Below are 113,189 nucleotides of genomic sequence, written 5' to 3'. Positions count from 1 at the left end.
GTAAGCCATAGTGTTCGTGAGGTTCCGTATGGCGATGACGCGCGTATTCTGGGAAACCATTCGCGACACAACCTGTAGTCACGGGTGCGAATAGAGCGAAGCAGGATGCGACGGAAAAAGTCGGTTATGCCAAGCGCATAGCTTCGATCTGAAACGCCGGCCTTTCGGGTGCGTGCAAGTGCATTCCAGTACATTTCGCGCACGCGTTCATGGTTGCTTGTGACCATGGAGCCCGTGATGTGTACCCGGTACGCAGCGAGCGGTGTACCGATCTGCGCGAGGTAACCGAAGCGAGCATGAATCAAATGCACCTCATAGTCGATGATGGGCACGTCGCAGGAGAGAATGGATGCGATGCTTTGCGCACGGAATAGCATCGAGCTGTAGTTGAGCACGTTGCCTCGTTCGACAAGCGCATCCATATCGAAGCGGGCGTCGCCGGCATCGTTGAAAAGGCCCACGTGTCGGCCGTCTTCGCGTACGGTGATGGCATTGGTGTAGACCGCAGCACAGGTCGAGTCATCGTCCAGCAGGAGAATCTGAGGCTCAAGTTTACCTTTCAACCAGTAATCGTCGCCGTCAAGACACGCGATGTAATCACCTTTTGCTTTCCCGAGCAGGTAAAGCGTGTTTCGGAATGCGCCCAGTCGTTCCGGGTGGCGGTGATGATGGATGAGATCGGGATGCTTCGCGGCTATCTGAGCAATGATTTCGCTGGTGCCGTCATCGGAAGCGTCGTCACCGATGAGTACCTCGAGGATGCAGTCGGCGGGTTGCGCGAGCACACTGCGCAAGCATTGTTCGATGTAATCCCGGTGATTGCAGGTTGCTATACAGACCGAGACTCGCTTTGTCGATACTACGTTTCGCGTCGATTCTTCAAGTCTGTTTAAAAGGTGAGGTGCGGTTTCCATGACGAGCATTCCGTATCAACGATGGTTTTTTTTGCTCATCAGCATGCGGGTCATTTTCAAGAGTTCACTGAGTGCCGTGCTGCCGAAGGTGAAGGCTCCACCGACATAAATCAGTCCCGCGACCAGGATGGCCGGAATCATTGAAGTCAATCCGGGCGGCGCATAGTGCAGAACGATCCAGCCAGCTGCGGCCGAGGCAAGACACAAACTGATGGTGAGTCGCTGATCGAATAGTTGTGCCAGCAGACCGTAGCCGAGCATGCGTCGGGTCTGCCAAGTGTTGATAAAGGCGCCGAATGCACTGCTGACGAGTACCGCCCCAGCAACTGGGACGGGACCCGCTGGGCTGGCGACGACGATCAACGAGATCGATATCAGTTTCTTTGCGACTTCCTGATGAAAAAGCAGGTCGGAACGCCCGCTGGCAGTCAGTACCGCCAGATTAAGCACGTGCAGAGGCCATAATGCGGCCGACAGGGCAAGAAGAGTCAATATGGGCGCAGCAGTCTGCCATTGCGCACCGTAAACCAGAATGATCAGGGGCTTTGCCAGCAGTGCAAGCGCGGCCATGCCTGGAAGAAACAGAAAGAAAGAGGTGCGGAGTGTCAGGCGCAATGCATTACGAAGTTTATCGGGTTGATCGGCGATTTCCGAAAAAACGGGAAGTCCGACCCGGTCGAGGATGGCCCCGATGAACGAAGCCGGGGCTTGCTGCGCATTTTGCGCCAGCGTGTAGAAGCCCAGCGTGCTGGCATCGAAGTAGCGGCCGAGAAGCAGTGACTGCATTCGCACGAAGGCTACATCCAAAAGTCTCGCGAGCAGCATGAATCCACCGAATCCGAAGAGTCGGCTGAACGCTTGCTTCGTGAATTTTCCACGAGGAGTCCAGCGCGCGAAATACCACAGTAGAAGGGCGCGCAGCGTCATCGTTGCGACCACTTGCCACGCCATGCTCCATACGCCATATCCAAGCCATGCCAGTGCGATCGCGAGTGCCCCAGAAACACTCGATGCGATGAGCTCGGCATGTGCGCGAGAAGCAAAGTTCAGTCTGCGCGTAAGCAACGCGTCCGGAACCGCTGTAAGAGCGCCCAGTGGAATGACGAGCACGACCAGATGGGTCAATGCCACGAGTTCCGGCTGACGATAGAAAGATGCGATGGCGGGCGCGGAGAGCCAGATGATTCCACCCACGGCTAGGCCGCTGACGAGGGCAAAGATAAATACCGTCGTCTCGTCGTCGACGGTGACGTTCCTTCGTTGGATGAGTGCTGTGCCAAATCCCGAGTCTACGAGCAATGCACCGATGCTTGTGAACACCAGCAGCATCGCGATAAGTCCGAAATCGGAAGGTGTGAGGAGTCGCGCAAGCACGATGCTCACGATCATTTGCGCGCCGTAGCGGCTGCATATTTCCAGCGTGCTCCACCATGTCGCGGTGGATGCGCGTTCGGTCAGACTGACCATGGCGCTACGGTCTGTCGGCGGAATGTCTCGGAGAAATGCACGCGAGTCTTGATCTTGGGTGGAGGGGAGATACTGACACAGGATTCATGCCACTAATGAACTTGCGCTGTGCAGGTTTTTACACGAAAAACATGATGGTTTCCGACCAGCCTTGCGTGTAGTGACGAAGAAAAACCTTATAGTCATGCCCAAAGCCAAGAATGTAGTCGTATATCCGTCTTGCATCGGCAGCATCGTGGTAGATCGCGATGGCGAGCTTGGGGCGTTCCTCGGCGATATGTCTGCGGGCCCCTTCGAGCGCTCGACATTCCCAGCCTTCCAGATCCATCTTGATAAAGGTGACGGGTTCTTCGACCAGTGCATCGAGTGTGTCTACAGCGATCACTGCCGTTCCGGATGTCTTTACAGATGCTGCCGAACCTGCATTTTCATCGAAATGGAGCGTCGTTTTTGTGTCAGAAAGACCAACGTCGTGGAAATCGATGTCCCTGAAACCGGATAGCCGTTGTCTCGCTGCGGACATGTTTGCGTTCGAGGGTTCGAAGAGCAGTATTTTTTTGTAGCCGGGATAACGGATTGCGAATGCCTCGCTGGTGTCACCATCGAACCCGCCTGCATCGACGAAGACCTCATGGCTGAACCCCATGAAATCTTCGAAGTATTGTTCCTCGACACGGACTTCGTAGGCTTTCATGTAGTCGGGGTCGGCGCTGATACGGAACCGCAGGACGTCCAGAAAGGTTGTTCTGGACACATCGTCTGCGAGCGTGTCGTAGATGTCGACCCATGCGTCGAGGTGTTCCCGCATTTCTTTGCGTTGGGCCGACACGAACACCGGCCATGAGAGCGTTCCATTCGAAGCTACGATCAGTTCATGCAGACTTACTACCGATCGGAATCCCGAGTTTTGGAGATGGTTGCGTACCGCGATCGGACTAATCGATGTCGAGCAGTTGGCGATGACGGCATCGATAGGCACCTCAGATGTCCGCATGATCGGGATGCCATGCCACGTATCTGTGTCAATTCCGTAATCGTCGATGATGCCGTCGATGCCGATATGGCGATGTAGTTGAAGGGTGTCTTCATTCCTACCGATCGCAAAGCGTTTCAAGTGCGATGACGATTCGAGGAAGCGTTGGGCCAGTTTGGATCTGCGATCGAGGCGGCTAAGGGTCTGATCCAGTACGTCCTGAAGATTCATGCGTCAGTTCCCGTTGTCGTGTTCAAGCGCAAACCTCGTAGAGATTCTTGTCCAGGATGCATGCGTACAACTGTTCCAGATGCTCGAAGTCATCGGTGCGGCAGAAAAGCACGCCAACACGACTGTATGGACTGGCGCGGAGCGAATCACCAACGAGACTCAAGGGGGTCCAGCGTTCGATCTGGAGGGCACGCTTGAAGCGGATGTAGGCGAGACTTTGCGGCTGCGGCAATGTGACCGTATGGCGGAGAATCGGTTCGCTCTGCGTAGGTGCTTCGACCTGCGATGCACGCTCTCCCAGGTAAGGGAGTGTATAGGCATGGGCGTAACGGAAACCCGTACTCAGTTCAATGAGCTGACTGTAGAGATCGCCCGGACAGCGTCGGGTAATCTCGATCAGGTGAATACCGTTCTTGCCAGCGATGAACTGCGTATGCAGCAGGCCATCGGCGAGCGACAGGTGTTTGGCCAGGCACTCGATATGTGTACGGAGCTGTGTCCGAAGATTGGTCGGATCCTGGGCGAGTACGCAACTGGTATCGACCGCGAAGGGATTCACCGAGCTATCCTCCCGGACCAGGAAGTCCTGAATGATATGTCCGTCCTCGATGCATGCCGTATGGCTATGTAACTGGCCATCAACGAATTCTTCAAGAACGTACCGTCGACTCGGTGAAGCTTCCTCCGCATGTTTGATGGCCGTGTTTAGCGTCGTGCGGTTCACCTCGTGTAGCACAGTGATACCTTTGCCGCTGAATGCATCGACAGGTTTCACAATGATGGCCGTGCATCCGGAGGTCTCGGCGGAGGCGGGCGCCATTCTCCTTGGGACGGGTAGCCCGATTTCTTCGGCAACCTGACGGAACTTCGCTTTGTCGAAGATTGCTTCGCAGGCGGAATGCTGGTCGATGCCCGGGAAGCGTCCGTTGCTAACGGCTGCGCAGGAAAGGTAAGAGCGATCGGTACAGCCAGGGACCAGAAATTCAAATTGTTCCTGGTCAATCAATGAAGCCAGCGCTTCGCAATCGGCATAGTCCATGTTCCAGTAGTTGCGGGAAACCTTAGCCAGACAGTCGTCGGGGCGATTTCCAGCTACGTGGACCTCGTGGCCCATTGACTTCAGTGCATCGTGGATCGGTGCCGAAGAAAAGTTGGTGTCGACAAGTAGCACCTTCGACATGACACAGGCCTCAGAGGTGGACGATTCTTTGCATTGCTGCCGATGTCCGAATGGCTTCGGTGACCTTCAGGTTACGAAGGCCGTCTGCAGCCGAGACGAGTGGTTCGCACTGCCCACGAACGAGTTTGATGAAATGCTCCAGTTGGCACGTCAACGGATCGTAGCGATGCACCTCCAGTTGTTCCTCGGAAAATGGATTCAACCACGATGCTGGGGTGCTTTCGTCGTAGTACTTCATGCGCATGGTCGGAATGGAGAGTGATCCCAGCGTTCCGGTGATCGTGTAGCAGTCCTCATCCGGGTAGGTGGGGTAGATCGGATTTTCCCGTGAGGTTTGTTCCCAGCTTTTGGCTGTCGAGGCCGTGTCGGACAACATGAAGGTTCCCAGCGCGCCGTTCTCGAACATCAGGTTGATGGCCACGGTGTCCTCGACCGGGAAGCCTCTCATGGCCGATGAGCTCAGTGCCTGAACTGCGGTAATTTCTCCACAAAGGCTACGCAGGTTGCCAATTTCATGGATCAGATTGATGAGGATGGGGCCACCACCGACTTCCTGGCGCCAGGGGCCGGCCTCGAAATAGTCCGGCGGCTTATAGAATTGTGCGCTGCCCATGACGGTGACGATCCGTCCCAAGCGCCCCTGTTGAATGGTCTCCCTGGCTAGCCCAAGCAGGGGGCTGTGTGCCCGGTGATGCCCGACCAGCACGTGCACGCCTTTCTCGTCGGCAAGGCGTGCAATCGCCTCGGCGTCGGCCACGGAGACCGTGATGGGCTTTTCGATGAGGACCGTGATGCCCGCTTCAATGCAGATCCTGGCCTGCTCGGCGTGAAACGGGTTCGGCGACGAGATGATGACGCCATCGACATCGCCGCGCTCGAGACTTTCACGCAGGGTGTGGAAAATGGGGGCGCCCGCCTCCTGCGCCGTCTCGTGGTTGGCTGGATGATCGGGGGCCACGATGGAATGCAACGCACAATCCGGGTTTTCGTGGATGAGGCGGATGTGTTGCTTGCCCATCAGACCAGGGCCAACTACAACGAATTTCAGCATACGCATGGGGAAAACCTGTCAGAGTTCATGGCCGACCGCGTCGATAGTGTTTCAGCTGTGGCGGCGACCCAGTCGGAGCGTGTGATCATCCACACAGTGCGCGGAGAATGGCTCCGATCTGCGCGATGTCCTCAGGATCCATGTCTAGTCCTGCGGGAAGAACCACGACGCGTTCCCCGGCCGTAATGGTATGCGGAAGCAGCAGTTCGGCGTGAGGGAACATGTCGCGGTAGGGCTTCATGCCATGGCAGCCCGGATAGAAATATTTTCGTGCCAGAACATTTTCAGCATGCAGGGCTTCGATGATCTCGTCACGTGTCGCGCCACAGTCTGGGCTTATTTCGAGGACCACATAGTGGTGGTTGTTCGACTCGTTTGGGTCGTATGCCAGCAGGGAAATGCCTCGAAGCCCGGCGAGGTTGTGCCGATAGTGCTCGTGATTGCGACGGTTCGCGGCGAAGATTTCATCGACGATATCGAGATTTGCAAGCCCCATGGCGGCACACATCTCGATCATCTTGCCGTTGGTTCCGGGGTGGATGACGTTGTCGTAACCGATGAACCCGAAGTTGCGCATCAAGCGCATGGCTTCGGCCAGTTCGTCGTCATTCGTCGTGACAGCGCCCCCTTCCATGGTGTTGAAGGCTTTGGTGGCGTGGAAGCTGAACACCTCACAGTTTCCGAATTGACCGATGAATTGCTTGTTGTAGGAGCAGCCGAACGCGTGCGCGGCATCGAACATGAGTTTCAACTGGTGTTCGTCCGCAAGAGCCTGCAGTTCGTTGATCGGTGCGGCACGGCCCCACAGGTGAACACCAATGATGCCGCTTGTCCGAGGCGTGATCATGCGACGGACGGCATCCGGGTCAAGGTTCTGTGTACGGGGATCGATATCGGCGAAGACGGGTGTGATGCCTTGCCAATAGAGCGCATGTGCCGTGGCGATGAACGTCCAGGATGGCACGATGACCTCACCTTCGAGGCCAAGAGCCCGGATGGCGATTTCCAGTGCGACGGTGCCATTGCACATGGCTACGCAATGCTTGACGCCCAAGTATGCGGCGATGCGCCGCTCGAAGGCCTGCACGAGCGGTCCGTTGTTGGTCAGCCACTTGCTTTCGAGTATCCGGCGCGCTTGGTCTAGAAAGGCATCATGGTTGCCTATGTTCGGGCGACCGACGTGGAGTGGTGCTGCGAATGCCGGTGGTGCGCCATGAATGGCCAGATCAGACTTGCTTCGGATGTTCTTCCGGAGAGGCACGGGGCGACCTTCTTGCAGTGGTTGAGGAGTTCCGCATCTCACGGTCGGGTATCTCGAAGAGCACCATTGCGCCATGGAGCCTTCGGCGATGCAAGCACGGTACGTCATGCGGGTTGTGGAATGTGCGAAGACGCGTGTTTTTTCGTGCGACGCAAGAGTCGAGCGGCACACGCCTGCACCGGTTCGCGGAGCGCCGCGTTGCCGGAGCCTGGAACCCGTTCCCGCTGGGAAGGCATAATCGGAGTTCAGGGGATGTCAGGACCAGGTAATGGAGAAGCTTTTTTCTGCGGGAGGTCGTGTCTGGGGCTGGCGTCTGTCCCTGGTGGGGGTGGCTTTACTGGCATTCATCGTACGCTGGTATTACGTGGGTGCAGCGGTTGTGGATCATCCGGTTCGTGGCGATGCCGTGCAGTACTACACCTATGCATGGAATCTTGTTCACCACGGGGTCTTCTCTAAGGTGATGCCGGGTGGCGCTGCCGTGGTTCCCGATGACTACCGTGATCCGGGATACCCACTGTTTCTTGCGCTCTGGATGAAGTGGCTCGGTGGAGGCTCCATCTGGTACGCAGTTGTGTTGATGGTTCAGGCGATGCTTGGTGCATTGACTGTACTTTTTGCGATGTTGCTCGGCCGCCATTGGCTACCCAAGCCCTGGATTGTTTCGGCGGGCGTCATGATGGCCATGTGGCCACACAGCGTGACGATTCCCGACTTCCTGCTGACTGAGACGTTGTTCGGCTTTTTCTGCACGCTTGCGCTGCTGGTCTGCGTGCGTGCGTGGAAGATGCGGAGCGCTGGATGGATGGTGCTGGCAGGCCTGATTTTCGGTGCGGCATCGTTGACGAATGCGGTGCTGTTGCCGTTCGGCCTGCTGGTTGCGCTGGTGCTTGCTTGGCGAAGTTATGCCCCACGCAGGCTGTGGGCGATATTGGCGCTCGCGACTTTGCTGCTGCCTGGATTGTGGTTTGTGCGCAATGCCACCATCCCAACACAAAAGACAACGGCTTCGTCCACGGACCGCGCCTTGCAGAACTTGGTGCAAGGCTCGTGGCCAGCGTATCACGCAGCCTACCGTGCATCGTACGATGGCGATGTCCATGCAAAGAAGATCATGGCTTCGATTGACGGCGAGTACGAACTATTGCGTTCGGTCCCGAAAAAGGGCCTGACAGCCATAGTTGGTCGATTGGAAGAACACCCGTGGCGATATCTGGCCTGGTATGTCTTCGAGAAGCCTCGCTTGCTGTGGGGCTGGAGCATTCGGGTAGGCCAGGGCGATGTCTATGTGTACCCCACACTCCATTCGCCGTTCGAGACACAACCGGTCTGGCATGCTTGGAAATTGTTCTGCAAGGGGTTGAATCCCTTGCTGGCGCTCGCTGCGCTGGCCGGGCTGCTCGTTGTTTTTGCACGGGAGTGGAAGCGGCAGTCCGATTCATCTGATACCGAGAATCTGCCGGCACTGGCGATCGCTGTTCTGCTTGCCTATGTGACGGTCGTCTACGTGATGCTGCAGGCTGAACCGCGCTACTCCATACCCTTCAGGGCGCTGGAGGTGCTGGTGGCATGGTCGGCGTTGCATGTACTTGTGCAGTGGGTGCGTGCGCACCGCTACCTATCGTGGAAGCGGGGTATCCCTGATGGGGAGGGGGTTTAAGAGGCAGGCATCTGCCCTCGAAGGTTACGGATACTGCCTTCAAGGCGACCACCGATGTTCAGTCTTTCCAGGGCGGCGATTTGCTTGCGGGCTTGCTCGAATTCGCCATTCGCGATCAGCATTCTGGCGAGCGTGATGTGGTAAGCCGGTTCATCCGGTGCGTCTGATACTGCGCGTTGAATGAGGCTCAGGCCAAGCGAGTGATCGCCCATGACGTTCCACGCATAGTCGCTGTAGTAGGACCAGATGCGCGCATCCGTATCCGGGTGCGAAATCGCTGCCTTGAACGCGGCCTGCATGCGAGCTTCGGGAAGTATGCAAAGTCCGGTGCGGGCGCACTGGACAAGAGCAGCCAGTGAACTTTCGTCCTGCACCCCCGGTTTTCTGCGCTTGAGACTTGCGATGAGACTGTCCCACCAGACGTCCTTGATCGGTCGATGCATACGAGCGTTGAAGAAGATCAGCGCTTGTTGCGGAAGGATCGATGAGTCGGGAAGCCTCGCGGCGCGCTCCAGCGGAGGATAGACCATCGGCGTGTAGGGCGAGGCCGGATCGTAGCCCGACGCAATGATGTAGCTTCTTCCCAGTTCATATTGTGCGCGCGGCGAATGTGGGGCTCGTGCTGCAAGCTCCTCGGCAAGACGCAGCGGATTCCCCCATGCGTAGGCTGTCGCGGCAGTGAGCGCAGTCCAAGTCAGAATGGCTAGCAGCGCGCTGCCTTGTCGGGTGCGTGCCATCCATGATCTTCCGGGTACGACCAGGAGCGGCATGATGGCGAGGAGCAGGCCGAAACTGGCGAAATAGTTGCGGTGCTCGTAGATCAGTTCGAGCGGGATGATGGTTGCAGTCAGGAGATGGCACCCGAGGAAGAGTGCGATGCCAAGTGCAACCAATGGGCGTCGTTGTCGAAGCTTGAATACGCTGATGACCAACAGCAACAGAATCAGCGCGCTGGCGAGGGTGGACCATGGGTGCAGCCATCCAGTCGAGATGCGATAGTCGTCATGGTAGAAACTGAGCCAGTGCGGAAGCGCCAGCAGCGACCAGGCGATGTAGCCCACGACGATACGCATTTCGCTCAGCAGGCGGGTCTGAAGCGTGAAGTCTCGTGTGGCCCATGCCTCTGGCGACATGACCTTTGGAAGCAGCCAGATGAGGCCCGCAATCAAGGGAATCGCGAGTGAAACAACGAAGAATGCGACGACTTTCCATTCGGTCTTTGACGCATCAGAGGCAGACGATGTCGCGCTCGTTTGCCCGGGATCTGTGGTGCGGAACCGGAACATGATCCATTCGATCAGAAAGGCATAGAGCGGCAGCATGGCTGCGGTTTCCTTGGCAGTGCCTCCAACCAAGGTGCATGCGGCCACGCTAAGGACACAGAGCAGGAATCCCCTCCAGGCTCTACGTGCTGCATCGGGACGTGGAATAGGGACGCGTTCCATCATCCTCTGACGTCCCGCGACGTAACCGAGCAGTCCAAGAAGTACGAACGCGTTGGCCAGGCTTTCCATGCGTTGAACCACATAGAGCACGCCGGTCAGGTTTATCGGGAGGAGAAGCCAGGCCGCTGTGATGCTGGCGGCGATTGTGCCGGACCACTTGGCGGCGGTTGCATTAACTAGCCCACTCTCGGTGTTCCTTGGGGCGAGATCAAGCAGCTTGCGGGTCAGGAAGAAAAGCAGGATTCCATTTAGTAGATGAATGATGAGATTGGTCAGTTTCCACCCGAATGGGTGCAGCCCGCCAACCAGATAATTCGCTGCAAAGCTAAGCGAAGCGAGCGGACGCTTGAAGGTGCTTGAGGGAGATGACAGGGCTGCCTGGGTCAGGGTTGCAATACTTGCGTGTGACGGCTGTACGCCAGGGTTCTCCACGATGTTTGGAAAGTCGTCGAAAAGCCAGCCGCCGGAAAGCCCGGGCCAGTACACCAAAGTCGTAACTGCGAGAGCGGCCAGCAAGAGCCAGCCGGCTTGACCGCGCGAACGTGAGTGTTGATTCATCGCCGCAGCCTAAGGTGCGACATTGTCCGGCGCAACAATCGTTTCGCGGCTTCTGTGCATTACCGGCTTGCTGGCGAAGATGTCGCGGTTGCTGGTGCGACAAGCGTGGGTTCCGGCGATTGCACCTTGCGTTTCATCGCTTCGATTTGCTTGATGTCTTCGGCATTGATCGCCCGATCATTGACTAGCCAGCGACGAAGTCGTGGCAGGCGTGCGTAGTCTGTGTCTTGCAGAGCGGCAATGGCTTGATCATACAGGCCGGCACTGACGAGATACTTGGCTTTTAGGCGGGGAATTTCGGCGTCCGGGTCTTGAGAATAGGTCAGATCCAGCTCATGGATGGCCAAGTCCAGGTTTCCTTTGCTTACGGCCCAAAAGTGTTTTTGATAGTGCAGGAAGCCAGCGGCAACCGAATCTTCGCGATAGGCCGGATTAGCCAGCAGCGTATCGGCGAGACGCATCCAACTCGACGGATTTAGGGAGGGGCAGTGATTTGTGAAGGCCAGTTTGCGTAATGGCTCCATGTTTTCGAAGCCTCCTCGGTCAAAAGAGGACTTGCGAAGGATGGCGTTCAATTGGTTGATGTCAGATGTTTTCAATGTGCCTTGTATACATCGCAGATATACGCGGTTCTCGGCGAGTACCGAATTGTTCGGGTAACGTCTTGAGATCGTGCGGATAACCTGAAGTGCGGAATCGATCTGGCCATGCTTGAACAGGCGGTCGGCTAGGAAGGTCTTGGCTCGAATCGAATTTGGTTGATCGTTTGCCCAAGTTATCGCCAAGCGGTCTTCCGAGGTATATACGCGCGCACTGAGCGATGTCGTGATACAGCAGGCCACCAGCCATAAACCCAACACTGTAAAAATCGCTTTTTTACGTCCGTTTTCGTGCATGCTAGCCACGGCTAGGGCGATTGCCATCACGATGCCGATGAGTGGCGTGTAGTTGCGGTGTTCGAAATAGAGCTCCAACATCACGCTGGAACTTTCGAGCAGTTGCCCACCGAAATACCACAGCACGGCAAGAGCAAAGAGTGGCCAGCGACGCCTCTGTAGGAAAGCCGTTGTAACGAGTGCGAGAATGATTATCAGCGCGGGGAGGGTGGTCCATGGCGAAAGCAGGTTTCGCGAGATCGCGTATCCGTCGTGGTACAGCCCGTAGATGCCAAAGCGCGGCAGAAAAATCTTGCTCAGATAGTCGAGCAGGATGCGCGGCTCGGTCAGCAGGCGTTCGCCAATGGTGAAATGGCGAATGCTCGGCTGCCCCCACTGGAGGAAAGCCATCCAGAGCAGATAGCCTGCCACGAATAGCACGGTGGGCCAGATCAGCAGACGTCGCCACCAGCGCAGGCGGGCGGGAAGCCGTTGCACGGTTCCTCGCAAAATCGTGGCGTCCAGAACTAGGGCGTACAGCGGAAGTAGGATGCCATTTTCCTTGGACAGGAATGCCAGCATCATGCATACGCCGAGGCCGATGAACATCCATGCGCCGCGTTTTGCGGAAGTTTGATGCTCGCTTAGAAGTCCGCGCAGGTAGGCCAGCAAGCCGAGTAGTACGAACATGGCCATCAGCAGCGTCATGCGTTGCACGACCAGCATGACGCCCGAGAGCTGGATCGGGTCGAGTAGCCAGATGGCGGCAGCGAGTGTGGAAGGTATCCACGCTCGGGTTTCGTCTATTTTCCGTTGCCTCAGCCAATCGCGAGCGACGCGCTGCGTGATCAGGTAAACCAGTGCTCCGCAGATGAGGTGGAGGAGAAGGTTCACTAGGTGGAACGGGAAAGGGTGTTCGGGCCAGCTCGACTTCTGCAGCAGAAAGCTGAGCATGGCCAGTGGGCGCCCGGGAAAGCTTCTCGGTTGCGATAGATAGATGCCAAGATCACGCCAGCTGGATACGTGGTCGATGCTGGTCAGTGCGGCTAGATTGGGGATGTCGTCGAACAGGAACGGCCCATGTAGCGATGGCCAGTACAGCACTGCGGTGACGATCAGTACTGCGGCGAATGCCAGCCAGCGATACTTCATGTAGATGCGTTCCCAGGTCGTGTCGTGACAACTAACGCGCCCAGCGCAACGCCAGGCAACAGCGGAAAACCCTAAACTTTTGTCGGATTAATTACTAGGTTTCGGTACGATGTTCAGCGGCAGACTTGCGGCAGATAGGTGACGGGGGCGTTGCTGCTGCAGGCCCATTCGGCGTTACCGCCGTTCGGCGTCATAGTGAAGGTCACGGTCTTGCCGCGAAGCTTTTGGGCAACGGTATTGCTGCGCATGAGTGCAGTAATCAGGCAGCCGTTCGATCCTGAGGTGACGGTGGCGCCTGCGACATATCTGCCGCCGTAGCTCGCGGGGCTGAGAATGCCGCCAACGCCGGCACTGGGGCATGCCCCCGTCTGGTGTTGATAATCCGCTACGTCCGCCTTTAATCCATCGATGGTGGTGAAGGCTTCGCTGAGTTGCGACTTGCCCAGGGAGTTCTGATAGACGGTGATCGATATGCTGGTAAGGATCGCGATGATCGCTACGACGATCATCAGTTCGATCAGGGTGAAGCCGCGTGCTGATTTCATGGATTGATTCCTCCCCGGATATCTATGGAGAGCAGCAAGCCTTGTGCCAGATTACCGGGGAATGTGTGTGTGCATCACAAATAAAGAAAGCCCCTCGATCGAGGGGCTTTCTTGTACAACACAGGTCGTGGCCCAGATTACGGGCGGCAAGCCTGCGGCTTGTACTTGTCGGCAACGCCGCTGGAGCACTGCCAGGCGAACGTGCCGCCCTTGTCGTCACCGGTGAACGTGACCGTCGCACCCTTCAGCGGGGCGGAGATCGAGCCCGCGGTGGCCTTGAAGGTCACGGTGATGGTGCACGGACCGGTGTTGCCGCCAGTCTGGGCGGTGGCAACGTACTTGCCCGCGTAGCTGGTCGTGGCCTGGATGCCGCCGGTGCCGTTGGCCGGGCAGGAGCCGGTCTGGTTGAAGTACTCGACGATCGGCGTCTTCAGGCCGTCGGCGACGGTCTGCGACTCGGAGAACTGCGACTTGGTGATGTAGTCCTGGTACTGCGGGATGGCGATGGCCGCCAGGATGGCGATGATCGCGACCACGATCATCAGCTCGATGAGGGTAAAGCCCTTTTGCGTCTTCATGGTGATTCCTCTGTTTTAGCTAGCTATGAATCTGGTGATGCCCCTGAGCTCCGGTCCCGAATCCCCCTAGGCGGGATCGGCCCGCACCACATGTCAGGAATGACCAGAAAGCTCACGGGAAACGCAGCATGAAGCATGCCATGTTCCCCGCACCCCTATTGCCTCATGGTTGGAGGCACGACGATTGTGCCCGTGGTCACGAAACGCCACAAGCGTTAGTGGGCGCTTTCGTTTTGCATTCGGGGGATTGATGTTTTTTTATGCAGATCATGACGTGTGGGGGCATACACTGACAAAAAACGTCACATTCGATGTGACGCTGCGCTGTAACCATGGGTGGCTGAATTTCTCGTCGTGCGCATGGAGGCGGGAGCGGAGACGAGTCGGTTGGCTGCTGTAGCGCGAAGGTTCTAGTGCGAGAGGCTGCCATCTGTATCCCCGGCTTGCTGCGCTTGCGCCACGACCGTCCGCAGCTTACCGTTCCGGATAGTTTCCCGGGGACTTTCCGAACATGATCAAGCAGGCGTTTCTGGCGCTTTCGCTTTGCGTTGTCTTTTTTCAGGCTTCGGCCGCCGACAAGGCCAGCGACAAGCATCCTTTCAACGTGCGCGATCTGGTGATGCTCAAGCGCGTCAGCGATCCGCATCTGGCACCCGATGGCGGCACGGTGGCCTTCTCGGTGCGCAGTACCGATTACGCGGCCAACAAGGGGCGCTACGCGATCGACGTGCTCGATCTGAACAAGCACGACGCGACGCCAAGGCAACTTGTCGACAACGCATCCAGTCCGCGCTGGTCGCGGGATGGCAGTCGCGTCTACTTTCTCTCCTCGCGCTCGGGCAGCAGTCAGCTGTGGTGGATCTCGGCGCAGGGCGGTACTCCCGTGCAGGCCTCGAACTACCCGCTCGACGTGACCACGTTCAAGCTGTCGCCCGATGGTCTGCATGTGGCCGTGACGATGGACGCGTTCACCGATTGCGCGACGCTGTCCTGTACTCGCAAGCGCCTGGATGCGCGCGCGGCGGACAAGGCTAGCGGCACGCTGTACACCAAGCTGTTCGTGCGGCACTGGGATACCTGGTCCGACGGCCGCCGTTCGCAGCTCTATGTGGCTGCGCTGGACGGCAGCGGTAGGGCGATGGGCGAGCCGGTGCACATCAGCCGCGGCATCGACGGCGACATTCCGTCCAAGCCGTTCGGCGATGACGGCGAGTACAGCTTCTCGCCGCATGGCGATGCGCTGTACTTCGATGTGCGCATCGCCGGTCGCACCGAACCGTGGTCGACCAATTTCGACATCTATCGCGCGCCCGCCGACGGTTCGGCGCCGCCGAAGAATCTGACGGCGGCGAACAAGGCCTGGGACGGATGGCCGGTGGCCTCGCCCGATGGCAAGAGTCTGTATTACCTGGCGCAGAAGGTGCCGGGTTCCGAGTCCGACCGCTTCGCCATCATGAAGATGGATCTGTCGACAGGCGAGACCCAGGAACTCGACAAGGACTGGGATCGTTCGCCGGGCAGCCTGTCGATCTCCAGCGACGGCAAGACGCTGTTCGCGACGGCCGATGACGAGGGGCAGCATCCGCTGTTCGCCATCGATGCGAACGATGGCGGCGTCGACCAGATCGTCAGCGACGGTCACGTGGGCGGGTACGACGTCGCGCTGGGCATCAACCGCATCGTGCTGGTGCGCGACAGTCTGGTGGCGCCGGGCGATCTGTACGTCGCGCGCACCAATGGGCGCGACCTGGAGCAGGTCACGCACGTCAACGCGCAGGCGTTGGCCAAGGTCAGCATGGGCGAGCCGCGCTGGTTCACCTTCAAGGGTTGGAATGACGAGAAGGTGCAGGGCTACGTGGTCACGCCGGCGGACTTCGACAGCGACAAGACCTACCCGGTGGCCTTCATCATCCACGGCGGTCCGCAGGGTGCCATGACCAACAGCTGGAGCTATCGTTGGAATCCGCAGACGTACGCGGGGCAGGGTTTCGCCGTGGTCACGATCAACTTCCACGGTTCCACCGGTTACGGGCAGAAGTTCACCGACTCGATCTCGGGCGACTGGGGCGGCAAGCCGCTGGACGACCTCAAGGCCGGCTGGAAGTACGCGCTGGACAAATACGACTTCCTCGACGGCGACCGCGCCTGTGCGCTCGGCGCCAGCTACGGCGGCTACATGGTCTACTGGATCGCCGGCGTGTGGAACAAGCCGTGGAAGTGTCTGATCGATCACGACGGCGTGTTCGACGCCCGCATGATGTACTACGCCACCGACGAGCTGTGGTTCGAGGAGCGCGAGAATGGCGGCATGCAGTTCCAGGTGCCGCAGAACTACGAGAAGTTCAATCCCATCGACCACGTGAAGGATTGGCGCGTGCCGATGCTGGTGGTGCATTCCGCGCACGATTACCGTATCCCGCTGACCCAGGGGCTGGGCGCGTTCACGGCGCTGCAGCGACGCGGCATTCCTAGCGAGTTCCTGACCTTCCCGGACGAGAACCACTGGGTGCTGAAGCCGCACAACAGCGTGCAGTGGCATGACACGGTCAACGCCTGGCTGAAGCGCTGGACGCCGGAAACCGGCAAGTCGAAGAAGAAGCAGAGCTTCCTCAAACGCATCATGTAAGCAAGCGTGTTGTTTTTAGCGAAGACGCCCGGTCGTGAAAGCGGCCGGGCGTCTTCGTTTGTGGGGTGTCGAGAGCGACGTCGATCAGAGCTGCCCCATCAGCAGCTGCATGCCGAGGCTGCTCAGAGCGACCGCCGCCCACACGCCGAGACCCAGCAGGATCGGGCGCACGCCGGTCGAGAGCATGCGGCGCAGGTCGGAAGACAGCCCGATCGCCGTCAGCGCCATCACGATCATGAACTCCGCGCCGGCGTGAATGACCGGCCCCCAGCTGTCCGGCACCACGCCGCTGCTGCGCAGGGCGGAGGCGACCACGAACCACAGGATGAACCAGGGGAAGATGCGTCGCAGGCTGAAGTCGGAGCGGTTGTGCTTGTGGTGGCGACGGATCTCGATGGCCGCCAGCACCAGGCACACCGGGATGATCAGCGTGGCGCGGGTCAGCTTGACGATGGTGGCGTAGTCGCCCGCCGCCTTGCCGTAGGTGTAACCGGCGGCGACCACCGAAGAGGTGTCGTTGATGGCGGTGCCGGCCCAGAGGCCGAAGCCATGCGCGCTGAGATGCATTAGATGCCCCAGCGCCGGAAACAGCAACACGGCGACCACGTTGAACAGGAAGATGGTGGAGATGGCGAACGCGGTTTCGTGTTCGTCGGACTGGATGATGGGCGTCGCCGCGGCGATGGCCGAGCCGCCGCAGATCGCCGTGCCGATGCCGATCAGGGTCTTCAGCTTGGACGGGATGCCGAGCAGTTTGCCGAGCAGGGCGGCGGACACGAATGCCGCAGTGATGGTGACCATCGTCACGCCGAGCGAAGACGCGCCCGTGCGCAGCACCTGATGCAAGCTGAGGTTGAGTCCGAGCGCGATGATCGACCACTGCAACACCTGCTTGCCGGCGACGCGGATCCCCGGCTGAAACATGGCGGTCGGCGCGCGCAGATTGCGTATCGCGATACCCAACACGATGCCGATGACCGGCCCGCCGATCAATGGCCAGAGATGCCCGAGTCCGAGAGCCACCAGGGCGATAGCGGCGGTCAGCACAAGCCCCGGCCAGATCGTGGGGCGGTGCGCGTTCGAGGCGGCATGTGTCTGTGGGGTGGCGGTGGGGCTCATGGCGTTCATGCGGATATCTGCGGGAATGGCAACGCAGAGATTCTTGCAACCGAGGCAGAAAAATAAAATTGATTAATCATTATTCATGGAATAAATTTTACTGATGATTTCCTACACGCCACGCCAGTTGCAGGCTTTTGTCGCCGTTGCCGCCGAGGGCAGCGTTCGACGGGCTGCGGAGACGGTGCACTTGACCCAGCCGGCGCTGAGCATGGCGCTGGCCGAGTTGGAGCGGCAGCTCGGCGCTTCGCTCTTTGATCGCGAGCGCGGACGGCTGCATCTCAGCGCGCAGGGGCGCGAATTGCTGCCGCTGGCGCAGGAGATTCTGGAGCGCATGCAGGCGTTGCAGCAACGCGCGGGCGCGACCGACGACCGGCTCAGCGGCACCCTGCGTCTGGGGGCCAGCAACACGGTCGGCAACTACCTGGTCGGCGATCTGCTGGGCGATTTCGTCGCCGCCTATCCCGAGGTCGCGGTGCAGCTGACGGTGAACAATACCGACGCGATCGTCGCAGGCGTGCTCGAGCATCGCCTGGATCTGGGTTGTGTGGAGGGCGAGGTCGCGCATCCGCAATTGCAGACGTCGCCGTGGCGCGAGGATGCGCTGGTGGTTTGTGCGCGTCCGGATCATCGTCTGGCGCGCAAGACGCGTCTGCGCGCCGCCGATTTCCGCGACACGCGCTGGATCGTGCGCGAACCCGGTTCGGCCACGCGGGCCATGAGCGAACGCATTCTGGCCGAATTGCCGGAGCCGCGCGTGGTGCTGGAACTGGGACAGATCGAGGCGATCAAGCAGGCAGTGAGCGCGGGACTCGGACTGGCCTGTCTGCCGCGCGTGGCGGTGGGCGACGCCGTATCGGCGGGACGATTGGTGGTCCTGAAGACGCCGTTTCTCGCCCTCGGCCGTCATCTGTCGCTGGTGACTCACCGCACGCGCTATCGCGGACCGGTGATGCAGGCCTTCCTCAGCCGCGTGTCAGGTTCGGGCTGAAGCTGTCCAGCAGGGCCGCGACTTCCTGACTGGAGCGTGCGCGCAGCAACTGCGGCGACAATTTGCGCAGGCGCGCGCGTTCGAGTTGGCCGATGCGGTCGCGGACTTCCAGCATCTGCGTCGGATGCATGCTGAAGTCGGTCAGTCCCAATGCCAGCAGCAGCGGCGTGAGCAGCGGATCGCCAGCCATTTCGCCGCACAGGCTGACCGGCTTGCCGGCGCGCCGGCCGACGCCGATCACGCGCGCGATCAGGCGCAGCAGCGCCGGCTGCAGCGGGTCATAGAGCGTGCCCAGCGCGTCGTTGTTGCGGTCGGCCGCGAGCACGTACTGGGCCAGATCGTTGGTGCCGATAGCGAAGAAGTCGGCGTCGTCGAGCAGCGTGTGGATGCCGATGGCTGCCGCCGGTACCTCGATCATCGCGCCGACTTCCGGCAGCTCGGGGAGCGTGTGCCCGGCGTCGCGCAGGTCGCGTGCGCAGATGTGCAGCAGCGAACGCACCGCGCCGAGTTCGTCCGGCGTGGTGATCATCGGCACCAGGATGCGGATCGGGCCGTAACTGGTGGCGCGCAAGATCGCGCGCAGCTGCGAGGCGAACACCGCCGGATGCCGCAGCGACAGGCGCACGCCGCGCACGCCGAGCGCCGGGTTGTCTTCTTCGCGCAGGGCGATGCCGGCGTTGTCGGCCTTGTCCGCGCCCAGATCGAGCGTGCGGATGGTGCAGGGCAGGCCGCCCATGCCCAGCACCAGATCGCGATAGGCGTGGAACTGTTCGTCCTCGCTGGGCAGTCCTTTGCTGCGCAGGAACAGGAATTCGGTCCGGTACAGGCCGATGCCGCTGGCGCCGAGCGCGCGCGCCTGCGCCACGTCCGGCGCCTGCTCGGCGTTGGCGAACAGGCGGATGTCGACGTTGTCGCGGGTGCGCGTGGGTTCCTTCGCCAGCGCGGCCAGGCGGCGGCCTTCGCGCGCGGCTTCGCGCTGCCAGTTGCGGTAGCGGGTCAGGTCCTGCGCGGTCGGGTGGATCACCGCCTCGCCGGCTTCGGCGTCGATCAGCACCAGGTCTTCGTCGCTGATGGTGCCGAGCGCGTCGCTGGTCGCCACCAGCATCGGCAGGTTCAGGCTGCGCGCGAGGATGGCGCTGTGCGAATACACGCTGCCGCCGGCGGCGACGATGCCGAGCAGGCCATGACCGGCCAGGTGCGCCATGTCGCCGGGTGCGATGGTGTCGGCGACCAGGATCTCGCCGACGCGCGCGGCCAGTTTGCGTTCTTCCGGGCTGGTTTGACGCAACAGCACGCTCATGACACGGCCGATGACCTGGTCGATGTCCTCGCGCCGGCTGCGCAGATAGGGGTCGTCCATCGCCTCGAACACTTCGCCGAGGCGGTCGGCCTGCATCTTCAACGCGGCGCTGGCGCGGTAGTGACCCTTGCGGATCATGTCGTCCAGGCCGCGTATCAGTTCCGGGTCTTCCAGCAGCAGGCTGTGCGCGTCGATGAATTCACCGACGTCGCGGGCCAGTGCGCCGTGCAGTTTCTCGCGTAGTTCGATCAATTCGGCGCGCGCGGCGTCAATGGCGGCGTGCAGACGCTCGATTTCCGCCTCGACCTCGTGGTCGTCCAGCGGACGGTTGTCCACGTTGAGCTTGCTCGGCTTGACCAGCCGGGCGCGGCCCAGTGCCATGCCGCGCGAGGCGGCCGTGCCGGCAAGGACGATTCTCATCGGTGCGCGTCCTCCGGGCGGAGCCTTTCCGCGCGCCGTGTCGGCGAAATGTGCAGGTTGCGCGCGCGCATGCTCAGCCGCCCTCGTCGAACTTGCGGTCGAACAGCTCGACGACGGCGTTCATGGCGGCGTCCTCGTCCGGACCGTCGGCGCGGACGGTCAGGGTGCTGCCGAGGCCGGCCGCCAGCATCATCACGCCCATGATCGACTTGGCGTTGACCTCGCGCCCCTGGCCGACCAGCATCACCGTGGATTTGAAACCGTTGACCAGCTGCACCAGCTTGGCCGAGGCGCGGGCGTGCAGGCCCAGGCGGTTGGAGATGACGATGTCCTTCTCAAGCATGGTCGATGAAGATTCCTCGGCGGCCGCCGCTGGCGGCGATCTCGGCCAGTTCGGGCAGGGGTTGGTCAGCGTAGTTCATGACGCGCAGCAGCATCGGCAGGTTCAGTCCGGACACGCAGCGCACGTGCGCGCCGAGGTTGCTCATGGACAGGCCGATGTTGCACGGCGTGGCGCCGTACAGGTCGGAAAGCACCAGCACGCCGTCGCCGTCGTCGAGATCGCGCAGGTAGCGGGTGGTGTCTTCGCGCGTGTCCGACACGTCGGCGTCGGCCGGCACTTCCATCGCGGCGACGCGCAGCGGCAGTTGCGGCATGACGTGACGGGCGGCGGTGATCAGCGCCGCGCCCACGGCTTCGTGCGTCATCAGCAGGATTCCGACGCTCATGACTTCAGTCCAGTTCGCGGTGAAAGGTGAGCACGTCGTCGCTTTCGGCGCGGAAGTGCTCGCTGAGACGCTCGGCCAGATAGACCGAGCGGTGGCGGCCGCCGGTGCAGCCGATGGATACGGTGACGTAGCTGCGGTCGGCGTGCTGGAAGCGCGGCAGCCAGGTGTCGAGGAAGCGCTGGATGTCGTCGAAGTACTCGCCGACCATCGGCTGCGATTCCAGGAACTCGCGCACCGGCGCGTCCTTGCCCGACAGCGGGCGCAACGTGCGGTCCCAGTGCGGGTTGGGCAGGCAGCGCGCGTCGAACACGAAATCGGCATCCAGCGGCAGGCCGTGCTTGAACGCGAACGACTCGAACAGCAGCGTCATGCCTTCGGTGGCGGCGGCGAATTCGGTCGCGATCATGCGGCGCAGCTGGTGCACGTTGAGTTCGCTGGTGTCGATGACGTGTTCGGCGATCGACATCAGCGGACGCAGCAGCTTGCGCTCGTAGGCGATGGCGTCGGCCAGCGACATGCCGCTGGCCGAGAGCGGATGGCGGCGCCGGGTTTCCGAGTAGCGCTTCAGCAGCACTTCGTCGCGGCTGTCGACGAACACCAGATGCACGATGACGCCTTCGGCGGCCAACGCCGACAGCATGCCCGGCATGCTGTCGAGGTCCTCGCTGCGCACGTCGATGCCGACGGCGATGCGGGCGTTGGCATCGCGCGCGTTGCCGTCGACCGCCTTCACCAGCTCGGGCAACAGCGGTGCGGGCAGGTTGTCGACGCAATAGAAGTTCAGGTCTTCCATCGCGCGCAGGGCGATGGTCTTGCCGCCGCCGGACATGCCGGTGAGCACGACGAGGTGGACGTCTTCCTGATGGGGGCCGGGTGCGTTCATGTTTGGGTGTTACCAGGGCGGCATGTGGCGGAGCTGGTGGGCCTGACGGTCTATGAAGGTCTGCGCCGGGTCGATGCCCTGGCTCTTCAGCATGTGGCTGCGCACGGCGGCCTCGACCAGCACCGAGAGGTTGCGGCCGGGCGCGACGGGAATAGTGAGCTTGGGCACCTTCACGTCCATCACGTCCTGATGGCTGACGTCGCCGGTGATGCGCGTCATCGCGTCGGCTTCCTCGCCTTCGCGCAGCGGTTTCAGATGGATGATGAGGCGCAGATACTTGGACATCTTCACCGCGGTGTGGCCGAACATTTCGCGCACGTTGAGCACGCCCAGTCCGCGCACTTCCAGCAGGTCGCGGATTAGCGACGGGCAGGTGCCGTCGATCACGTCGGGCGCGATCAGGGTGAATTCGGTGGCGTCATCGGCGACCAGGCGGTGGCCGCGCGTGACCAGCTCCAGGGCCAGCTCGCTCTTGCCCGAACCGGGTTCGCCGGTGATCAGCACGCCAATGGAGTAGACCTCCATGAACACGCCGTGCAGGGTCATCGAGCGCGCCAGGCTGCGCGCCAGGTAATACTGCAGCCAGGTCAGCAGTTCATGCCCGCGCTTGCTGCTCAGCCACAGCGGCGTGTCCGATTCCTCGGCTGCTTCGCGCAGGTCCGAGGGCACGCTCTGTTCCTTGCTGATGATCAGCGCGATGGGCGCGTTGGCGATGATCTTCTGGATGGTTTCCCAGCGCTGGCGCGAGTCGAGACCGTCGAGGTAGCGCAACTCTTCGGTGCCGATGATCTGCACCTTGTTGGGATAGATGATGTTGAGGTAGCCGACCAGCGACGGACGCCGCGACTGCGAACGGCTGACGTCGATCGCGCGCGACTCGCCGCGCAGACCGGCGACCCAGCGCAGCGCCATGCGCTCTTCCACGTCATCGAAAAGTTGTCGGGCGGTCAGCTGTTCCAAGGATGGCCACTCATGCGGGGCATGGTGGGCATTGTGCCAGCTTGCGGGATTGGCGTCGCCGTCGGGATGCATGCCGGGTCGGCCGCGATGGGCCGGCCCGGGACGTGCGGCGATGAATCAGCCGGCGCGCATCTCGCGCACTTCGGCGCGGTGGTGGTCGGTGAGCTTTTCCTTGTGCTTGCGCAACTGGGCGACCAGTTTGTCGATCAGCACGTCGATGGAGGCGTACATGTCGCTGTCGCAGGCCTGGGCATGCACGGTGGCGCCGGCGGCGTTGACCGTGCCCTCGGCGCGTTGTTCCAGCTTTTCCACGCTCAGGACCACGTTGAGCGAGGTGATGTTGTCGAAGTGTCGCGTGAGGCGGTCCAGCTTGGATTGCAGGTGATCGCGCAATGCCGGGGTGACGTCGATCTGGTGGCCGCTGAGTTGAACGTGCATGGTCGCCTCCTGATAGGGATGTGTGATGCGCCGCAAGGCGCGTGACGCCGCTCGTGCGGCGTCGGGCAGTCCCTTGCGTCGGGCAACCCGGGGCTTCATGCCGTTCGCGCGGTCCGTGGTCGGGACGTCGATGCGAGCGGGTTGCCTGGAAAAGCGTTACTTCGTTTTTCGTGCCTCCTGGGTTAAGACGGTTCGATGCAGCAAGGGTTCCCGATGGCGCCTCAATTGATACGCTGGCGTTCATTCGAACTGGGGATGCGCAGCTGCTCGCGGTACTTGGCGACGGTGCGGCGCGCCACCTGGATGCCGCGCTCGTTGAGCTGCTCGGCCAGCGCCTTGTCCGACAGCGGCCGGCTGGTGTCCTCTTCGTCGACCAGCTTGCGCAACATGGCCTGGATCGCCGTGGCCGACGCGCTGCCGCCGGTGTCGGTGGAAACGCCGGACGAGAAGAAGTACTTGAATTCAAAGGTGCCGCGCGGCGTGTGCAGGTATTTGCGCGTGGTCACGCGTGAGATGGTCGATTCGTGCATGCCGACCTGTTCGGCGACTTCGCGCAGCACCAGCGGTCGCATCGCTTCCGGACCGTAGTCGAGAAACGCGCTCTGTCGGCGCACGATGGCCTCGGCGACCTTGAGGATGGTATCGGCACGCGACTGCAGGCTCTTCAGCAGCCAGCGGGCTTCCTGCATGCGTCCGCGCAGGTAGGCGGCGTCCTCGCGGGTGGCTTGTTTGATGAGGCTGCAGTAATGCTGGTTGAGACCGAGCCGTGGCTGCGAATCGGGGCTGAGGCTGACGCGCCAGCGCGTGCCGTCGCGCCAGACGTAGGCGTCGGGGGTGACGTATTCGACCGGCGTGGGGTCCAGGCGCGCGCCCGGGCGCGGGTCCAGGCTGCGGATCAGCGCGCTGGCGTCGGCGACGTCCTCGATCTGCGCCTTCAGTTTGCCGGCCAGGCGCGGCAGGTCATTCTTGGCCAGCAGGTCCAATCCGATCTCGACGATGCCGCAGGCCAGGGCGAGATGCGGAGTGTCGGTCTCCAACTGCTGCAATTGGGCCAGCAGGCAGTCGCGCAGGTCGAGGCTGGCCACGCCGGCCGGGTCCAGCAACTGCAGTCGACGACGCACTGCGTCGATTTCCGCCTCGTCCACGCCGTACTGCGACGGCAGCGCGGCGAGCACCGGCGCCAGACCGTCGTGCAGGTAGCCGTCGTCGTCGAGCCCGTCGATGATGGCCAGGGCGATGGCTTCCTCGCGCGGTGACAGCGACTCCAGGTTGAGCTGCCACACCAGATGTTCGCGCAGGCCCTCGGGCGCGGCGTTCTGCGGCTCGAAGTCGTCCTCGTCGCCACCGCTGCCGCTGCCGTTGACCGAGCCGCCGCTGGAACCATAGGACTCGGCTTCGCGGGAAGGATCGTTCTCCCAGTCCTCGGTCTTGGTCTCGGCGGCGGTTTCGGCCGGCAGCTCGGCGTCGGCGGCCGGCTCGGAGAGGTTGCCGTCGGCGTCGAGCGTGGGCTCGTCGCTCTCGTCGGCAAATTCCAGCAGCGGATTCGTTTCGGTGATCTGGCGCAGTTCGGTCTCGAGTTCGAGCTGCGACAACTGAAGCAGCCGAATGGCCTGCTGCAGCTGGGGCGTGAGCGCGAGCTGTTGGTTGAGACGAAGCTGAAGCCCGGGTTTCATCCGTTAGCGCAAGTACTGGGGTGTCAGGTTCATCCTAACCCCATGCGACGGCTCGGACCAGCGTCCGAAAGGCGCATTTGGTGATCGCGGTCGCGTCGCGGCCTCAGAGTTTGAATTCATGGCCAAGGTACACCTCGCGCACCTTGGGATCGGCCAGGATGTGGGCGGGATTGCCGCGCGCCAGCACTTCACCGTCGTTGAGGATGTAGGCGCGGTCGCAGATGCCCAGCGTCTCGCGCACGTTGTGATCGGTGATGAGCACGCCGATGCCGCGGTCCTTGAGGTGCCGCACGATGCGCTGGATTTCGCCCACCGAGATTGGGTCGACGCCGGCGAAGGGTTCGTCCAGCAGCATGAAACGCGGCCGTCCGGCGAGGGCGCGGGCGATCTCCACGCGGCGGCGCTCGCCGCCGGACAGGCTGATGCCCTTCTGCGTGGCGATGTGGCCGATCTTCAGTTCGTCCAGCAGCGAGTCCAGTTCCTTGCCGCGCTGGCGGGCATCCAGGTCGTCGCGCAGTTCCAGCACGGCGAGAATGTTGTCGGACACGCTGAGTCGACGGAACACTGACGGCTCCTGCGGCAGGTAGCCGATGCCCAGGCGCGCGCGCTCGTGCATCGGTTGGCCGGTGATGTCGGTCTTGTCCAGGCGAATGGTGCCGCCGTCCGCCGGAATCAGCCCGACCACCATGTAGAAGCAGGTGGTCTTGCCGGCGCCGTTGGGGCCGAGCAGGCCGACCACTTCGCCTTCGCGGATGGAGAAGCCGAAATCACGGACCACCTGACGCTGGCGGAACCGCTTCTGCAGGCCTTGCGCGGTAAGCATGCGGCGATCAGTTCCCGGTCGCGGCGCTGGCGGCGGGCGCCGGCGCGGGGGTGGATGCAGCCGGGGACGGTGCGGTCGTGGTCGCGGCCGGTGCGGACGCGTTGGACGCAGGCGCGCTCTTGGCCGGCTGCTGCTTGGCCTTGAATACCAGGTGCACGCGGCCTTCGTCGCTCGTGCTCTGCGCGGTCATGGTGCTGCTCTTGGTGTCGTACACCAGGCGGTCGCCGCTGGCGCTGCCGCGGTTGACCTGCTTGACGTGGGCGTTGCCGGTGAGGATGGCGACGCCTTCGGGCACGTCGTAGTCGATGCTGTCGGCGTTGCCGGTCATCAGATTGCCGTTGTCGTCCAGCTGCTGGATGTGCGCATGACCGGTCAGCACCACGCGCTTGACCTGCGACTGCGCGTCGAAATAGATGGTGGCCAGATCGCTGGTCGCCTTCAGCGTGCCCTGGGTGATGACCACGTTGCCCTTGATGTGGCTGATGCCGTTGGGTTGCGCGCTGGCGTCGGCCGAACGGGCATCGACGTTCACCGGCGGCGAGCGGTCGCTCTGCTTGGCCGTGGCGGCACCGCACAGCAGCAGGCCCAGCAGCCCGAAGGCGGCCAGGCGCAGGACGCGGCGCGGATCAGCGGCGCTTTTGGGCGCTGGGCTTGAAGGTGCCATGGAAGTCATTCAGAAGCTCCATATGCTTGGTATCGAGATCGGCGCGCATGCCGACCCCCGTCATCGTAGCGGTTCCCTGGCGCATCGCCACATGCGCGTCGGTCTGCACCTTGTTCTGCTTGGGCCAGGCGGTGACGTCGCTGGTGTCGATGCTGGCGGCGGCAGCGCCCGCGTACGCCTTGCGGTGCATGTTGACCTTGCCCTGCAGTTTCAGTTCGTCGCCCTTGGCGCTGACCCAGCCGTAGTCGGAATTGCCGGTCCACGGCTCGCCCGGCTGGCCGTTCTTCGGCGGCAGCAGGAAGGTCGGCTGGTTCAGGTACAGCGAGTCGTCGCCTTCGCGGCGCTCCAGGCGCGGCGCCTGCAGGCGGTAGCTCAACTTGCCGTTGTCGCCGTAGCCGTAGAGGGTGAAGTCGTGCAGCGTGTAGCCCGAACGCGGCGGGCCGGCGTCCATGCGGTTGTCGCGCTTGGGCTGCAGCCACCAGACCAGGATCTGCACGATGCCGATCGCCAGGGCCAGCGCGATCATGCTCGCGATCAGGCGACGCGTGGTCACGACCAGCGCTCGTATTCGGCGGCGGACTTGCCCTGCGCGGCCAAAATCATGTCGCAAACTTCGCGCGCCGCGCCTTCGCCGCCGCGCAGGCGGGTCTGCCAGTGCGCCTGTTCGGCCACCCACGGATGCGCGTTGGCCACGGCCACGGCCAGGCCGACTACGCGCATCGGCGCCAGGTCGGGCAGGTCGTCGCCGACGAAGGCGGCCTGATCGGGCTGCAGCGACAGCGCGTCCAGCAGCTCCGCGAGGGTTTCGCGCTTGTTGCCCTGGCCCTGGTAGAGATGGGCGATGCCGAGGTCGTTGGCGCGCTCGGCCAGCGCATGGCTGATGCGGGCGGTAATGAAGGCGACTTCGATGCCGTGGGCGTGCAGGCGCTTGATGCCGAGACCGTCGTGGGCGTGGAACAGCTTGGTCTCGCGTCCGTCCGCGCCGTACCACAGGCGACCGTCGGTCAGCGTGCCGTCGACATCGAAGGCGACCAATCGGACACGTGCCGCGCGCTCGCGCACCATGTCGGGAATATCGGTCAGGAAGTCGAAGGGCATCGGATCGGATCGGCAGTGAAAACGACAGGCGGCATGCTACCAGAGCGGCGGTGGCGGGCGATGGCCGTCGGGCTCCCTTGAGTGGCGTTCGCAGGCCAGGCTTGGAGTGGTCATGTCGGCGAAAGTCGGGTGGATGATTTGTTTCGGCAGTAGAGGCGCTGGGTCCCGGCTTTCGCCGGGATGACGGTTGTGGGGGCTTTTCGAGTTCCGGGTTCCGGGTTTTGCGTCCAGCGTTTTGAGTCCCCGGCAACGGGTTTTTGCTCGCTGCGACGCAAACGGTTGAACCCTAAAAAAGATCAGACCACGCGGGCGCGCAGCAGATCGTGGATGTTCAGGGCGCCGACGACGATATTGTCCGCATCCACCACCAGCAGCGCGTGGATCTGATGCTTCTCCATCAGCTGCGCGGCTTCGACGGCCAGCTTGTCCGGCGTCACCGTCTTCGGGCCGCGGGTCATCAGGCTCTCGACGCTGGCCTGGCGCAGATCGACGTTGCGGTCGTCCAGCGCGCGGCGCAGGTCGCCGTCGGTGAACACGCCCAGCAGGCGCTGTTCGGCGTCGACCACGGCGGTCATGCCGAGGCGCTTGCGAGTCATTTCCATCAGCGCCTCGGTCAGGCTGGCCTGCGGCGGTACGCGCGGAATGCCGTCGTCGCGGTGCATGATGTCGGCGATGTGCAGCAGCAGGCGGCGTCCTAGACTGCCGGCGGGGTGCGAGCGGGCGAAGTCGTCGGCGGTGAATCCGCGCGCTTCCAGCAGCGCGATCGACAGCGCGTCGCCCATCACCAGCGCGGCGGTGGTGCTGGCGGTCGGCGCCAGACCCAGCGGGCAGGCCTCGGCCGGCACGCTGACGTCCAGATGGGCATCGGCCTGCTGCGCCAGCGACGATCGCGGGTTGCCGGTCATGGCGATCAGCGGGATGCCCTGGCGCTTGATGACCGGAAGAATGAACAGCACTTCATCGGTTTCGCCGGAGTTGGACAGGGCCAGCACCACGTCCTGCGGCATGATCATGCCCAGGTCGCCGTGGCTGGCTTCGCCCGGATGCACGAAGAAGGCCGGCGTGCCGGTCGAGGCCAGGGTGGCCGCGATCTTGCGGCCGATGTGGCCGGATTTGCCCATGCCGGTGACCACCACGCGGCCCTCGCAGGCCAGGATGGTACGGCAGGCGGCGCTGAAATCGCCGTCGATGCGCGGTTCCAGCGAGCGGATCGCGGCGGCTTCGGTCGCGATCACGGTGCGGGCGCTGCGCGCCAGGCTGTCAGCCGTGGCAGGACCCGCGGGCAGCGTGGCCGGGGCGATTTCGGTGCTCATGCTCTCTCCGGACGGGCGGCGCTCTCGGATGGCCCTGAATCGGGGCCGACGGGCGTGGCTTCTGTCGTTCCTGTGCCGCAGGTTTTCCATTACCATGCCATGATTGCATTTTACCTTTTATTGACGGACGTGTGCGGCGCTGCGCATTCAGCCAGCGTTCGGTCGCCCGGTCCGCAAACCACCGCATCAGAACGCTTTCCATGGATCCAGCCAGCATCAAGAACCTGATCGAGAACGGTCTCGACGGCGCCCGCGCCGACGTGCGCGGCGACGACGGCGTGCATTTCGAGGCCGAGGTCGTATGCGCCGCCTTCGCCGGCAAGTTGCCGCTGGCGCGGCATCGCATGGTCTATGCGACGCTCGGCGAGCGCATGGGCGGCGAGATCCACGCATTGAGCCTGAAGACCTGGACGCCCGAGGAAGCGCAGACGCGCGGTCTCGGTGGCGCCGGCGATTCATGACGGTACGGACGCGCTCCGCACCGTTCCGGCGGGACCGCGCTTGTCGGCGCGACCGCCGCCCCACGAGGAACACATAAAGACATGGCCAAAATCGTCATTTCCGGCGGCGACCCGCTCTCCGGCGAAATCCAGATCTCCGGCGCCAAGAACGCCGTGCTGCCCATTCTCGCGTCGTGCCTGCTGGCCGACGAGCCGGTCACCATCGGCAACGTGCCGCATCTGCACGACGTCACCACGACGATGGAACTGCTCGGTCGCATGGGCGTCTCGCTGGTGCTGGACGACCGCATGACCATCGAGGTCGATCCGACCACGATCGACCGTTTCTTCGCGCCGTACGATCTGGTCAAGACCATGCGCGCGTCGATCCTGGTGCTGGGACCGCTGGTGGCGCGCTACGGCCAGGCCGAGGTGTCGTTGCCGGGCGGCTGCCAGATCGGTTCGCGACCCGTCGACCAGCATATCCGCGGCTTGCAGGCGCTGGGCGCCGACGTCGTGGTCGAGAACGGCTACATCAAGGCCCGCGCCAAGCGCCTGAAGGGCGCGCGCATCGTCATGGACATGGTGACCGTCACCGGCACCGAGAACATCATGATGGCGGCGACCCTGGCCGAGGGCACCACCGTCATCGAGAATGCCGCGCAGGAGCCGGAGGTGGTCGATCTGGCCAACTGCCTCAATGCGATGGGCGCGCAGATCGAAGGCGCGGGCAGCGCCAATCTGGTCATCCATGGCGTCGAGCGTCTGCACGGCTGCCATTACGACGTGCTGCCGGACCGCATCGAGACCGGCACCTTCCTGATCGCCGCCGCCATCACCGGCGGCAAGGTGCGCACGCGCAACGCGCGCCCTTCGACGCTGGATTCGGTGCTGGCCAAGCTGGAGGAGACCGGCGCGCATCTGGACGTCGGCGAGGACTGGATCGAACTGGACATGCGCGGCAAGCGACCGCGCGCCGTCAACATCAGTACCGCGCCGTATCCCGCGTTTCCGACCGACATGCAGGCGCAGTTCACCGCGCTCAACTGCGTGGCGGAGGGCGTGGGCGTGATCACGGAGACGGTGTTCGAGAACCGCTTCATGCACGTGCACGAATTGCAGCGCCTGGGCGCGGACATTCGCCTGGAAGGCAATACCGCGATCATCAAGGGCGTCACCCACATGAGCGGTGCGCCGATCATGGCGACCGACCTGCGCGCCTCGGCCTGCCTGGTACTGGCCGGTCTGGTGGCCGGCGGCGACACCACGGTCGACCGCGTGTATCACATCGATCGCGGCTACGAGAACATCGAGGAAAAGCTGGGCACGCTGGGCGCGAAGATTCGCCGCCTGCCCAACTGAGGGCGGGGAGCGGAAAAGTGGGGCAGGGTGCGCCTTGCGGATCGGTCGATCCGAAGAGATTTGCTGCGGACGCGGTCTGCCATGGGTGGGCCGCGGCGTGATGTACGCCCTACGCAAAGCCTGCCGTTCCCGCAGCACTTCCCACGGACGTCATTCCTGCGTAGGTACGCTGCTGTCCGGAATATTTCGGGGACCGCAACCGCAAGCTGTTGCAGCGTTTTCCTGGCAAGCAAGGCATTCCAATTCGACTCAAAATTCCAAAGGAGCGTCATCCCGGCTTTCGCCGGGATGACGACCTTGTAGGACTTCGAGTCCCGACTCCCCTTTACTCGCGCCGGAAACTCTTCAGCAGCATCGTCAGGTGGCCGCCGGCGCGCTGCGCCAGTTTCACCGGCACCGGATAGCGGCTGGGCACGTACCAGGCCGAGAAGTCCTTGCTGTCGTCGGTGCGGTCCACGCGCACGGCGTCGAAACGACCGGCCGGCACCTGCACGGCACTCTTGCCGGTGACCGCGTAGCGTTGCATCTCGACGCGGTCCTTCACCGCCACGGGCAGCGCGACCTTGTTCGCGCCGCTTTCCAGCGCGTAGCCGAGGGCCAGCGGCATGCTGTGGCGTTCGACCAGGCCGGGCTTGGCGGCGTAATCGAAGGTCTTGCCGTCGTCGACGACGCGCACCGTGTCGTGCGACCAATCCACATGCACCTCGCGCTGGCGACTCTTGATGGCCGCCTGCATGCGGTAGTCGTAGCTCAGCGCCTCCGGGTGACCGTCGTGCCAGCGGAAGTGCGAGGTTTCGTCGACGCTGGCGCCGAGCAGGCTGGCCAGCCCGGACGTGCCGCGCATGCGCGAGGTGTAGACCCAGTTGGCGCCGTCGCTGCGCAGTTGCAGCGTGCTCTCGCCGATGGGCGAACCGTTGCGCAGCACCTGGTAGGTGGCGGTGAACGGCTTGGGTGTGCTGGCCGCGGACGCGGCGCCGGCGGTCAGCACCAGGGCCGTCAGGGCGATGCAGCGGAAAAGCTTGGAGATATGCATGGCGCCAGTGTGAGGGCGCCAAGCTGAATCGCAGTTCACGCGATGCGCAGCGTTTCGCCGTCCAGCTGCAGCGGCTGGCGCAGCGGCGTGCCGTCGAAGGCGATGCCTTGCGCGGTCAGTTTCAGACGGCCGTCCGCGATCAGCGCCACGGCCGCCGGCAGCAGGCGGTGCTCGAAGGGCAGCAGGCGCTCGGCGAGATCGGCCTCGGTGTCGCCCGGTCGTACGTCGATGCGGGCCTGGGCGATCACCGGTCCGCCGTCGAGTTCCGGACTGACGAAGTGAACGCTGGCGCCGTGTTCGGTGTCGCCGGCTTCCAGCGCGCGCCGATGCGTGTGCAGGCCTCGGTATTTCGGCAGCAGCGAGGGATGCACGTTGACCATGCGTCCGCGCCACGGGTTCACCGCATCGGCGTCGAGAATGCGCATGAAGCCGGCCAGCACCAGCAGCTGCGCACCGCTTTCGGCGACGCGACGGAACAGGTCGAGATCGTAGTCGCGGCGCGTGGCGTAGCCGGCCGGGTCGAGCGCCAGGGTGGCGATGCCGGCCGCCTCGGCGTGGCGCAGGGCCGGCGCTTCGGTACGGTCGCTGGCGACCAGGCGAAGGTCGATCGGCAGGCCGGCGTCACGGGCGCGGATCAGCGCCTGCAGGTTGCTGCCGCGGCCGGACGCCAGCACGGCGACGGGCAGGAGGGCGCGAGTGTTCATGTCGAAGGCCGCGTGCGTCGCGGCGTCAGGCGATGCGTACGCGCGGCGCGTCCGAAACGGCCGTCACGCGACCGATCACCTGCGCCGGCAGGGCATGCTCGCGCAGCGCGGCGACGGCGGCGTCGGCCTGATCCGCCGCCAGGATCAGCGTGAAGCCGATGCCGCAGTTGAAGGTGCGCCACATTTCCTCGCGCGCCAGCTTGCCTTCGCGCTGCAGCCAGTCGAACACGGCGGGCAGGGTCCAGCTGCCGCTGTCCAGCTCGATGCCGAGACCTTCGGGCACCACGCGGATGATGTTTTCCAGCAGGCCGCCACCGGTGATGTGCGCCATGCCGTGCACCTCGACCTGCTTGCGCAGCGCCAGCATCGGCTTGACGTACAGCGTGGTCGGCGCCATCAGGGCGTCGGCCAGCGGCGTGCCGTCGAGGTCCATGTCCAGGGGGCTGCCGGCGCGTTCGAGCACCCGACGGATCAGCGAGTAACCGTTCGAGTGCGGGCCGGACGAGGCCACGCCGACGATCACGTCGCCGTGACGGATCGCGCTGCCGTCGAGCAGCTCGGACTTTTCCACCGCGCCGACGGAAAAACCGGCCAGGTCGTATTCGCCGGGCGGGTACATGTCCGGCATCTCGGCGGTCTCGCCGCCGATCAGCGCGCTGCCGGACAGCTCGCAGCCGCGGGCGATGCCGCTGACCACGGCGGCGGCGACCTCGACGTCCAGCTTGCCGGTGGCGAAGTAGTCGAGGAAGAACAGCGGTTCGGCGCCCTGCACCAGGATGTCGTTGACGCACATGCCGACCAGGTCGATGCCGATGGTGTCGTGGCGGCCCAGTTGCTGCGCCAGTTTCAGCTTGGTGCCGACGCCATCGGTGCCCGACACCAGCACCGGCTCGCGGTAGCGACCGCTCATGTCGAACAGCGCGCCGAAACCGCCCAGGCCGCCCATGACCTCGGGCCGCAGGGTGCGCTTGACCATCGGCTTGATGCGTTCGACCAGCGCGTTGCCGGCGTCGATGTCCACGCCGGCGGCGCGATAGGTGAGGGCGTCGTTTTCGGCGGACATGCGTTTCGTATCCGGTCGCTGCAAGGGGGTGAAACGGTCGCGCGGCGTGCGGAACGCGCGCGGATGCGAGGGTGCACATGATAGACGTTGCAGCCGCAATTGGGCAGACTTTCAGGAACAGCCGTCCCCAAGGCGGCCATGAATTCCGCTCTGCGAGTGCCCCGATGCGTATCCGTTTCCTGTTCATTCTTGCTCTGGCGCTGACCGGCGCGAGTATCGCCGCACCGCGCGCACACGCCCAGGCCATAGGCTACAGCGCGACCGTTCCGGTCAACGACACCTCGGACGCGCAGCGCGATCACGCCTTTTCCGTGGCGCTCGGGCAGGTGCTAACGCGCACGGCCGGCGCCTCGATCACCACCGCCTCCGGCTACACCGACGCGCTGGGCACGGCGTCGGGGCTGGTGCAGGACTACCGTTACACGCGCAGCGCCAGCGGGGCGTCGCAGCCGTTCGTGCTGCAGGTGCAGTTCGATCCGGCCGCGGTGCAGCAGCTCGCCGCCAGCCTGCAGAAGCAGATCGCCGCGGCCAACGCCACGTCGGGTCCCGCGACGGTGGGCGGGGCGATGGCGGGCAGCGTCGGCGCGGCGAACATGAGTCGCCAGAACGTCACGGTATGGGTCGCGCCGATGCAATCCGGCCTGGATCTTCCGCAACTGCTTTCCGTGCTGCGCGCCAACGCCCAGGTCGCCTCGGTCGAACCGGTGGGTGCGGACGGCGACGGCGTGCTGCTGCGTCTGCATGCGCGTAGCGCCATGTCGGATGTGCTGCCCTCCTTGCAGGCGGGCGGCCATCTGCAGCTCGATCCCGCGACGCATCCCGGCGCGGATCTGAGCCTGCGCTGGCTGCGGTGAGGTCGACGGGGGCGCGTGCCGATCATGACTCCCGCGGCGACGATCTGGCGGCATCTGCCCAACCTGATCTCGTCGTTGCGTATTGTGCTGGTCGTGCCGGTCGCCTGGCTGATGCTCGAACACCGCTACGGAAGCGCGCTGTGGCTGGCGCTGGTGGCCGGTTCGTCCGATGCGCTGGACGGCTGGCTGGCGCGCCGCTTCGGCTGGCGCAGCCGACTGGGCGCGTTCCTCGATCCGGCGGCCGACAAGTTGCTGCTCATGACCAGCTACCTGGTGCTTGCGCTGATGGCGCAGCTGCCGTGGTGGCTGGCGCTGCTGGTGCTGGGGCGCGATCTGGTGATTCTCGGCGGCGCGCTGGGCTATCGCCTGCTGATCGGGCCGTTCACGGCCAAACCGAGCCGTATCGCCAAGTTCTGCACCATGCTGCAGATCGTCTACGTGCTGCTGGTGCTGCTGCGCAGCAGCGCGCTGCCGGCGCTGCATCTGCAGCCGATGCAATGGCTGGTGGCCGTGCTGACCGTGGCCAGCGGTCTCGACTACGTGCTTCGCTGGGCCGCGCGCGCCCGGCGCGAGGCCCACGCTCAACGCAATCGTTGCAAGGGGATGCCGCATGACGCCTGACATTGCCCGCCGCTGGCAGGGACTGGTTCTGGCCCTGGTGCTGTTCGGAGTGCTGTGGCTGCTGGCGCCGGTGCTGATGCCGTTCGCGGTGGCGGCCGGATTCGCCTACCTCGGCGATCCGATCGCGGACCGTCTGGAACGCTGGAAAATGAGCCGCACGCTGGCGGTGAGCCTGGTGTTCGCCTGCATGCTGCTGATCGTGGCCGGCGCGCTGCTGCTGCTGGTGCCGCTGCTGCAGCACCAGATCCGCAACTTGATCGAGAACATCCCGCGCTACGTCGAGTGGGTGCGCGGCGTGGCTATGCCGTGGCTGCAGGCGCACCTGCATCTGAATGCCGAGGCCTTCGATACGCAGAAACTGGTCGATACGCTGAAACAGCACATCGGCTCGGTCAGCGGCATCGCCGCGGCGGTGCTGGGCAAGGTCTCGCGCTCGGGCTTCGGTCTGATCGCCTGGCTGGCGAACCTGGTGCTGATTCCGGTGGTGACGTTCTACCTGCTGCGCGACTGGGACGTGTTGATGGCGCGCATCGAGCGCATGCTGCCGCGTCGCCAGGCGCCGGTGATCCGCCGCCTGGCGCGCGAATCGGATCAGGTGCTGGGCGCGTTCGTGCGCGGACAGCTGCTGGTGATGCTGGCGCTGGGCGTGATCTACGGCACCGGACTGACCTTGATCGGGCTGTCGGTCGGACCGCTGATCGGCATGGTGGCCGGCCTGCTCAGTTTCGTGCCGTATCTGGGCTTCATCATCGGTCTGGGCGCGAGCCTGATCGCGGCGCTGGTGCAGTACGGCGACTGGATGCACATCGCGCTGGTGCTGGTGGTGTTCGGCATCGGCCAGGTGCTGGAAGGCTACGTGCTGGTGCCGCGGCTGGTCGGCAACAAGATCGGCCTGCACCCGGTGGCGGTGATCTTCGCGGTGCTGGCGGGCGGGCATCTGTTCGGTTTTCTCGGCGTGCTGCTGGCGCTGCCGGCGGCGGCCGTGATCATGGTGCTGCTGCGCTACGGCTACGAGCGCTATCGGGTCAGCGACCTGTACGGGCACGAGCACGATCCGCCGGTGCTGGACGAAGACGGTGCGACGCAGGCATCGTCCGTCCCCGACGTACGCGAATCGGACGATTGACGTGAACCAGCTTCCGCTCGCCCTGCGCTGGCCGCGTCGCCAGCGCTTTGAACATTTCCACGCCGGCGAGAACGCCGCCGCCGTCGCCGCGGTGCAGCGCACGGTGGAGGGTGGCGACGCGCCGTGGGTGTTTCTCGCCGGACCGGCCGGCAGCGGCAAGACGCATCTGCTGGCGGCGGCCTGTCAGGCCGCCAGCGAGGCCGGCAAGCGCGTGCAGTACCTGCCGTTGCGTGCCCTGCGCGGACCGGCCGAGCAGGCCATCCGCGGCAGCGGCGGCTGCGATCTGCTGGCGCTGGACGACGTCGACGCGCTGGCCGGCGAGCGCGAAGCCGAGCACGCGCTGTTCGATCTCTACAACCGTTGCCGCGCGGAGGGCGCGACGCTGCTGTTCGCTGGCAGTGAGCCGCCGGCGCAGCTGGGGCTGACGTTGCCCGACCTGCGTTCGCGCCTGGGCATGTGCACGCTGGCGATGCTGCGTCCGCTGAGCGAGGCCGAGCGCCGCGACGTGCTGCGCACGCGTGCGCAGGCCCGCGGCATCGAACTCGACGATGCGGTACTGGATTGGCTGTTCGCGCATCACGCGCGCGATCTGGGTGCGCTGAGCGAATTGCTGGACGAGATCGACCGCGCGTCGCTGGCCGCCAAGCGCCGCGTCACCGTGCCCTTCGTGCGCAATCTGCTCAGGGGCGGTGCCTGAAGCGTTTCGGGCGTGTGCCGGCGGCGAGTGGAGCCCGCCCCGTGTCTCACCACGTGCGTACATATCCGCGATCGTCGGGCAGACGCTGTCCGCCTGACGGATGCTGCAAGATCAAGGCGTGTGAACGACAGGCAGAGTCCGCCTGCGCGCCCTGTGCCTGAGGCCCGCAGGCTTGCTCAGGCCTTGAGCAGCTTCGGTGGCAGCGTCTTGCCGGCGGCCTCGACCATGCTGCGCACCAGGTGGTGGTTGGCGGCGATCAGGTTGCCGCTCTCCGGCAGGCCGTCGCGGCCGGCGAAGTCGGCGAACGTGCCGCCCGCTTCGCGCACCATCAGGCAACCGGCGGCCATGTCCCACGGTTTCAGGCCAATCTCGAAATAGCCGTCGAAGCGCCCGGCCGCGGTGTAGGCGAGGTCCAGCGCGGCCGAACCGGTGCGGCGAAGGTCTTCGGCCTGGGTCAGCAGCAGGCGGGTCATTTCCAGCTGCGCATCGAGGTGGGCGCGCTGGCGGAAGGGGAAGCCCGTGGCCAGCATCGCGCCGTCCAGGGACTCGCGCTTGCCGACGCGCATGCGGCGGTCGTTGAGGTAGGCGCCGTCGCCCTTGCTGGCGGTGAACAGCTCGTCGCGCAGCGGGTCGTAGATCACGCCGTACACCGGCTCGCCTTTCTCCAGCATGGCGATGGAGACGGAGAAATGCGGGATGCCGCGCAGGTAGTTGTGGGTGCCGTCGAGCGGGTCGATGACCCACATCAGGTCGCCCTTGCCGGTCAGACCCGATTCTTCGCCCAGGAACGAGTGGCGCGGATAGGCGCGCCTCAGTTCGCGGATGATCTCGGCCTCGGCGGCGCGGTCGACTTCGGACACGAAGTCCATGCGCTGCTTCTCGACCACGGCGACGCTGTCGAGGCGATTCATGTAGCGCAGGATGACATTTCCTGCGGCGCGCGCGGCACGGGCCGCCACATTGACTGCGGGTCTGGGCATGGTCGTCGAAGGCTTGCAAAGAACGGGGTGTTGCGTCGGACGCAACGGCGCGCAAGCTTAGCAGAGCTGGAAGGCCGCGCCCAATCCCCGCGTGTCTGCGTGACGCAAACCGACCGGGCTGCACGGTCGATGGCCCGGTTCGGCTCTCGCGATTCCTGACTCACGGCAACGGCCGCGCACCGGCGAATCGTCGACATGCCGTGCTCCCGCTGCCGCCGATCTGCCTCGCTCGTTCCTGGCGGCCGCGCTGCTAGTAGACTCTGCGGTTTGTCCGTCGACCGATGTCCGTGATCCCGATGACCGATTCCCAGGCTTCCGCGCGCGTCCGCTACGTGCTGGTGCGCACCTCGCACCCCGGCAATATCGGCAGCGCCGCGCGCGCCATCCGCACCATGGGCTTCGACCGCCTCGACCTGGTGACGCCGCATCGCTACCCCGATCCCGAGGCCGATGCCCTGGCGGCCGGTGCGCCCGGCGTGCTGGAGGCGGCGCGGGTGCACGACGATCTGCCTTCGGCATTGTCCGGATGCAGCCTGGCGTTCGGCCTGAGCGCGCGCCGGCGCGGCGTCACGCTGCCCGAGCTGACGCCCGAACAGGCCGCCGAGCAGGCCTGGCAGGCGGCGCGCGAAGGCCGCGAGGTGGCGTTGGTGTTCGGCAACGAGCAGAGCGGTCTGGCCAATGAGGAGCTGGCGCACTGCCACGCGATGGTGCGCATTCCCAGCGTCGAGGACTACAGCTCGCTGAATCTGGCGCAGGCGGTGCAGGTGGTGGCTTACGAGATGCGCCTGGCCAGCCTGCAGGGCGCGGCGCCGGAGCTGCCGGAACCGAAGGACCCGCCGGCCGATCTGGCGCAGATGGAGCAGTTCTTCACGCATCTGTCGCAGGCGCTGCACGACATCGATTTTCACAAGGGGCGCTCGCCGCGCACCATCGAGCTGCGTCTGCGCAAGCTGTTTCTGCGCGCCGAACCGGATCAGCGCGAGTTGCGCATCCTGCATGGCATCCTGGCCGAGGCGCAGCGCGTGCAACGGCGCGCGCAGGGCGAAGGCTGAGCCGCGCCCGCGTTCTCAGAACATCTTCGCCATCGCGTCCAGCACCACGCTGCTGAAGATCGCCGCCAGCACGAACACCGCGACCGACAGCACCCACAAACCGATCAGCAGGGCGCCGTCGCGCTCGATCAGGGCAATGGCGTAGGCCAGCATGAACACGCCGAACAGGTAGTTGGTGAACGGGATCGGCAGCGCCAGCAGGATGCCGAGCAGGGTCAGGAACAGCCCGGTGACGATGCTGACCGGGCGGTCCGTCAGCGACTGCAGGCGCGGCTTGCACATGCGTTCGAGCCGTTGCAGCACCGGCAGCGTGCGGTCGAGGAACTTGCGCACGGAGGTGCAACGCAGCGGGCGAAAGCGCAGCCGCCGCGGCATCCACGGCTGCTCCATGCCGATCAGCATCTGCAGACCGAGCACGATGATCATCGACCCCATGATGCCGCCGATGCCCAGCGGCGCGGGAATGAAGTTCGGGATCGCCAGCAGCAGCAGGAGACAGCCGAAGGCGCGCGCGTGCAGTGGCGCGAGCAGCGCGTCCAGGGTGATGAATTCGCCTTCCTGCGCCGCCACGGTGTCGGCGAGGATGCGCGTGGTGCGCCGCTCGTGGCCGGGATTCACGCGTGTTCGGCCTGGGGTGCGACGGCGTGGCCCTTGCCGGGCTCGGCCACGATGCGCACGCGGTCGATGCGCGCGCCGTCGACGCGCGCGACCTCGAAGCGCCAGCCGCGCCAGCTGAAGGCGTCGCCGACCTGCGGGATGCGCGCGAAGGCCGTCATCACCATGCCGGCGACGGTGTTGAAGTCGTGCTCGTCCTCGTTGGGCAGATGATCGAGGTGCAGCAGTTCGCGCAGGTCTTCGGTCGCCAGGCTGCCTTCGACCAGCCAGCTGCCGTCGGCATGGCGCATGATAGGCGACTGCTCGCCGCCCTCGCCGGGCTGGCTCTGGCCGACCACGGCGGAGAGCACGTCGTTGAGCGTGACCAGGCCCTCGATGTCGCCGTATTCGTCGACCACCAGGGCCATCTGCGTGTCGGCATCGCGGAACGATTCCAGCAGGTCCAGCGCGCGCGCCGTCTCGGGGATGTACAGCGGCTTGACCAGGTCGCGGAACAGATCGGTTTCGCCGCGCAGCATGCCGTCGAGCATGCGCTTGACCTCGACCACGCCCAGCACCTCGCTCTCGTCGCCGCGGTAGACCGGGAAGCGCGAGAACGAATGCGCCTGCAGCTCCTGCAGGTTTTCCTCGCGCGAGGCGGCGGCGTCGAGCCAGGCGATGCGCGTGCGCGGCGTCATCACGCTGTCGACCGGGCGGTCGCCCAGGCGCAGCACACGGTTGACCATGTTGCGCTCGTCGGCATCCAGCACGCCCTGTTCGACGCCTTCGGCCACCAGCAGGCGGATTTCCTCCTCGGTCACCGCCGAGCGGCGCGCCTTGTTCAGGCGCAGCAGTTTCAGGATCAGCGTGCTGGCGCCGTTGAGCACCCACACGAAGGGCGCGACCAGCCGCGACAGCAGCAGCATGGGCACGGCGATGGCGGAAGCCAGGCGTTCGGGCGCGACCAGCGCCACGCGCTTGGGCACCAGCTCGCCGATCACGATCTGCACCGTGGTCACGATGACGAAACCGATCAGCCAGCCGCTGGCCGTCGCGTAGGGCGACAGCCAGGCCATGTCCAGCGCGCGGACGATCGCGGTGAAGCGCGCGCCCAGCGCGGCGCCGGTCACGGCGCCGGTGATCAGCATGACCAGGGTGATGCCGACCTGTACGGTGGACAGGAATCGGTCCGGATGCTCGGCCAGCTGCAGGGCCACCCGAGCGCGCGCACTGTGCCGCGCCATCTGCTTCAGGCGGCTCTTGCGCGAGGCCACGATGGCCATTTCGGACAGGGCGAAGAAGCCGTTGAGAATCGACAACAGCAGGATCAGTCCCAGTTCGGTCAGCATGCGCGCTCGGTGCGTCTCGGTGAAGTCCGTTGGCAGTGTAACCGGGTTTGCCCGGCGCACGCAGTGTCGTCGCGGCGGACGTTCAGTGAGTGCGGAGAAATGTGACAGTACGGTTACAATGGTCCGATTCGCGCATCGTTCGGCGCGTCCCGAAAAACCACAGGAGCGGTCCGACCGTGTTCTCACTGCAAACCATCTTCGGCAAGGGCGACAAGTTCTACGGACTTCTGGAGCAGAGCGCGGATGCGGCGCGTGACAGCGCGCGCGCCGTGCACAAGCTGGTCAGCCCCGGCGGCGGCAGTCCCGACATCGCCGCGTTCTCGGCCGCGCGCAAGCGCGAGAAGGACCTGGCCCAGCAGATCAGCGAGGAGCTGGTGAACACCTTCGTCACCGCGCTCGACCGCGAGGACATCGAGGCGCTGAACGCCGCGCTGTACAAGATTCCGAAGACGGTGGAGAAGTTCGCCGAGCGCTACGCGATGGTCAACGACCGTCTGCATGGCATCGACTTCACCCAGCGCACCGAGCTGCTGATGCGCGCCTCCGACGTGGTGCGCGAGATGATCGGCCAGCTGCGCAAGGGCATGCGCATCGACGCCATGCGCAAACTGCAGGATCGTCTGCAGGCGCTGGAGTCGGAAGCCGACCGCCTGCTGCTGGAGCCGTACCGCGAGATGTACGTCAAGAGCACCGACCCGGTGCGCATGGTGCTGGTCAAGGACCTGTACGAGTTGCTCGAACGCGCCATCGACAAATGCCGCGACGTCGGCAACGTGACGTACTCCGTCGTGCTGAAGAACTCCTGAGGTCGCCGCCATGAGCCTGGACATGCTCATCGTGACGATGGTGATCGCGCTCGCCTTCACCTACATCAACGGCTTCCACGACACCGCCAACTCGATCGCCACGGTGGTCGCGACCAAGGTGCTGTCGCCGGGTCAGGCGGTGGTGCTGGCGGCGATCACCAATCTCGTTGGCGCCCTGTGGGGCACGGCCGTGGCCAAGACCATCGCCTCGGGCCTGGTCGATTCGGGCATCGTTTCCGTGGGACCGGAATTCCTGATCTGCGCTTTGCTGGGCGCGGTGGTCTGGAACCTCATCACATGGTGGTGGGGCCTGCCGTCCAGCTCCAGTCACGCGCTGGTCGGCGGTCTGGTCGGCGCGGCCGTGGCTGCATCCAGCGGCAAGTTCGACGCGGTGATCTGGTTCCGCGGCGGCGCGCACTGGTGGCAGGGACACGGCGTGATTCCCAAGGTGATCGTGCCGATGGTGGTGTCGCCGGTGATGGGCTTCGTGCTCGGCATTACCGTGATGGGGCTGCTGTATGCGCTGTTCGCCTGGTTCAACAATCGCAGTGGGCGTCTGCACCGCTACGGACGCACGCCGTTCGTCAACGCGTTCTTCGGCAAGGCGCAGATCGTTTCCGCGGCCGCGATGGGTGTGTCGCACGGCATGAACGACGCGCAGAAGTCGATGGGCATCATCGCCCTGGCGTTGGCCGGTGCGACCGCCGCCGGCAGCCTCGACCATCTGCCGCACTGGCTGCACTTTTTGCAGATTCCGGAGGATGCCAACGGCGGATTTCCGGTGCCGGCATGGGTGGCGGCGGTGTGCGCGCTGACCATGGCGGCGGGTACGGCCGGCGGCGGCTGGCGCATCATCAAGACGCTGGGCCACAACATGGTCAAGCTGCACCCGATCAACGGCTTCGCCGCCGAGAGCAGCGCGGCCGTGGTCATCATCATCGCCTCGGTGTTTGGCATCCCGGTGTCGACCACGCACAACGTGTCGGCGGCGATCATGGGCGTGGGCGCGGCCAAGCGCTTCAATGCGATCCGCTGGACCGTGGTCGAACGCATGGTGTGGGCGTGGATTCTGACCCTGCCGATCACCGCGCTGATCGCCTACGGACTGTTCCGCGGTTCGCAGTGGCTGTTCTGATCGCGCGGACGGTCTAGCCGATCAGCGAGACGGCGGAACGCCCGGTTCCGCCGTCTGCGTTTTGCTATTGCGCGTCGTGTGTCGTACGACCTCAGGCCGCCGGCGGAAAGACCTTGGCTTCGAGCATGCGGCCGCGCGGGCTGCGCGTGGCCAGATGCAGCGCGGTGGCGGCCAGTTCCTCCGGATCGATCCAGCTGGCGGGATCGACGTCCGGCATCGCCTCGCGGTTGCCGATGGTGTCGACCGCGCCCATCGGATACATCACCGCAACGTTGACGCCCTTCGACGCGACCTCGGCGTGCACCGACTTCAGCCACGCGATCAACGCGGCCTTGGCCGCCGCGTAGGGACCCTTCGACGCGCCGCCGTCGAGCGCGGCGTCCGCGCCCACGCCCAGCACGAAGCCCTTGCCGGCTTCCAGCATGCCCGGCAGCACGGCGCGGGTGGCGTTGAAGGCGGTGCGGAAATTGATGTCCAGCTGCGCTTCGAGCTGCTGGCTGCTGGTTTCGGTGGCGCCGCTCATGTCGAAGCCACCGGCGATGTTGAGCAGCGCGTCGACATGGCCCAGGCGCTTCTGCAATTCGGCCATGCCTTCGCGTGCCTTGCTCTCGTCGACCAGGTCGATCTGCACCGTGAGCATGCCGTCGTGGTCGCGTTCCAGCCGCGTCTTCTCGGCTTCGTTGTAGGCCACCAGACCGAGCTTCCAGCCGGCCCTGGTGAAGGCCTTGACGATGTGGCCGGCGATGGCGCCGCCGGCGCCGGTGATGATCGCGGTGTGCTGAGTCATGCCTTGCTCCGTGAACGAATGCGGTCGCGGATTATCCCACAGCGCGTCGCGCGGCCCCGAACGCGTGGCGCGGGTAGTGTCGTTCAGAACGCGTCGTTCTCGCTGGAGATGGCTTTTTCCAGCTGGTCGCCCAGATTCGCCAGTTCGACGATCAGGCCTTCCAGTTCCTCCTGGGTCAGCAGGTCGTACGGACGGTTCTCGCACAGATGGATATACGGCGAGCCGTCGAGATCGCTGACCGCCAGATAGCCCACGCGCTGCGCCCAGTTGAAGCGCAGGCAGCGGCGGGCGTCGGTGCCGACCAGCGGGCCGATGGGCGTGGAGATGCGCAGATACTTGCGCTCGCCCTCGTCTTCGAGTTCAGCCAGGTACATGCCCTGGGAACGGCCGTCGGCCAGGGCCACGTCGAAACTGATGAGGTAGGGGTCGTTGTGGCGCAGCGGGTACTGGCTGCCCAGATGCGAACGGATGGCTTCGAAGTGCTGCATGGCATGCATTCCCGTGAGATTCGCCGGCAATGGTAGCGTAGCGCCCATGAAGGCCGAGTATCGACGCATCTTGCAGGCCGTGGCCGCGATTCCGCCGGGCCGCGTGGCCAGCTACGGGCAGATTGCCGCACGCGCCGGGCTGCCGGGCCGCGCGCGCATGGTCGGCAAGGTGCTCGGCTACCGTACCGAGGGCATGGAACTGCCGTGGTTCCGCGTGCTGCGCGCGGATGGGCGCATTGCCTTCGAGCCGGGCAGCCGCGGGTTCCGCGAACAGACCGAGCGCCTGCGCGCCGAAGGCGTCGAGGTGCGCAATGGCCGCATCCGCATGCAGGATTTCGGCCTCGATCACGATCTCGATCGCGCCTTGTGGGGCATCCCCGACTGATGCGCAGGACAGCGGCGGACGGCATCCCGCGTGCGACGACGCTGGGTGCGGGCCGGGCGCTTTGCTAGCATCGCGGGATGACGGCGCGCGCCGTCCCGCCTTCCTCACGTAGTGCCCGAGCGTTCATGACCGATTCCACCGCCGCTGCCGCCGCTGCTTCCTCCGTGTCGGCCGCGACGTCCTCCGAAGCCCTGCAGACCCTGCGCCGCGTGTTCGGCTATACCGCGTTCCGCGGGCCGCAGCAGGCCATCATCGAGCATGTCATCCACGGCGGCGATGCACTGGTGCTGATGCCGACCGGCGGCGGCAAATCGCTGTGCTACCAGTTGCCTGCGCTGATGCGGCCGGGTACGGCGATCGTGGTGTCGCCATTGATCGCGCTGATGCAGGACCAGGTCGAGGCGCTGAATCAGGTCGGCGTGGAGGCGGCGTTTCTCAATTCCAGCCTCGACGGCGCGGCGCAGGCCGAGGTCGAACGGCGGTTTCTGGCCGACGGGCTGAAGCTGCTGTACGTGGCGCCGGAGCGTCTGCTGACCGGGCGTTTCCTGGAATTGCTGGGGCGGGTCGAGCTGTCGCTGTTCGCCATCGACGAGGCCCATTGCGTGTCGCAGTGGGGGCACGATTTCCGCCCGGAATACCGTCAGCTGACCGTGCTGCACGAGCGCTTTCCGCAGGTGCCGCGCATCGCGCTCACGGCGACGGCCGACGCGCCGACGCGGCGCGAGATCGTCGAGCGCCTGGCGCTGAACGAGGCCGAGCAGTTCGTGTCCAGCTTCGACCGGCCGAACATCCGCTACCGCGTCGTGCACAAGGAGCAGGCGCGGCCGCAGCTGAAGGCGTTCCTGGCCGGTCACGAGGACGAGTCGGGCATCGTCTACTGCCTGTCGCGGCGCAAGGTCGAGGAGACCGCCGCGTGGCTGCAGGAGCAGGGCGTGAACGCGCTGCCGTATCACGCCGGCCTCGACGCCGAGACGCGTGCGGCGCATCAGCAGCGCTTCCTGCGCGAGGACGGTATCGTGATGTGCGCGACCATCGCCTTCGGCATGGGCATCGACAAGCCGGACGTGCGCTTTGTCGCGCACCTGGATCTGCCCAAGAGCCTGGAGGGTTATTACCAGGAAACCGGTCGCGCCGGCCGCGACGGATTGCCCGCCGAGGCCTGGATGGCGTACGGACTCGGCGATCTGGTCACGCTGGCGCAGTTCATCCAGCGATCGGAAGCCAGCGAGGAGCGCAAGCGTCTGGAACGCGCCAAGCTCGATGCCTTGCTGGCCTTCGCCGAGACCACGCGTTGCCGTCGGCAGCACTTGCTGGGCTACTTCGGCGAGACGCTGGAACAGCCCTGCGGCAACTGCGACAACTGCCTCGAACCGCCACCGACCTGGGACGCCACCGAGGCCGCGCAGAAGGCGCTCTCGTGCGTGTACCGGACCGGGCAGCGCTACGGTGTGGGTTATCTGGTCGATGTGTTGCTGGGCAAGGACAACGAACGCATCCAGGCGCAGGGGCACGATCATCTCAGCGTGCACGGCATCGGTCATGACCTGGACGCACGGCAATGGCGCGGCGTCTTTCGCCAACTGGTCGCCCATGGACTGCTGATGCCGGATGCGGAAGGCTACGGCACGCTGCAGCTGACCGAAGCGGCGCGTCCCGTGCTGCGCGGCGAGAGCCGTCTGCAGTTGCGCCGCGAACCGGACCGCAGCCAGCGCCGCGCCAGTCGGCGCACGTCTGCTTCGGGCGGCGAGCGCGGCAGTCTCGACATCGCGCCGCACGAGGAGCGTCTGTGGCAGGCCCTGCGCGAAGCGCGCGCGAAGCTTGCCAAGGAGCAGGGCGTGCCGGCGTACGTGATCTTTCACGACGCGACCCTGTACGCGATGCTGCGCGAGCGTCCCGCCGACCGCGAGGCGCTGGCCGCGATCAGCGGCGTCGGCGCGCGCAAACTGGAGCGCTACGGCGAGCAGTTCCTGGATGTGCTGAACGCCGGGGACGCATGACCCGTATTTGCCGAATCCGTGCATGCAAGCCGGCTTCAGACGCATGCGCGTGACGGCGGAAAACGCCGTGGTTATGCGCCTGCATGAACCTCGTCACAGTTTCGACGGCCCGTCGTCACACGCATGACGCATCCCGCCCGCTAGTCTGAAAAGACTTGTATTCAGGGAGGGGAGCAACATGCGTTCGTACGTTCGCGTGCTGGCGATGATCGCCGCACTGGTCTGGATCGCGCCGGCGTTTGCCGACTCGCAGACCTTCATCAACGAAATCCATTACGACAACAGCGGCACCGACACCGGCGAGGCGGTCGAGATCGCCGGTCCGGCCGGCACCAATCTGTCCGGCTGGCAGGTGGTGCTGTACAACGGCAGCAACGGCGCCAGCTACGCCACCTACACGCTGTCGGGCACGCTGTCCGACCAGTGCAGCGGCTACGGCGTGACCACGGTATCGACGCCGGGCATCCAGAACGGCGCGCCCGACGGCATCGCGCTGATCGACGGCAGCGGCATCGTGCGCCAGTTCATCAGCTACGAAGGTTCGTTCACCGCGACCTCCGGTCCGGCCTCGGGCGTGACCAGCACCGACATCGGCGTCAGCGAAGGCAGCGCCACGCCGGTGGGGCAGTCGCTGCAGCTGTCCGGCAGCGGTTCCTACGCCAGCGACTTCACCTGGCTGGCGCCGGGTACGTCGAGTTTCGGCCAGTGCAACCCGGGCGAGACCTTCGTGTCTTCCGGCGGCGGCTCGGGCGGTGGCACGGGTAGCGGCAGCAGCCTGCAGAACGGCGTGCCGGTCAGCGGCATCTCCGGCAGCCAGGGCGCGTTCTCGCAGGCGTACACCGTCGACATTCCGTCGGGCGCCAGCAACCTCGTCATCACGATGTCCGGCGGCTCCGGCGATGCCGACATGTACGTGAAACTGGGTGCCGAGCCGACGCTGAGCAGCTACGACTGCCGCCCGTACACCGCCGGCAACAACGAAACCTGCACCATGACCACGCAGGCCGGCACGTACTACGTGAAGCTGTACGGCTACAACAGTTACAGCAACGTCACCCTGGAGGCGACCTGGACCGCGCCCAGCGGTGGCGGTGGCGGTTCGGGCGGCGGCAGCGGTTATTACGCCAACGTCGACACCAGCAGCCCGACCGCGCTGCGCAACTCGCTGCACACGCTGATCGAGCAGGTGACGAAGATTCCGTACACCGCCTCGACCACCGACACCTGGGACGTGATGGCCGCGGCCGAGCAGGATCCGTGGAACGCCAACAACGTCATCGAGCTGTACACCAACAAGAGCGTGCCCAAGGAAACCGGCGGCAACACCGAGTACAACCGCGAGCACACCTGGCCCAATTCCTACGGCTTCCCGAACGACGGCGCGGACAACTACGCCTACACCGACCTGCACATGCTGATGATCGCCAACATTGCCGACAACAGCGCACGCGGCAACAAGCCCTACGGCAGTTGCAGCGCGTCGTGCACGGAGTATCCGACCGTCGCCAACGACGGCATCGGCGGCGGCACCGGGACCTATCCGGGCAACTCGAACTGGACCGACGGCACCATCTGGGAAGTGTGGATGGGCAAGCGCGGCGACGTCGCGCGTGCGCTGCTGTACATGGACGTGCGCTTCGAGGGCGGCACCAATCCGTACACCGGCTACGCCGAGCCGGACCTGGTGCTGACCGACGACATGTCCAAGATCGTCACCACCGGCGGCAACGCCACAGGCAAGGCCTACATGGGCAAGCTGTCGGTGCTGCTGCAGTGGGCGCAGCAGGATCCGGTGTCCGACTACGAGCGTCTGCAGAACGACACGGTCGAGTCCTATCAGGGCAACCGCAATCCGTTCGTCGACCATCCGGAGTGGATCGCCTGCGTGTTCCAGAACCAATGCACGCAGTGATCGCTGCCTGAGCGGGTCCCGTGCTTCGCCGCGGGATCCGGCGGCAGTAAAACCATTCGGCCCGTCTTTTCGGAGGCGGGCCTTTTGTTTGTGCAATGACTCAGTACGACACGGTGACCGTGATCGTGTCGGCGTAGCTGCCGGGCGCGACGTACTGCCCGGTGGGCACCGCGCCGTAGACCGTCAGGCTGACGGACCCGAGCAGCAGCGTGCCGCTGCGGGTGACCGTGCTGGTACCGGCGCTGCCATCGCCCCAGACGGTCGCGCGCGCGGCATCCGTGTACAGGTTGTAGGACAGCGTGTTGGCGCCTGACGCCATGCGCCGCGGCGCGTAGCTGGCGGCTTGTCCGCGCGACAGGCTGATGGTGAAGCTGGGCAGCACGTCGAGCGGAATGCCGCAGCTGACGGTGACGGTGCCGCTGCTCTGGTCCGCGTTGCCAGAGGCCGGGTCGTAGACGCCGAAGTTCACGGCGGTGGCCGAGGCCGATACCGGGCTGAGCACCGTGCCGCAGACGGCGGCCTGCGCGCGCGGCGCGATCAGTCCGAGACCGAGCAGCACGATGCCGGCGCACGCGGCGCGTAGTCGTCGTCGATCACGGTTCATGGCGTCCATCGCTCTGCAGGCATGGGATCGGTCCTTCGGTCGGGATGCGTCCGTGCGTATTCGCCGGCGGCGGCGCGATGCGGAAACGGCAGCGCAGGCGGCCGCTGCGCACGGTGCCCGACAACGGCGTCGGGATGTCCTCGATGAACACCTTGCCGTGTCTCCCGACCACCAGCAAGTCGGCGCGTCCGTCGATGGCGACGCGGGCGCCGAGCGGCGGGTCGCGGCCGTCTTCCAGTTGCAGCGTGACCAGCACGGGATGCGCGACCTGCGGCGCCAGGTCCACGCGCACGCCGCTGTCGCGTCGCGGCACCACGTCGCGTTCCGGATGTTCGACGATGACGTTCATGGGGTAGTCGGTCGGATCGATCGACAGGTGATTGGTCGCGTACGCGTTCAGATCGGTGACCAGCGCCGTGCCGTTCGCGCCAGTCACGGCCACGGGGCGGTGTTCGCGGTAGATCGGCAGGCCCGCAGCGCCGGCGTCGACGACCGCGAAGGCGTCGCCGGTGCGGCGCGCAGCGTAGGTGTTCGACCCCATCAGGACCAGCGCGCCGGACGCGCCGATGCGTGCGTTGGTGTCCTCGTCGATGCGCGAGACGCCGGCGCGCAGCGTGGCGTGCGGAGCGTTCCAGGTGGCGTCGGCTTCGCGGATGTCGGTAGGGCCGGTGTATGCGCCGAGGCGGTAGCCGAAGCCGCCGTCGGGGTTGGCCGGGCGGCTCAGCGTCATGCCGGCGGCGTCGCCGTCGCGGCGGTCGCGGCGCGCGAAGGCCGAGAGGTCGTGCGTGCCGAGCGGAATCGTCAGCGACAGCTGGCCCTGCCAGTCGTTGCCGCTGCGATCGTACAGCGAGCCGATGCTGACGTAGACGCCGTCGCCGAATGCATGCGCGTAGCTGAGCGAAACCAGTTGCGTGCGGTACACGCGCTGGTCGACGTCGATCCACGAGGCCGTGAGCGTGCCGCGCCGGTCGAGCACGGTGCTGGCGCCGAGCTGCAGACGGCGTCGCGCCGGCGCGAGATCATACAGCGAGCCGACGTCGCGGTAGTCGCGCGAGCTCAGCTCGAAGCGGCCGAACAGGCTCAAGGACCGCGTCTGGCCGCTGGCGGCGAGGGCGATCAGGTGTCCTTGCCGCCCGTTGTGCATACTGGTCGCTGCGTCGATTTCGAGGATGCCCAGCGGTTGCACCGCGATGGACGCGCCGCCGCCGAACAGCGCGGTGTCGCGCCCGGCCTCGGCGTGCGCTTCGAGCGTCAGGTTGCGGTGCACGCCGTGGCGCACGGTGAGCAGGGCGGCGGGCGTGCCGTAGGCGAAGCTGCGCAGGCCGTAGTCGCGGCGCAGGAAGCCGGCGTCGAAGCTGTAGTCGCTGAGCCCCGGGCGCAGCAGGCGGTCGGATGCATAGAACGGCACGGTTTGCGTCTGTTCGCGGCCGAGCAGGTCGCGAACCACCAGGGTGGCGACGTTGCGACCGGCGTCGACCGGAATGTCGTCGACGCGGAACGGCCCCGGTGCGACCGGCTTGTCGAGCACGTGCGCGGCGTTGACGTAGACGTCGAGGTTCGACGGCACCGTGGTCGAACCGAGGAAGCCGGGCAGGGGAAAGGTGCGCATCTGCGGCTGCAGCGAGAAATCGGTGCCGACGTGCAGGCCGGCGAAGCGCACCGGCCGCGACCAGCGCAGGCTGTCGGACACGGCGTCGCCGATCACCCACTGCCGCAGCGCGTCGGGACGGTCCATGACCAGCGACGAATCCAGACGCACGGTGCGCTGGATGCCCGCGCCGTACAGCCTGAATCCCGAGTTGGCGAAGCGCCAGCGCGGGCGGAACAGCACGGCCGACAGCGTCGCGCCGCCGTTGCTGCCGCCGCGCTGGTCATGCGCGGCGGTCACGTCGTAGTTCAGCACCATGCCCGAAGCAGTGGGATCGGGCGTGGCCAGGCGTGGGGCATCGACGTGGATGCGTTCGGGTTGCAGGCGGTCGCCGGCGGCATCGATCAGCAGGCGTTGCCCGGTTTCATCGAGCTGGACATGGATGCCGGCGAGCTTCGAGAGATCCACGCGGGGACCGACCGGATCGTCGCGTTGGAAGCGCAGTCCGGCGGCGGCGAGCGTGTCGCGGTCCATCCACAGATCGCCGTTGCGCTGGATCACGGCCGCATCCAGTTGCGTGTTGCGGCCGTTGATCCAGACTTGCAGCAGAAGATCACGGTTGTCGAGCTCGAAGCGCACGGCGGGATGCGCGCCGTAGGCGAGTTGCGGGCCGACCAGCAGCAGGCACGCGAGCAGGCATCCCCGGGCGCGCAACCGGTGCATCGGCGGGCTAGTCCCGCACGGTGACGGCGGCATGCAGCGCGGTATTGCCGTGCAGTTCCCGGCCTTCGATGCGCAGTTGCGCAGGCGCGTGCGGCAGATGCGACAGCGTCCAGCTGCGCTCGGCGCCGGCCAGCACGTAGTTCAGGCTCTTGGCGGTCAGCGGATGGCGCGAGCCGTCGGGCGCGACCGCCGTCAGATCGACCAGCTTCGCGTAGCCCGCGCCGCGGTTGCGCACCGATACGCGGATGCCGTCCGGCGTGCGCTGCGCTTCCCAGTGCAGCGCGGGCGCCTCGTGTGCGCGGTCGTCGACGAACACCGGCACACTGAATTGCAGCAGCACGCGCACGCCGTCGGAGGTCTTGTGGTTCGGGTCGGGCAGTTCGCTGACCAGCAGACGGAAACTGCGCTCGTGCGGCTGCGTGGAAGGTGTGACGCGCAGGCGTATGGTCTGCTTCTCGCCCGGCGCGATGCGCGCCATCGGCGGACTCAGCTGCAGTGCATCGGTGGCGATCAGACGATCCGTGCCGCCGCGCTGGACCCAGGCGTAGCCCTCGACCTGCACCATGATCGGCTGGTCGCCGCGGTTCATAGCGTAGAGCACGGCGGCGCCGCCCTTGGCGTCCAGCTTCACCGTCGTCGGCGCGACCGAGAGCGAGCCGGCCGACGCCGAGCCCGCGGCCAGACCGACCAGCAGCAGGGCGCCGCCGAGGATGCGTCGCAGCGCGGAGAGCACGTTGACGCTCAGTAGGAGACGGTGGCGGTGATGGTGTCCGAGTAGGCGCCGCTGGTCACGAACTGACTGATCGGCACGCGTCCGTACACGGTGTAGTCCTGCGAACTCGAACCGGTGCCCACGCCGGAGTTGGTCAGCGTCGAGCCGCTGCCGTCGCCCCACACGGTGGTGTGCGCGGCGTCCGTGTAGAGCTGGTAATTCAGCGTGGATGCGATGCCGTCGGACATGTTGCGGCTGGTCAGCGTCGAACCGCTGGTGGTGCCGGCATCGAGCGAAACCGCATAGGACGTGCCGGTCGAGCACTGCACGCTGACAGTGCTTGTGGCGTCGTCGGGCGTGGCCGAGCCGGGGTCGTAGTTGCCGAAGTTCAGGTTGGTCGCGGAGATCGCGCAACTCGCCAGCACGGTGGCATTGACGGAAAAGGTGGTCGAAGTCGTTGCCGCGTCGGCGGCGCCGCACGCAAGGCAGGCGAGGAGCATCGCGCTTCCCCATGCCAGAGCCTTCCGCGATGACCGGCCGCGCTGGCCGGCAGCCTGCATGTTGCTAGTCGTCATGACATCCCTCCCGGATCGTTGACAACCATGCGCCCCCGCGTTCTTCCGTGCCGGGACTTGAGGCACTGCGCATTCAGCATAGGTCGGCGAGGGCGATTGTCAATGCATTCGGGCTGAGGTCGCCCGAACGGCTGTGCGCTCACTGCCCCGTGGCGGCACGCAGCGTTTCTCGCATCGACGCGGCTCGATGCCCGCGCCGTGTTCCGCGATTTCATGCGTGGACGCAGGCCTTGTTTCGCAAGCAAAAAAAAAACGGCCCGCAAAGCTGCAGACCGTTGAATACATGGTGGCCGGGGACGGAATCGAACCGCCGACACGGGGATTTTCAATCCCCTGCTCTACCAACTGAGCTACCCGGCCGAATTGGGATGCTCGCGAGGCTGCGTTGAGCGCCGCGCGAAGCCGCGTATTAAATCGATTGCGCGCGGCTGCGTCAAGCCATGCGTGCGAATCAGTCGGCTTCGGGAGGCACGTAGCCTTCGGGCTGGGCGAGGTCGCCTTCGTCGAACAGGAAGCTCTTCATCTGAGTTTCCAGGAACTTGCGCGCCTCGGGGTCGAGCGGGTTGAGGCGGTATTCGTTGATGAGCATGGTCTGATGCGCCATCCACTGCTGCCAGGCCTGGCGCGAGATGTGTTCGTAGACGCGTTTGCCCAGCGGGCCCGGCCAGGGGGCGAAATCCAGGCCGTCGGCGTCGATGTCGAGTTTGGCGCAGTGCACGGTGCGCGTCATGCGTCGGACTCCCAGGTGTCGTTCAAAAGTTTGCGTACGGGTGCGGGCAGGCCGAGGGCGTCGATCTGGTCGCGGCCGCACCAGCGAAGATCGTCATTATCGGCGATTCGCGGCGTCGGTGCCGCAGCCTCGAACAGCAGCGGCTGGATGCGTAGGCGGTAGTGGCTGAACACATGGGTGAACGCGTTCAGCGCGCGCGGTTCGTGCACCTTCGCATGTTCGGCGGCCCGGCGTTTCGCGTCGTCGTCGCTTTCGGCTTCGGGCAGGCTCCACAGCCCGGACCACACGCCGGGCTGGTCGCGTCGCTGCAGCAGAATGCGCTGCTCGGCATCGCGCAGCAGCAGCATGTGTGTGCGTCGCGTGGGTATCGCGCGGGTCGGTTTGGGGGTCGGCAGTTCGGCGGTCAGGTCTTGCGCATAAGCCACGCAGCTTGCGTGCAATGGGCAGGCTTCGCAGCGCGGGCGGCTGCGCGTGCACAGGGTCGCGCCGAGATCCATGATGGCCTGCGTGTAGTCGGCCAGTCGTTGGTGTGGCGTGTGCTGCTCGGCCAGCGCCCACAGCTGTTTTTCCACCGCGCTCTGGCCCGGATGGCCGTGGATGCCGTGCAGGCGCGTCAGTACACGCTTGACGTTGCCGTCGAGAATCGGGAAGCGCAGCCCGTGCGCCTGTGACAGGATGGCGCCAGCGGTCGAACGGCCGATGCCGGGCAGCGCGGCCAGCGCCTCGAAGTCGCGCGGCAGTTCGCCGCCGTGCTGCTGCACGCACAGGCGCGCGGCGCGATGCAGGAAGCGGGCGCGTCGGTAGTAGCCCAGACCGGACCATAGGGCGAGCACGGTGTCTTCGTCCGCGGCGGCCAGGTCGGCGAGCGTGGGCAGGGCCTCGACGAAGCGCTGAAAATAGTCGATGACCGTTTCGACGCGGGTCTGCTGCAGCATGATCTCCGACAGCCACACGCGGTACGCACTGCGCGGATGCTGCCAGGGCAGGTCATGGCGGCCGTGGCGGTCGAACCAGGCCAGCAGCGGGGCGGCGATCGATTTCACTTCGTTTCGGCGCTCTGTACGGCGGGTGCGCTGCTGCCGGCCACCGCCGGTACGGCCGTGCCCGAGCGCAGCTTCAGGCCTTTGATCTGCACGTCGCCGAACGACAGTGCGTCGGCATCGAGGCTGCCGTCCACCGGAGGCGGCGGCAGCGGTCCCGGGGGGTGGTCGCCGGCGATGCGTTTCCACCACGCGCTCAGTTCGAGCGGCGAGAGCTGCAGGTCGGCCGAGGTCTTCGGTCCCTGGATCTTCACGTGCAGGCGGCCGCCGAGACGGGTGTCGGCGGCATCCGAGCCGACGTCGAGTTGGTAAAGCTGGCCGCCGTGCAGCGTCATGTCGCCCTTGAGCGCGAGGGACAGCTTCGGTCCGCCGAGCCATTGCGCTTCGCCGCTGAGCTGCAGTTTCGAGTCCTTGTCGCCATAGGCGTTCAGACGCAACTGGCGCAGATCGATGGCGCCCTGCGGGTTCTTCTGCGGCGTGAACGTCAGCGACAGACGCAGATCTTCGCCCGAGGCCGATTCGCCCGAAGCCGTCAGCGAGAACGGGTGGCCCGGCAACAGCGCGCCGGTCTGCAGACTGGCGTTCTGCAGCAGCACGGCATTGTTTCGCACCAGCGTGCCGTTGTGGATCGCGATGCCTGCGTCGATGCTGGGCAGACTTGCGCCGCCGCCCGGCTTGCTCGGCAGGGCGCTGAGCGCGAGCTGCAGCTGATTCAGGTCCAGTCGCGGGGAGTCCAGTTCGAGCCGGTTGATGGCCGTCGGTCCGCCGAACAGCGTGCGCCACGGCACCACGATCTGGCCGTGGTCGGCGATCAGGATCGGGTCGGCCTGATTCTTGGCGAACACCTGCATGCCCTGCAACTGCACGCCCGGTCGCGGCCACAAGGTCGGTCGCGCCGGTGCGCTCAGGGTCAGTTCGAGGCCGGCGTTGCGCGCCGCGCCGCGCAGCGTCTCGGTGAAGCGCGCGGGGCGCAGCAGGACGTAGGCGACGATCAGCGCGGCGATCACCAACGCCAGAACGACGCCGGCGATCGATAGAAGCGTGATGCGCAGGCGTCGGGACATGGATCAGGCGTCCGTTTCGGCGGGTAGCAGGCCGTCGACGTAGGCCTCGGCGTCGAACGGACGCAGGTCGGCGATGCCCTCGCCGAGACCGATGTAACGGATCGGCAGGCCGAATTCGCGCGCCAGGGCGAACACCACGCCGCCGCGTGCGGTGCCGTCGAGCTTGGTCACGACCAGACCGGTGACGCCGATGGCCTGGTGGAACTGACGCACCTGGCTGATCGCGTTCTGGCCGGTGGTGCCGTCGATCACCATCAGCACCTCGTGCGGCGCGTCCGGGTCGAGTTTCTTCAGTACACGGGCGATCTTGCCGAGTTCGTCCATCAGGCCGCCTTGGGTGTGCAGGCGGCCGGCGGTGTCGGCGATCAGCAGATCGGCCTTGCGCGACTGCGCGCCCTGCAGGGCGTCGAAGATGACGCTGGCCGAGTCCGCACCCTGACCCTGCGCCACGACCGGCACCCGGTTGCGCTCGCCCCAGGTCTTGAGCTGTTCGACGGCGGCGGCGCGGAACGTGTCGCCGGCCGCCAGCATCACCTTGCGCCCCGCGGCCAGATGATGGTGGGCGAGCTTGCCGATGGTGGTGGTCTTGCCGACGCCGTTGACGCCGACCACCAGCATCACGAACGGCTGGCGGGCGCTCACGTCCAGCGGTTGCTGCACGGGCCTGAGCTGTTCGATCAGCGCTTGTCGCAGCGCTTGTCGCAACGCGCCGGCGTCGACGAACTCGCGCTTGCGCACACGCGGACGCAGCGCCTCGACCAGCGCGGTGCTGGCGGTGACGCCGACGTCGGAGGTGATGAGGAGGGTTTCCAGCTCGTCGAGCAGGGCGTCGTCCAGCGGCGGGTTGCGCTTGAACAGTCCGCCCAGACCGCGTGCGAAGCTGCTGCCGCCCAGTCGCTCGCGCCAGCTGCGCGGCGGTTCGGCAGCCGCTTCGGCGGTCTCGGGCGCCCTCGACGGTGCTTCGGTTTCCGCTTCCGCCGGCGTCGCGACATCGTCGCGCACGGCTTCGTCGCGCGGCGCCTCGGCATCGGCGTCGCCGTGCGCGGCCTCGCGCTTGTCGGCGGCGGGGTCGTTTTTCTTCTTCCAGAACTTGAGCATGAGGCGCGGAAATGAGGACAATCCAGACCGCCATGGTATCACCCGCAACCCACACCACAGCTGAGCGCGACGGCGGAAACCGGATGCGTCGGAGCGTCGCATGAAGCGCAAGACAGGCGGTTCGACAGGACAGGTGCGCATTCTCGGCGGTTCGCTGCGCGGCTCGCTGCTGCGGGTCGCCGACCTGCCGGGACTGCGACCGACGCCCTCGCGAGTGCGCGAAACCCTGTTCAACTGGCTGCAGCCGACGATCGCCGGCGCGCGCTGCCTGGACCTGTTCGCGGGCACGGGCGCGCTCGGCATGGAAGCGCTTTCCCGCGGCGCGGCGCAGACGACCTTCGTCGAGCGCGATGTGGCGGCGGCGAGTGCCCTGCGCGCGAATCTGGAACGGCTGCAGCAGACCGGCGGCACCGTGCATCGCGCCGATGCGCTGACCTATCTTGCCGGCGAGGCGCGCCCGTTCGACGTGGTGTTTCTCGATCCGCCTTTCGCCGACGATGCCTGGAGCGACGTGGCCGCGCGCCTGGACGCCGGCGGCTGGCTGGCCGCCGGCGCGATCATCCACGTCGAGTCGCCAGCCGAGCGCGTACCGGTCTTGCCGTCCTCCTGGCAGCTGCATCGCGAGCGTCGGGCGGGGCAGGTCCGGCATGCACTTTATCGCCGCGCCGAGGGCGATCCGTTAAACTGAAAAGAGCCTTCCGACGCCCGTCCGCATGGCGGCGTCGACGACTTTTCGCCATCGCGGCAGCAGGCCGCAAGGTGTTTCGATGACCTCCAAGACCGATCCCGCTGCGGCCCGCGTGGCCGTCTATCCGGGCACCTTCGATCCGATCACCAACGGACATGCCGACCTGGTCGCGCGCGCCGCGCCGCTGTTCGACCGCGTGGTGGTGGCCGTGGCCGACAGTCACAGCAAGGGGCCGAGTTTCGACCTCGAAGAGCGCATCGGCCTGGCGCGCGAGGCGCTGGCGGATCTGCCCAACGTCGAAGTGCGGGGTTTCGACACGCTGCTGGCGCATTTCGTCAAGGAGATCGGCGCCGGCGTGATCCTGCGCGGTCTGCGCGCGGTGTCCGATTTCGAGTACGAATTCCAGCTGGCGAGCATGAACCGCCATCTGATTCCGCAGGCCGAGACCCTGTTCCTGACGCCGGCCGAGCAGTACAGCTTCATTTCCTCGTCGCTGGTGCGCGAAATCGCGCGCCTGGGCGGCGATGTCAGCGGCTTCGTGCACCCTTCGGTGCAGAAGGCCATGCGGGCGCACTGGCATACCGTCGGCTGAACAGTCGCGCTATGCTTGCCCATCGTGTTCGACAACCAAGGTGACGACTAATGCGCAAACTCGCAATCATCGCGATGCTGGCCCTGGCCGGTGCTTTTGCTCTGACGGCCTGCGGCAAGAAGGGCGATGAGGGGCAGCAGACCCAGCAGGCGGCCAAGCTGACCCGTCCGAGCGACATGAGCAACAAGGCAGCCTGGCAGGCCTACCTGGTGCAGGTGCTGCAGAGCGGCGACAACATGAAGGGCATGACGGGCGATCGTCCGTACGTGTACTACATTGCGCCGGGCGACGACGACAACGACACCGCCGAGCGTCAGCGTCAGCTGGACAACGTCAGCGACTCGCTGGCTCGCGGCGTGCTGCCGGGCAACCTGATGGCCTTCGCCGGCCCGGACTCGTCGAAGACGGCGGATCTGATGATCTCCGCGTTCCAGGGCTCCAAGCCGGGTTCGCTGGACAAGGTAATCGTGGTGTTCATCGGCGATCAGGCCGACGAGCAGCGCGTGGCCGACGTCATCAAGCCGACCGGCGCGATCTTCCGTTTCGCGAAGATGTAATGACTCGCCCCGAACCCGCGGCTGCTCCGATGCACCGCGGGTTCGGCGGTCTCTCCTCCGACCCGATCCCATGGCCCTGAAGATTCTCGACACCTGCATCAACTGCGACGTGTGCGAGCCGGTCTGTCCGAACAACGCGATCTCGCTGGGCGAGGAGTACTACCAGATCAACCCCGACCTGTGCACCGAGTGCGTGGGTCATTTCGACGAGCCGCAGTGCGTCGAGGTCTGTCCGGTCGAGTGCATCCCCAAGGACCCCGACCACGTCGAGACGACCGACCAGTTGCAGCTCAAGTATCAAGCGCTGATGCGCACATCCGGCGAGTAGTCCCGCTCCGCATGCGGCGGACGGCCGTCTGCGCGCCTTTCCCGCGAGGTTCCCGATGCAGCTCTGGTCGATCGAAGGCAATTCCCAGAAACTCGATGGCGGCGCGATGTTCGGCAACGCGCCCAAGGCGCTGTGGACGCGCTGGATCGAGGCGGACGACCAGAACCGCATTCCGCTGGCCTGCCGCTGCCTGCTGGTCAAGGACCTCGACGGTCTGACGGTGCTGTTCGAGACCGGCATCGGCGCGTTCTTCGAGTCCAAGCTGCGTGAGCGCTACGGTGTGGTCGAGTCCGAGCACGTGCTGTTGCAGTCGCTGCAGGAGGCGGGCGTCCGTCACGAGGACGTCGATGCGGTCGTGCTGTCGCATCTGCATTTCGATCATGCCGGCGGCCTGCTCGACCGCTGGCAGGAAGGGCAGCCGCCGCGTCTGCTGTTCCCGAATGCGACGTATCTGGTGGGCGCCGAGCACTGGCAGCGCGCGCGGCATCCGCATCCGCGCGACCGCGCCTCGTTCATTCCCGAGCTGCCGGAACTGCTCGAGAGCAGCGGTCGCCTGGAACTCGTCGATGGCGAGTACTCCCGGCGGCTGGGCAAGGCCGTGCGCTTCCATGTCTCGCAAGGTCACACGCCGGGCCTGATGCTGGCCGAGGTCGTCGCCGACAACGGCGGCCTGGTGTTCTGCGCCGATCTGATTCCGGGTCGGCACTGGGTGCACGTGCCGATCACGATGGGCTACGACCGCTACCCGGAATGCGTGATCGACGAGAAGCGTGCCTTTCTCGAAGACATGCATGCGCGCGGCGTACGGCTGTTTTTCACCCACGACCATGCCTGCGCCATGGCGAGCGTGACGCGCGATGAGCGCGGCCGCTACGCCTGCGAGGACGCGTGCGAGCGTCTGGTCGGCGAGGTATGGTGATCGAAGGTCCGGCGGCTCCGGACGGGATGGGACGTCGATGACGCAGGACCGACGGCCGGCAACGTGGAAACTGCTCGGCGGCAGTCTGCTGCTGCTGATTGCGATGGCCATGCTCGCCAGCAACGAAAGCAACGTGATGACCTACCGTGCGGCGGCCGCGCGGCACGGTGGCGTGGTGGTCGAAGCCACCCGCAAAGGACCCACCAAGGGCAACGACGGCGACATGGTGCGCGTGACCGGCACTCCAAGCGTGACCAAACCGGCCGTCGATCCGCAGTTCGGCATCCGCGCCAACGTGCCGATCCTGTGGCGCGTCACCGAGATGTTCCAGTGGCGCGAGATCGACTACGGCGGCAGCGTCAGCTACGAGCTGCAGTGGGTCGATCACCCGGTCGACTCCAGCATCTTCAAGCAGCGGGCGCGACATCGCAATCCTTCGGCTCTGCCGTTCGGCGGTGGTCGATATCTGGCCGGGGACATGCAGCTGGACGGCTTCAAGCTCAGCCCCGCGATCGTGTCCGCGATGCCGGGACGGACCCACGTGACGCCCGACTTCAGTACGCTGCAGCCGAACATGGCGGCCAGCTTCCGCGTGGTGAAGGGAACGCTGATGACCAGCGAGGATCCGTCCTCGCCGCAGCTCGGCGATCTGCGCGTGAGTTGGCGCGCGGCGCCGCTGCAGGAGATCACGCTGATCGCGCGCAATCGCGACGGCACGCTGGTGCCGGCCGAGGGTGTCGAGGACGGTCCGGGTTTCGAGCTGCAGGTGGGGCAGCACGACGTGCTGGACATGCAGCCGGATCTTCCGCCGCGCCCCTGGCTGCCGTGGCTCTGGCGCGTGCTGTCGCTGGTGCTGGCAGTGTTCGGCGCCTACGCGTTGCTGCGGGGTGTCGCCGCTTCGTCGGCGCGCCGCGCCGGACCGGTCGCGGCCCTGGGCGTGGGCATTGCGCTGATCTGCGGTCTCGGCGGGGTCATGTGGATCACCCGGCGCGCCGATCTCGGCGGCATTCTGCTCGGCGTGGCCGTGCTGGCGCTCGCGGTGACGGCCTGGCGCATGTACGAGCGCAACGGGGCGTCTTAGCGCGCTGAGGTCTTCAGCCGAACGCTTCGGCGTGCTCCAGGAACCACAGCCCGGCGAACAGCTTGGGATCGATGGAATAGCCTTCGCGGCTCATGCGCAGCAGCCAGGCGCCGGCGTCCTGTCGCGGCACTTCGTGAACCACGATCTGTTCGCTCTCGTCGCCGCCGCCCGGTCCGGTGCGGCGCAGTCCGGTGGCGCGCACGAAGACCATCATTTCGGTGCTCATGCCGGCCGAGGAGGGGCCGGTGTGGATGACACTCACGCGTTCGCAGGCATAGCCGGTCTCTTCTTCCAGCTCGCGCTGCGCGGCCAGACAGGCGTCCTCGTCGCCGTGTTCCTCCAGGTCGCCGATCAGCCCGGCGGGCATCTCGATGGTTTTCTGCTGGATCGGCTCGCGATACTGCTCGACGAACAGCACCTTGTCCTCGTCGGTGACGGCGATGATGATCGTCGCGCCGCCGGGGTTGTTGCGCTCGACGAATTCCCAGCGCCCGCGCTGACGCAGGGTCAGCCAGCGACCCCGGTACAGCGTCCGGGTCTGCGGGTCGTCGTCGGTTCGGGTCATGCGTGTTCTCCGTCCAGCGCCTTCAGGCGCGAGCGTGTGAGCGGGCCGAAGCGCAACTGGTCGCAGAGCTCGTCCAGGCGCGTGGCGTCGCGCGGCTTGCGGTGCAGGTCGTCGGCGCGTTCGGGCACCGGTGCGTCCAGCGCGATGCGCGTGATGCGCGCGAACAGACGCGCGGATTCGGCATGCTCGCGCAGCCGGCCGGCGCAGGCCGCGGCGCCGCGCAGACGCAGGTAGGGCACTTCGTCGACGCGTTCCAGCAGGCTCTCCAGGTCGCCGAAGTGCGACAGCAGCGCGGCGGCCGTCTTGGCGCCGACGCCGGGCACGCCGGGGATGTTGTCGACGGCGTCGCCGGTCAGCGCCAGGTAGTCGGCGACCTGGTGCGGCTGCACGCCGAGCTTCTCCATCACGCCGTCCGGCCCCCAGCGACGGTTGCGCGCGAAATCCCACTGCGCGTCGCGTTCGCCGAGCAGTTGCCCGAAGTCCTTGTCGGCCGAGACGATCACGCTGTCGATGCCCTGCGCGCGCAGCGTCCACAGCATCGAGCCGATCAGGTCGTCGGCTTCGTAGGTGTGGTGCGCGAGCGTGGTCACGCCCATCGCCTCGGTCACCGCGCGGCATAGCTCGAACTGGCGCTCCAGATCCGGCGGCGGCAGCTCGCGGTTGGCCTTGTACGGCGGATAGAGGTTGTTGCGGAACGAGGTGGTCAGCGCGGCGTCGAAGGCGACCATGAGATGCAGCGGCCGCACCCGTTCGATCAGTTCGCACAGGAATCGGGTGTAACCGTGCACGGCGTTGACCGGGTGTCCGTCGCGGTCGGTGAATTCGTCCGGCATCGAGTGCCAGGCGCGGAACACATACAGGCTGCCGTCGACCAGATAGGCCGGCGCCGCGTTCGGGGTTGCGGAGACGTTCACGGCGTCCAGTCGCTGACGATGTCGTCCAGCGCCGGGCGGTCGCGCATCGGCACGTCCAGCTTCGGTGTGCCGATGTGCACGAAGCCCACCACGCACTCGCCTTCGCCCAGGCCGAGGATGTCCGCGACGGCGTCGTCGTAGGCGGCCCAGCCGGTCAGCCATTGCGCGCCGTAGCCCAGCGCCTGCGCGCCGAGCAGCAGGTTGTAGGCGACGCATCCGGCGGACAGCAGTTGCTCCTGCTCGGGGATGCGGCCGGCCTCGATGCGCGCGATCACCGCCACCACCAGCGGCGCGAAGGTGTAGCGAAGATTCTCCTTTTCTTGCTTGGCCGGGGGCAGGTCCGGGTCCCGCTCCACGGCGCGCCGGGCCAGGCGCTGGCCGAACTCCAGCTTGGCGTCGCCTTCGAGGACGATCAGCCGCCACGGTTCCAGTTTGCCGTGGTCGGGCACGCGGATGGCTGCCGCGAACAGGCGCTGCCGTTCGTCGGCATCGGGTGCGGGCGCTTCGAGCTGGCGCGAGGGCACCGAGCAGCGGTTCAGGAGTGTGGCGAGGGGATCGGACATGGAGCGGATTCCGTGGATTCGGGTCAATCGTCGTCGAGGCGGAAGGCATCGGGGAGCAGCGCGCCGACGGTCGTCTGTCGCTGCAGCCCCTGCAGATTGGCGAGCGTGACCGGGATGTCGTCGGCCACCAGTTCGGCCATCACCTGGCGGCATGCGCCGCACGGGCTGACCGGCGCGTCGGTGTCGCTGATGACGGCGATGTGCGCGAAGTCGCCGCGCTTGCAGCCGGCCGCGATGGCGCTGAACAGGGCGGTGCGCTCGGCGCAGTTGCACAGGCCGTAGGACGCGTTCTCGACGTTGCAGCCGAGGAAGACCCGCCCGTCATGTGTCAGCACGGCGGCGCCGACGAGGAAATTCGAGTACGGCGCATAGGCCTGTTTGCGTGCCTGAAGCGCCTGCTGCATGAGTTGGTCCGGAGTCATGGTCATTCGGCCCCTGTTCGATGCGTCTTGGCTTTCCAGTGTATCGACAATGGTCTGCGCCTGCGTGTACGCGTCCCGGCATCGTGTACGATGCGCGGACACCGTACGGGAGGCGAGGGATGACTGTCACAGTTGCGGCCCTGCGCGAGACCGCTGCCGGCGAGCGGCGCGTGGCCATCGTTCCTGAAGTGGCGAAGAAGCTGCACGCCAGCGGCGTCGAGGTGATGCTCGAACGCGGCTCGGGCGCGGCGGCGGGATTTCCCGACGAGGCCTACGAGGGCGTGACGTTCGAGGACGCGGCGACCGTCGCGTCGCGCGCCGACCTGCTGTGGTGCCTGCAGATGCCGGAGGCTGGGCGTCTGGGCGACTTGCGCAAGGGCAGCGTGCTGATCGGCCAGCTGCAGCCGCACCGTCATGCCGAGGCGTTGCGGCAACTGGCGGCCGGGGGCATCACCGCATTCGCGCTGGAGCTGCTGCCGCGCACGACGCGCGCGCAGGCGATGGACATTCTCAGCTCGCAGGCGGCCGTGGCCGGGTATCGGGCCATGCTGATCGCCGCCACGCACAGCCCGAAGTTCTTTCCCATGCTGACCACCGCGGCCGGCACCATCCGGCCGTCGCGGGTGTTGGTCATCGGCGCCGGCGTGGCCGGATTGCAGGCCATCGCCACGGCGCGCCGGCTGGGCGCGCAGGTGGAAGGTTACGACGTGCGCAGCGAGACCCGCGAGCAGGTGCAGTCGCTGGGCGCGAAGTTCCTCGAGCTGGGCGTCGATGCGGCCGGCGAGGGCGGCTACGCGCGCGAGTTGTCCGCCGACGAACGCGCCGCGCAGCAGCAAGCGCTGGCCGAGCACCTGACCGCCATCGACGTGGTCGTGACCACGGCGGCGGTGCCGGGGCGTCCGGCGCCGCGCATCCTGACGCGGGCGATGGTCGAGGGCATGAAGCCGGGCGCGCTGGTGGTGGACCTGGCCGCGGAGAGCGGAGGCAACTGCGAACTGACCCAACCCGGCGAGCAGGTCGACCACGGCGGCCGCACGATCATCGGGCCATTGAACCTGGCCTCCGGCGCGGCCTTTCACGCGTCGCAGATGTTCGCGCGCAACCTGCAGCACTTCTCGTCGCTGCTGGTGGGCGAGGACGGTCTGCACCTCGATTTCGACGACGAGCTGGTCGCGCGCAGCTGCGTGGCGCACGACGGCGAAGTGCGTTTCGGCGCGGCCTGAACGCGCGCCGCCGTCAGCGTTGATCCGGCGGCGGAGGCGGCGGTGGCGGATGATCCTGCATCCAGCGCCGACGCTGTTCGGGCGTCATGCGCTTCCATTCGCGCCGCAGCGCCTCGCGCTGTTCGGGCGACATCGACTGGAAGCGCTCGTAGGCATGATGCAGCGCCCGCCGTTCCTGCGGCGACATGTGCTCGTAGCGGCGATGGTTGGCGCGCGCTTCGCGGCGCTGCTCGGGTGTCATCTGTTCCCAGCGCGCGATGCGCTCGCGGATGCGTTCGCGCCGTTCCGGCGGCAGGGTCTTCCAGCGTTCGGCGCGGTGCAGCATGCGCTGCTGGTGCTGCGGCGACATGCGATCCCAGCGCGGCCGCAGCGGCGCCAGTATCTGCCGGGTACCGGGGTCGAGCCGGTCCCACGGCACCGGCGGGCCGGGATCGCGGGCGTCCATGCGATGCGGCGGCGGTGGCGGCATGGGCGGTTCATGCGCGGCCAGCACCGGCGAGAAGCCGATCAGCAGCAGGGCGGTGAACAACCAGTTCGTGCGCAGCATGGTCAGCCTCCGCGAGCGGTGTGCGAAGTCGTGGTCGATTGCTGGGCCAGCCAGGCGTAGAAGTCCATGTCCTCGTACAGCGCCGGGTCGGTGCTGTCGGGATCGGGCGGCAGGCTGTCGCTGGCGTCGGTGTCGTTGGTGGCGGTGCTGATCGCGGTGGTCGATGTGGTGGCGTGGCGCGCGGGATGCGGCGCGGACGGCCAGATCATCACGACCGCGAGCAGGCAGGCGGTGAGGGCGCCGGCCGGTACCAGCCAGCGCCCCAGCTGCGGACGCTCGGCTGCTTCCAGCGCCGTGCGGCGCGCTGCGCGCAGACGCGCGGCGGTGGCCGTGTCGACTTCGTCGCCGGTGCGCCGGTACAACGCACGCAGGCGGTCCTGGAATTCATGTTCGGTTTGCGGACTCATTGCCAGTCCTCCAGTTGATCTCTCAGGCTGTGCAGGGCGCGCGACAGATGCGTCTTCACGCTGCCCTCCGAGCAACCCATGGCCGCGGCGGTCTCGGCCACGCTCAGTTGTTCCAGCGTGCGCAGCATGAACGCTTCGCGCTGGCGTTGCGGCAGTTGCTGTACCGCTTCGCTGACCGCTTCCCAGGCCTGCTGGTCGGCGAGCTGGCGTTGCGGTCCCGGTCCGTGATCCGGCGGCTCCCAGACCGGCATGTCCTCGCCCTGGTCGTCGCGGCCGCCGCTGAACCAGTTCACCATGATCGAGCGCACCTTGCGGCGACGCTGCAGATCGGTGATGCGCCGGCGCAGGATGCCCCAGAACAGCGGCGTCCATTCGTCGGCCGGCTTGTTGCGGTAGCTGCGCACCAGCCGCAGCATCGCGTCCTGCACCGCATCGTGGGCTTCCTCGGGGTCGCCCAGGGCAAGCTTGGCCATGCGCCACGCGCGGCGTTCGATCTGCGCCAGGAAGGCGTCCATCGATACCGGCGTCGACGGTGCGCGCTCGTCGGCAGTCAGCGAGGCCGTTGCGTTCACGTCCACGAGCTCCTCGGCTTCATGTTTTGGATCCGTGTTCACGTCTCGTATCCGTTAACGCATGAGGTGGCATCGGGGTTGACCGGCATCGCACCCGGCGGGCTGGCCCGGCGCGCGGCTTCCCGTATGATGGGCCGGCAGTCCGATCCGCATCCACGCTCCGGGGGCACCGATGATCGACGGGTTTGTAGCACTGTACATCTTCATGCTGGCGGCATTCACCGGCTACGAGATCATCGCGCGTGTGCCGGTGATTCTGCACACGCCGCTGATGTCCGGTTCCAACTTCGTTCACGGCATCGTGCTGGTCGGCGCGATGGTGGCGCTGGGCCATGCCGACGGACCGCTGGATATCGCCATCGGCTTCATCGCGGTGGTGCTGGCGGCGGGCAACGCGGTCGGCGGCTACGTGGTCACCGAGCGCATGCTGGAGATGTTCAAGTCCAGCCGGCCGGGCGGCGCGAACGGGGAGAAGGGCTGATGCATGCCGATGTCCTGACGCGCTGGCTGCCGGAGGCGATCCGCGCCTGCTATCTGATCGCGGCGCTGCTGTTCATCCTCGGACTCAAGCGCATGAGTTCGCCGCGCACGGCGCGCGGCGGCGTGGTGTGGGCGGGCGTCGGCATGCTGCTGGCGGTGCTGGCGACGCTGCTGTTGCCGGGGATGCATCATCTCGGCCTGATCGTGCTCGGCATCGCCGTGGCCGGCGGGCTGGCCTGGTGGTCCGGCAAGCGCGTGGCCATGACCGACATGCCGCAGATGGTGGCGCTGTACAACGGCATGGGCGGTGGCGCGGCGGCGGCCATCGGCGTGTTCGAGCTGGTCGGCGCGGCGCGTGTCGCTGCCATGGGCGGCGTCGACGCGATGGCGCCCGCGGCACTGGTGCTGGCGGTGCTGGGCGTGCTGATCGGCGCGGTGTCGTTCTCCGGTTCGCTGATCGCCTTCGCCAAGCTGCAGGGCTGGATGGACCGGCGCTTCGTGTTTCCGGGCCAGCAGGTCTTCAATGTGCTGATCCTGCTGCTGGCGGTCGTGCTCGGCGGCGTGCTGATTTTCGCGCCGCCGGCGATGGCGGTGATCGCCGGTTTCCTGCTCGCGGCACTGGCGTTCGGCCTGTTGATGACGCTGCCGATCGGCGGCGCCGACATGCCGGTTGTGATCTCGCTGTACAACGCGCTGACCGGTCTGGCCGTGGCCTTCGAGGGTTTCGTGCTGCAGAACGAGGCGATGATCATCGCCGGCACCGTGGTCGGCGCGGCCGGCACGCTGCTGACGCAGTTGATGGCCAAGGCCATGAACCGCTCGCTGGGCAACGTGCTGTTCGGCAGCTTCGGCGCGGCCGCTGGCGAGGCGCAGGCGATCGACGGTGCGCAGAAGGAGATCGAGGCGCCGGACGCGGCCGTGATGATGGCCTACGCCGAGCGCGTGGTGATCGTGCCGGGCTACGGCATGGCGGTGGCTCAGGCGCAGCACAAGATCTGGGAGTTCGCGCATCAGTTGATCGAGCGCGGCGTGAAGGTGCGCTTCGCCATCCATCCGGTGGCCGGTCGCATGCCGGGGCACATGAACGTGCTGCTGGCCGAGGCCGGCGTGCCCTACGACCTGATCGTGGACATGGAAGACGTGAACCCGGAATTCCCCAACACCGACGTGGTGCTGGTGATCGGCGCCAACGACGTGGTCAATCCGGTGGCGAAGACCGATCCGGCCTCGCCGATCTACGGCATGCCGGTGCTGGACGTGGTGGCGGCGAAGCAGGCCATCGTCATCAAGCGCGGTCGCGGCAAGGGTTTTGCCGGCATCGAGAACGCGCTGTTCTACGCCGACAACACGCGCATGCTGTTCGGCGACGGTCAGGCCATGGCCGCGCAGTTGGTCAGCGAGTTGAAGAGTCTGGACGCCTAGGCGGTTTTGCCGCGGAGGGAGCCGCGCCACGCCAGGAAGCCGGCCAGCGCGGCGGCAACGAGATAGACCGCGATCGCGCCGGGACTCAGCGAGATCCAGGCCAGATGCGCCAGCATGCCGCTACCGGCGCGGTGCAGCGACTGCATGTAGGTCATGCCGAAGGTGCCGGCGAGGTCGGCGGCGGCCAACAGGAAGCGCATGTAGCCGCAGGCCACCAGTGTCGCCAACACGGCCAGCACGGCGGCGGGCCAGGACGCATCGATCACCCAGTGGCGCATGACGTGACCCAGCAGCAGCCCCAGCGGCAGCGCCAGCCACACCGTGGCCTGCAGTTGCGGGGCGAACAGGTCCAGCAGCAGCCACAGCGCGCCGGCGGCCAGCGCGATCATGGCGGCGCTGAAGGTGGAGAACAGCAGCGTCAGCAGCGATGTGGAATGGGTGTTCTCGGGCATGGATCGGCCCATGGGATTCCTCCTTGTTCGAGGGCGCATGATAGCGCCTGCGCGCCCATCCGCAGGAGGCCCTTGGTGTGGGGACGGAGCGGCCGCATGTCATAATGGCCGATCCCATCCAAGTCTCCATGCCATGTCCGGTTTCAGTCTCAGCAGCGAACCCTTCACTCTGCAGCGCGATTGCGATGCGGTGATGGTGCCCGTAGGCGAAGCCGTGGTGCTGCCAGCGGGGCAGATCGGCTACATCACCCAGGCGCTGGGCGGCAGCTTCACGGTCTACGTGGAAGGCAATCTGTTCCGCATCGCCGGGCAGAACGCCGATGCGCTGGGCAAGGAACCGCCGGCGCCGATCGAACTGGCCGACGACGCCAGCGACGAGGACGTGGAAAAGCTGGTCTGGTCGCAGCTGCGTACCTGCTTCGATCCGGAGATTCCGGTCAACATCGTCGAGCTCGGGCTGGTCTACGACGTCAGCCTGGAACCGGCCGAGGACGGTTCGCGCACGGTCTACGTGAAGATGACGCTGACCGCGCCCGGCTGCGGCATGGGCGACATCCTGGTCGACGATGTGCGCACCAAGCTGGAGTTGATTCCCACGGTGTCCGAGGCCGACGTGGACATGGTGTTTGATCCGCCGTGGAATCAGTCCATGATGTCGGACGCCGCCAAGCTCGAGACCGGCATGCTCTGAATCGGCGGCCGGTTCGGTGGCGAGCGCAGGCGTTCAGTCCGGCGCATGGCGCGTGCGGACGGTGTCCGGAGAGCCGCATGAAGAAGATCCGCTGGTACGGTTGGGCCGCGATGCTCGGCGTCACGATGCTGCTGGTCGATGTCTACGCTCATGCGGGGCTGCTGGAAGAGCCCGTCGTGGGCGTCGCGATATCCAGGCAGGCGCGCCTCGAATCGCCGTTGATGCATACCTATCTGGTCGCCGGGCGCCATGCCCTGCGTTGGACGCCGTTCATGCGCGCGTCGTCGCGACGTCTCGCCGCTGCCGCGTGGGGCGACGCCTTCGCCTCGATCCGTGAACATCCCGAGCGCGCACTCTACGTACTCGATAACGAATCGCGCGGGGTGGTGCGCGGCGTACTCGCGCCGATGTACTGGGGCGCGCCCCTGTTCCTGCTGATTGCGCTGATCGGCTTCGCCTTGCGTCCGCGTGCGATTCACACACTCGGCGCTCATCCAGGCTGACATCCTTTCCGGTAATGCACATATTCGGAAAATAATCGCCGGGCGCGTTTAAAACGCGGGCCTTTTCATACGTGATTCGTGAATTATTAATCACTCCTGAATATGAATTTGGAAAAACTCCTAGCGTTCGCTTGACGGCATTTTCCCGACTGCTCTAGGTTGTGCATGCCGCATTTCGTGGGGAGACGAAGTGCGGTGCTCCGAAACGATGTCTTGGGGGACATCGTCGTCGCCGTAATTCACGTTCAATAACGCTCTCTCGGGATGCAGGGGGAGGGCGCGTTATGTATTTGAACGTTTCGGAGCTGCAAGGCAATCAGCCGCGGCAATCGCGGTTCACTCACGCCTGATGGCCATGCCGTCACGAGGACGCATGGCAGCGTCGGGCACCTTGGAGGAGGTTGTACCCAATGCCTGGTAGTTTTCGCTTGAATATCCTGGTCGCAGCCATGGGGCTGGCCGCGTTTTCGACGGCCCATGCCGCGACCACGGAACATCTGCACGCACGGACGCTCGGCGTCACGCCGTCCAGCCAGATCGCCAACACGCTCGGTCTCGGCAACGGCATGTCGTTCAAGGCGCGCAATAGCCGTCCGACGCGTCACAACACCACCACCGTCCGCATGCAGCAGATGTACAACGGCGTGCCCGTGTACGGACGCAGCATCGCGGTGGAACAGAACGCGCACGGGCAGGCCCTGATGGCCAACGGTCCGGTCGCGGACACCCTCAATCTCAGCGCTTCGGCCATGCGTCCGTCGCTGACCACGGATCGTGCAGTCGAGGTGCTGCGCGGTCATCACAATCCGTTTATGGCGCCGGGTCAGTCGATCCACAACGCCAAGGCGGATCTGTATGTCTACCCCGAAGGCCAGGGCCAGGCGCGCCTGGTCTATCTGACTTCGTACTTCGCCGGCGGCGACCAGCCGACCCGTCCGACCGCGATCATCGACGCCAACACCGGCGAGATCGTCAAGCAGTGGGAAGGCCTGACCACCGCCGATGGCTACGGCCCGGGCGGCAACCAGAAGACCGGTCAGTACCAGTACGGCACCGACTATCCGGCGCTGGTCGTCACCGCGTCCGGCAGCACCTGCTCGCTGTCGAACGCCGATGTGAAGACCTACAACATGAACCATGCGATGTCCGGTTCGGGCACGCTGGTCAGTTTCCCGTGCTACACGCACACCGGCGACAGCATCAACGGCGCCTACTCGCCGACCAACGATGCGCATCACTTCGGTCAGGTCGTGCACGACATGTACAACAATTGGTTCGGCGCGCCGCCGCTGAACTTCACGCTGGTCATGAAGGTGCATCTGGGCAACAACTACGAGAACGCGTACTGGGACGGCTCGGCGATGAACTTCGGCGACGGCGCCAGCACGTTTTATCCGTTGACCTCGCTGGACGTGACCAGTCACGAAATCAGCCACGGCTTCACCGAGCAGCACTCGAACCTGCAGTATTCGGGCCAGTCCGGCGGCATGAACGAGGCCTTCTCGGACATGGCAGGCGAAGCGGCCGAGTACTACGACCGCGGCAGCAACGACTGGCTGGTGGGCGCCGAGATCATCAAGAACGGCACCGCGCTGCGCTACATGTGCAACCCGACCCAGGACGGTTCGTCGATCGACAACGCGGCGGACTACTACAGCGGTCTGAACGTGCATTACTCCAGCGGCGTCTACAACAAGGCGTTCTGCACCCTGGCCAAGACCTCCGGCTGGAACACCAAGAAGGCCTTCGAGGTGTTCGAGCGCGCCAACGCGCTGTACTGGACCTCGACCGCGACGTTCAACAGCGGCGCCTGCGGCGTCGAGAGCGCCTCGGACGATCTGGGTTACAGCACCAGCGACGTGGTCAGCGCCTTCAACGCCGTCGGCGTGAGCTGCCCGAGCGGCGGTGGCGGCGGCGGTGGCGGTACTGGCGGTTCGCTGCAGAACGGCACCCCGGTCACGCTGTCCGGCAGCCAGGGCGCGTGGAGCCCGACGTACACCGTGCAGGTGCCGTCCGGTTCGAGCAATCTGGTCATCTCCACCTCCGGCGGCAGCGGCGATGCCGACATGTATGTCCGTCTGGGTTCGGAGCCGACGCTGAGCAGCTACACCTGCCGTCCGTATAAGAACGGCAACAGCGAGAGCTGCAGCTTCGCCTCGCCGTCGACCAGCACGTACTACGTGAAGCTGTACGGCTACAGCAGCTACTCGAACGTGTCGCTGAAGGCGACCTGGACCGCACCGAGCGGCGGTGGCGGCGGTGGCGGGTTCTATGACAACCCGACCAACGTCAACATCCCGGACCAGAGCACGGCCAGCAGCTACATCACCGTCAGCGGTGAAGCCAACCCGGGCCCGAGCGACCTGCAGGTGCATGTGAAGATCGTCCACACCTACCGTGGCGACCTGCGCATCACGCTGTACTCGCCGAGCGGATCCAGTGTCGTGCTCAAGAGCCCCAGCGGTTCGGACGGCGCCGACAACGTCGATCAGACCTACACGGTCAACACGTCCAGCTTGAACCCGAACGGTCAGTGGCGTCTGAAGGTCGACGATGTCTACTCCGGCGACACCGGCTACATCGATGACTGGAGCCTGCAGTTCTGAGGCTTCGCCCGCACAGGGACGTGCGGGTTTTGCTCGATCCAAATGCGGACCCGGTCCGCCATGAGGCGCAGGACGCGCTTCGTGTTTAAACGCCCGGCCATGCGATATGGCCGGGCGTTTCTGCATCCGGGCACTCTTTGCCGAATTCGTGTACCGGATTATCGGGCCTTGCTATATAACTAAAGTGGTAATCCGGATATACGTACGTCGTGCAATTTTATGCATGGTTAAAAATGCGAATTAGCGCATATTTTTCTATGCACATAATCCTCACTCTGAGGATAAGCACGAGAAAAACAAAGCCAAGGGATTTGGCAAAGCATTCCGCCAAGCGAACGTGTACAGCGAAGCACTCGTCCATCGTGTCAGTCATGGAGGCTGGGGGACAGCGATGAAACGGGCGTGCGGAAGATCGATGGGTAGATAAGACGAGAGCGATTGGGCTCATGAGCACAGGGGCACGCAAGGGCCGCTACGGGCGAGCTTGTGCCTCATATACGGAGGAGAAACCATAATGCGAAGCAGTTTTCCACGTTTGAAGATGCTGGCCGCCGCCGTCGGTCTGGCTGCCGCGGGTACCGCGATGGCCGCCAGCGGGCAGGCCTCGGACATGGCCACCGCGCAGTCGCCGGTCATCGGCCATGCCATGCATCTGAATGCGAAGCAGGCCGCGCTGGGCAGCGTCGATGCATCGCAGCTGATGCACATCTCGGTGGCGCTCAAGCTGCGCAACCACCAGGACCTGATGAACTTCATTGCCGCCGCGCACGAGCATCTGTCGCCGCTGGCGCAGACGCACCTGTCGAAGGCGCAGTTCATGCAGAGCTACGGCCCGACCAGCGCGCAGGCGCAGAAGGTCGCGAACTACCTGCGTCGCTACGGTTTCCAGAACGTCACCATCGCCGGCAACAACATGCTGGTCTCGGGTGACGCGCCGGCCAGCGTCGTGCAGTCCGCCTTCCATACCTCGCTGCAGCGCGTGCGCACCAAGAGCGGTCGCGTGGCGTTCGCCAATGCGTCCGACGTGCACATCCCGGCTTCGCTGAGCAGCTCGGTGCTGTCGGTGATCGGTCTGCAGGACGTGTATCGTCCGCACACCTTCGCGCATGTGATGAGCGGCGCCAGCACGCAGGCTGTGACCGGCCACAACCCGACTGACTTCTCCGCCATCTACGGCGGCACCGGCGTCGCCACCGGCGCGGGCGTGACGGTCGGCATCATCACCCAGGGCAGCCTGACCCAGACCAAGACCGACCTGAACACCTTCACGTCGAACAACGGTCTGCCGACGGTGACCACGCAGACGGTCAACACCAACGGCACCAGCAGCGACACCAGCGGTGTCGACGAATGGAACCTGGACAGCCAGGACGTCGTCGGCGCGGCCGGCGGTCAGATCGGCAAGCTGATCTTCTACAACATTCCGACCCTGTCCAACACCAACTTGACCGCGGACATCAATACCGTGGTCAGCGCCAACGCGGCCAAGATCATCAACGTGTCGCTGGGCGAGTGCGAGACCTCGGCGCAGGGCGACGGTTCGGCGGCGGCGCAGGACCAGGCGTTCCAGCAGGCCGTGGCCCAGGGCCAGACCTTCTCGATCTCCACCGGCGACTCCGGCGCGGACGAGTGCGGCAACGGCGGCACCACGCCGAGCTGGCCGGCGGCTTCGCAGTACGTCATCGCGGTGGCGGGCACCACGCTGAATGCGTCCAGCACCACCTGGAACAGCGAGACCGTGTGGAGCGGCAGCGGCGGCAGCGAGAGCACCTTCGAGCCGAAGCCGAGCTGGCAGACGCTGTACAGCGGCAGCCATCGCGGCGTGGCCGACGTGGCCTTCGACGGCGATCCGAACTCGGGCGCCAAGATCATCGTCAACGGCAGCACCACCCAGGTCGGCGGCACCAGCCTTTCCGCCCCGATCTTCTCGGGTCTGTGGGCTCGCGTCATCGCCACCAAGGGCACCAGCGTCGGCTTTGCCGGTCCGCTGCTGTACCAGCTGCCGGCGTCGGACTTCCACGACATCACGTCGGGCAACAACGGCGGCTCCACGGCCAGCACCGGCTATGACCTGGCCAGCGGCCGCGGCAGCCTGATCCTGTCCAACGCCATCGGCGACATCGGTGGCGGCGGTGGCGGCAACAACCCGCCGACCGCGAACTTCAGCGATTCGGTCAGCGGCCTGACCGTCAGCTTCACCGATGCGTCCAGCGACAGCGACGGCTCGATCGCCTCGCGTTCCTGGAACTTCGGCGACGGCTCGACCTCGACCGCGACCAACCCGAGCCACACCTACGCCGCCGCCGGCACCTACACGGTGACCCTGACGGTGACGGATAACGGCGGCGCGACGGATACCAAGACCGCTTCGGTCACGGTGTCGAGCGGCGGCGGTGGCGGTTCCAGCCAGCTGCTGGGCAACACCGGCTTCGAGAGCGGTTCGGCCTCGCCGTGGTCGCTGAGCTCCGGCGTGCTGTGCAGCAACAGCACCTGCTCGGGCCAGTCCGCGCATGCCGGATCCTGGTTCGCGTGGCTGGACGGCTACGGCTCCTCGCACACCGACACGGTGTCGCAGACCGTGACCATCCCGAGCGGCTACAGCTCGGCGACGCTGAAGTACTACCTGCACATCGACACGGCCGAGACCACGTCGTCCTCGGCGTACGACAAGCTGAAGGTGCAGGTCTACAACACGTCCGGCTCGCTGCTGAAGACGCTGAAGACCTACTCGAATCTGAACGCCAACAGCGGTTACGCCGCGCACACGTCGGACCTGTCCGCATACGCCGGCCAGACCGTGGTGATCAAGTTCACCGGTACCGAGGACTACTCGCTGCAGACCTCGTTCGTGCTGGACGACATCACCCTGACTGTTCAGTAAGCGCTACACCCGGGCCGGCACATCGCCGCCGGCCCGGTCATCCGCAGTGCCTGCGCGGAAGCGTGGGCATCGGCAAGGACGCCGGGTCTCCCCCCAGACCTGCTACACGGATGTTCGCGTCATGGAGGACGCTTGTTGCCCGGCCTTGCAGCCGGGCATTTTTTTGCCTGTGGCGCGAGGAACTGGCGCTTCAGGCGCTCGGGATTTCCTCGAAGCGGTTGGCGTCGCGGTTCTTGCGCACGCGCATCGGGTCCCACACGCGGCCGTTCATGGCGATCCATACGCCGTCGCCCAGCGTCTGCACCGCGCCGACCGCGCAGCCGATGTTGAAGACCGCGTCCGAGCCCTGGAAACGGGCCGGGTTCAACGCGCCGGTGAGGACGATGGTCTTGCCCTCGATGCCCTGCAGCATGCGTGCGGTATCGACCATGGAATCGGTGCCGTGGGTCACCAGCACATGCCGGTGCGGCTGCGCTTCGATGGTGCGGCGGATCAGCTGGCGGTCGTCGTCGCTCATGTCCAGGCTGTCCTTGCGCAGGATCGACACCACGTCGAAGCGGAAGCCGACGCCGAGCTGGCCGAGGATGTCGCCGATCTGCGGCGCGCCGATCTGGTAGTCGGACTTGGCGTCGAAGTAGATCTTGTCGATGGTGCCGCCGGTGGTGACGATGGTCAGATGCTGCATGGGGAAGTCCTGAAGTCGGGCGTGTCGTGATGGCGAATGTCTGGGCGCGGGTCGTGAAGTCCGCGTTTGCGCAGTCTCAGTCGAGCAGCGCGTGGGGATCGAGATCGTCGTCGACCAGCCGGTCGATGCCGTGAGCGAGGAAGCCGCGCAGCGCGGCGGCCGGACGCGCGTCGTCGCGTGTCCGCGCGTCGCGCGCGCTGGCCGCGAGCAGCGCCGCCGCCGCCGCACGGGCAAGCGTGATCGCCAGTCCGCGTGCGCCGGCCTGCAGTCTTGTCGGGTCGCCGTCATGCCGGGCGATGAAGTCCATGGCGCGAGCAAGCGCGTCGCGCACCGTGTTTCGGGCCTCGGTCTGGGCGTCGTCATGGCCCAGCCAGTCCTCGATGGCCTGCGTCAGCGGCTCCAGTCCGGTGGATGCAAGCGCGCGCAGCGTGTCCAGCGAGAGCACGTTGGTAGTGCCTTCCCAGATCGCATAGACCTGCGCGTCGCGCAGCAACTGCGGCAGGCCGGTGTCCTCGATATAGCCGGCGCCGCCGAAGCATTCCAGCGTCTCCGAGGCGATGGCCACCGACAGTTTGCCGGTCCACAGTTTCGCCAGCGGCGTCAGCAGGCGCAGCAGCTTCGCCTGGCCCGGCGAAGCCGCGCTGGCCTCGACCTGGCCGAGCAGTTCGGCCACATGGAAGGTCAGCGCGAAGGCGGCCTCGAACTCGGCCTGCATGTCGGCCAGCGTGCGGGCGTGCAGCGGCTGTTCGATCAGCGGGCGGCCGAAGGCCTGGCGACGTCGTGCGTAGTCGTTCGCCAACGCCAGGCAGCGCGCCATCGTGGCGGTGGCGCAGACCGCGTTCCAGGTCCGCGTCACGTTGAGCATCGGCGCGATCAGGCGCACGCCGTGGTCGAGCGCGCCCACCGGTTCGGCGGGTAGGCCTTCGAGATGGATTTCGGCGGTGGGCAGTTCGCGCGTGCCGAGCTTGTCCTTCAGGCGGTCGATGCGCAGCTCGCGCCAGCGGCCGTCGGCGTGCTTGGTCTCGACGTAGAACAGCGCCAGCGCGTCGGTGCCCTGGTCGGCGCCTTCGGGTCGGGCCAGCGCCAGCGCGGCTTCGCCGACCACGGCCGAGGTGAACCACTTGCGTCCGTACAGGCGCCACTGACCGTCGTCGTCGCGTCGCGCGACGGTGCCGGTGCGGCCCACGTCGGAGCCGCCGGCGGTCTCGGTCATCCACTGTCCGGACAGCCAGAACGCATCGGCGTCGCGGCTGAGGAAATGCGGCAGGGCGCGCGCGGCGAGGCGTTCGTTGCCGGACGCCTTGATTGCCGTGGCGGCGCCGTCGGTCATGGCCAGCGGGCAGGTGTAGAACTCGCTGGCCAGGTGGTAGAGGTACACGCGCATGAACTGTTCCAGCCGTCCGTGCGGGCCGGCTTCGGGGTCGTGCCCGGCGGCCAGCACGGCATGGCGCGTGGTCTGCACGGGACCCTCGCGCCACGCCGGCGTCAGTTCGATGCGGTCGATGCGTTCGCCCCACGGCCCCCACTGTGTCAGCACCGGTTCGCCGGGCGTGCTGTCGAGCCGTCGCGCGTAGGCCATGCAGGCGTAATCGCCCAGCGCGGTCAGATCGGCCACGAGCGCGGCACGGCGCTCGGCGGGCACGCGTCGTTCGATCAGGGCCTGCAGCAGGCGATCCTGGTGGAACGGATGCGGCAGTCGTGGGGCGTCCTGCAGGAATTCCATGACGGTCGGCGCAAGCGATGGAGACTGCGATTATAGACGCCGCGAGGGCGCAGCCGCTGGCGTCAGGTCCGCTTGCGGCGCTGCACGCCGGCGCCGAGCGCGAAGATCAGCAGCAGGCTCAATGCGATCTGGACCGAAGCCAGCACGCGTTCGTTCGGCAGCGACCAGGCTTCGGCCACGCCGTGGGAGAAATAGAACAGCGCCACGATGCCCGCCCACAGCAGCGCGCGCGCCGGACGGCGGATCGCCAGCAGCGGCAGCAACAGCGGCAGCAGGGCCAGGATCAGCACCGCGCTCAGCGGCTCGTGCGGATCGGGGGCCAGCCAGGCATGCCAGACCGGTTGCAGCACGATCAGCCCGATCCAGCCGAGATAACCGGTCATGCGCGCACGGCGCTGGCGTGGACTGAGGGTGAGCGCGTCGGCGCTCATGCCGGAGCTCCCAGACGGCGCGCGACATCGGCTAGGCGTTTGCCCAGGGCGCGCGCCAGGTCGCGTTCGTGTTCGCTGACGGAAAGTTCGTGCTGCGCGCCGGCCAGGTGGCTGGCGCCGTAGGGCGAACCGCCGGTGCGCGTGGTGTTGAGCGCGGCCTCGGTATACGGAATGCCGACCAGCAGCATGCCGTGGTGCAGCAGCGGCAGCATCATCGACAGCAGGGTCGATTCCTGGCCGCCGTGCATGGTGCCGGTGGAGGTGAACACCGCGGCGGGCTTGCCGGCCAGCGTGCCGGAGGCCCATTCCGCGCCGGTGCCGTCGAGAAAATGCTTCAGCGGCGCGGCCATGTTGCCGAAGCGGGTCGGGCTGCCCATCGCCAGGGCCGCGCATTCGGCCAGGTCCTCGCGCGTGACGTAGGGCGCGCCGTCCTCGGGCTCCGGCGGCTGCGCGACCTCGGTCACCGGCGCGACCGGCGGCACCTGCCGCAGTCGCGCATGCATGCCTGGCACTTCCTCGATGCCGCGCGCGATCAGCCGCGCCAACTGCGCGGTGGCGCCGCTGCGGCTGTAGTAGAGCACCAGAATGTCCTGGTCCATGGGTTCTCCTGCATGTTCGGGAGGCGGGCATCGGCGGTCCCGGCGATACGCTCGCCATGTGTAGGACGTTCATCCCCGATGCGCTAGTCTGCCCATGATATTCCACCGGGGAGTCCGCATGTTCCGGCGTTTCGATCGCGACCGCGGTATCGCCTTCGCCCGCTTCGTCTGGCAGCGGTTCTGGGACGACAAGTGCTTCGAGACCGCGGGCGCGCTGTCGTACACCACGCTGTTCGCGCTGGTGCCGTTGACGGTGGCCGTGATCAGCATCCTCACCGCACTGCCGACGTTCCACGGCTGGACCGAGGTGCTGGCCAATTTCCTCTTCCGCAACTTTGTCCCGGCGGCGGGCGACGCGGTGCAGAAGTACGTGCTCGAATTCGCCGGCAACGCCAGCAAGTTGACCGGCATCGGCATCTTCGTGCTGCTGTTGTCGGCGCTGATGATGATGTCCAGCATCGAGGAGCGCTTCAACCGCATCTGGCGGGTGCAGACCAAGCGCTCGACGGTGTCGCGCTTCATGATGTACTGGGCAGCGCTGACGCTGGGGCCGGTGCTGGTGGTGGCGGGGCTGACGCTGACGTCGTATCTGGCCGCGGTGCCGCTGCTCGGCCGCGTCAGCGATGGCATGGAGTTGAAGCGCCATCTGCTCGGCGTGCTGCCGTTCCTGGTCAGCGTCGCCGGTCTGTTCGGCATGTACTGGTTGATTCCCAACCGCAAGATCAAGCGCCGCTACGCGTTGGCCGGCGCGGTGTTGGCCGCGGTGCTGTTCGAGATCGCCAAGTGGGCGTTCGCCGCGTACGTGCGCGGGGTGCCTTCATACCGCGAAATCTACGGCGCGCTGGCGGTGGTGCCGATCTTCCTGGTGTGGATCTACCTGTCGTGGGTGATCGTGTTGCTGGGGGCGTCGATCACGGCCTCGATCGCGGCCTTCGACTACCGTCCGCACGAGGAACGGCTGCCGGAAGGCGCGGAATTCCTCGGTCTGATGCACCTGCTCAAGCACTTCGTGGTGGCACAGCGGCATGGGCATGCGCTGGGCGAGAGCGGCCTGAAGGTGTGCGAGCGCTTCGTGTCCGACGACCTGCTGCAGCGCTACCTCGGCGACCTGCACGAGGCGGGACTGATCCGCCGCACCGAGGACGACGAGTGGGTCATGACGCGCAGCCTCGACACGTCGACCCTGATGGAAATCTACGAGGCCGGGCGCTATCGTCTGCCCCTCGACGAGCCGTTGCTGCAGCGCTTCTGTCAGGGTCTGCCCGAACCGCTGCGCCAGCACCTGAGCGCGTTGACCCAATCCCTGCGCGACAAGCTCGGCGTGCATCTTTCCGAGCTGTTCGTGTTCCCCCCTGCCGACGCCGGTCGCTCCGGCGCGGACGCAAGAGCGGAATCTCCATGAAACGTCTGTCCCTGTTGATGCTTCTCGGCCTGTTGCTGGCCGGTCTGACGGCCGGCGCGTACGCTGACGGCGCCAAGAAGACGCCGGAGCTGAAGGTCGCCACGCTGGCCGGCACATCCTTCGATCTGGCCGCGCAGCGCGGCAAGTGGGTCGTCGTGAACTACTGGGCGACCTGGTGCCGTCCGTGCATTCACGAGATGCCGGCGCTGTCGAAGTTCGTCGACAGTCATGCCGATGTCGTCGCCATCGGTCTGGCCTACCAGGATGCCGATCCGGCCGAACTGAAGGCGTTTCTGGCCAAGCATCCGGTCAGCTATCCGATCGCCAAGGTCGATCCCGCGAACCCGCCGGCCGCCTTCGCCGCGCCGCTGGGCTTGCCGACCACCTACGTCATCGCGCCGGATGGCACGGTGGCCAAGCGCTTCGTCGGTCCGATCACGCCCGCCGACCTGGAAAAGGTCGTCGGCGCGGCGAAGTGAGCTCGTCATGAGCGCGGCGCGCTTTCTGGTGTCGGGACGGGTGCAGGGCGTGTTCTACCGCGCCTCGACCCGCGAGCAGGCGCTGCGTCTGGCACTGGACGGTTCGGCGATCAATCTGGCCGACGGCCGCGTCGAGGTCGTCGCATCCGGTACGGCCGATGCGCTCGACGCACTGGAGCGCTGGCTTCGACAGGGGCCGCCCGCGGCCAAGGTGGACGCTGTCGAACGCATGCCGTACTCGGCGGCGGTGGCGCCCGGTTTTCGCACCGGCTGAAGCGAAGTCAGTCGCGGTCGCCGATCCAGAACGACGGATCGGCCAGCCGCTCGCGCTCCGGCGCTTCGCGCAGCGCGGGCAGTTCCGTGATCGGACTCGGCACCGACGTGTCCGGCAGCCGGTCGAGCAGGTGGCGAATCAGCGTCAGTTGGCCGCGGCGCTGGTCGTTGTAGTCGACCACGAACCAGGGCGCGTGCGCCGCGTGGGTGCGTTCCAGCATGACGTCGCGCAGGCGGCCGATCTCGGCGTATTTTTCGCGCGCGGCGACGTCGATGGGCGACAGTTTCCAGCGTTTCAGCGGATCTTCGGCGCGCTCGGCGAAGCGCGTTTCCTGTTCGGCCTGGTCGACGGCCAGCCAGTACTTCAGCAGCAGGATGCCGTCGTCGGCCAGCATGCGCTCGAAGATCGGGCAGTCGTCCAGAAATTGCGCGTACTGCGCCTGCGAGCAGAAGCCCATCAGCGGTTCGACGCCGGCGCGGTTGTACCAGCTGCGGTCGAACAGCACGAATTCGCCGGCCGCGGGCAGGTGGGTGACGTAGCGCTGGAAATACCACTGCGTACTTTCGCGGTCGCTCGGCTTGGGCAGGGCGACCACGCGGTAGCTGCGGGTGTCCAGATGCTCGGTGATGGCGCGGATGGTGCCGCCCTTGCCGGCCGCGTCGCGGCCTTCGAGGATCACCAGCAGACGCTTTCCGCTGGCGCGCAGCCAGCGGCTGACGCCGACCAGTTCGGCTTGCAGGCCTTCCAGCGCGTCTTCGTAGTCCTTGCGTTTCATCGGCCCGCCTCCGTCGCGATGATCGCAGCGTAGCAGGCGGCGCGGCGGAAGGAATCAGCCGCTCTCGCCGAGCGATTTGAGCTGCTCGGCCTGGTCCTCGCCGGTCAGGGCGTCGACCAGTTCGTCGAGGTCGCCGCCGAGTACTTCGCCGAGGCGGTACAGGGTCAGGTTGATGCGGTGGTCGGTGATGCGGCCCTGCGGGAAATTGTAGGTGCGGATGCGCTGGCTGCGGTCGCCGCTGCCGACCTGCAGGCGGCGCGAGGCGGCTTCGGCCGACGTCTGCTTCTCGCGCTCGGTTTCGAGCAGCTGCGCCTTCAGCCGCTTCATCGCCTTGTCGCGGTTGGCATGCTGCGAGCGCTCGGTTTGGCATTCCACCACGACGCCGCTGGGCAGGTGGGTGATGCGGATCGCCGAGTCGGTCTTGTTGACGTGCTGACCGCCGGCGCCGGAGGAGCGGAAGGTGTCCACGCGCAGGTCGGCGGGATTGATTTCGATGTCGCCGATTTCCTCGGCTTCGGGGATGATCGCCACCGTCGCCGCGGAGGTGTGGATGCGGCCCTGCGATTCGGTCTCGGGCACGCGCTGCACACGATGCGTGCCGGACTCGAACTTCAGGCGCGAGAACGCGCCGCGGCCGACCACGCGGGCGACGATCTCCTTGTGGCCGCCGTGCTCGCCGGGGTGGTCGGATTCGATCTCGACCTTCCAGCCGCGCTGCTCGGCGTAACGCGCGTACATGCGGAACAGGTCGCCGGCGAACAGCGCGGCCTCGTCGCCGCCGGTGCCGGCGCGAATCTCCAAGAACAGGTTGGCTTCGTCACGCGGATCGACCGGCAGCAGCAGGACCTGCAGTTCGGCATCGAGCGCCTCGATGCGCGCTTCCAGGCGCTCGACATCGTCGGCGGCCATCTCGCCCAGCTCCGGATCGTCGAGCATGGCGCGCGCTTCGGCCAGCTCGCGCTCGGCATCGTCGTAGGACGCCAGCGCGGTCTTCAGCGGCTCCAGCTGCGCGTATTCGCGCGACAGGTCGCGGAAGCGGCCGGCGTCGTCGAGCACGTCCGGCTGCGCCAGCAGCAGGCCGATCTCCTCGTGGCGCTCGGCCAGGGTCTGCAGTTTGCGGCGGATCGAAGGCGTCATGGGGACCGATGGGCGAAGGCGGTGCGGCCGATCAGGATAGCGTGCCCGCGACGCGGGCGGAACGCGCGGCCGCTAGGCTTCGTCGGCGCCCGGATTCGGATCGGCGTCGGCGTCCAGACCGTACAGGCGTTCGGCGGCGTTGAGCAGGTCCAGGTCGCCGGACAGCGCGGCTTCGCGCAGGCGCGCGCTGGGCGCGTGCAGCAGCTTGTTGGTCAACGTGTTGGCAAGGAACGCCAGCGTCTCTTCCGGCGACTTGCCGCGCTCGATCATGGCCTGCGCGCGGGCCAGCACGTCGTCGCGGTGTGCCTCGGCGCTGGCGCGCAGGTCGAGTACCGGGTTGCGCAGGGTCAGCGCGCGGCGCCAGTTCATGTAGCGGTCGACCTGCAGGTCGATGATCGCGCCGGCCTCGTTGGCGGCGGTTTCGCGCGAACGCAGGTGCTCGTCGATGACCTGGCGCAGGTCGTCGATGCCGTACAGGAACACGTCGCGAAGTTCGGACACGGTCGGCTCGATGTCGCGCGGCACGGCGATGTCGACCATGAACATCGGTCGGCGGCGGCGGGTGGCGATCGCGGCCTCGACCATGTTGCGGGTGATGACCGGCTGGCGCGCGGCGGTCGAGCTGATGACGATGTCGGCCTCGGCCAGATGCTTGCCCAGGTCGGACAGGGCGATGGCATAGCCGCCGTGCTGGTGCGCCAGCGTCTGTGCGGTTTCCAGCGTGCGGTTGGCGACCAGCAGGCGCTTGACCTGTTTGCCGGCCAGATGCCGCGCGGCCAGTTCGACGGTATCGCCGGCGCCGACCAGCAGCACGCAGGCGTCGCGCAGATCGGTGAAGACCTGTTCGGCCAGGCGCACCGCGGTGAAAGCCACGGACACGGTGTGCGCGCCGATGCGGGTGTCGCTGCGCACGCGCTTGGCGACGGCGAAGGTGTGCTGCAGCAGGCGCTCCATCGGCGGGCCGAGGGTCTGCACCTCGCGCGCCATCTGGTAGGCGTCCTTGACCTGGCCGAGAATCTGCGGTTCGCCCAGCACCATCGAGTCCAGGCCGGTGGCGACGCGGAAGATGTGCCGCACCGCGTCGTCCTCGTCATGGCGATACAGGAACTCGTCGAGCTTTTCCGCGGTCAGGTGATGATGCCGGTGCAGCCATTCGGCCGGTACGTGCTCGGCGCCGGGGTGCACGCTGCAGTACAGCTCGGTGCGGTTGCAGGTCGACAGGATCATCGCCTCGTCCACACCGGCCTGCTGGCGCAGGTCGCTCATCGCCAGGCGCGCGCGGTCGCCGTCGAAGGCGACCTGCTCGCGCAGGCTGACGGGCGCGGTGAGATGGTTGAGCCCGAAGGCGACGAGCGGCATGGCGAATCGTGGCTGGCGGCAGCTTGGTTACGGGCAGCGATAGGCTAAGCTGTCCCGACGGCCGGTCGCTGGCGTTACCGGCCCCAGACGGAGGTGAATTGTGCGCAGCAGTCACGCCAAGTTCAAGCAATGGCGGCATTTTGTAGCAGCGGCGATGGCGCCGGTGCTGCTGTTCGGGTGTACATCCATGCCCGCACACAAGGCGCAGGGAGCGGGCGGCGGCGCGCAGCCGCTGCAGAAACTCACGGTGGCGACGCCGGACGCCGACCATGACGTCGCGGCGCTGCTGATGCAGGCTGAGTTCGCGCTCGGCAAGGGCGACCTGAAGACCGCGCAGGCCCAGTACGCCAAGGCCAGTGCGCTATCCAGCGATCCCGACGTTGCCCGACGCGCGGTCGGTCTGGCCCTGGCCCTGCACGACAGCGCCGCCGCGCAGCGTTCGCTGGCGCGCTGGCAGGCGCTGGGTGCCGATGCGTCGGACCTGCAGCGCGCGCGAGCGCAGATCGCGCTGGACCAGGGCCGCACGGCCGATGCGCAGAAGGAACTGATGGCGATGACCGCGCACGGCGGCAAGCAGTCCTGGCAAGACTTCGGCAAGGTGCTGCTTAGTGCGCGCGACGCCGCGCAGGCCGGCCGGCTGCTGGAAAACGTCGCGACCGAGCAGCGGCTTCCGGATGACGGTCTGGCCTGGCTGGCGATGAGCGAGCTGGGGCAGAAACTGGGCCGCTATGCCTACGCGCAGCGGATCGCCGATGCGGCCGCGACGCGGTTCCACACCGGCCAGGCCTATGCGTGGGCCGCCAACATGTATGCGCAGCGTGGCGAGGATGCCAAGGCGCGCACGCTGTACGCGAAGGCGGTCAAGGCTTCGCCGAAGAACGCCGACATCCGCCTGGCCTACGCCGGTCTGCTGGCCAAGAACGGCGATACCAAGGGCGCCGAAAGCGTGCTGGCCAAGGGGCCGCAGGATGCGCGCAGTTTCGCCGCGCGAGCGGCGTTCGCGGCGCGCGGCAAGGACCTGCCGGCCCTGCGCCGCATCTACGGCGAGCTGGTCAAGGCGCCCGATGAGGTGCGGCAGTCGAGCTACTACCTGCTCGGTCAGCTGGCTTCGCTGCTGGACAAGCCGCAGGCGGCCGTCGACTGGTTGGCCAAGGTGCCGGCCGACGACGAGCATGCTTTCGATGCCGGCGTGCGTCGCGCGGTGCTGCTGCAGCAGCTGGGCAAATCCGATCAGGCGCACGCGCTGGTCCGTCAGATGCGCGAGGACAACGCCGACAAGAGCGACGTGGTCCAGCATCTGGATCAGGTCGACGCCGAGCTGTACATGCGCGACAGCGCCTTCGCCGAGGCGGCCAAGGCCTACACGCGTGCGCTGGCTGCGGACAAGGAGGACGCGGAGCTGCTGTACGGTCGCGGTCTGGCGTATGCCGAGGCGGGCGACACCGATGCGGCCATCGCCGATCTGCGCGCGGTGCTGAAGCTGACGCCGGACGACATCAATGCGGTCAACGCGCTGGGCTACACGCTGGCCGATGCCGGGCGTCACCTGGACGAGGCGACCAAGCTGATCGAGCGCGCGCGCGCCGCGCTGCCGAACGATCCGGCGATCACCGATTCCTGGGGTTGGCTGCAGTACCGGCTGGGGCATCTCGACAAGGCCGAGACGGCGCTGCAGACGGCCTGGAGCAAACGCCCCGATCCCGAGGTCGGCGCGCACCTGACGCAGGTGCTGCTCGATCTGGGTCGCAGGGCACAGGCCGAGAAGGTCTATCGCGCGGCACTGAAACTGGACCCGGACAACCGGCATCTGCTGGCGCTGAAAGAGAAACTGAAACCGTGAGAGGTCGCCATTTTCTGCTCGGCGCCGCGTTGCTGGCGCTGGCGGCCTGTGCGCCGGTGCGCATCAAGGGCGACAAGGTCATGCTCGGCGCGCAGCAGGCGCGCGAGCAGGCGCTGTCGGCGCGCACGCACTGGACCATCGAGGCGCGCTTGGCCGTGACCGACGGCGAGCATGGCGGCAGCGGCGGTCTGACCTGGACCCAGGACGGCGACCGCTACGACTTCACCCTGCGCGCGCCTGTCACCGGGCGCAGCTTCCGTCTGCGCGGCGGTCCCGGCGGCGCCGAGTTGGATGGGCTGGATCAGGGGCCGATGCATGGCGTCGACGCCGAGCATCTGCTGGCGCGCGCGTTGGGCTGGCGCGTGCCGCTTCAGCAGTTGCGCTACTGGGTAAAGGGACTGCGCGCGCCCGACAGCCCCGCCACGCTGCGCTTTGGAAACGACCATCTGCCGTCGCTGCTGCAGCAGGACGGCTGGAAGGTCGAATACCGCGACTGGTTCGCCGACAGTCAGCCCGCCGTGCCGCGCAAGGTGTTCGCGTCGATGGGCAACTACCGCGTCCGCGTGTCGATCGAGCACTGGTCCTGGTCCACGCCATGAACGCGTGGAGCGTCTGGCCGGCGCCGGCCAAGCTCAATTTGTTTCTGCGCATCGTCGGTCGTCGCGAGGACGGCTATCACCTGCTGCAGACCGTGTTCCGTCTGCTGGACTGGGGCGACGACCTGCATGTGCGTCTGCGCGACGACGAGCGTCTGGTCGGCGGTTCGGGTATCGCGGAGGTGTCGCCCGAGCAGGATCTGGTGCTGCGCGCCGCGCACCTGCTGCGGCAGCACACGGGCTGCGGACGCGGCGCCGATCTGCGCGTCACCAAGCGTATTCCGATGGGCGGCGGTCTGGGCGGCGGCAGCTCCGATGCCGCCAGCACGCTGGTCGCGCTCAATCACCTGTGGGGCACGGGGCTCTCCGTGGCCGAGCTGGCTGCGCTGGGCCTGCAGCTGGGAGCGGACGTGCCGGTCTTCGTGCACGGGCGCAGTGCCTGGGCCGAGGGCATCGGCGAACGCATCGAGCCGCTGGCGCTGCCGAGCGCGAGTTACGTCATCGTCGATCCCGGCGTGCACGTGTCCACGCAGGCTTTTTTCCAGTCGCCCGAATTGACACGAAATGCCCCCGAGGCGACAATTTCCAGCTTCCTGGAAGGACATGCGACGGAGAACGCCTTCGCGCCGTTGGCGCGGGCCGCGCATGCCCGGATCGACGACGCGATGCGCTGGCTCGGCCAGTTCGGCGCGGCGCGGTTGTCCGGAACCGGAGCGTGCGTGTTTCTGGAAACGGAAACGCGCGAGGACAGCGAGCGGATCGCCGCGCGCTGTCCGCAACCATTCAGGGCCTTCGTGGCCGACGGCGTCGATGTGTCGCCGCTGCGAACGAAGGTCGACCGTTCAAGCGTTGGGGCGTAGCCAAGCGGTAAGGCACCGGGTTTTGATCCCGGCATGCGCAGGTTCGAATCCTGCCGCCCCAGCCACTTTTCGTATCGCGCAGGCGTTCGCCGCCGCGCGTGCAACGGGGTCAAACCCGGTCTTCTCGATACATCGCCAAGCGGGGAACGAACTGTGGATACGGCTGGCCTGATGCTGTTCACCGGCAATGCTCATCACAAACTTGCCGAGGACGTCGCGCACCGGCTGGCGGTGCCCCTGGGCAAGGCGCTCGTCGGTCGCTTCAGCGACGGCGAAGTCCAGGTGGAGATCGAGGAGAACGTGCGCGGCCAGGATGTCTTCATCCTGCAGCCGACCGGCGCGCCGACCGCCGAGAACTTCATGGAACTGCTGGTGCTGTCCGATGCGCTCAAGCGCGCGTCGGCCAGTTCGGTGACCGCGGTGATGCCGTACTTCGGCTACGCCCGCCAGGATCGCCGCCCGCGCTCGGCGCGCGTGCCGATCACCGCCAAGCTGGCGGCGAAGATGATCGTCGCCTCCGGCGTCGACCGCGTGCTGACGGTGGACCTGCACGCCGACCAGATCCAGGGTTTCTTCGACATTCCGGTCGACAATGTCTACGCCTCGCCGGTGCTGCTGGCCGACATCTGGCGTCGTCACAACATGGACGACATCATCGTGGTCAGCCCGGACGTGGGCGGCGTGGTGCGCGCGCGCGCCATCGCCAAGCGCCTGGACGACGCCGATCTGGCGATCATCGACAAGCGCCGTCCGAAGGCCAACGTGGCCACGGTGATGAACATCATCGGCGACGTGTCCGGCAAGTCCTGCGTGCTGGTCGACGACATCGTCGACACCGCCGGCACGCTGTGCGCTGCCGCCGCGGCGCTGAAGGACCAGGGCGCGAAGCGGGTCGAGGCCTACTGCGTGCACCCGGTGCTGTCCGGCGCGGCCATCGACAACATCAACGGTTCGCAGCTGGACCAACTGGTGGTGACCGACACGCTGCCGCTGTCGCCCGCTGCCGCCGCTTGCGAGAAGATCCGTCAGCTCACGGTGGCCGAGTTGCTGGCCGAGACGATCCGCCGCATGGCCGGCGGCGAATCGGTCAGTTCGCTCTACGTGGACTGACCCGCGGCGCCGCGGCGCGCGTCGCACAAACGGCGTTTTTTGCCCTATAATCGCCGGTTTGCCGGCCGGCGACGGGTGGCAGCCGATCGATTTTCACCGTTCTCCTGGTCGCGGGAGAACGTTTTTCCGCCGCAAGGCGGGCTTTTCAACCGAGGCAACAATCATGGCAACGATTCACGAAGTGAACGCCGAAGTTCGCAGTGACGAGGGGAAAGGTGCGAGCCGCCGCCTGCGTCACGCGGGCATGGTTCCGGCGATCGTCTACGGTGGCGACCAGCCGCCGAAATCCATCCAGATCGAGCACCGCATCGTCATGGCGCTGGCCAAGCACGAGTGGTTCTTCTCGTCCGTGCTGGACCTGAAGGTCGACGGCAAGTCCGAGAAGGTCCTGCTGCGCGACTGGCAGAAGCATCCGTACAAGCTGCAGATGATGCACATGGACTTCCAGCGCGTGCGCGCGGGCGAGAAGCTGCACACCTCGATTCCGCTGCACTTCCTGAACCAGGAGAAGTCTCCGGCCGGCAAGACCTCCGGCGTGGTGATCTCGCACAACTTCACCGAAGTCGAAGTGGCCTGCCTGCCGGAGCACCTGCCGGAATACATCGAAGTCGATCTGTCGACCATTGACCAGGGCGACATCATCCACCTGTCCGAGCTGAACCTGCCGGAAGGCGTGGAGATTCCGGAGCTGCGCCACGGCCCCGAGCACGACCTGCCGGTCGTCACCGTGCATGCGGTGAAGATCGAGGTCGAGCCGACCGAAGGCGAGGGTGAGGAAGGCGCCGCCGCGCCTGCGCCGAGCGCTTCCGCCGAAGCGTCGTCCGACGAGGGCGACGACGCCGGCGAGGACAAGTAAGCGCATCCGCGCCGCGCTCCCGAGCGGAGCGCGGCGCCATGCCTTGCGTCCATGTCAGGTCTGCGTCTCATCGTCGGTCTGGGCAACCCCGGAGCCGAATACCTTGGAACCCGGCACAATGCCGGGTTCTGGTTTGTCGACGCGCTGGCGCGCGGCGAGGGCGAGACCTTCGCGGTCGACGGCAAGCTGCACGGGCTGTCGTGCCGCGTGCGCATCGGCGGCGAGCCGGTGTGGCTGCTGAAGCCGTCCACCTTTATGAACAAGAGCGGCATCGCCGTGGTTTCGGCGCTGCGCTACTACAAGATCGAACCCGACGAGTGCCTGGTCGTGCATGACGATCTGGACCTCGATCCCGGCGTCGTGCGCCTGAAGTTCGACGGCGGCCACGGCGGCCAGAACGGCCTGCGCGACATCATGGGGCATCTCGGTCACGGCAAGTTTCATCGCCTGCGCGTCGGCATCGGTCATCCCGGTGCGCGCGACCGCGTGACGCCGTGGGTACTGGGGCGTCCCTCCGCGCAGGACGAGGACGCCATGCTCGACGGCATCGCGCGCGCGCTCGACGTGCTGCCGCTGGCGGTCGACGGGCGCTTCGACGAGGCGATGAAACGCCTGCACACTTCGGCGGCGAAGTAGGGCGCGCATGCGTCCGCGCCGCCTCCGTTCTCCCGTTACACGGAAGCCAGTCTGATGGGTATCAAATGCGGCATCGTCGGTTTGCCCAATGTCGGCAAGTCGACTCTCTTCAACGCGCTGACCAAGGCCGGCATCGCGGCAGCCAATTTCCCGTTCTGCACCATCGACCCGAACGTCGGCGTGGTGCCGGTGCCCGATCTGCGCCTGAAGGCGCTGGCCGACATCGTGCATCCGGAGCGGGTGATCCCGACCTCGATCGAGTTCGTCGACATCGCCGGCCTGGTCGCCGGCGCCTCCAAGGGCGAGGGGCTGGGCAACAAGTTCCTGGCGCACATCCGTGAGGTCGACGCGATCACGCACGTGGTGCGCTGCTTCGAGCACAGCGACATCGTGCACGTGGCCGGCAAGGTCGATCCGATCGCCGACATCGAGACCATCGACACCGAACTGGCGCTGGCCGATCTGGAATCGGTGGAGAAGGCGCTCAATCGCGCCGAGCGCGCCGCCAAGGCCAACGACAAGGACGCGCTGGCGCGCCGTCCGGTGCTGCAGAAGCTGGCGACCGCGCTGAGCGAAGGTCATCCCGCGCGTTCGGTGGCGCTGGACGACGACGAGCGCGCCCTGGTGCGCGACATGTTCCTGCTGACGCTGAAGCCGCTGATGTACATCGCCAACGTGCGCGAGGATGGTTTCGAGAACAATCCGCACCTGGATGCCGTGCGCGAGCGCGCCGCGGCCGAGGGCGCGGAAGTGGTGCCGGTGTGCGCCGCCATCGAGGAAGAGATGGCGCAGCTCGAGGATGCCGATCGCGACGAGTTCCTGGCCGACCTCGGCCTCGACGAGCCGGGCCTCGACCGCGTGATCCGCGCCGGCTACAAGCTGCTGGGTCTGCAGACGTACTTCACGGCGGGCGTGAAGGAAGTGCGCGCCTGGACGGTCAAGCGCGGCGCCACCGCGCCGCAGGCCGCCGGCGTGATCCACACCGATTTCGAGAAGGGCTTCATTCGCGCCGAGACCGTCGGCTACGACGATTTCATCCAGTACAAGGGCGAAGCCGGCGCCAAGGAAGCCGGACGCCTGCGACTGGAAGGCAAGGACTACATCGTCAAGGAAGGCGACATCCTGCACTTCCGCTTCAACGTCTGACGATGCGCTGCCCCGGCCGCCGCGCGGTCGGGGCGAGTGCGTTTCCCGCTCAGCGGTCTTCCTGCATCATCTTGCGCTGAATCTGGTCGAGGTAGTCGTCCAGTTCCCGCACGGTCACGAAAATCTCGTTGACCGGCACCGCCTTGACGATGTCGAACACCTTGCGTACCTGCGGCTGCGGGTTCAGCAGCAGCGTGTGCCCGTTGCGCGCACGCATCTGCTTGCGGATCTTGGCGAAGCTGCGCAAGCCGGCGCTGCTGATGTATTCGAGATCCTTCAGGTCGAGCACGACGGTGCCGCCTTCGGGCAGCGGCGCGAGCTTCGTCTGGACCTCGCTGTCGAACGGCCCGTAGTTGCTTGCGTCCAGACGACCTTCGACGAACAGCGTGATGCGTTCCGGGGTGGTCGACTCGGTGCGGATGTTCAGCGTCATGAATCGGGCTCCATGCGAGAGTGGTTGACGAAGCGAAGTTGCAGGTGGTTGCCCTGGTCGTCGTGCGAATAGGTCAGTTCGCTGGCCATCGCGCGCACCAGATGGATGCCGAAACCGCCCACCTGTTCCGGATCGGTGGCGCCGTCGGTGTCGGTGGAGGGCGGTTTGGTCTCAAGCGGATTGAACGGATGCCCGTTGTCGCGCAGCGAGACGCGGACATCGTCGTCGTCGCACTCCAGGCGCAGGCGGATGTTGCCATCGGTTCTGCCAGTGTGTCCGTGCTCGACCATGTTGACCATCAGTTCCTCGAGCACCAGCCGCACGTCTTCGCGTACGCCGCCCGGAATGCCTGACGCTTCCATGGTCTGTTCGCAGCGCTCCAGCGCGGCGAACACGTCTTCGATGCGGCCGGGCAGATCCAGTTCGAGCACGTCGGTGTCTCCGTCGTCTTCGGTGTGGTGCCAGCTCAGCGCCAGGATCGTGATGTCGTCGGCCTGATCGGCGCTGCCCACGAAGCGGTCCAGGTCCGACAGCAGGCGATGCGTGTACTCGCTGGGCTTTTCCGGACGCGGCGACTGCCCGAGTACGCGAAGCGCGCGCTCGATGCCGTACATCCGCATGTCCGCATCGGTCGCTTCGGTAATGCCGTCGGTGTACATCAGCAGGGTATCACCGGCATGCAACTGCACGGTGTGGCTGGGGTAGGCCGCATCCTCGTCCAGTCCGATCGCCGGGCCGGTCTCGGCATCGATCAGGCGCGGACCGTCCTCGTTGCACAGCATGATCGGATCGTGCCCGGCGCTGGCCATCGTGAAGCGCCCTCTGCGCAGGTCCAGCACGCCGCAGAGCAGGGTGACGAACATGCAGCTTTCGTTGCCGACGCACAGCTCCTGGTTGAGACGCTTGAGCATCCGCTGCGGCGACAGCGTGTGGGCGGCCAGGGCCTTGGCCAGGGTGATGGTGCGCGCCATGAACAGGGCCGCCGGGATGCCTTTGTCGGAGACATCGCCGACCATGACGCAGAAATGGTGGCGGTCGAGCATGAAGTAGCTGTACAGGTCGCCGCCCACGGCGCGCGCGGGACGCAGGCTCGCGTGCAGCTCGAAGCGCGTGGTGCGCGCCTCGATGTAATGCTCGCTGGGCAGCAGGGACGTCTGGATCTGCTGGGCGATCTCCAGTTCGCTGCTCAGGCGCTGCTGGGCGCGAACGGCTTCGGTCAGCTGCTCGATGTGCGCGGCCAGTTCCTGGCGCATGGTGTCGAAGGACTGCGTCAGTCGACCGACCTCGTCGCGTCCGCGGATGTCCGGCAGCTCGAACGCGGTCTCGCCACGAGCGATGTGTTCGGCGCGCGCGGCCAGCACGCCCAGCGGGGCCAGCATGCGGCGCGTCACCAACAGCAGCATCAGGGCGATGCAGAGCAGGGCCAACGTACCGATGCTGAGGTCGATGATGAACAGGTGGCGCAGGGGTGCGTAGATGCGTCGCTCGGGCACCAGCAGCCCCAGCGACCAGTACGAACCCTTGATCGGCGCGCCATACAGCCAGGAAGCTTCATCCAGGTCCGCTGCGTGCCGGGCCGAGAGCAACGCGGGCGCGCCATTGCGTGCAGCCAGCGCCTTGAGCAGGGCCGGGCTGCCTGGGTGTCCGGTCAGATCGTGCCGGTCGTGCGCCAGATAGACGCCGTCGCCGCCCATGACGAAGGCCTGCGCGCCGTCCGGTTTGCGCAGCGTGCCGAGAATGTCCCGCAGCCAGTCCAGGGACACGTCGGCGTTGACCAGTCCGATGGGTTTGTCCTTGCGCACGATGGCGACCGAGAAGTTGATCAGCCAACGCTGCCGAGACTTGGAGAAGAACGGTCGTTGCCAGCAGCCCTTGCGGCAGGTGAGTCCGCCCAGGAACCAGTTCTGCTGCCAGTAGTGCGTGGGGTCGTCGCGCAGATCGCGCCCGTGCATGCGGCCTTCGGAATCGCGGCTCACGAACGGCGCGGGTGCGATCGTGCCGTCGCCGGGCCGGAAAGCCACGGCCAGCCCGGACAGGTCGTGATTGGCCTTCAGCGCTTGCCGCAGCAGCTTGTCGGCGTCCGGCGAGGAAGGATCGATGAGCGCGGCCAGTTGTTGTGTCGAGACCACGACGCGATCCAGGCGCGCCTCGATGCGGCTGGCCGCGCCCCGCGCCAGCGCACCGGCCTCGCGATGCGTGTGCGCGAGCACCGTGTCGCGCGTGTGGATGAACAGGATCGTGCCGCTGATCGCCAGCACCAGCATCGAACCCAGCAGGGCCCATAGTGCAAGTCGTGAAGCAATGCTGATGCTTCGCCATCCCATGCCAACACTCCTCGTGCACTTGGTCGGCCGCGACGCATGCCGCGATCCGTGTCTCTGCCTGTGACACCTTGGATATTGGCGCATAATGCCCGCTTTCTGAACGAAAGCAGGTTCTCTGGATGTCTGGAATGCAGCGTGACGTCACATTTCGCTTTCTGGCGCAGCCCACCGACGTCAATTTCGGCGGCAAGGTGCACGGCGGCATGGTCATGAAGTGGATCGACCAGGCCGGCTACGCCGGTGCGGTCGGCTGGAGCGGCGCGTACTGCGTGACGGTGGCGGTGGGCGGTATCCAGTTCGTGCAGCCGATCCTGATCGGCGATCTGGTCACCGTGCACGCCAAGCTGATCCATACCGGCACTTCGAGCATGCATTTCGCCGTCGACGTGCTGGCGCGCGATCTGACGCACGGCAAGGAGCGCTTGGCGACGAGCTGCGTCATCGTGTTCGTGGCGCTGGACGGCCCCGACGGCAAGCCCACGCCGGTGCCGGCATGGACGCCCAAGGACGACGGCGACCGCACGCTGCAGGAATACGCGCAGCGCCTGATCGAACTGTCCAAGAAGATGGAGCAGGAAGTCGCTCGCTACCGCCCGCCGCTGCGGCGCGAGGACGCGGAATCCTGATCAGTCGGCGGGGCGCCACAGCGCGCGTTCCAGCCAGCGCGGTTGCGTCAGCGGCGCCGCCAGTCGGTTGATCAGCGGCGAGCACAGCGTGGCCGTGACGGTCAGGGCCAGGGTGCCCAGCATCGCCAGCAGGACCGGCGTCGGCCAGTCGCGGATCAGGGCGAATGCGCCCGCGCCGATGGCGAGCTTGATGGCGAATCCGTGCAGCAGGTAGGCGGCCAGGCTGCCGCGTCCCAGTCGCGACCAGGCGAATGCGCGTCGCGGCGTCAGGCGGAACACAGCCAGCGCCGCCAGCGTCGCGGCGGCCATCAACAGCAAGCGTTGAATCGATCCGTGCAGCGCGCTGACGTGCAGTGCTGCATAGCTGGCGCTGCCGTACAGCCAACGCGGGTCCAGCCGTCGGTCCAGCGCCAGTGCGGCCAACGCGAGCAGCAGGGCGACGGCGAGCGGTCGCGCCGGCATGCGGGCGTCTGCGCGGCACCAGTCCGGCAGCCGCTGCCAACCGATCAGGAAGAACGGAAAGAACACCAGCGTGCGCGACAGCGACAGGTAGTGGCCGAGATCGCCGGCCCAGCCTGCCGCCAGCGCCACGCCCACGGCGAGCGGCAGCCTGCAGCGCAGACGTGCGAACAGCGGCAGCAGCAGGCGCCAGCACGCCAGACTCGGCAGATACCAGAGCAGCCAGTAGGGCGTGGCGATACCGTCGGGTCCGTCGTCGGGCCAGACGCCGGCCTGCGAAATCCATGCGTACAGTCCCTGGAACAGCAGGTACGGAAGCAGCAGGCGGAAGACGATCTTGCGCAGCAGCGTGCTGTTCAGATCCGTGCTGGCGACCGCGCCGGACAGCATCGCGAACGCGGGCATGTGGAAGAGGTAGATGAAGCGATAGCAACCGGCCAGCAGCGAGTGCGTGCGCAGCAGCGGTTCGAGTTCGTGGCCGAACACTACCAGGGCGATCAGGAAGAAGCGGGCGTTGTCGAGCCAGGGGTCGCGCACGTCGGCGCGAGGCGAAGACGGGGCTGGGAAACGGGCAGGCATGAGGGTCAGCACAACGCAGTAGGCTTGAACCTCGCATGAAACGACTTGGCATTGTCGTCACGATCAGCCAGAATACGCGCCCGCCGATGCGGACCCGGTGCGAGGCACATGCGACGCACCGTCCGCACACGCGAAAAATCGCGGCGAAAATCGCTCTCAAGTGTTGACACATCCAGGGGCGGTCGCGAGAATAGCCGGTCTTTGCTGGAGGGATACCCAAGCGGCCAACGGGGGCAGACTGTAAATCTGCTGGCTTACGCCTTCGGTGGTTCGAATCCACCTCCCTCCACCATCTCGATCGCCTCCGGTGTGATCGGGTGGTGAAGCAGAAAAAGGGTTGCGCGCAACGTCGTTCGTCGACGCGCACGATCCGCCAGATGTACCCGCCGGGCGGGAGTAGTTCAATGGTAGAACCTCAGCCTTCCAAGCTGATGGTGCGGGTTCGATTCCCGTCTCCCGCTCCATTGACCTCCGGTCATGCGGAACTTTTGCTCATGTAGCTCAGTCGGTAGAGCACTTCCTTGGTAAGGAAGAGGTCACAGGTTCGATTCCTGTCATGAGCACCACTTTTAACGGGGCGCTCTTGCGTCCTGATTTTGTGTTTTCCATCTGATTCCATCGGGGTTTGGAAGTCATGTCCAAGGAAAAGTTCGAGCGTAAAAAGCCGCACGTGAACGTGGGCACGATCGGTCACGTTGACCACGGCAAGACGACGCTGACGGCGGCGCTGACGAAGGTCGGTGCGGAGAAGTTCGGTGGCGACGTGAAGGCCTACGACCAGATCGACGGTGCGCCGGAAGAGAAGGCGCGCGGCATCACGATCTCGACGGCGCACGTCGAGTACGAATCGCCGAACCGCCATTACGCACACGTGGACTGCCCGGGCCACGCCGACTACGTGAAGAACATGATCACGGGTGCGGCGCAGATGGACGGCGCGATCCTGGTGTGCTCGGCCGCCGACGGCCCGATGCCGCAGACGCGCGAGCACATCCTGCTGTCGCGCCAGGTGGGCGTGCCGTACATCGTGGTCTACCTGAACAAGGCGGACATGGTGGACGACGCCGAGCTGCTGGAACTGGTCGAGATGGAAGTGCGCGAGCTGCTGTCCAACTACGACTTCCCTGGCGACGACACGCCGATCATCACCGGTTCGGCGCTGAAGGCGCTGGAGGGCGACACGTCCGACATCGGCGTGCCGTCGATCGAGAAGCTGGTCGAGGCGCTGGACACGTGGATTCCGGAGCCGGAGCGTGACATCGACAAGCCGTTCCTGATGCCGGTCGAGGACGTGTTCTCGATCTCCGGTCGCGGCACGGTGGTTACGGGTCGCATCGAGCGCGGCGTCATCAAGGTGGGCGAGGAAGTCGAGATCGTCGGCATCCGTCCGACCACGAAGACGACGGTGACGGGCGTTGAAATGTTCCGCAAGCTGCTGGATCAGGGCCAGGCGGGCGACAACGTGGGCCTGCTGCTGCGCGGCACCAAGCGCGACGAAGTGGAGCGCGGTCAGGTGCTGGCGAAGCCGGGTTCGATCACGCCGCACACGAAGTTCGAGGCGGAAGTGTACGTGCTGTCGAAGGACGAGGGTGGTCGTCACACGCCGTTCTTCAAGGGCTACCGCCCGCAGTTCTACTTCCGTACGACGGACGTGACGGGTGCGTGCGAGCTGCCGGAAGGCGTCGAGATGGTGATGCCTGGCGACAACGTGAAGATGGTGGTGACGCTGATCGCGCCGATCGCGATGGATGACGGTCTGCGTTTCGCGATCCGCGAAGGCGGTCGCACCGTCGGCGCCGGCGTCGTCGCCAAGATCTTCGAGTAAGACGTTAGACGGAATCGGCCGGGCGCTGTTGCATCGTCCGACCGATTCCGGAAGAAGTTCATGGCCGGCGGTCCGCGCAAGCGGTCCGCCTTGGTCATTTCGACGCGGTAGAATTCACTTATACGGCAGTAGCTCAATTGGCAGAGCAGCGGTCTCCAAAACCGCAGGTTGGGGGTTCGATTCCCTCCTGCCGTGCCACCCAGGTAGCGCATGAACGCAAAGGCTGAACAAACCAACAAGTCGAGCGCCGGCGACAAGCTGATGCTGGTGCTGGCCGTGCTGGTGCTGGCAGCCGGCCTCTTCGGCTTCTACTGGTACGCGAACGCGGCGCAGGTGGTGCGCGCCGGCGTACTGGTCGGCGGCCTGGTGCTGTCGGTCGGTATCGTCATGCTGACCGGTTACGGTCGTCGCATCCGCCACTTCCTGGCCGAGTCGCAGTTCGAAATGCGCAAGGTGGTGTGGCCGTCGCGCGACGAAACCGTCAAAACCACGATCATCATCCTGATTGTGGTGGTGATTCTGGCCCTGCTGCTGGGGGCGATCGATCTGTTGCTGAAGACGGTCGTGCTCGAGTGGCTTCTCAAGCTCGGAAAGTGAGGTAGTAGGGCATGAGCAAGCGCTGGTATGTAGTGCACGCCTATTCGGGCTTCGAGAATCAGGTCAAGCGTTCTCTCGAAGAGCGCATTCGCCGCATGGAGATGGAAGCCAAGTTCGGCGAGGTGCTGGTGCCGACCGAGGAAGTGGTAGAAATGCGCGCCGGCCAGAAGCGCCGCAGCGAGCGCAAGTTCTTCCCCGGCTACGTGCTGGTGCAGATCGAGACCGATACCGAGGGCAAGGCCCCGCGCATCGACGACGAGTGCTGGCATCTGGTCAAGGATACGCCCAAGGTCATGGGCTTCATCGGCGGCACCGCCGACCGTCCGCAGCCGATCAAGGACAGCGAAGCCGACACCATCCTCAGCCGTGTGCGCGAGGGTGTCGAGAAGCCGCGTCCGAAGGTGCTTTTCGAGCCGGGCGAGATGGTTCGCGTCATCGACGGTCCGTTCAACGACTTCAACGGCGTGGTCGAGGAAGTCAACTACGAAAAGAGCCGTCTGCGCGTTGCCGTGCTGATCTTCGGCCGCTCGACGCCGGTCGAGCTGGAGTTCGGTCAGGTCGAGAAATCCTGATCGCGCGGAGCGGGGCTTGTAAGAAGCTGATTTCCCGCCTATACTAGGCTGTTCACGCCGTGCCTTTTTAGGTCGGCGTGTACGCGTTTGTGGCCCGGCGGAGCCGTGGCCGTCCCGTCATCACGGATGGTGTGAAGCGAGGAGCCGCAAGGCGTTCGCACTCGCAAGGAAAACAACATGGCAAAAAAAGTCATCGGTTACATCAAGTTGCAGGTGAAGGCCGGTCAGGCCAATCCGTCTCCGCCCGTCGGTCCGGCGCTGGGTCAGCGCGGTCTGAACATCATGGAATTCTGTAAGGCGTTCAATGCCGCCACGCAGAAGCTGGAGCCGGGTCTGCCGATCCCGACCGTCATCACGGCGTATTCGGATCGCAGCTTCACCTTCATCACCAAGACCCCGCCGGCCTCCGTGCTGCTGCGCAAGCTGACGGGCGTGAAGAAGGGCTCGTCCAAGCCGAACACCGAGAAGGTGGGCAAGGTCACCCGCGCCCAGCTCGAAGAGATCGCCAAGCAGAAGGAGCCGGATCTGACGGCGGCCGATCTGGATGCCGCGGTGCGCACCATTGCCGGTAGCGCGCGCAGCATGGGCCTGGTGGTGGAGGACTAAGTCATGGCGAAGCTCACGAAGCGTTTCAAGGCAATGCAGGGCCTGGTCGAACCGGGCAAGACCTATCCGCTCAACGACGCGCTGTCCATGCTGAAGGACAACGCCAAGGCCAAGTTCGTCGAGTCCATCGACGTGGCCGTGCGTCTGGGTATCGATGCGCGCAAGTCCGACCAGGGCGTGCGCGGTTCCTCGCTGCTGCCGCACGGCACCGGCAAGACCATCAAGGTCGCGGTGTTCTGCCCGGCCGGCGAGAAGGCCGAGGCCGCCAAGGCCGCCGGCGCCGATGCCGTCGGCATGGAAGATCTTGCCGAGCGCATGCAGGGCGGCGATCTGGACTTCGGTCGCGTGATCGCGACGCCGGACGCCATGCGCGTGGTCGGCAAGCTGGGTCAGCTGCTGGGTCCGCGCGGCCTGATGCCGAACCCGAAGGACGGCTCGGTCACGGCCGACGTGGTCACCGCGGTGAACAACGCCAAGGCCGGCCAGGTGAAGTTCCGCAACGACAAGGCGGGCATCATCCACGCCAGCGTCGGCAAGGCGGACTTCGAGGTCGACAAGCTGGCCGACAACATCAACGCCCTGGTGGCGGACCTGTTGAAGGCCAAGCCGGCGACGGCCAAGGGTCAGTATCTGCAGAAGGTTTCGGTGTCCACCACCATGGGCATCGGCATCGCCGTCGACACCTCGTCGCTGTCGACCGGCAAGTAAGAATCAAGTCCCGTCCGGCCTCCGGGTCGGTCGGGCAGTTTTTGGGGGCATCGTCCGGTTCGTCCGGACGGAGCCGTCAAAGACCGCAGGCGGCTCGAACGGCCGCTCCGGAACGGCAAGGACGCGCGTGCATAGCGATGGATAGGTCCCCGGGGCGTTCGCGACAGCCTTAATCGGCTCCAACCAGCCTGCGTAGATGGTGCTGCCCGAACAGGTTTTCATCCTGGAACGGCCACCAAGTCGGTGCCAGATGGCACTGGGAAGCCGCAAGGACGTGGTTTCCGTAACCCGCTTGGGAGCGGTGGCGCGAAGGATGCGTCGCCGATCCGGTTCGGAGGAAGCAATGGCGCTCAATCTCGCGCAGAAGAAAGAGGTCGTTGCCGAACTGGCGAACGTGGCCGCCTCGGCTCACTCGCTGGTCGCCGCCGAGTATCTGGGTCTCACCGTCGAGCAGCTCACCGAGCTGCGCAAGAAGGCGCGCGAGTCCGGCGTGTTTCTTCGCGTTGCGAAGAACACCCTGGTTCGTCGTGCAGTGGAAGGTACCGATTACGAAGGTACTTCCGACCAACTGGTCGGTCCGCTGCTGTATGCCTTTTCGGTCGAGGATCCGGGTGCCGCCGGTCGACTGGTCCAAGAGTTTGCCAAGGCCAACGACAAGCTGAAGGCCAAGATCGTGGCCATTGGCGGCAAGGTGTACCCGGGCTCGCACGTCGAAGTCCTGGCCTCGCTGCCGACCCGCGATCAGGCGCTCAGCATGCTGCTCAGCGTGATGTCGCAGCCGGCCACGCAGCTGGTCCGTCTGCTGTCGGAGCCTGCCTCTCAGATCACTCGCGTGATCAACCAGGCAGGGCAGCAGAAGGCCGCCTGACGTTTCGCCCTACGGCAATCCCATTCCAACGTAACAGTCGTTTTTCCAGGAGTTATCAAGATGTCTCTCAGCAACGAACAGATCATCGACGCGATCGCCGAAAAGTCCCTCGTCGAGGTGATGGAGCTGGTCAAGGCGATGGAAGAGAAGTTCGGCGTGTCCGCCGCGGCTCCGGTCGCCGTGGCTGCCGGTCCGGCCGCCGGTGGCGCCGCTGCTGCCGCCGAAGAGCAGACCGAGTTCGACGTGGTCCTCGCCGCTGCCGGTAGCAACAAGGTTGCCACCATCAAGGCCGTGCGTGCCATCACCGGCCTGGGCCTGAAGGAAGCCAAGGACATGGTCGAAGGCGCTCCGCAGACCCTGAAGGAAGCCGTGAGCAAGGAAGACGCCGAGAAGTTCAAGAAAGAACTCGAGGAAGCCGGCGCCAAGGTCGAGCTGAAGTAAGCGGCGCCTTGCGCGCTGCGAGCTCGACCCGAAGCACAGCAAGCCTGGGGGCGAGAGCCCCCGGGCTTTGCCTGCTGATGCAGGCCCCTTAACCCGGGAGAGGGCGATGGGCCATCGACACTCGCCATGTTGTTGAGTGCCGATCTCCGATCTCCGTTTTCCAACTTTTTGCCGGTGTCTTCCCACCGGCGTCACTGCGAACCGAGGCGGTATCCACCATGACCTACTCGTTTACCGAGAAGAAGCGCATCCGCAAGGATTTCGGCAAGCGTCCTCCGGTGCTGGACGTTCCCAACCTGCTGACGATCCAGACCGATTCCTATCGCGACTTCCTGCAGCAGGACGTGCAGCCGAAGAAGCGTGAGGAGAAAGGTCTGCACGCGGCGCTGAAGTCGGTGTTCCCGATTTCCAGCTATTCGGGCAACGCCGCGCTGGAGTACGTGGACTATCGTCTGGGCGAGCCGCCCTTCGACGAGCGCGAGTGCCGCAACCGCGGCATGACCTACGGCGCGCCGCTGCGCGTGACCGTGCGCCTGGTCATCTACGACAAGGACAGCCCGGCCTCCAAGAAGACCGTCAAGTACATCAAGGAGCAAGAGGTCTACATGGGCGAAATGCCGCTCATGACCGAGACCGGCACCTTCATCGTCAACGGCACCGAGCGCGTCATCGTCTCGCAGCTGCATCGTTCGCCGGGCGTGTTCTTCGATCACGACAAGGGCAAGACGCACAGCTCGGGCAAGCTGCTGTTCTCCGCGCGCGTGATTCCCTACCGTGGTTCCTGGCTGGACTTCGAGTTCGATCCGAAGGACGCGCTGTTCACCCGTATCGACCGTCGCCGCAAGTTGCCGGTGACGGTGCTGCTGCGTGCGCTGGGCTACACGGACGAGGAGATCCTGGCGATCTTCTTCGAGCACAACGTGTTCCATCTGAACAAGAAGGACGGCGCCACGCTGGAGCTGGTCGCCGAGCGCCTGCGCGGCGAGACCCTCAACTTCGACCTGATCGCCGACGGCGAGGTGCTGGTCGAGGCGGGCAAGCGCATCACCGCGCGCCACGTGCGCCAGCTGGCCAAGTCCGACGTCGACACGCTGGACGTGCCGGACGACTACCTGATCGGCCGCATCCTGGCCGTGGACGTCGCCGACACCAAGACCGGCGAGCTGATCGCGGCGGCCAACGACGAGATCACCGAAGATCATCTGGAGCTGTTCCGCAAGGCCGGCATCGAGACGCTGCCGACCCTGTACGTGAACGACCTGGATCGCGGTCCGTACATCTCCAACACGCTGCGCGTGGATCCGACCAAGACCCAGCTCGAGGCGCTGGTCGAGATCTACCGCATGATGCGTCCGGGCGAGCCGCCGACCAAGGAAGCCGCGCAGAACCTGTTCTACAACCTGTTCTTCACCTTCGACCGCTACGACCTGTCGGCGGTCGGCCGCATGAAGTTCAACCGCCGCGTCGGTCGCGAGGACGTGACCGGCCCGAGCGTGCTGTTCGATCACAAGTACTTCTCCTCGCGCAAGGACGACGCGTCCAAGGCTCTGCTCGACGAGCAGGGCGAGGGTTCGGACATCCTCGACGTGCTGAAGGTGCTGATCGACATCAAGAACGGTCACGGCCAGGTCGACGACATCGATCACCTGGGCAACCGTCGCGTGCGTTCGGTCGGCGAGATGGCGGAAAACACCTTCCGCATCGGCCTGGTGCGCGTGGAGCGCGCCGTGCGCGAGCGCCTGTCGCTGGCCGAGGCCGACAACCTGGGTCCGCAGGACCTGATCAACGCCAAGCCCGTGGCCGCGGCAGTGAAGGAGTTCTTCGGCTCCTCGCAGTTGTCGCAGTTCATGGATCAGAACAACCCGCTGTCGGAAGTCACCCACAAGCGCCGCGTGTCGGCGCTGGGTCCGGGCGGTCTGACCCGCGAGCGCGCCGGCTTCGAAGTGCGCGACGTGCATCCGACCCATTACGGCCGCGTCTGCACCATCGAAACGCCGGAAGGCCCGAACATCGGTCTGATCAACTCGCTGGCCGTGTACGCCCGCACCAACCAGTACGGCTTCCTGGAGACGCCGTACCGCCGAGTCGTGGACGGCAAGGTCACCACCCAGGTCGACTACTTGTCGGCGATCGAGGAAGGCGACCACGTCATCGCGCAGGCGAACTCGCCGCTGAACGAAGACGGCAGCTTCGTCGAAGGCTTCGTGTCCTGCCGTTTCCGCGGCGAGTCCGAGCTGCGTCCGGCGTCCGAAGTGGACTACATGGACGTTTCGACCATGCAGACCGTGTCGGTGGCCGCCGCGCTGGTACCGTTCCTGGAGCACGATGACGCCAACCGCGCGCTGATGGGCGCCAACATGCAGCGCCAGGCCGTGCCGACGCTGCGTTCGGAGAAGCCGCTGGTCGGTACCGGCATCGAGCGCCCGACGGCGCGCGACTCCGGCGTGACCGTGGCCGCGCGTCGCGGCGGCGTGATCGACCAGATCGACGCCGGCCGCATCGTGGTGCGCGTCAACGAGGACGAGATCGAGGGCAACGACGCCGGCGTCGATATCTACACGCTGGTCAAGTACACCCGTTCCAACCAGAACACCAACCTCAACCAGCGTCCGCTGGTGAAGGTCGGCGACATCGTGGCCAAGGGCGACACCCTGGCCGACGGCAGCTCCACCGACATGGGCGAGCTGGCGCTGGGCCAGAACATGCTGGTCGCGTTCATGCCGTGGAACGGCTACAACTTCGAGGATTCGATCCTGATCTCCGAGCGTGTGGTGAAGGAGGATCGCTACACCTCCATCCACATCGAGGAGCTGACCTGCGTCGCGCGCGACACCAAGCTGGGCCCCGAGGAGATCACGGCCGACATCCCCAACGTGGGCGAGCAGGCGCTGTCGCGTCTGGACGAGTCGGGCATCGTGTACATCGGCGCCGAGGTCAAGGCCGGCGACATCATGGTCGGCAAGGTCACGCCGAAGGGCGAGAGCCAGCTGACGCCGGAAGAGAAGCTGCTGCGCGCGATCTTCGGCGAGAAGGCGTCCGACGTGAAGGACAGCTCGCTGCGCGTGCCGCCGGGCATGGACGGCACCGTCATCGACGTGCAGGTCTTCACCCGCGATGGCATCGAGAAGGACAAGCGCGCCAAGCAGATCGAGGAAACCGAGCTCAAGCGCATCCGTAAGGATCTGGACGACCAGTTCCGCATCCTGGAAGGCGCGATCTACGACCGCATGCGCGAGAAGCTGGTCGGCAAGGCCGTCAGCAGCGCGCCGGCCGGTCTGAAGCGCGGTTCGGAAATCACCAACGAGTACCTCGACGGCCTGAAGAAGGACGAGTGGTTCAAGATCAACGTCAAGGACGAAGAGGCGGCCGAGTTCCTGGAGCGCGGCGCCAAGCAGATCAAGGCCCACAAGGAAGAGTTCGACAAGCGCTTCAAGGAGAAGCAGGGCAAGATCACCGCCGGTGACGACCTGGCTCCGGGCGTGCTGAAGATGGTCAAGGTGTTCCTGGCCGTCAAGCGCCGCATCCAGCCGGGCGACAAGATGGCCGGCCGCCACGGCAACAAGGGTGTCGTGTCGATGATCGTGCCGGTCGAGGACATGCCGTATTCGGCCGACGGTCGTCCGGTGGACATCGTGCTGAACCCGCTGGGCGTGCCTTCGCGTATGAACATCGGCCAGATCCTGGAAGTGCATCTGGGCTGGGCGGCGAAGGGCCTGGGCGAGAAGATCGCCGGCATGCTCGACGCCAACGAGAAGGCCTCGAAGGTGCGCGAGTTCCTCAACGAGATCTACAACCACGACAGCGCCGAGTTCGGCAACCGCGTGAATCTGAAGTCGTTCAAGGACGCCGAGATCCTCGAGCTGGCCAACAACCTGCGCGGCGGCGTGCCGATGGCGACGCCGGTGTTCGACGGTGCCGAGGAGCGCGAGATCAAGGCCATGCTGAAGCTGGCCGATCTGCCCGAGTCGGGTCAGGCCACGCTGTACGACGGCCGCACCGGCGAGGCGTTCGATCGTCCGGTCACGGTCGGCTACATGCACATGCTCAAGCTCAACCATCTGGTCGACGACAAGATGCACGCGCGTTCCACCGGTCCGTACTCGCTGGTCACCCAGCAGCCGCTGGGCGGCAAGGCGCAGTTCGGCGGTCAGCGCTTCGGCGAGATGGAAGTCTGGGCGCTGGAAGCCTACGGCGCGGCCTACACCCTGCAGGAAATGCTGACGGTGAAGTCCGACGACGTGCAGGGCCGCAACCAGATGTACAAGAACATCGTCGACGGCAATCACGAGATGGTCGCGGGCATGCCGGAATCCTTCAACGTGTTGGTGAAGGAAATCCGGTCGCTGGCGATCGACATCGAGCTGGACGAGACCAAGTAATCGGCGCGCGAGCGGAGAGAACCTTATGAAAGATTTGCTCAACCTGTTCAATCAGCAGCGTCAGCCGCAGGACTTTGACGCGATCAAGATCTCGCTGGCCTCGCCGGAGCTGATCCGGTCGTGGTCGTTCGGCGAGGTCAAGAAGCCGGAAACCATCAACTACCGCACCTTCAAGCCGGAGCGTGACGGCCTGTTCTGCGCCGCCATCTTCGGTCCGGTGAAGGACTACGAGTGCCTGTGCGGCAAGTACAAGCGCATGAAGCACCGCGGCGTGGTGTGCGAGAAGTGCGGCACCGAGGTCACCCTGGCCAAGGTGCGTCGCGAGCGCATGGGCCACATCGAGCTGGCCAGCCCGGTCGCGCACATCTGGTTTCTGAAGTCGCTGCCGTCGCGCATCGGTCTGATGCTGGACATGACGCTGCGCGACATCGAGCGCATCCTCTACTTCGAGGCCTACGTGGTGGTCGATCCCGGCCTGACCACGCTGGAGCGCGGCCAGATGCTGTCCGAGGACCAGTACCTGGAAGCGGTCGAGGAGCACGGTGACGAGTTCGACGCCCGCATGGGTGCCGAGGCCGTTTACGAGCTGCTCAAGGACCTCGATCTCAAGACCGAGGAAATGCAACTCAAGGAAGCCATCGCGGCGACCAATTCCGAGACCAAGCTCAAGCGACTGACCAAGCGCATCAAGCTGGTCGAGGCCTTCCTGGAATCCGGCAACAAGCCGGAGTGGATGGTCATGACCGTGATGCCGGTGCTGCCGCCGGATCTGCGTCCGCTGGTGCCGCTGGACGGCGGCCGTTTCGCGACCTCGGATCTGAACGATCTGTACCGCCGCGTCATCAACCGCAACAACCGCCTGAAGCGTCTGCTCGACCTCAACGCGCCGGACATCATCGTGCGCAACGAGAAGCGCATGCTGCAGGAGTCGGTGGACGCGCTGCTGGACAACGGCCGTCGCGGTCGTGCCATCACCGGCACCAACAAGCGCCCGCTGAAGTCGCTGGCCGACATGATCAAGGGCAAGCAGGGCCGCTTCCGCCAGAACCTGCTGGGCAAGCGCGTCGACTACTCCGGCCGTTCGGTCATCGTGGTCGGCCCGACCCTGAAGCTGCATCAGTGCGGCCTGCCCAAGAAGATGGCGCTGGAGCTGTTCAAGCCGTTCATCTTCGCCAAGCTGCAGAGCCGCGGTCTGGCGTCCACCATCAAGGCCGCCAAGAAGCTGGTCGAGCGCGAAGAAGCGGAAGTCTGGGACATCCTGTCCGAAGTCATCCGTGAGCATCCGGTGATGCTGAACCGCGCGCCGACCCTGCATCGTCTGGGCATCCAGGCGTTCGAGCCGGTGCTGATCGAAGGCAAGGCCATCCAGCTGCATCCGCTGGTGTGTACCGCCTTCAACGCCGACTTCGACGGCGATCAGATGGCCGTGCACGTGCCGCTGTCCATCGAGGCGCAGCTGGAAGCGCGCGCCCTGATGATGTCGTCCAACAACATCCTGTCGCCGGCCAATGGCGAGCCCATCATCGTGCCGACGCAGGACGTGGTCCTGGGTCTGTACTACATGAGCCGCGAGCTGGTCGACGCCAAGGGCGCCGGCATGGTGTTCGCCAACGTGGCCGAAGTGCGTCGCGCCTACGAGAACCGCGCGGTCGAGCTGCACGCCAGCATCCGCGTGCGCCTGAAGCAGGTCGAGATCGGCGAGGAAGGCGAGCGCACCGAGAAGGTCGAACTGGTCAACACCACGGTCGGTCGTGCGCTGCTGGCCGAGATCATGCCGGTGGGCCTGCCGTTCGAGCTGGCCAACACCGAGCTGACCAAGAAGGCCATCTCGCGCCTGATCAACGCCAGCTACCGCCGTCTGGGCCTGAAGGAGACCGTGGTCTTCGCCGACAAGCTGATGTACACCGGCTTCCGTCTGGCGACGCGCGCGGGTATCTCCATCGGCATCGACGACATGAAGATTCCGGAGGCCAAGAAGGGCATTCTTGCCGAGGCCGAGAAGGAAGTGGTCGAGATCCAGGAGCAGTACCAGTCCGGTCTGGTCACCGCTGGCGAGCGTTACAACAAGGTCGTCGACATCTGGTCGCGCACCAACGAACTGGTCGCCAAGGCCATGATCGACGGTATCGGCACCGAGAAGCGTGTCGATGCCGACGGCAAGGAAGTCGACCAGAAGTCGATGAACTCGCTGTACATCATGGCCGACTCCGGCGCCCGTGGTTCGGTGGCGCAGATTCGTCAGCTGGCCGGCATGCGCGGTCTGATGGCGCGTCCGGACGGCTCGATCATCGAGACGCCCATCAAGGCCAACTTCCGCGAAGGCCTGAACGTGCTGCAGTACTTCAACTCGACCCACGGCGCTCGTAAGGGCCTGGCCGATACCGCGTTGAAGACCGCCAACTCCGGTTACCTGACGCGTCGTCTGGTCGACGTGGCGCAGGACGTGGTCGTCACCACCGAGGACTGCGGTACGACCGAAGGCCTGACCATGACGCCCATCGTCGAAGGCGGCGATGTGGTCGAGCCGCTGCGCGAGCGCGTGCTGGGCCGCGTGGTGGCCGAGGACGTCTACGCGCCGGGCGACGACAGCAATGATCCGATCGTCGAGGCCGGCACCCTGCTGGACGAGAAGCAGGTCGCCATGCTGGACGATGCCGGCGTGCAGATCGTGCAGGTCCGTTCGCCGATCACCTGCCAGGCGTCGCACGGCGTCTGTGGCATGTGCTACGGCCGCGATCTGGCCCGTGGTCACCTGGTCAACATCGGCGAGGCGGTCGGCGTGATCGCCGCGCAGTCCATCGGTGAGCCGGGCACGCAGCTGACCATGCGTACCTTCCACATCGGCGGTGCCGCTTCGCGTGCCGCCGCGGTCGACAACGTCACCGTCAAGACCACCGGTACGCTGAAGTTCAACAACCTCAAGAGCGTGCAGCACAGCCAGGGTCATCTGGTCGCGGTGTCGCGTTCGGGCGAGGTCAGCGTGCTGGATACGCAGGGCCGCGAGCGCGAGCGCTACAAGGTGCCCTACGGCGCCACCATCGACGTCAAGGATGGCGCGCCGGTCAAGGCCGGCCAGACCGTGGCGCAGTGGGATCCGCATACCCATCCGATCGTCTCGGAAGTGGCCGGTGTGGTCAGCTTCAGCGACTTCATCGACGGCGTCACCGTGCAGAGCCAGACCGACGAACTGACCGGTCTGGAGAGCGCGGTGGTCACCGATCCGAAGCGTCGCGGCACCGCGGCCAAGGATCTGCGTCCGATGGTCAAGCTGGAAGACAAGAAGGGCAAGGAGCTCAAGCTGCCCGGCACCGACGTTCCGGCGCAGTACTTCCTGCCGGCCGGCGCCATCGTGTCGATCCAGAACGGTGCCGAGGTGGGCGTGGGCGACGTGGTGGCACGTATCCCGCAGGAAACCTCCAAGACCCGCGACATCACCGGCGGTCTGCCCCGCGTGGCCGATCTGTTCGAGGCGCGCAAGCCGAAGGAGCCGGCGATTCTGGCCGAGCGCTCCGGCGTGGTCAGCTTCGGCAAGGACACCAAGGGCAAGCAGCGTCTGATCATCAAGGACGCCGACGGCAACGATCACGAGGAGCTGATTCCGAAGTGGCGCCACATCATCGTGTTCGAGGGCGAGCACGTGGAGAAGGGCGAGACGGTGGTCGACGGCGAGCCGGATCCGCATGACATCCTGCGCCTGCTGGGCGTGGAGCAGCTGGCGGCCTATCTGGTCAAGGAAATCCAGGACGTCTACCGCCTGCAGGGCGTGAAGATCAACGACAAGCACATCGAGGCGATCATTCGCCAGATGCTGCGCAAGGTCGAGATCACCGATCCGGGCGAGAGCACCTATCTCCGCGGCGAGCAGGTCGAGCGTCAGCGGTTTGTTCAGGACAACGAGCGCCTGGCCAGCCGCAACGAGCGTCCGGCCGAAGCGCAGTCGGTGCTGCTGGGCATCACCAAGGCTTCGCTGGCGACCGAATCGTTCATTTCGGCGGCGTCGTTCCAGGAAACCACGCGTGTGTTGACGGAGGCTGCGGTACGCGGCACCCGTGACACCTTGCGCGGACTGAAGGAAAACGTTATAGTCGGTCGGCTAATCCCTGCGGGAACGGGTCTGGCATACCACGCGCAACGTCAGCGCGATGGTGGCCTCACCGCTTCCGAACTGGAAACCCTCTCTGGCAGCGCTTCCGAGCAAACTGCCGCCGAGACCAGCGAAGCAGGGGCCGCAGACGGCGAATAAGTACATTCGCACGCCGTTTGACTACATACGAAATGAGGTGCACGGACGCACCTCGTGTTCGAACGCAGGGAAGGTTGAGCATCGCTTGCCAATAGGTGGCGGTGCGTGTTAAATTTCCGCTTCTTGGCAGGCCGGATTGCACCGGTCTGCCTTTGTGTTTCTTAGGACAACTTTCGCATGGCGACGATCAACCAACTGGTTCGCAAGCCCCGCCGGCCGAAGAGCTATAAGAGCAATTCGCCGGCCCTGCAGAGCAGCCCGCAGCGACGTGGCGTCTGCACGCGTGTTTACACGACCACGCCGAAGAAGCCGAACTCGGCCCTTCGCAAGGTGGCCAAGGTCCGTTTGACCAATGGCTACGAGGTCATCAGCTACATCGGCGGCGAAGGCCACAATCTGCAGGAGCACTCGGTGGTCCTGATTCGCGGCGGCCGCGTCAAGGATTTGCCGGGTGTGCGTTATCACACCGTTCGCGGCAGCCTGGACTGCGCCGGCGTCACCAAGCGTCGTCAGGCGCGTTCCAAGTACGGCGCCAAGCGCCCGAAGGGCTAAGCGAGGGATTTGAGAGATGTCGCGTAAAGGTTCACATCCCGCTCGCGTGATCCTGCCGGATCCGAAGCACAGCAGCGAGCTGATCGCGCGCTTCATCAACATGGTGATGAAGAGCGGCAAGAAGTCGACCGCCGAGACGATTGTCTATGGCGCGCTGGATCACATCGGCGAGAAGAACGCCGAGCCGGTGTCCCTGGTCGAGAAGGCGCTGGGCAATGTCGCCCCGGTCGTCGAGGTGAAGTCCCGTCGTGTCGGTGGCGCCACCTACCAGGTGCCGGTCGAGGTTCGTCCGGGTCGTCGTATGGCGCTGGCCATGCGCTGGGTCATCGAAGCCGCGCGCAAGCGCAGCGAGACCTCGATGCCGCGCAAGCTGGCGGCGGAGCTCCTGGAAGCTTCCGAGTCCCGCGGCGGCGCCATGAAGAAGCGTGAAGAGACGCATCGCATGGCCGAAGCCAACAAGGCCTTCTCGCACTACCGCTGGTAATCGCGGTAGTACGGACACACACGAGAATTTCGAGGAATCACCGTGGCACGCACCACTCCCATCGAGCGCTACCGCAACTTCGGCATCATGGCCCACATCGATGCCGGCAAGACCACCACGACGGAGCGCATCCTGTTCTACACCGGCATTTCGCACAAGATCGGCGAAGTGCATGACGGTGCTGCCGTCATGGACTGGATGGAGCAGGAGCAGGAGCGCGGCATCACCATCACCTCGGCGGCCACCACCTGCTTCTGGCAGGGTATGGACCGCTCGCTGCCGCAGCATCGCTTCAACATCATCGACACCCCGGGCCACGTCGACTTCACCATCGAGGTGGAGCGTTCGCTGCGCGTGCTCGACGGCGCGGTGTTCGTGCTGTGCGCGGTCGGCGGCGTGCAGCCGCAGTCCGAGACCGTGTGGCGTCAGGCCAACAAGTACGCGGTGCCGCGTCTGGCGTTCGTCAACAAGATGGACCGCACCGGCGCCAACTTCGACAAGGTGGTCGGTCAGCTGAAGTCGCGTCTGGGTGCCCATCCGGTGCCGATGCAGGTGCCGATCGGCGCCGAAGACAACTTCGAGGGCGTGGTCGACCTGGTCAAGATGAAGGCCATCTACTGGGACATGGAAAGCCAGGGTACGAAGTTCGAGTACCGTGACATTCCGGCCGAGTTGCAGGAACAGTGCGAAGCGGCCCGCGAGTTCATGGTCGAGTCCGCGGCCGAGACCAGCGAAGAGCTGATGAACAAGTACCTCGAGGACGGCGAGCTGTCCGAGGAAGAGATCATCAGCGGCATCCGTCAGGGTACGCTGGACACGGCGCTGATTCCGGTCTTCTGCGGTACGGCCTTCAAGAACAAGGGCGTGCAGGCGCTGCTGGACGCGGTGGTCGAGCTGCTGCCGTCGCCGTCGGATCGTCCGCCGGTCGAAGGCATCGACGAAAACGAGCAGCCGGCGTCGCGCACGGCCGACGACAAGGCGCCGTTCTCGGCGCTCGCGTTCAAGATCATGACCGATCCGTTCGTCGGTTCGCTGAGCTTCTTCCGCGTCTATTCGGGCGTGCTGAATGCCGGCGACCAGGTCTACAACCCGGTCAAGAGCAAGAAGGAGCGCGTGGGCCGCATCCTGCAGATGCACGCCAACGAGCGTCAGGAGCTGAAGGAAGTCCGCGCCGGCGACATCGCCGCAGCGGTCGGCCTGAAGGACGTCACCACGGGTGACACCCTTTGCGATCAGGGCAACATCATCACCCTCGAGCGCATGGTGTTCCCGGAGCCGGTGATCTCCATGGCGGTCGAGCCGAAGACCAAGTCGGACCAGGAGAAGATGGGCATCGCCCTCGGTCGCCTGGCGCAGGAGGATCCGTCCTTCCGCGTGCGTACCGACGAAGAGTCCGGCCAGACGATCATCTCGGGCATGGGCGAGCTCCACCTGGACATCCTGGTGGACCGCATGAAGCGCGAGTTCAACGTCGAGGCCAACGTCGGCAAGCCGCAGGTGGCCTACCGCGAGACGATTCGCCAAGCGGTGCGTCAGGAAGGCAAGTTCGTGCGTCAGTCCGGCGGTAAGGGCCAGTTCGGTCACGTGGTGCTGGAGATCGAGCCGCAGGAGCGCGGCGTCGGCTACGAGTTCGAGAACTCGATCGTCGGCGGCGTGGTGCCGAAGGAATACATCCCGGCGGTCGACAAGGGCATCCAGGAAGCCATGGCCAACGGCATTATGGCCGGCTACCCGGTCGTGGACGTCAAGGTGCGCCTGGTCGACGGTTCCTACCATGAAGTCGATTCGTCGGAAATGGCGTTCAAGATCGCCGGTTCGATGGGCTTCAAGGAAGGCTTCAACAAGGCCAGCCCGGTCCTGCTCGAGCCGATGATGAAGGTCGAGGTCGTCACGCCCGAGGAGTACATGGGCGACGTCATGGGCGATCTGAGCCGTCGTCGCGGCCTGCTCCAGGGTACCGATGACAGCCCGTCGGGCAAGGTCGTCAACGCGATGGTGCCGCTGGGCGAGATGTTCGGTTACGCCACCAGCCTGCGTTCGTCGACCCAGGGTCGCGCCACCTTCACGATGGAATTCGATCACTACGCCGACGCGCCGAACAGCATCGCCGAAGAAGTGATGAAGAAGGCCTAAGGGCCGATTGTCCACACGAAATCACAAGTACAAGTTCTTTCGAGGTTATTAAGTCATGTCCAAGGAAAAGTTCGAGCGTAAAAAGCCGCACGTGAACGTGGGCACGATCGGTCACGTTGACCACGGCAAGACGACGCTGACGGCGGCGCTGACGAAGGTCGGTGCGGAGAAGTTCGGTGGCGACGTGAAGGCCTACGACCAGATCGACGGTGCGCCGGAAGAGAAGGCGCGCGGCATCACGATCTCGACGGCGCACGTCGAGTACGAATCGCCGAACCGCCATTACGCACACGTGGACTGCCCGGGCCACGCCGACTACGTGAAGAACATGATCACGGGTGCGGCGCAGATGGACGGCGCGATCCTGGTGTGCTCGGCCGCCGACGGCCCGATGCCGCAGACGCGCGAGCACATCCTGCTGTCGCGCCAGGTGGGCGTGCCGTACATCGTGGTCTACCTGAACAAGGCGGACATGGTGGACGACGCCGAGCTGCTGGAACTGGTCGAGATGGAAGTGCGCGAGCTGCTGTCCAACTACGACTTCCCTGGCGACGACACGCCGATCATCACCGGTTCGGCGCTGAAGGCGCTGGA

General features: G+C 65.7%; 109 protein-coding genes and 6 tRNA genes (1 of these 115 running past the window's edge). 57 read left to right on the top strand and 58 right to left on the bottom strand.

The genetic code is table 11. From position 1 onward, the window contains the following. The 6 genes from LF63_RS15580 to LF63_RS11680 all read right to left on the bottom strand — a co-directional run. Positions 1-914 carry the 5' portion of a glycosyltransferase gene (locus LF63_RS15580; protein WP_161782345.1) on the bottom strand. Its footprint begins 97 nt before the window's first position, so the window shows 914 of its 1,011 coding nt (coding positions 1-914); its start codon is at positions 912-914; its stop codon lies off the left edge, out of view. Positions 915-929: 15 nt separating this feature from the next. Next, entirely contained in the window at positions 930-2,381 is a 1,452-nt protein-coding gene (locus LF63_RS11700) for a lipopolysaccharide biosynthesis protein (RefSeq protein ID WP_081945202.1), read from the bottom strand. A gap of 118 nt (positions 2,382-2,499) precedes the next feature. After that, positions 2,500-3,585 carry an FkbM family methyltransferase gene (locus LF63_RS11695; protein ID WP_043102021.1) on the bottom strand — a complete coding sequence of 362 codons (1,086 nt, stop codon included), beginning with the start codon at positions 3,583-3,585 and terminating at the stop codon, positions 2,500-2,502. A gap of 22 nt (positions 3,586-3,607) precedes the next feature. Beyond that, on the bottom strand, positions 3,608-4,765 hold the full coding sequence (locus LF63_RS11690) for an ATP-grasp domain-containing protein (RefSeq protein WP_043102019.1): 1,158 nt from the start codon (positions 4,763-4,765) through the stop codon (positions 3,608-3,610). 10 nt (positions 4,766-4,775) lie between these two features. Next, positions 4,776-5,822 carry a Gfo/Idh/MocA family protein gene (locus LF63_RS11685; protein WP_043102018.1) on the bottom strand — a complete coding sequence of 349 codons (1,047 nt, stop codon included), beginning with the start codon at positions 5,820-5,822 and terminating at the stop codon, positions 4,776-4,778. 79 nt (positions 5,823-5,901) lie between these two features. After that, on the bottom strand, positions 5,902-7,077 hold the full coding sequence (locus tag LF63_RS11680) for a DegT/DnrJ/EryC1/StrS family aminotransferase (RefSeq protein WP_043102016.1): 1,176 nt from the start codon (positions 7,075-7,077) through the stop codon (positions 5,902-5,904). A 268-nt stretch (positions 7,078-7,345) separates the two neighbouring features. On the opposite strand from LF63_RS11680, the gene LF63_RS11675 reads away from it, so the two are divergent. After that, entirely contained in the window at positions 7,346-8,737 is a 1,392-nt protein-coding gene (locus LF63_RS11675; RefSeq protein ID WP_043102014.1) for an ArnT family glycosyltransferase, read from the top strand. On the opposite strand, the gene LF63_RS11670 is transcribed toward LF63_RS11675, so the two are convergent. The 4 genes from LF63_RS11670 to LF63_RS11655 form a co-directional block, all read right to left on the bottom strand. Next, on the bottom strand, positions 8,734-10,740 hold the full coding sequence (locus LF63_RS11670) for a tetratricopeptide repeat protein (protein ID WP_052395006.1): 2,007 nt from the start codon (positions 10,738-10,740) through the stop codon (positions 8,734-8,736). The genes LF63_RS11675 and LF63_RS11670 overlap by 4 nt on opposite strands. A gap of 59 nt (positions 10,741-10,799) precedes the next feature. Further along, the gene (locus tag LF63_RS11665) at positions 10,800-12,767 is read right to left on the bottom strand and encodes an ArnT family glycosyltransferase (protein ID WP_043102013.1); all 1,968 of its coding nucleotides are present in this window, start codon (positions 12,765-12,767) and stop codon (positions 10,800-10,802) included. 113 nt (positions 12,768-12,880) lie between these two features. Beyond that, positions 12,881-13,312, bottom strand: a complete 432-nt coding sequence (locus tag LF63_RS11660; RefSeq protein WP_043102010.1) for a pilin — start codon at positions 13,310-13,312, stop codon at positions 12,881-12,883. 137 nt (positions 13,313-13,449) lie between these two features. After that, the gene (locus LF63_RS11655; RefSeq protein ID WP_043102008.1) at positions 13,450-13,890 is read right to left on the bottom strand and encodes a pilin; all 441 of its coding nucleotides are present in this window, start codon (positions 13,888-13,890) and stop codon (positions 13,450-13,452) included. A 511-nt stretch (positions 13,891-14,401) separates the two neighbouring features. Here LF63_RS11655 and LF63_RS11650 point away from each other — a divergent pair. Then, positions 14,402-16,516 (top strand): S9 family peptidase, encoded by a 2,115-nt coding sequence (locus LF63_RS11650; RefSeq protein WP_052395004.1) that lies wholly within the window; start codon positions 14,402-14,404, stop codon positions 16,514-16,516. An 84-nt stretch (positions 16,517-16,600) separates the two neighbouring features. Here the strand turns inward: LF63_RS11650 and LF63_RS11645 are convergent, their stop codons facing one another. After that, positions 16,601-17,635 (bottom strand): YeiH family protein, encoded by a 1,035-nt coding sequence (locus LF63_RS11645; protein ID WP_152569320.1) that lies wholly within the window; start codon positions 17,633-17,635, stop codon positions 16,601-16,603. 103 nt (positions 17,636-17,738) lie between these two features. Here LF63_RS11645 and LF63_RS11640 point away from each other — a divergent pair, with 103 nt between their 5' ends. Next, entirely contained in the window at positions 17,739-18,626 is an 888-nt protein-coding gene (locus LF63_RS11640) for a LysR family transcriptional regulator (protein ID WP_043102003.1), read from the top strand. On the opposite strand, the gene ptsP is transcribed toward LF63_RS11640, so the two are convergent. From ptsP to LF63_RS11580, 12 genes are all read right to left on the bottom strand, one after another. Then, positions 18,601-20,346 carry a phosphoenolpyruvate--protein phosphotransferase gene (gene ptsP / locus LF63_RS11635; protein ID WP_043102001.1) on the bottom strand — a complete coding sequence of 582 codons (1,746 nt, stop codon included), beginning with the start codon at positions 20,344-20,346 and terminating at the stop codon, positions 18,601-18,603. The two genes, LF63_RS11640 and ptsP, sit on opposite strands and share 26 nt — an antisense overlap. A 73-nt stretch (positions 20,347-20,419) precedes the next feature. Beyond that, on the bottom strand, positions 20,420-20,689 hold the full coding sequence (locus LF63_RS11630) for an HPr family phosphocarrier protein (protein WP_043101998.1): 270 nt from the start codon (positions 20,687-20,689) through the stop codon (positions 20,420-20,422). Then, positions 20,682-21,074, bottom strand: coding sequence for a PTS sugar transporter subunit IIA (locus tag LF63_RS11625; protein WP_043101995.1), 393 nt, complete (start codon positions 21,072-21,074; stop codon positions 20,682-20,684). The genes LF63_RS11630 and LF63_RS11625 overlap by 8 nt, the downstream gene beginning before the upstream one ends. Before the next feature lie 4 nt (positions 21,075-21,078). After that, complete coding sequence (gene rapZ / locus LF63_RS11620; protein ID WP_043101993.1) at positions 21,079-21,957, bottom strand: RNase adapter RapZ; 879 nt, start codon at positions 21,955-21,957, stop codon at positions 21,079-21,081. Positions 21,958-21,966: 9 nt separating this feature from the next. Further along, positions 21,967-22,917: an HPr(Ser) kinase/phosphatase gene (hprK, locus tag LF63_RS11615; RefSeq protein WP_043103784.1), complete on the bottom strand. Its 951-nt coding sequence runs from the start codon at positions 22,915-22,917 to the stop codon at positions 21,967-21,969. A gap of 117 nt (positions 22,918-23,034) precedes the next feature. Further along, positions 23,035-23,355, bottom strand: coding sequence for a ribosome hibernation-promoting factor, HPF/YfiA family (gene hpf, locus LF63_RS11610; RefSeq protein ID WP_043101989.1), 321 nt, complete (start codon positions 23,353-23,355; stop codon positions 23,035-23,037). Between the two features lie 221 nt (positions 23,356-23,576). Then, positions 23,577-25,028, bottom strand: coding sequence for an RNA polymerase factor sigma-54 (locus tag LF63_RS11605; RefSeq protein ID WP_043101987.1), 1,452 nt, complete (start codon positions 25,026-25,028; stop codon positions 23,577-23,579). A 103-nt stretch (positions 25,029-25,131) separates the two neighbouring features. Continuing rightward, a complete protein-coding gene (gene lptB / locus LF63_RS11600) occupies positions 25,132-25,851 on the bottom strand; it encodes an LPS export ABC transporter ATP-binding protein (protein ID WP_043101985.1) in 720 nt (239 codons plus the stop codon). A gap of 7 nt (positions 25,852-25,858) precedes the next feature. Then, on the bottom strand, positions 25,859-26,515 hold the full coding sequence (gene lptA, locus LF63_RS11595) for a lipopolysaccharide transport periplasmic protein LptA (RefSeq protein WP_052395002.1): 657 nt from the start codon (positions 26,513-26,515) through the stop codon (positions 25,859-25,861). Then, positions 26,478-27,068, bottom strand: a complete 591-nt coding sequence (gene lptC, locus LF63_RS11590; RefSeq protein WP_235205315.1) for an LPS export ABC transporter periplasmic protein LptC — start codon at positions 27,066-27,068, stop codon at positions 26,478-26,480. The genes lptA and lptC overlap by 38 nt, the downstream gene beginning before the upstream one ends. Further along, positions 27,065-27,613, bottom strand: a complete 549-nt coding sequence (locus LF63_RS11585) for a KdsC family phosphatase (RefSeq protein WP_043101982.1) — start codon at positions 27,611-27,613, stop codon at positions 27,065-27,067. Before LF63_RS11585 ends, lptC begins: the two co-directional genes overlap by 4 nt. A 296-nt stretch (positions 27,614-27,909) precedes the next feature. After that, positions 27,910-28,914, bottom strand: a complete 1,005-nt coding sequence (locus LF63_RS11580) for a KpsF/GutQ family sugar-phosphate isomerase (RefSeq protein ID WP_425477064.1) — start codon at positions 28,912-28,914, stop codon at positions 27,910-27,912. 212 nt (positions 28,915-29,126) lie between these two features. Here LF63_RS11580 and LF63_RS11575 point away from each other — a divergent pair, with 212 nt between their 5' ends. Next, positions 29,127-29,387 (top strand): BolA family protein, encoded by a 261-nt coding sequence (locus LF63_RS11575; RefSeq protein ID WP_043101978.1) that lies wholly within the window; start codon positions 29,127-29,129, stop codon positions 29,385-29,387. A gap of 81 nt (positions 29,388-29,468) precedes the next feature. Next, positions 29,469-30,728 carry a UDP-N-acetylglucosamine 1-carboxyvinyltransferase gene (gene murA / locus LF63_RS11570; RefSeq protein ID WP_043101975.1) on the top strand — a complete coding sequence of 420 codons (1,260 nt, stop codon included), beginning with the start codon at positions 29,469-29,471 and terminating at the stop codon, positions 30,726-30,728. A 325-nt stretch (positions 30,729-31,053) separates the two neighbouring features. On the opposite strand, the gene LF63_RS11565 is transcribed toward murA, so the two are convergent. From LF63_RS11565 to purM, 3 genes are read right to left on the bottom strand one after another with little or no spacing between them, the layout of a single operon-like run. Next, positions 31,054-31,761 (bottom strand): DUF3108 domain-containing protein, encoded by a 708-nt coding sequence (locus tag LF63_RS11565; protein WP_043101974.1) that lies wholly within the window; start codon positions 31,759-31,761, stop codon positions 31,054-31,056. A 35-nt stretch (positions 31,762-31,796) separates the two neighbouring features. Next, on the bottom strand, positions 31,797-32,465 hold the full coding sequence (gene purN / locus LF63_RS11560; protein ID WP_043101972.1) for a phosphoribosylglycinamide formyltransferase: 669 nt from the start codon (positions 32,463-32,465) through the stop codon (positions 31,797-31,799). A gap of 25 nt (positions 32,466-32,490) precedes the next feature. Then, positions 32,491-33,528 carry a phosphoribosylformylglycinamidine cyclo-ligase gene (gene purM, locus LF63_RS11555; protein WP_043101970.1) on the bottom strand — a complete coding sequence of 346 codons (1,038 nt, stop codon included), beginning with the start codon at positions 33,526-33,528 and terminating at the stop codon, positions 32,491-32,493. Positions 33,529-33,692: 164 nt separating this feature from the next. Here purM and LF63_RS11550 point away from each other — a divergent pair, with 164 nt between their 5' ends. From LF63_RS11550 to hda, 4 genes are read left to right on the top strand one after another with little or no spacing between them, the layout of a single operon-like run. Further along, positions 33,693-34,382 (top strand): DUF2066 domain-containing protein, encoded by a 690-nt coding sequence (locus tag LF63_RS11550; RefSeq protein WP_043101968.1) that lies wholly within the window; start codon positions 33,693-33,695, stop codon positions 34,380-34,382. Between the two features lie 24 nt (positions 34,383-34,406). Next, positions 34,407-35,003, top strand: a complete 597-nt coding sequence (locus LF63_RS11545) for a CDP-alcohol phosphatidyltransferase family protein (RefSeq protein WP_043101965.1) — start codon at positions 34,407-34,409, stop codon at positions 35,001-35,003. Continuing rightward, a complete protein-coding gene (locus tag LF63_RS11540; protein WP_043101961.1) occupies positions 34,993-36,129 on the top strand; it encodes an AI-2E family transporter in 1,137 nt (378 codons plus the stop codon). The genes LF63_RS11545 and LF63_RS11540 overlap by 11 nt, the downstream gene beginning before the upstream one ends. After that, entirely contained in the window at positions 36,125-36,826 is a 702-nt protein-coding gene (gene hda / locus LF63_RS11535; protein ID WP_043103776.1) for a DnaA regulatory inactivator Hda, read from the top strand. Before LF63_RS11540 ends, hda begins: the two co-directional genes overlap by 5 nt. A 176-nt stretch (positions 36,827-37,002) precedes the next feature. Here the strand turns inward: hda and LF63_RS11530 are convergent, their stop codons facing one another. Beyond that, positions 37,003-37,806, bottom strand: coding sequence for an inositol monophosphatase family protein (locus LF63_RS11530; protein ID WP_043101958.1), 804 nt, complete (start codon positions 37,804-37,806; stop codon positions 37,003-37,005). A gap of 296 nt (positions 37,807-38,102) precedes the next feature. Between LF63_RS11530 and LF63_RS11525 the strand changes: the two genes are divergently transcribed. After that, positions 38,103-38,858: an RNA methyltransferase gene (locus LF63_RS11525; RefSeq protein ID WP_043101957.1), complete on the top strand. Its 756-nt coding sequence runs from the start codon at positions 38,103-38,105 to the stop codon at positions 38,856-38,858. A 15-nt stretch (positions 38,859-38,873) separates the two neighbouring features. Here the strand turns inward: LF63_RS11525 and LF63_RS11520 are convergent, their stop codons facing one another. Then, on the bottom strand, positions 38,874-39,476 hold the full coding sequence (locus LF63_RS11520) for an exopolysaccharide biosynthesis protein (RefSeq protein WP_052395000.1): 603 nt from the start codon (positions 39,474-39,476) through the stop codon (positions 38,874-38,876). Continuing rightward, positions 39,473-40,801: a hemolysin family protein gene (locus tag LF63_RS11515; RefSeq protein ID WP_052394998.1), complete on the bottom strand. Its 1,329-nt coding sequence runs from the start codon at positions 40,799-40,801 to the stop codon at positions 39,473-39,475. Before LF63_RS11515 ends, LF63_RS11520 begins: the two co-directional genes overlap by 4 nt. Positions 40,802-40,977: 176 nt before the next feature. On the opposite strand from LF63_RS11515, the gene LF63_RS11510 reads away from it, so the two are divergent. Both LF63_RS11510 and LF63_RS11505 read left to right on the top strand, forming a co-directional pair. After that, positions 40,978-41,607 carry a DUF47 domain-containing protein gene (locus tag LF63_RS11510; RefSeq protein ID WP_043101955.1) on the top strand — a complete coding sequence of 210 codons (630 nt, stop codon included), beginning with the start codon at positions 40,978-40,980 and terminating at the stop codon, positions 41,605-41,607. A 10-nt stretch (positions 41,608-41,617) separates the two neighbouring features. Then, positions 41,618-42,742: an inorganic phosphate transporter gene (locus tag LF63_RS11505; protein WP_184655103.1), complete on the top strand. Its 1,125-nt coding sequence runs from the start codon at positions 41,618-41,620 to the stop codon at positions 42,740-42,742. A 91-nt stretch (positions 42,743-42,833) separates the two neighbouring features. On the opposite strand, the gene LF63_RS11500 is transcribed toward LF63_RS11505, so the two are convergent. Beyond that, entirely contained in the window at positions 42,834-43,529 is a 696-nt protein-coding gene (locus tag LF63_RS11500; RefSeq protein ID WP_043101953.1) for an SDR family oxidoreductase, read from the bottom strand. A gap of 83 nt (positions 43,530-43,612) precedes the next feature. Then, positions 43,613-44,017, bottom strand: a complete 405-nt coding sequence (locus tag LF63_RS11495; RefSeq protein WP_043103767.1) for a hypothetical protein — start codon at positions 44,015-44,017, stop codon at positions 43,613-43,615. Positions 44,018-44,063: 46 nt separating this feature from the next. Between LF63_RS11495 and LF63_RS11490 the strand changes: the two genes are divergently transcribed. The 3 genes from LF63_RS11490 to LF63_RS11480 all read left to right on the top strand — a co-directional run bounded on the left by LF63_RS11490 (position 44,064) and on the right by LF63_RS11480 (position 48,311). Further along, the gene (locus LF63_RS11490) at positions 44,064-44,402 is read left to right on the top strand and encodes an MGMT family protein (RefSeq protein WP_043101951.1); all 339 of its coding nucleotides are present in this window, start codon (positions 44,064-44,066) and stop codon (positions 44,400-44,402) included. Between the two features lie 125 nt (positions 44,403-44,527). After that, complete coding sequence (recQ, locus tag LF63_RS11485; protein ID WP_081945199.1) at positions 44,528-46,399, top strand: DNA helicase RecQ; 1,872 nt, start codon at positions 44,528-44,530, stop codon at positions 46,397-46,399. Between the two features lie 178 nt (positions 46,400-46,577). Next, positions 46,578-48,311 (top strand): endonuclease, encoded by a 1,734-nt coding sequence (locus LF63_RS11480; protein WP_052394996.1) that lies wholly within the window; start codon positions 46,578-46,580, stop codon positions 48,309-48,311. Between the two features lie 100 nt (positions 48,312-48,411). Here the strand turns inward: LF63_RS11480 and LF63_RS11475 are convergent, their stop codons facing one another. The 9 genes from LF63_RS11475 to ftsY form a co-directional block, all read right to left on the bottom strand. Continuing rightward, a complete protein-coding gene (locus LF63_RS11475; RefSeq protein WP_052394995.1) occupies positions 48,412-48,915 on the bottom strand; it encodes a Csu type fimbrial protein in 504 nt (167 codons plus the stop codon). Next, complete coding sequence (locus tag LF63_RS11470) at positions 48,905-51,217, bottom strand: fimbria/pilus outer membrane usher protein (protein ID WP_043101949.1); 2,313 nt, start codon at positions 51,215-51,217, stop codon at positions 48,905-48,907. The genes LF63_RS11475 and LF63_RS11470 overlap by 11 nt, the downstream gene beginning before the upstream one ends. Before the next feature lie 16 nt (positions 51,218-51,233). After that, positions 51,234-51,959 carry a fimbrial biogenesis chaperone gene (locus LF63_RS11465; protein ID WP_052394993.1) on the bottom strand — a complete coding sequence of 242 codons (726 nt, stop codon included), beginning with the start codon at positions 51,957-51,959 and terminating at the stop codon, positions 51,234-51,236. A gap of 8 nt (positions 51,960-51,967) precedes the next feature. Beyond that, on the bottom strand, positions 51,968-52,438 hold the full coding sequence (locus LF63_RS11460) for a Csu type fimbrial protein (protein WP_200877549.1): 471 nt from the start codon (positions 52,436-52,438) through the stop codon (positions 51,968-51,970). Positions 52,439-52,797: 359 nt separating this feature from the next. Then, positions 52,798-52,873, bottom strand: a tRNA-Phe gene (locus tag LF63_RS11455). Positions 52,874-52,964: 91 nt separating this feature from the next. Further along, the gene (locus tag LF63_RS11450) at positions 52,965-53,243 is read right to left on the bottom strand and encodes an oxidative damage protection protein (protein WP_043101944.1); all 279 of its coding nucleotides are present in this window, start codon (positions 53,241-53,243) and stop codon (positions 52,965-52,967) included. Next, entirely contained in the window at positions 53,240-54,286 is a 1,047-nt protein-coding gene (gene mutY / locus LF63_RS11445; protein WP_043101941.1) for an A/G-specific adenine glycosylase, read from the bottom strand. Before mutY ends, LF63_RS11450 begins: the two co-directional genes overlap by 4 nt. Beyond that, entirely contained in the window at positions 54,283-55,347 is a 1,065-nt protein-coding gene (locus LF63_RS16315; protein WP_043101938.1) for an AsmA family protein, read from the bottom strand. The genes mutY and LF63_RS16315 overlap by 4 nt, the downstream gene beginning before the upstream one ends. A gap of 3 nt (positions 55,348-55,350) precedes the next feature. Continuing rightward, positions 55,351-56,445: a signal recognition particle-docking protein FtsY gene (gene ftsY, locus LF63_RS11435; RefSeq protein ID WP_081945196.1), complete on the bottom strand. Its 1,095-nt coding sequence runs from the start codon at positions 56,443-56,445 to the stop codon at positions 55,351-55,353. A gap of 100 nt (positions 56,446-56,545) precedes the next feature. Here ftsY and rsmD point away from each other — a divergent pair, with 100 nt between their 5' ends. From rsmD to LF63_RS11405, 6 genes are all read left to right on the top strand, one after another. Continuing rightward, positions 56,546-57,133, top strand: coding sequence for a 16S rRNA (guanine(966)-N(2))-methyltransferase RsmD (gene rsmD, locus LF63_RS11430; protein WP_043101936.1), 588 nt, complete (start codon positions 56,546-56,548; stop codon positions 57,131-57,133). A 79-nt stretch (positions 57,134-57,212) separates the two neighbouring features. Next, positions 57,213-57,725, top strand: coding sequence for a pantetheine-phosphate adenylyltransferase (coaD, locus tag LF63_RS11425; protein ID WP_043101932.1), 513 nt, complete (start codon positions 57,213-57,215; stop codon positions 57,723-57,725). A gap of 50 nt (positions 57,726-57,775) precedes the next feature. Further along, positions 57,776-58,282, top strand: a complete 507-nt coding sequence (locus LF63_RS11420; protein WP_043101930.1) for an LptM family lipoprotein — start codon at positions 57,776-57,778, stop codon at positions 58,280-58,282. Between the two features lie 70 nt (positions 58,283-58,352). Then, positions 58,353-58,610 (top strand): YfhL family 4Fe-4S dicluster ferredoxin, encoded by a 258-nt coding sequence (locus tag LF63_RS11415; protein WP_043101926.1) that lies wholly within the window; start codon positions 58,353-58,355, stop codon positions 58,608-58,610. A 55-nt stretch (positions 58,611-58,665) separates the two neighbouring features. Then, entirely contained in the window at positions 58,666-59,529 is an 864-nt protein-coding gene (locus LF63_RS11410; protein WP_052394991.1) for an MBL fold metallo-hydrolase, read from the top strand. A gap of 37 nt (positions 59,530-59,566) precedes the next feature. Then, entirely contained in the window at positions 59,567-60,610 is a 1,044-nt protein-coding gene (locus LF63_RS11405) for a TMEM43 family protein (RefSeq protein ID WP_043101924.1), read from the top strand. A gap of 13 nt (positions 60,611-60,623) precedes the next feature. Here LF63_RS11405 and LF63_RS11400 read toward each other — a convergent pair whose 3' ends face one another. The 4 genes from LF63_RS11400 to cdd are packed head-to-tail and all read right to left on the bottom strand — an operon-like array spanning position 60,624 to position 63,074. Further along, the gene (locus LF63_RS11400) at positions 60,624-61,175 is read right to left on the bottom strand and encodes an NUDIX hydrolase (protein WP_043101923.1); all 552 of its coding nucleotides are present in this window, start codon (positions 61,173-61,175) and stop codon (positions 60,624-60,626) included. Further along, positions 61,172-62,089, bottom strand: coding sequence for a 5'-3' exonuclease (locus LF63_RS11395; RefSeq protein WP_425477046.1), 918 nt, complete (start codon positions 62,087-62,089; stop codon positions 61,172-61,174). The genes LF63_RS11400 and LF63_RS11395 overlap by 4 nt, the downstream gene beginning before the upstream one ends. After that, positions 62,086-62,652: a nitroreductase family protein gene (locus LF63_RS11390; protein WP_043101920.1), complete on the bottom strand. Its 567-nt coding sequence runs from the start codon at positions 62,650-62,652 to the stop codon at positions 62,086-62,088. The genes LF63_RS11395 and LF63_RS11390 overlap by 4 nt, the downstream gene beginning before the upstream one ends. 23 nt (positions 62,653-62,675) lie before the next feature. Further along, positions 62,676-63,074, bottom strand: a complete 399-nt coding sequence (gene cdd / locus LF63_RS11385) for a cytidine deaminase (RefSeq protein WP_425477045.1) — start codon at positions 63,072-63,074, stop codon at positions 62,676-62,678. Positions 63,075-63,193: 119 nt separating this feature from the next. Here cdd and LF63_RS11380 point away from each other — a divergent pair, with 119 nt between their 5' ends. Further along, positions 63,194-64,297: an NAD(P) transhydrogenase subunit alpha gene (locus LF63_RS11380; protein ID WP_043101915.1), complete on the top strand. Its 1,104-nt coding sequence runs from the start codon at positions 63,194-63,196 to the stop codon at positions 64,295-64,297. 13 nt (positions 64,298-64,310) lie between these two features. On the opposite strand, the gene LF63_RS11375 is transcribed toward LF63_RS11380, so the two are convergent. The 3 genes from LF63_RS11375 to LF63_RS11365 are packed head-to-tail and all read right to left on the bottom strand — an operon-like array spanning position 64,311 to position 65,766. Next, a complete protein-coding gene (locus LF63_RS11375) occupies positions 64,311-64,844 on the bottom strand; it encodes a DUF3106 domain-containing protein (protein ID WP_043101912.1) in 534 nt (177 codons plus the stop codon). A 2-nt stretch (positions 64,845-64,846) separates the two neighbouring features. Continuing rightward, complete coding sequence (locus tag LF63_RS11370; RefSeq protein WP_043101910.1) at positions 64,847-65,251, bottom strand: hypothetical protein; 405 nt, start codon at positions 65,249-65,251, stop codon at positions 64,847-64,849. Further along, a complete protein-coding gene (locus LF63_RS11365; RefSeq protein ID WP_081945273.1) occupies positions 65,248-65,766 on the bottom strand; it encodes an RNA polymerase sigma factor in 519 nt (172 codons plus the stop codon). Before LF63_RS11365 ends, LF63_RS11370 begins: the two co-directional genes overlap by 4 nt. Positions 65,767-65,995: 229 nt before the next feature. Between LF63_RS11365 and LF63_RS11360 the strand changes: the two genes are divergently transcribed. Both LF63_RS11360 and LF63_RS11355 read left to right on the top strand, forming a co-directional pair. Further along, complete coding sequence (locus LF63_RS11360) at positions 65,996-66,304, top strand: NAD(P) transhydrogenase subunit alpha part 2 (RefSeq protein WP_043101907.1); 309 nt, start codon at positions 65,996-65,998, stop codon at positions 66,302-66,304. Then, complete coding sequence (locus LF63_RS11355) at positions 66,304-67,725, top strand: NAD(P)(+) transhydrogenase (Re/Si-specific) subunit beta (protein WP_043101905.1); 1,422 nt, start codon at positions 66,304-66,306, stop codon at positions 67,723-67,725. The genes LF63_RS11360 and LF63_RS11355 overlap by 1 nt, the downstream gene beginning before the upstream one ends. Here the strand turns inward: LF63_RS11355 and LF63_RS11350 are convergent. Next, the gene (locus LF63_RS11350; RefSeq protein WP_052394989.1) at positions 67,722-68,189 is read right to left on the bottom strand and encodes a hypothetical protein; all 468 of its coding nucleotides are present in this window, start codon (positions 68,187-68,189) and stop codon (positions 67,722-67,724) included. The two genes, LF63_RS11355 and LF63_RS11350, sit on opposite strands and share 4 nt — an antisense overlap. Before the next feature lie 121 nt (positions 68,190-68,310). Between LF63_RS11350 and sufT the strand changes: the two genes are divergently transcribed. From sufT to LF63_RS11330, 4 genes are all read left to right on the top strand, one after another. Next, on the top strand, positions 68,311-68,868 hold the full coding sequence (gene sufT, locus LF63_RS11345) for a putative Fe-S cluster assembly protein SufT (RefSeq protein ID WP_043101902.1): 558 nt from the start codon (positions 68,311-68,313) through the stop codon (positions 68,866-68,868). Positions 68,869-68,945: 77 nt separating this feature from the next. Next, complete coding sequence (locus tag LF63_RS11340; protein ID WP_043101898.1) at positions 68,946-69,371, top strand: hypothetical protein; 426 nt, start codon at positions 68,946-68,948, stop codon at positions 69,369-69,371. A 428-nt stretch (positions 69,372-69,799) separates the two neighbouring features. Continuing rightward, positions 69,800-71,977, top strand: a complete 2,178-nt coding sequence (locus LF63_RS11335; RefSeq protein ID WP_338047255.1) for a M4 family metallopeptidase — start codon at positions 69,800-69,802, stop codon at positions 71,975-71,977. A gap of 514 nt (positions 71,978-72,491) precedes the next feature. Continuing rightward, positions 72,492-74,858, top strand: a complete 2,367-nt coding sequence (locus LF63_RS11330; protein WP_043101892.1) for a protease pro-enzyme activation domain-containing protein — start codon at positions 72,492-72,494, stop codon at positions 74,856-74,858. 190 nt (positions 74,859-75,048) lie between these two features. Here LF63_RS11330 and LF63_RS11325 read toward each other — a convergent pair whose 3' ends face one another. The 4 genes from LF63_RS11325 to wrbA form a co-directional block, all read right to left on the bottom strand. Continuing rightward, entirely contained in the window at positions 75,049-75,543 is a 495-nt protein-coding gene (locus LF63_RS11325; protein WP_043101889.1) for an asparaginase domain-containing protein, read from the bottom strand. A 76-nt stretch (positions 75,544-75,619) separates the two neighbouring features. Next, positions 75,620-77,266: an acyl-CoA dehydrogenase family protein gene (locus LF63_RS11320; RefSeq protein WP_043101886.1), complete on the bottom strand. Its 1,647-nt coding sequence runs from the start codon at positions 77,264-77,266 to the stop codon at positions 75,620-75,622. Between the two features lie 62 nt (positions 77,267-77,328). Continuing rightward, positions 77,329-77,697: a DUF2069 domain-containing protein gene (locus LF63_RS11315; protein ID WP_235205314.1), complete on the bottom strand. Its 369-nt coding sequence runs from the start codon at positions 77,695-77,697 to the stop codon at positions 77,329-77,331. Continuing rightward, the gene (wrbA, locus tag LF63_RS11310; RefSeq protein ID WP_043101884.1) at positions 77,694-78,296 is read right to left on the bottom strand and encodes an NAD(P)H:quinone oxidoreductase; all 603 of its coding nucleotides are present in this window, start codon (positions 78,294-78,296) and stop codon (positions 77,694-77,696) included. Before wrbA ends, LF63_RS11315 begins: the two co-directional genes overlap by 4 nt. 118 nt (positions 78,297-78,414) lie before the next feature. Between wrbA and LF63_RS11305 the strand changes: the two genes are divergently transcribed. From LF63_RS11305 to LF63_RS11295, 3 genes are read left to right on the top strand one after another with little or no spacing between them, the layout of a single operon-like run. Then, a complete protein-coding gene (locus LF63_RS11305) occupies positions 78,415-79,698 on the top strand; it encodes a virulence factor BrkB family protein (RefSeq protein ID WP_043101881.1) in 1,284 nt (427 codons plus the stop codon). Continuing rightward, complete coding sequence (locus LF63_RS11300) at positions 79,695-80,177, top strand: TlpA family protein disulfide reductase (RefSeq protein ID WP_052394987.1); 483 nt, start codon at positions 79,695-79,697, stop codon at positions 80,175-80,177. The genes LF63_RS11305 and LF63_RS11300 overlap by 4 nt, the downstream gene beginning before the upstream one ends. A 7-nt stretch (positions 80,178-80,184) precedes the next feature. Continuing rightward, entirely contained in the window at positions 80,185-80,451 is a 267-nt protein-coding gene (locus tag LF63_RS11295; RefSeq protein ID WP_043101878.1) for an acylphosphatase, read from the top strand. Between the two features lie 7 nt (positions 80,452-80,458). Here LF63_RS11295 and ppk2 read toward each other — a convergent pair whose 3' ends face one another. From ppk2 to hemA, 3 genes are all read right to left on the bottom strand, one after another. Beyond that, complete coding sequence (gene ppk2, locus LF63_RS11290; protein WP_043101877.1) at positions 80,459-81,226, bottom strand: polyphosphate kinase 2; 768 nt, start codon at positions 81,224-81,226, stop codon at positions 80,459-80,461. A 54-nt stretch (positions 81,227-81,280) separates the two neighbouring features. Then, positions 81,281-82,363: a peptide chain release factor 1 gene (gene prfA, locus LF63_RS11285; RefSeq protein ID WP_043101874.1), complete on the bottom strand. Its 1,083-nt coding sequence runs from the start codon at positions 82,361-82,363 to the stop codon at positions 81,281-81,283. 72 nt (positions 82,364-82,435) lie between these two features. After that, positions 82,436-83,722, bottom strand: a complete 1,287-nt coding sequence (gene hemA / locus LF63_RS11280) for a glutamyl-tRNA reductase (RefSeq protein WP_043101872.1) — start codon at positions 83,720-83,722, stop codon at positions 82,436-82,438. A gap of 100 nt (positions 83,723-83,822) precedes the next feature. Between hemA and LF63_RS11275 the strand changes: the two genes are divergently transcribed. The 8 genes from LF63_RS11275 (at position 83,823) to ychF (ending at position 90,766) form a co-directional block, all read left to right on the top strand. After that, complete coding sequence (locus LF63_RS11275) at positions 83,823-85,562, top strand: tetratricopeptide repeat protein (protein ID WP_043101870.1); 1,740 nt, start codon at positions 83,823-83,825, stop codon at positions 85,560-85,562. Next, the gene (lolB, locus tag LF63_RS11270) at positions 85,559-86,161 is read left to right on the top strand and encodes a lipoprotein insertase outer membrane protein LolB (protein ID WP_043101867.1); all 603 of its coding nucleotides are present in this window, start codon (positions 85,559-85,561) and stop codon (positions 86,159-86,161) included. Before LF63_RS11275 ends, lolB begins: the two co-directional genes overlap by 4 nt. After that, on the top strand, positions 86,158-87,018 hold the full coding sequence (gene ispE, locus LF63_RS15300) for a 4-(cytidine 5'-diphospho)-2-C-methyl-D-erythritol kinase (protein ID WP_052395242.1): 861 nt from the start codon (positions 86,158-86,160) through the stop codon (positions 87,016-87,018). The genes lolB and ispE overlap by 4 nt, the downstream gene beginning before the upstream one ends. Next, a tRNA-Gln gene (locus LF63_RS11260) sits at positions 87,009-87,083 on the top strand. Before ispE ends, LF63_RS11260 begins: the two co-directional genes overlap by 10 nt. 88 nt (positions 87,084-87,171) lie before the next feature. After that, positions 87,172-88,128, top strand: coding sequence for a ribose-phosphate diphosphokinase (locus tag LF63_RS11255; protein ID WP_268746046.1), 957 nt, complete (start codon positions 87,172-87,174; stop codon positions 88,126-88,128). Positions 88,129-88,291: 163 nt separating this feature from the next. Further along, the gene (locus tag LF63_RS11250; RefSeq protein ID WP_043101860.1) at positions 88,292-88,984 is read left to right on the top strand and encodes a 50S ribosomal protein L25/general stress protein Ctc; all 693 of its coding nucleotides are present in this window, start codon (positions 88,292-88,294) and stop codon (positions 88,982-88,984) included. Between the two features lie 51 nt (positions 88,985-89,035). Beyond that, positions 89,036-89,620, top strand: a complete 585-nt coding sequence (gene pth / locus LF63_RS11245; RefSeq protein WP_043101858.1) for an aminoacyl-tRNA hydrolase — start codon at positions 89,036-89,038, stop codon at positions 89,618-89,620. 54 nt (positions 89,621-89,674) lie between these two features. Continuing rightward, positions 89,675-90,766, top strand: coding sequence for a redox-regulated ATPase YchF (ychF, locus tag LF63_RS11240; protein ID WP_043101856.1), 1,092 nt, complete (start codon positions 89,675-89,677; stop codon positions 90,764-90,766). A 49-nt stretch (positions 90,767-90,815) separates the two neighbouring features. Here the strand turns inward: ychF and LF63_RS11235 are convergent, their stop codons facing one another. Further along, the gene (locus LF63_RS11235) at positions 90,816-91,199 is read right to left on the bottom strand and encodes an STAS domain-containing protein (RefSeq protein ID WP_043101854.1); all 384 of its coding nucleotides are present in this window, start codon (positions 91,197-91,199) and stop codon (positions 90,816-90,818) included. Then, positions 91,196-93,523 (bottom strand): SpoIIE family protein phosphatase, encoded by a 2,328-nt coding sequence (locus LF63_RS11230; RefSeq protein ID WP_043101853.1) that lies wholly within the window; start codon positions 93,521-93,523, stop codon positions 91,196-91,198. The genes LF63_RS11235 and LF63_RS11230 overlap by 4 nt, the downstream gene beginning before the upstream one ends. Before the next feature lie 119 nt (positions 93,524-93,642). Between LF63_RS11230 and LF63_RS11225 the strand changes: the two genes are divergently transcribed. Beyond that, positions 93,643-94,149 carry an acyl-CoA thioesterase gene (locus tag LF63_RS11225; RefSeq protein WP_043101851.1) on the top strand — a complete coding sequence of 169 codons (507 nt, stop codon included), beginning with the start codon at positions 93,643-93,645 and terminating at the stop codon, positions 94,147-94,149. Here LF63_RS11225 and LF63_RS11220 read toward each other — a convergent pair whose 3' ends face one another. After that, positions 94,150-95,187: an acyltransferase family protein gene (locus LF63_RS11220; RefSeq protein WP_081945194.1), complete on the bottom strand. Its 1,038-nt coding sequence runs from the start codon at positions 95,185-95,187 to the stop codon at positions 94,150-94,152. 206 nt (positions 95,188-95,393) lie between these two features. On the opposite strand from LF63_RS11220, the gene LF63_RS11215 reads away from it, so the two are divergent. The 17 genes from LF63_RS11215 to LF63_RS11135 all read left to right on the top strand — a co-directional run. Beyond that, positions 95,394-95,479: transfer RNA gene (locus LF63_RS11215), tRNA-Tyr, on the top strand. 98 nt (positions 95,480-95,577) lie between these two features. After that, a tRNA-Gly gene (locus tag LF63_RS11210) sits at positions 95,578-95,651 on the top strand. 26 nt (positions 95,652-95,677) lie between these two features. Beyond that, a tRNA-Thr gene (locus LF63_RS11205) sits at positions 95,678-95,753 on the top strand. A gap of 68 nt (positions 95,754-95,821) precedes the next feature. Next, the gene (gene tuf, locus LF63_RS11200; RefSeq protein ID WP_043101849.1) at positions 95,822-97,012 is read left to right on the top strand and encodes an elongation factor Tu; all 1,191 of its coding nucleotides are present in this window, start codon (positions 95,822-95,824) and stop codon (positions 97,010-97,012) included. A gap of 122 nt (positions 97,013-97,134) precedes the next feature. After that, positions 97,135-97,210 (top strand) — tRNA-Trp (locus LF63_RS11195). Between the two features lie 12 nt (positions 97,211-97,222). Beyond that, positions 97,223-97,609 (top strand): preprotein translocase subunit SecE, encoded by a 387-nt coding sequence (gene secE, locus LF63_RS11190; RefSeq protein ID WP_043101848.1) that lies wholly within the window; start codon positions 97,223-97,225, stop codon positions 97,607-97,609. Positions 97,610-97,620: 11 nt separating this feature from the next. Then, positions 97,621-98,181, top strand: coding sequence for a transcription termination/antitermination protein NusG (gene nusG, locus LF63_RS11185; RefSeq protein ID WP_043101847.1), 561 nt, complete (start codon positions 97,621-97,623; stop codon positions 98,179-98,181). Positions 98,182-98,358: 177 nt separating this feature from the next. Then, positions 98,359-98,787, top strand: a complete 429-nt coding sequence (gene rplK / locus LF63_RS11180) for a 50S ribosomal protein L11 (RefSeq protein ID WP_043101845.1) — start codon at positions 98,359-98,361, stop codon at positions 98,785-98,787. 3 nt (positions 98,788-98,790) lie between these two features. Continuing rightward, on the top strand, positions 98,791-99,495 hold the full coding sequence (gene rplA / locus LF63_RS11175; protein WP_043101844.1) for a 50S ribosomal protein L1: 705 nt from the start codon (positions 98,791-98,793) through the stop codon (positions 99,493-99,495). 343 nt (positions 99,496-99,838) lie between these two features. Then, positions 99,839-100,363 (top strand): 50S ribosomal protein L10, encoded by a 525-nt coding sequence (gene rplJ, locus LF63_RS11170; RefSeq protein WP_043101842.1) that lies wholly within the window; start codon positions 99,839-99,841, stop codon positions 100,361-100,363. A 60-nt stretch (positions 100,364-100,423) separates the two neighbouring features. Continuing rightward, complete coding sequence (rplL, locus tag LF63_RS11165; RefSeq protein WP_043101840.1) at positions 100,424-100,804, top strand: 50S ribosomal protein L7/L12; 381 nt, start codon at positions 100,424-100,426, stop codon at positions 100,802-100,804. A 218-nt stretch (positions 100,805-101,022) separates the two neighbouring features. Continuing rightward, positions 101,023-105,183: a DNA-directed RNA polymerase subunit beta gene (rpoB, locus tag LF63_RS11160; protein WP_043101838.1), complete on the top strand. Its 4,161-nt coding sequence runs from the start codon at positions 101,023-101,025 to the stop codon at positions 105,181-105,183. Between the two features lie 25 nt (positions 105,184-105,208). Further along, a complete protein-coding gene (gene rpoC, locus LF63_RS11155) occupies positions 105,209-109,426 on the top strand; it encodes a DNA-directed RNA polymerase subunit beta' (RefSeq protein ID WP_043101837.1) in 4,218 nt (1,405 codons plus the stop codon). Positions 109,427-109,603: 177 nt separating this feature from the next. Then, the gene (rpsL, locus tag LF63_RS11150) at positions 109,604-109,978 is read left to right on the top strand and encodes a 30S ribosomal protein S12 (RefSeq protein WP_043101834.1); all 375 of its coding nucleotides are present in this window, start codon (positions 109,604-109,606) and stop codon (positions 109,976-109,978) included. A gap of 16 nt (positions 109,979-109,994) precedes the next feature. Further along, the gene (gene rpsG / locus LF63_RS11145) at positions 109,995-110,462 is read left to right on the top strand and encodes a 30S ribosomal protein S7 (RefSeq protein WP_043101831.1); all 468 of its coding nucleotides are present in this window, start codon (positions 109,995-109,997) and stop codon (positions 110,460-110,462) included. Between the two features lie 42 nt (positions 110,463-110,504). After that, positions 110,505-112,595 (top strand): elongation factor G, encoded by a 2,091-nt coding sequence (gene fusA, locus LF63_RS11140; RefSeq protein WP_043101829.1) that lies wholly within the window; start codon positions 110,505-110,507, stop codon positions 112,593-112,595. A gap of 55 nt (positions 112,596-112,650) precedes the next feature. Next, positions 112,651-113,189 (top strand): GTP-binding protein (locus LF63_RS11135; protein ID WP_043101827.1); only part of this gene is annotated, 539 nt, incomplete at its 3' end.

This window comes from Oleiagrimonas soli (assembly GCF_000761445.1).
In the GTDB taxonomy this organism is placed as follows: domain Bacteria; phylum Pseudomonadota; class Gammaproteobacteria; order Xanthomonadales; family Rhodanobacteraceae; genus Oleiagrimonas; species Oleiagrimonas soli.
The sequence above is the reverse complement of the archived record's forward strand: the minus strand, read 5'-3'. Positions and strand labels throughout refer to the sequence as shown.

Bases quoted from the DNA above. Each gene is read 5' to 3' on its own strand.
- LF63_RS11250 (WP_043101860.1), top strand. From the start codon at position 88,292: ATGGCAACGATTCACGAAGTGAACGCCGAAGTTCGCAGTGACGAGGGG.
- LF63_RS11350 (WP_052394989.1), bottom strand. From the start codon at position 68,189: ATGGGCCGATCCATGCCCGAGAACACCCATTCCACATCGCTGCTGACG.
- LF63_RS11400 (WP_043101923.1), bottom strand. From the start codon at position 61,175: ATGACCCGAACCGACGACGACCCGCAGACCCGGACGCTGTACCGGGGT.
- LF63_RS11605 (WP_043101987.1), bottom strand. From the start codon at position 25,028: ATGAAACCCGGGCTTCAGCTTCGTCTCAACCAACAGCTCGCGCTCACG.
- LF63_RS11415 (WP_043101926.1), top strand. From the start codon at position 58,353: ATGGCCCTGAAGATTCTCGACACCTGCATCAACTGCGACGTGTGCGAG.
- ychF (WP_043101856.1), top strand. From the start codon at position 89,675: ATGGGTATCAAATGCGGCATCGTCGGTTTGCCCAATGTCGGCAAGTCG.
- LF63_RS11360 (WP_043101907.1), top strand. From the start codon at position 65,996: ATGATCGACGGGTTTGTAGCACTGTACATCTTCATGCTGGCGGCATTC.
- LF63_RS11585 (WP_043101982.1), bottom strand. From the start codon at position 27,613: ATGCCCTTCGACTTCCTGACCGATATTCCCGACATGGTGCGCGAGCGC.
- lptB (WP_043101985.1), bottom strand. From the start codon at position 25,851: ATGCTTACCGCGCAAGGCCTGCAGAAGCGGTTCCGCCAGCGTCAGGTG.
- LF63_RS11390 (WP_043101920.1), bottom strand. From the start codon at position 62,652: ATGTCCGATCCCCTCGCCACACTCCTGAACCGCTGCTCGGTGCCCTCG.
- LF63_RS11525 (WP_043101957.1), top strand. From the start codon at position 38,103: ATGACCGATTCCCAGGCTTCCGCGCGCGTCCGCTACGTGCTGGTGCGC.
- rplA (WP_043101844.1), top strand. From the start codon at position 98,791: ATGGCGAAGCTCACGAAGCGTTTCAAGGCAATGCAGGGCCTGGTCGAA.
- rsmD (WP_043101936.1), top strand. From the start codon at position 56,546: ATGAAGCGCAAGACAGGCGGTTCGACAGGACAGGTGCGCATTCTCGGC.
- coaD (WP_043101932.1), top strand. From the start codon at position 57,213: ATGACCTCCAAGACCGATCCCGCTGCGGCCCGCGTGGCCGTCTATCCG.
- LF63_RS11405 (WP_043101924.1), top strand. From the start codon at position 59,567: ATGACGCAGGACCGACGGCCGGCAACGTGGAAACTGCTCGGCGGCAGT.
- LF63_RS11505 (WP_184655103.1), top strand. From the start codon at position 41,618: ATGAGCCTGGACATGCTCATCGTGACGATGGTGATCGCGCTCGCCTTC.
- LF63_RS11410 (WP_052394991.1), top strand. From the start codon at position 58,666: ATGCAGCTCTGGTCGATCGAAGGCAATTCCCAGAAACTCGATGGCGGC.
- hemA (WP_043101872.1), bottom strand. From the start codon at position 83,722: ATGCCGCTCGTCGCCTTCGGGCTCAACCATCTCACCGCGCCCGTCAGC.
- recQ (WP_081945199.1), top strand. From the start codon at position 44,528: ATGACCGATTCCACCGCCGCTGCCGCCGCTGCTTCCTCCGTGTCGGCC.
- ppk2 (WP_043101877.1), bottom strand. From the start codon at position 81,226: ATGAAACGCAAGGACTACGAAGACGCGCTGGAAGGCCTGCAAGCCGAA.
- rplK (WP_043101845.1), top strand. From the start codon at position 98,359: ATGGCAAAAAAAGTCATCGGTTACATCAAGTTGCAGGTGAAGGCCGGT.
- LF63_RS11515 (WP_052394998.1), bottom strand. From the start codon at position 40,801: ATGCTGACCGAACTGGGACTGATCCTGCTGTTGTCGATTCTCAACGGC.
- rpsL (WP_043101834.1), top strand. From the start codon at position 109,604: ATGGCGACGATCAACCAACTGGTTCGCAAGCCCCGCCGGCCGAAGAGC.
- LF63_RS11625 (WP_043101995.1), bottom strand. From the start codon at position 21,074: ATGAGCGTCGGAATCCTGCTGATGACGCACGAAGCCGTGGGCGCGGCG.
- LF63_RS11460 (WP_200877549.1), bottom strand. From the start codon at position 52,438: ATGCTCCTCGCCTGCCTTGCGTGCGGCGCCGCCGACGCGGCAACGACT.
- LF63_RS11690 (WP_043102019.1), bottom strand. From the start codon at position 4,765: ATGTCGAAGGTGCTACTTGTCGACACCAACTTTTCTTCGGCACCGATC.
- rpsG (WP_043101831.1), top strand. From the start codon at position 109,995: ATGTCGCGTAAAGGTTCACATCCCGCTCGCGTGATCCTGCCGGATCCG.
- LF63_RS11235 (WP_043101854.1), bottom strand. From the start codon at position 91,199: ATGACGCTGAACATCCGCACCGAGTCGACCACCCCGGAACGCATCACG.
- LF63_RS11660 (WP_043102010.1), bottom strand. From the start codon at position 13,312: ATGAAATCAGCACGCGGCTTCACCCTGATCGAACTGATGATCGTCGTA.
- prfA (WP_043101874.1), bottom strand. From the start codon at position 82,363: ATGACGCCTTCGATCCGCCGCAAACTGCAGACCCTGGCCGAGCGCCAC.
- LF63_RS11320 (WP_043101886.1), bottom strand. From the start codon at position 77,266: ATGGAATTCCTGCAGGACGCCCCACGACTGCCGCATCCGTTCCACCAG.
- LF63_RS11685 (WP_043102018.1), bottom strand. From the start codon at position 5,822: ATGCGTATGCTGAAATTCGTTGTAGTTGGCCCTGGTCTGATGGGCAAG.
- LF63_RS11480 (WP_052394996.1), top strand. From the start codon at position 46,578: ATGCGTTCGTACGTTCGCGTGCTGGCGATGATCGCCGCACTGGTCTGG.
- cdd (WP_425477045.1), bottom strand. From the start codon at position 63,074: ATGACTCCGGACCAACTCATGCAGCAGGCGCTTCAGGCACGCAAACAG.
- LF63_RS11655 (WP_043102008.1), bottom strand. From the start codon at position 13,890: ATGAAGACGCAAAAGGGCTTTACCCTCATCGAGCTGATGATCGTGGTC.
- LF63_RS11230 (WP_043101853.1), bottom strand. From the start codon at position 93,523: ATGGGATGGCGAAGCATCAGCATTGCTTCACGACTTGCACTATGGGCC.
- LF63_RS11645 (WP_152569320.1), bottom strand. From the start codon at position 17,635: ATGAGCCCCACCGCCACCCCACAGACACATGCCGCCTCGAACGCGCAC.
- LF63_RS11540 (WP_043101961.1), top strand. From the start codon at position 34,993: ATGACGCCTGACATTGCCCGCCGCTGGCAGGGACTGGTTCTGGCCCTG.
- rapZ (WP_043101993.1), bottom strand. From the start codon at position 21,957: ATGAACGCACCCGGCCCCCATCAGGAAGACGTCCACCTCGTCGTGCTC.
- rpoB (WP_043101838.1), top strand. From the start codon at position 101,023: ATGACCTACTCGTTTACCGAGAAGAAGCGCATCCGCAAGGATTTCGGC.
- wrbA (WP_043101884.1), bottom strand. From the start codon at position 78,296: ATGGACCAGGACATTCTGGTGCTCTACTACAGCCGCAGCGGCGCCACC.
- LF63_RS11475 (WP_052394995.1), bottom strand. From the start codon at position 48,915: ATGAACCGTGATCGACGACGACTACGCGCCGCGTGCGCCGGCATCGTG.
- LF63_RS11225 (WP_043101851.1), top strand. From the start codon at position 93,643: ATGTCTGGAATGCAGCGTGACGTCACATTTCGCTTTCTGGCGCAGCCC.
- rplL (WP_043101840.1), top strand. From the start codon at position 100,424: ATGTCTCTCAGCAACGAACAGATCATCGACGCGATCGCCGAAAAGTCC.
- LF63_RS11490 (WP_043101951.1), top strand. From the start codon at position 44,064: ATGAAGGCCGAGTATCGACGCATCTTGCAGGCCGTGGCCGCGATTCCG.
- LF63_RS11420 (WP_043101930.1), top strand. From the start codon at position 57,776: ATGCGCAAACTCGCAATCATCGCGATGCTGGCCCTGGCCGGTGCTTTT.
- LF63_RS11550 (WP_043101968.1), top strand. From the start codon at position 33,693: ATGCGTATCCGTTTCCTGTTCATTCTTGCTCTGGCGCTGACCGGCGCG.
- LF63_RS11340 (WP_043101898.1), top strand. From the start codon at position 68,946: ATGAAGAAGATCCGCTGGTACGGTTGGGCCGCGATGCTCGGCGTCACG.
- LF63_RS11665 (WP_043102013.1), bottom strand. From the start codon at position 12,767: ATGAAGTATCGCTGGCTGGCATTCGCCGCAGTACTGATCGTCACCGCA.
- LF63_RS11630 (WP_043101998.1), bottom strand. From the start codon at position 20,689: ATGCTTGAGAAGGACATCGTCATCTCCAACCGCCTGGGCCTGCACGCC.
- tuf (WP_043101849.1), top strand. From the start codon at position 95,822: ATGTCCAAGGAAAAGTTCGAGCGTAAAAAGCCGCACGTGAACGTGGGC.
- LF63_RS11325 (WP_043101889.1), bottom strand. From the start codon at position 75,543: ATGCAGCATCTGACCATCGTCACCACCGGCGGCACCATCGACAAGATC.
- LF63_RS11330 (WP_043101892.1), top strand. From the start codon at position 72,492: ATGCGAAGCAGTTTTCCACGTTTGAAGATGCTGGCCGCCGCCGTCGGT.
- LF63_RS11530 (WP_043101958.1), bottom strand. From the start codon at position 37,806: ATGCCCAGACCCGCAGTCAATGTGGCGGCCCGTGCCGCGCGCGCCGCA.
- LF63_RS11675 (WP_043102014.1), top strand. From the start codon at position 7,346: ATGGAGAAGCTTTTTTCTGCGGGAGGTCGTGTCTGGGGCTGGCGTCTG.
- LF63_RS11375 (WP_043101912.1), bottom strand. From the start codon at position 64,844: ATGCTGCGCACGAACTGGTTGTTCACCGCCCTGCTGCTGATCGGCTTC.
- LF63_RS11380 (WP_043101915.1), top strand. From the start codon at position 63,194: ATGACTGTCACAGTTGCGGCCCTGCGCGAGACCGCTGCCGGCGAGCGG.
- LF63_RS11575 (WP_043101978.1), top strand. From the start codon at position 29,127: ATGGATCCAGCCAGCATCAAGAACCTGATCGAGAACGGTCTCGACGGC.
- murA (WP_043101975.1), top strand. From the start codon at position 29,469: ATGGCCAAAATCGTCATTTCCGGCGGCGACCCGCTCTCCGGCGAAATC.
- rpoC (WP_043101837.1), top strand. From the start codon at position 105,209: ATGAAAGATTTGCTCAACCTGTTCAATCAGCAGCGTCAGCCGCAGGAC.
- LF63_RS11370 (WP_043101910.1), bottom strand. From the start codon at position 65,251: ATGAGTCCGCAAACCGAACATGAATTCCAGGACCGCCTGCGTGCGTTG.
- LF63_RS11365 (WP_081945273.1), bottom strand. From the start codon at position 65,766: ATGGACGCCTTCCTGGCGCAGATCGAACGCCGCGCGTGGCGCATGGCC.
- LF63_RS11670 (WP_052395006.1), bottom strand. From the start codon at position 10,740: ATGAATCAACACTCACGTTCGCGCGGTCAAGCCGGCTGGCTCTTGCTG.
- LF63_RS11500 (WP_043101953.1), bottom strand. From the start codon at position 43,529: ATGACTCAGCACACCGCGATCATCACCGGCGCCGGCGGCGCCATCGCC.
- rplJ (WP_043101842.1), top strand. From the start codon at position 99,839: ATGGCGCTCAATCTCGCGCAGAAGAAAGAGGTCGTTGCCGAACTGGCG.
- LF63_RS11545 (WP_043101965.1), top strand. From the start codon at position 34,407: ATGACTCCCGCGGCGACGATCTGGCGGCATCTGCCCAACCTGATCTCG.
- LF63_RS11305 (WP_043101881.1), top strand. From the start codon at position 78,415: ATGTTCCGGCGTTTCGATCGCGACCGCGGTATCGCCTTCGCCCGCTTC.
- LF63_RS11355 (WP_043101905.1), top strand. From the start codon at position 66,304: ATGCATGCCGATGTCCTGACGCGCTGGCTGCCGGAGGCGATCCGCGCC.
- hpf (WP_043101989.1), bottom strand. From the start codon at position 23,355: ATGCACGTTCAACTCAGCGGCCACCAGATCGACGTCACCCCGGCATTG.
- ispE (WP_052395242.1), top strand. From the start codon at position 86,158: ATGAACGCGTGGAGCGTCTGGCCGGCGCCGGCCAAGCTCAATTTGTTT.
- pth (WP_043101858.1), top strand. From the start codon at position 89,036: ATGTCAGGTCTGCGTCTCATCGTCGGTCTGGGCAACCCCGGAGCCGAA.
- LF63_RS11220 (WP_081945194.1), bottom strand. From the start codon at position 95,187: ATGCCTGCCCGTTTCCCAGCCCCGTCTTCGCCTCGCGCCGACGTGCGC.
- secE (WP_043101848.1), top strand. From the start codon at position 97,223: ATGAACGCAAAGGCTGAACAAACCAACAAGTCGAGCGCCGGCGACAAG.
- nusG (WP_043101847.1), top strand. From the start codon at position 97,621: ATGAGCAAGCGCTGGTATGTAGTGCACGCCTATTCGGGCTTCGAGAAT.
- LF63_RS11695 (WP_043102021.1), bottom strand. From the start codon at position 3,585: ATGAATCTTCAGGACGTACTGGATCAGACCCTTAGCCGCCTCGATCGC.
- LF63_RS11640 (WP_043102003.1), top strand. From the start codon at position 17,739: ATGATTTCCTACACGCCACGCCAGTTGCAGGCTTTTGTCGCCGTTGCC.
- LF63_RS11565 (WP_043101974.1), bottom strand. From the start codon at position 31,761: ATGCATATCTCCAAGCTTTTCCGCTGCATCGCCCTGACGGCCCTGGTG.
- ptsP (WP_043102001.1), bottom strand. From the start codon at position 20,346: ATGAGAATCGTCCTTGCCGGCACGGCCGCCTCGCGCGGCATGGCACTG.
- purN (WP_043101972.1), bottom strand. From the start codon at position 32,465: ATGAACACTCGCGCCCTCCTGCCCGTCGCCGTGCTGGCGTCCGGCCGC.
- LF63_RS11495 (WP_043103767.1), bottom strand. From the start codon at position 44,017: ATGCAGCACTTCGAAGCCATCCGTTCGCATCTGGGCAGCCAGTACCCG.
- LF63_RS11300 (WP_052394987.1), top strand. From the start codon at position 79,695: ATGAAACGTCTGTCCCTGTTGATGCTTCTCGGCCTGTTGCTGGCCGGT.
- sufT (WP_043101902.1), top strand. From the start codon at position 68,311: ATGTCCGGTTTCAGTCTCAGCAGCGAACCCTTCACTCTGCAGCGCGAT.
- LF63_RS16315 (WP_043101938.1), bottom strand. From the start codon at position 55,347: ATGTCCCGACGCCTGCGCATCACGCTTCTATCGATCGCCGGCGTCGTT.
- purM (WP_043101970.1), bottom strand. From the start codon at position 33,528: ATGTCCGCCGAAAACGACGCCCTCACCTATCGCGCCGCCGGCGTGGAC.
- LF63_RS11295 (WP_043101878.1), top strand. From the start codon at position 80,185: ATGAGCGCGGCGCGCTTTCTGGTGTCGGGACGGGTGCAGGGCGTGTTC.
- LF63_RS11450 (WP_043101944.1), bottom strand. From the start codon at position 53,243: ATGACGCGCACCGTGCACTGCGCCAAACTCGACATCGACGCCGACGGC.
- lptA (WP_052395002.1), bottom strand. From the start codon at position 26,515: ATGGCACCTTCAAGCCCAGCGCCCAAAAGCGCCGCTGATCCGCGCCGC.
- LF63_RS11700 (WP_081945202.1), bottom strand. From the start codon at position 2,381: ATGGTCAGTCTGACCGAACGCGCATCCACCGCGACATGGTGGAGCACG.
- ftsY (WP_081945196.1), bottom strand. From the start codon at position 56,445: ATGCTCAAGTTCTGGAAGAAGAAAAACGACCCCGCCGCCGACAAGCGC.
- LF63_RS11315 (WP_235205314.1), bottom strand. From the start codon at position 77,697: ATGAGCGCCGACGCGCTCACCCTCAGTCCACGCCAGCGCCGTGCGCGC.
- LF63_RS11650 (WP_052395004.1), top strand. From the start codon at position 14,402: ATGATCAAGCAGGCGTTTCTGGCGCTTTCGCTTTGCGTTGTCTTTTTT.